At 64.5% G+C, this 111983-nt stretch carries 113 protein-coding genes, 4 tRNA genes and 1 pseudogene (2 of these 118 only partly in view); 54 read left to right on the top strand and 64 right to left on the bottom strand.

Going from position 1 to position 111983, the window contains the following annotated elements; translation table 11 throughout:
• The 13 genes from ASC45_RS04205 to ASC45_RS04145 all read right to left on the bottom strand — a co-directional run.
• Window positions 1–749: the 5' portion of a 3'-5' exonuclease gene (locus tag ASC45_RS04205; RefSeq protein WP_055449766.1), read on the bottom strand. 61 nt of this gene lie to the left of the window's left edge; only the first 749 of its 810 coding nucleotides appear in the window; it begins with the start codon at window positions 747–749; the stop codon falls past the left edge of the window.
• 42 nt (window positions 750–791) lie between these two features.
• Window positions 792–1850, bottom strand: coding sequence for an RNA polymerase sigma factor RpoS (gene rpoS / locus ASC45_RS04200; protein ID WP_055449765.1), 1059 nt, complete (start codon window positions 1848–1850; stop codon window positions 792–794).
• Window positions 1851–1858: 8 nt separating this feature from the next.
• Window positions 1859–2824 carry a peptidoglycan DD-metalloendopeptidase family protein gene (locus tag ASC45_RS04195; protein WP_055449764.1) on the bottom strand — a complete coding sequence of 322 codons (966 nt, stop codon included), beginning with the start codon at window positions 2822–2824 and terminating at the stop codon, window positions 1859–1861.
• A 33-nt stretch (window positions 2825–2857) separates the two neighbouring features.
• Window positions 2858–3589 carry a protein-L-isoaspartate(D-aspartate) O-methyltransferase gene (locus ASC45_RS04190; RefSeq protein ID WP_281173289.1) on the bottom strand — a complete coding sequence of 244 codons (732 nt, stop codon included), beginning with the start codon at window positions 3587–3589 and terminating at the stop codon, window positions 2858–2860.
• A gap of 122 nt (window positions 3590–3711) precedes the next feature.
• Window positions 3712–4467 carry a 5'/3'-nucleotidase SurE gene (gene surE, locus ASC45_RS04185; protein WP_055449762.1) on the bottom strand — a complete coding sequence of 252 codons (756 nt, stop codon included), beginning with the start codon at window positions 4465–4467 and terminating at the stop codon, window positions 3712–3714.
• A 116-nt stretch (window positions 4468–4583) separates the two neighbouring features.
• Window positions 4584–4676: transfer RNA gene (locus ASC45_RS04180), tRNA-Leu, on the bottom strand.
• 24 nt (window positions 4677–4700) lie between these two features.
• Window positions 4701–4774: transfer RNA gene (locus ASC45_RS04175), tRNA-Cys, on the bottom strand.
• Window positions 4775–4930: 156 nt separating this feature from the next.
• Window positions 4931–5006 (bottom strand) — tRNA-Gly (locus ASC45_RS04170).
• A gap of 59 nt (window positions 5007–5065) precedes the next feature.
• Complete coding sequence (pssA, locus tag ASC45_RS04165; RefSeq protein ID WP_055449829.1) at window positions 5066–5875, bottom strand: CDP-diacylglycerol--serine O-phosphatidyltransferase; 810 nt, start codon at window positions 5873–5875, stop codon at window positions 5066–5068.
• 125 nt (window positions 5876–6000) lie between these two features.
• A complete protein-coding gene (locus tag ASC45_RS04160; protein WP_055449761.1) occupies window positions 6001–6642 on the bottom strand; it encodes a phosphatidylserine decarboxylase in 642 nt (213 codons plus the stop codon).
• Between the two features lie 143 nt (window positions 6643–6785).
• Window positions 6786–7802, bottom strand: coding sequence for a ketol-acid reductoisomerase (gene ilvC, locus ASC45_RS04155; RefSeq protein ID WP_055449760.1), 1017 nt, complete (start codon window positions 7800–7802; stop codon window positions 6786–6788).
• 91 nt (window positions 7803–7893) lie between these two features.
• Entirely contained in the window at window positions 7894–8385 is a 492-nt protein-coding gene (ilvN, locus tag ASC45_RS04150; RefSeq protein ID WP_055449759.1) for an acetolactate synthase small subunit, read from the bottom strand.
• 186 nt (window positions 8386–8571) lie between these two features.
• The gene (locus ASC45_RS04145) at window positions 8572–10362 is read right to left on the bottom strand and encodes an acetolactate synthase 3 catalytic subunit (protein ID WP_055449758.1); all 1791 of its coding nucleotides are present in this window, start codon (window positions 10360–10362) and stop codon (window positions 8572–8574) included.
• Window positions 10363–10702: 340 nt separating this feature from the next.
• On the opposite strand from ASC45_RS04145, the gene ASC45_RS04140 reads away from it, so the two are divergent.
• From ASC45_RS04140 to ASC45_RS04120, 5 genes are read left to right on the top strand one after another with little or no spacing between them, the layout of a single operon-like run.
• A complete protein-coding gene (locus ASC45_RS04140) occupies window positions 10703–11266 on the top strand; it encodes an RNA polymerase sigma factor (RefSeq protein ID WP_055449757.1) in 564 nt (187 codons plus the stop codon).
• The gene (locus ASC45_RS04135) at window positions 11263–11682 is read left to right on the top strand and encodes a DUF3619 family protein (protein ID WP_055449756.1); all 420 of its coding nucleotides are present in this window, start codon (window positions 11263–11265) and stop codon (window positions 11680–11682) included. Before ASC45_RS04140 ends, ASC45_RS04135 begins: the two co-directional genes overlap by 4 nt.
• Complete coding sequence (locus ASC45_RS04130; protein ID WP_055449755.1) at window positions 11682–12293, top strand: DUF3106 domain-containing protein; 612 nt, start codon at window positions 11682–11684, stop codon at window positions 12291–12293. Before ASC45_RS04135 ends, ASC45_RS04130 begins: the two co-directional genes overlap by 1 nt.
• A gap of 60 nt (window positions 12294–12353) precedes the next feature.
• Complete coding sequence (locus ASC45_RS04125; RefSeq protein WP_245609945.1) at window positions 12354–12842, top strand: RDD family protein; 489 nt, start codon at window positions 12354–12356, stop codon at window positions 12840–12842.
• Window positions 12843–12848: 6 nt separating this feature from the next.
• A complete protein-coding gene (locus tag ASC45_RS04120; RefSeq protein WP_055449754.1) occupies window positions 12849–13439 on the top strand; it encodes a phosphatase PAP2 family protein in 591 nt (196 codons plus the stop codon).
• Window positions 13440–13496: 57 nt separating this feature from the next.
• On the opposite strand, the pseudogene ASC45_RS15420 reads toward ASC45_RS04120, so the two are convergent.
• Window positions 13497–14378, bottom strand: a pseudogene (locus ASC45_RS15420) (DMT family transporter); the annotation flags it as partial.
• 125 nt (window positions 14379–14503) lie between these two features.
• Between ASC45_RS15420 and ASC45_RS04110 the strand changes: the two are divergent.
• Entirely contained in the window at window positions 14504–15376 is an 873-nt protein-coding gene (locus ASC45_RS04110) for a LysR family transcriptional regulator (protein ID WP_425427598.1), read from the top strand.
• A 54-nt stretch (window positions 15377–15430) separates the two neighbouring features.
• On the opposite strand, the gene ASC45_RS04105 is transcribed toward ASC45_RS04110, so the two are convergent.
• The 3 genes from ASC45_RS04105 to pmbA form a co-directional block, all read right to left on the bottom strand.
• Complete coding sequence (locus ASC45_RS04105; protein WP_055449751.1) at window positions 15431–16516, bottom strand: TRAP transporter substrate-binding protein; 1086 nt, start codon at window positions 16514–16516, stop codon at window positions 15431–15433.
• A 138-nt stretch (window positions 16517–16654) separates the two neighbouring features.
• Window positions 16655–17737 carry a TRAP transporter substrate-binding protein gene (locus ASC45_RS04100; protein WP_055449750.1) on the bottom strand — a complete coding sequence of 361 codons (1083 nt, stop codon included), beginning with the start codon at window positions 17735–17737 and terminating at the stop codon, window positions 16655–16657.
• Window positions 17738–17972: 235 nt separating this feature from the next.
• The gene (gene pmbA, locus ASC45_RS04095) at window positions 17973–19328 is read right to left on the bottom strand and encodes a metalloprotease PmbA (protein WP_055449749.1); all 1356 of its coding nucleotides are present in this window, start codon (window positions 19326–19328) and stop codon (window positions 17973–17975) included.
• 89 nt (window positions 19329–19417) lie between these two features.
• Here pmbA and yjgA point away from each other — a divergent pair, with 89 nt between their 5' ends.
• From yjgA to ASC45_RS04070, 5 genes are all read left to right on the top strand, one after another.
• Entirely contained in the window at window positions 19418–19990 is a 573-nt protein-coding gene (gene yjgA, locus ASC45_RS04090; protein ID WP_055449748.1) for a ribosome biogenesis factor YjgA, read from the top strand.
• Entirely contained in the window at window positions 19968–20597 is a 630-nt protein-coding gene (mog, locus tag ASC45_RS04085) for a molybdopterin adenylyltransferase (RefSeq protein ID WP_055449747.1), read from the top strand. The genes yjgA and mog overlap by 23 nt, the downstream gene beginning before the upstream one ends.
• Before the next feature lie 80 nt (window positions 20598–20677).
• On the top strand, window positions 20678–21643 hold the full coding sequence (locus tag ASC45_RS04080; protein ID WP_055449746.1) for an extracellular solute-binding protein: 966 nt from the start codon (window positions 20678–20680) through the stop codon (window positions 21641–21643).
• 240 nt (window positions 21644–21883) lie between these two features.
• Complete coding sequence (locus ASC45_RS04075; RefSeq protein ID WP_245609944.1) at window positions 21884–22663, top strand: ABC transporter permease; 780 nt, start codon at window positions 21884–21886, stop codon at window positions 22661–22663.
• Complete coding sequence (locus ASC45_RS04070) at window positions 22651–23787, top strand: ABC transporter ATP-binding protein (protein WP_055449744.1); 1137 nt, start codon at window positions 22651–22653, stop codon at window positions 23785–23787. The genes ASC45_RS04075 and ASC45_RS04070 overlap by 13 nt, the downstream gene beginning before the upstream one ends.
• A gap of 18 nt (window positions 23788–23805) precedes the next feature.
• Here the strand turns inward: ASC45_RS04070 and ASC45_RS04065 are convergent, their stop codons facing one another.
• Together ASC45_RS04065 and ASC45_RS04060 are read right to left on the bottom strand one after the other, a co-directional pair.
• Complete coding sequence (locus ASC45_RS04065; protein WP_245609943.1) at window positions 23806–25707, bottom strand: sensor domain-containing diguanylate cyclase; 1902 nt, start codon at window positions 25705–25707, stop codon at window positions 23806–23808.
• A gap of 116 nt (window positions 25708–25823) precedes the next feature.
• A complete protein-coding gene (locus tag ASC45_RS04060; RefSeq protein WP_055449742.1) occupies window positions 25824–26810 on the bottom strand; it encodes an aldo/keto reductase in 987 nt (328 codons plus the stop codon).
• 197 nt (window positions 26811–27007) lie between these two features.
• On the opposite strand from ASC45_RS04060, the gene ASC45_RS04055 reads away from it, so the two are divergent.
• On the top strand, window positions 27008–28471 hold the full coding sequence (locus tag ASC45_RS04055; protein ID WP_055449741.1) for a sensor domain-containing diguanylate cyclase: 1464 nt from the start codon (window positions 27008–27010) through the stop codon (window positions 28469–28471).
• A 46-nt stretch (window positions 28472–28517) separates the two neighbouring features.
• Here ASC45_RS04055 and ASC45_RS04050 read toward each other — a convergent pair whose 3' ends face one another.
• A complete protein-coding gene (locus ASC45_RS04050) occupies window positions 28518–30155 on the bottom strand; it encodes an APC family permease (protein ID WP_055449740.1) in 1638 nt (545 codons plus the stop codon).
• A 159-nt stretch (window positions 30156–30314) separates the two neighbouring features.
• Between ASC45_RS04050 and ASC45_RS04045 the strand changes: the two genes are divergently transcribed.
• Genes ASC45_RS04045 through recQ form a run of 3 tightly spaced genes read left to right on the top strand, consistent with a single transcriptional unit; the run spans window position 30315 to window position 34031 of the window.
• Window positions 30315–31238: an LOG family protein gene (locus tag ASC45_RS04045; RefSeq protein ID WP_055449739.1), complete on the top strand. Its 924-nt coding sequence runs from the start codon at window positions 30315–30317 to the stop codon at window positions 31236–31238.
• Window positions 31235–32155 (top strand): arginase, encoded by a 921-nt coding sequence (gene rocF / locus ASC45_RS04040; RefSeq protein WP_055449738.1) that lies wholly within the window; start codon window positions 31235–31237, stop codon window positions 32153–32155. Before ASC45_RS04045 ends, rocF begins: the two co-directional genes overlap by 4 nt.
• A 31-nt stretch (window positions 32156–32186) precedes the next feature.
• Complete coding sequence (gene recQ / locus ASC45_RS04035) at window positions 32187–34031, top strand: DNA helicase RecQ (protein ID WP_055449737.1); 1845 nt, start codon at window positions 32187–32189, stop codon at window positions 34029–34031.
• On the opposite strand, the gene ASC45_RS04030 is transcribed toward recQ, so the two are convergent.
• The 3 genes from ASC45_RS04030 to ASC45_RS04020 form a co-directional block, all read right to left on the bottom strand.
• Complete coding sequence (locus tag ASC45_RS04030; RefSeq protein WP_055449736.1) at window positions 34012–34992, bottom strand: TerC family protein; 981 nt, start codon at window positions 34990–34992, stop codon at window positions 34012–34014. The two genes, recQ and ASC45_RS04030, sit on opposite strands and share 20 nt — an antisense overlap.
• A gap of 69 nt (window positions 34993–35061) precedes the next feature.
• Window positions 35062–35385: a TFIIB-type zinc ribbon-containing protein gene (locus ASC45_RS04025; protein WP_055449735.1), complete on the bottom strand. Its 324-nt coding sequence runs from the start codon at window positions 35383–35385 to the stop codon at window positions 35062–35064.
• 27 nt (window positions 35386–35412) lie between these two features.
• Window positions 35413–36102 carry a Bax inhibitor-1/YccA family protein gene (locus ASC45_RS04020; RefSeq protein WP_211263344.1) on the bottom strand — a complete coding sequence of 230 codons (690 nt, stop codon included), beginning with the start codon at window positions 36100–36102 and terminating at the stop codon, window positions 35413–35415.
• A 118-nt stretch (window positions 36103–36220) separates the two neighbouring features.
• Between ASC45_RS04020 and nhaR the strand changes: the two genes are divergently transcribed.
• Window positions 36221–37114: a transcriptional activator NhaR gene (gene nhaR / locus ASC45_RS04015; RefSeq protein ID WP_055449734.1), complete on the top strand. Its 894-nt coding sequence runs from the start codon at window positions 36221–36223 to the stop codon at window positions 37112–37114.
• Between the two features lie 25 nt (window positions 37115–37139).
• Here the strand turns inward: nhaR and ASC45_RS04010 are convergent, their stop codons facing one another.
• Window positions 37140–37649 (bottom strand): hypothetical protein, encoded by a 510-nt coding sequence (locus ASC45_RS04010; protein WP_055449733.1) that lies wholly within the window; start codon window positions 37647–37649, stop codon window positions 37140–37142.
• Window positions 37650–37889: 240 nt separating this feature from the next.
• Between ASC45_RS04010 and icmF the strand changes: the two genes are divergently transcribed.
• The 17 genes from icmF to ASC45_RS03925 all read left to right on the top strand — a co-directional run bounded on the left by icmF (window position 37890) and on the right by ASC45_RS03925 (window position 56150).
• On the top strand, window positions 37890–41252 hold the full coding sequence (gene icmF, locus ASC45_RS04005) for a fused isobutyryl-CoA mutase/GTPase IcmF (RefSeq protein WP_055449732.1): 3363 nt from the start codon (window positions 37890–37892) through the stop codon (window positions 41250–41252).
• 246 nt (window positions 41253–41498) lie between these two features.
• The gene (locus ASC45_RS04000; RefSeq protein ID WP_055449826.1) at window positions 41499–42443 is read left to right on the top strand and encodes a DMT family transporter; all 945 of its coding nucleotides are present in this window, start codon (window positions 41499–41501) and stop codon (window positions 42441–42443) included.
• 14 nt (window positions 42444–42457) lie between these two features.
• Window positions 42458–43354, top strand: a complete 897-nt coding sequence (locus ASC45_RS03995; RefSeq protein ID WP_055449731.1) for a pseudouridine synthase — start codon at window positions 42458–42460, stop codon at window positions 43352–43354.
• Window positions 43355–43537: 183 nt separating this feature from the next.
• A complete protein-coding gene (locus ASC45_RS03990; RefSeq protein ID WP_072242964.1) occupies window positions 43538–45451 on the top strand; it encodes a pyruvate kinase in 1914 nt (637 codons plus the stop codon).
• Window positions 45452–45635: 184 nt separating this feature from the next.
• Window positions 45636–46217 carry a ubiquinol-cytochrome c reductase iron-sulfur subunit gene (gene petA, locus ASC45_RS03985; RefSeq protein ID WP_055449730.1) on the top strand — a complete coding sequence of 194 codons (582 nt, stop codon included), beginning with the start codon at window positions 45636–45638 and terminating at the stop codon, window positions 46215–46217.
• A 58-nt stretch (window positions 46218–46275) separates the two neighbouring features.
• Window positions 46276–47679 (top strand): cytochrome b, encoded by a 1404-nt coding sequence (locus tag ASC45_RS03980; RefSeq protein ID WP_055449729.1) that lies wholly within the window; start codon window positions 46276–46278, stop codon window positions 47677–47679.
• Window positions 47679–48509, top strand: coding sequence for a cytochrome c1 (locus ASC45_RS03975; RefSeq protein WP_141655717.1), 831 nt, complete (start codon window positions 47679–47681; stop codon window positions 48507–48509). The genes ASC45_RS03980 and ASC45_RS03975 overlap by 1 nt, the downstream gene beginning before the upstream one ends.
• A 96-nt stretch (window positions 48510–48605) precedes the next feature.
• Window positions 48606–49217, top strand: a complete 612-nt coding sequence (locus ASC45_RS03970; RefSeq protein ID WP_055449728.1) for a glutathione S-transferase N-terminal domain-containing protein — start codon at window positions 48606–48608, stop codon at window positions 49215–49217.
• 17 nt (window positions 49218–49234) lie between these two features.
• Window positions 49235–49756, top strand: coding sequence for a ClpXP protease specificity-enhancing factor (locus tag ASC45_RS03965; RefSeq protein ID WP_055449727.1), 522 nt, complete (start codon window positions 49235–49237; stop codon window positions 49754–49756).
• Between the two features lie 36 nt (window positions 49757–49792).
• Window positions 49793–49868: transfer RNA gene (locus ASC45_RS03960), tRNA-Thr, on the top strand.
• Between the two features lie 519 nt (window positions 49869–50387).
• The gene (locus ASC45_RS03955) at window positions 50388–50804 is read left to right on the top strand and encodes a gamma-butyrobetaine hydroxylase family protein (protein WP_055449726.1); all 417 of its coding nucleotides are present in this window, start codon (window positions 50388–50390) and stop codon (window positions 50802–50804) included.
• Window positions 50805–50815: 11 nt separating this feature from the next.
• Window positions 50816–51565 (top strand): bifunctional demethylmenaquinone methyltransferase/2-methoxy-6-polyprenyl-1,4-benzoquinol methylase UbiE, encoded by a 750-nt coding sequence (gene ubiE / locus ASC45_RS03950; RefSeq protein WP_055449824.1) that lies wholly within the window; start codon window positions 50816–50818, stop codon window positions 51563–51565.
• Window positions 51566–51651: 86 nt separating this feature from the next.
• Window positions 51652–52560, top strand: coding sequence for a Tim44 domain-containing protein (locus ASC45_RS03945; RefSeq protein WP_055449725.1), 909 nt, complete (start codon window positions 51652–51654; stop codon window positions 52558–52560).
• 133 nt (window positions 52561–52693) lie between these two features.
• Entirely contained in the window at window positions 52694–53341 is a 648-nt protein-coding gene (locus ASC45_RS03940; protein WP_055449724.1) for a ubiquinone biosynthesis accessory factor UbiJ, read from the top strand.
• Window positions 53342–53358: 17 nt separating this feature from the next.
• Entirely contained in the window at window positions 53359–54930 is a 1572-nt protein-coding gene (gene ubiB, locus ASC45_RS03935; protein ID WP_055449723.1) for a ubiquinone biosynthesis regulatory protein kinase UbiB, read from the top strand.
• Between the two features lie 18 nt (window positions 54931–54948).
• The gene (locus ASC45_RS03930) at window positions 54949–55809 is read left to right on the top strand and encodes an aldo/keto reductase (RefSeq protein WP_055449722.1); all 861 of its coding nucleotides are present in this window, start codon (window positions 54949–54951) and stop codon (window positions 55807–55809) included.
• Window positions 55810–55874: 65 nt separating this feature from the next.
• Window positions 55875–56150: a DUF4404 family protein gene (locus tag ASC45_RS03925; protein ID WP_082454228.1), complete on the top strand. Its 276-nt coding sequence runs from the start codon at window positions 55875–55877 to the stop codon at window positions 56148–56150.
• Window positions 56151–56295: 145 nt separating this feature from the next.
• On the opposite strand, the gene pdxA is transcribed toward ASC45_RS03925, so the two are convergent.
• Both pdxA and ASC45_RS03915 read right to left on the bottom strand, forming a co-directional pair.
• A complete protein-coding gene (gene pdxA / locus ASC45_RS03920) occupies window positions 56296–57375 on the bottom strand; it encodes a 4-hydroxythreonine-4-phosphate dehydrogenase PdxA (protein WP_055449720.1) in 1080 nt (359 codons plus the stop codon).
• Window positions 57344–58087: a Nif3-like dinuclear metal center hexameric protein gene (locus ASC45_RS03915; RefSeq protein ID WP_055449719.1), complete on the bottom strand. Its 744-nt coding sequence runs from the start codon at window positions 58085–58087 to the stop codon at window positions 57344–57346. Before ASC45_RS03915 ends, pdxA begins: the two co-directional genes overlap by 32 nt.
• Before the next feature lie 62 nt (window positions 58088–58149).
• On the opposite strand from ASC45_RS03915, the gene ASC45_RS03910 reads away from it, so the two are divergent.
• Window positions 58150–59331 carry a S1C family serine protease gene (locus ASC45_RS03910; protein ID WP_055449718.1) on the top strand — a complete coding sequence of 394 codons (1182 nt, stop codon included), beginning with the start codon at window positions 58150–58152 and terminating at the stop codon, window positions 59329–59331.
• A gap of 19 nt (window positions 59332–59350) precedes the next feature.
• Here the strand turns inward: ASC45_RS03910 and tatC are convergent, their stop codons facing one another.
• From tatC to ASC45_RS03795, 23 genes are all read right to left on the bottom strand, one after another.
• Window positions 59351–60154 carry a twin-arginine translocase subunit TatC gene (tatC, locus tag ASC45_RS03905; protein ID WP_055449717.1) on the bottom strand — a complete coding sequence of 268 codons (804 nt, stop codon included), beginning with the start codon at window positions 60152–60154 and terminating at the stop codon, window positions 59351–59353.
• A 64-nt stretch (window positions 60155–60218) separates the two neighbouring features.
• On the bottom strand, window positions 60219–60707 hold the full coding sequence (gene tatB / locus ASC45_RS03900) for a Sec-independent protein translocase protein TatB (RefSeq protein WP_055449716.1): 489 nt from the start codon (window positions 60705–60707) through the stop codon (window positions 60219–60221).
• Between the two features lie 105 nt (window positions 60708–60812).
• Window positions 60813–61055 (bottom strand): Sec-independent protein translocase subunit TatA, encoded by a 243-nt coding sequence (gene tatA, locus ASC45_RS03895; RefSeq protein WP_055449715.1) that lies wholly within the window; start codon window positions 61053–61055, stop codon window positions 60813–60815.
• Window positions 61056–61079: 24 nt separating this feature from the next.
• Window positions 61080–61430: a histidine triad nucleotide-binding protein gene (locus ASC45_RS03890; RefSeq protein WP_055449714.1), complete on the bottom strand. Its 351-nt coding sequence runs from the start codon at window positions 61428–61430 to the stop codon at window positions 61080–61082.
• Window positions 61431–61448: 18 nt separating this feature from the next.
• Complete coding sequence (locus ASC45_RS03885) at window positions 61449–61814, bottom strand: DUF4870 family protein (RefSeq protein WP_055449713.1); 366 nt, start codon at window positions 61812–61814, stop codon at window positions 61449–61451.
• Window positions 61815–61824: 10 nt separating this feature from the next.
• Window positions 61825–62559 (bottom strand): bifunctional phosphoribosyl-AMP cyclohydrolase/phosphoribosyl-ATP diphosphatase HisIE, encoded by a 735-nt coding sequence (gene hisIE, locus ASC45_RS03880; protein WP_055449712.1) that lies wholly within the window; start codon window positions 62557–62559, stop codon window positions 61825–61827.
• A gap of 68 nt (window positions 62560–62627) precedes the next feature.
• Entirely contained in the window at window positions 62628–63401 is a 774-nt protein-coding gene (hisF, locus tag ASC45_RS03875) for an imidazole glycerol phosphate synthase subunit HisF (protein WP_055449711.1), read from the bottom strand.
• 46 nt (window positions 63402–63447) lie between these two features.
• Entirely contained in the window at window positions 63448–64182 is a 735-nt protein-coding gene (gene hisA, locus ASC45_RS03870) for a 1-(5-phosphoribosyl)-5-[(5-phosphoribosylamino)methylideneamino]imidazole-4-carboxamide isomerase (RefSeq protein WP_055449710.1), read from the bottom strand.
• Between the two features lie 73 nt (window positions 64183–64255).
• Window positions 64256–64915: an imidazole glycerol phosphate synthase subunit HisH gene (gene hisH, locus ASC45_RS03865; RefSeq protein WP_055449709.1), complete on the bottom strand. Its 660-nt coding sequence runs from the start codon at window positions 64913–64915 to the stop codon at window positions 64256–64258.
• Window positions 64916–64987: 72 nt separating this feature from the next.
• Complete coding sequence (gene hisB / locus ASC45_RS03860; protein ID WP_055449708.1) at window positions 64988–65575, bottom strand: imidazoleglycerol-phosphate dehydratase HisB; 588 nt, start codon at window positions 65573–65575, stop codon at window positions 64988–64990.
• A gap of 55 nt (window positions 65576–65630) precedes the next feature.
• A complete protein-coding gene (gene hisC, locus ASC45_RS03855; RefSeq protein ID WP_055449707.1) occupies window positions 65631–66713 on the bottom strand; it encodes a histidinol-phosphate transaminase in 1083 nt (360 codons plus the stop codon).
• 14 nt (window positions 66714–66727) lie between these two features.
• Window positions 66728–68053 carry a histidinol dehydrogenase gene (gene hisD, locus ASC45_RS03850; protein ID WP_055449706.1) on the bottom strand — a complete coding sequence of 442 codons (1326 nt, stop codon included), beginning with the start codon at window positions 68051–68053 and terminating at the stop codon, window positions 66728–66730.
• The gene (hisG, locus tag ASC45_RS03845) at window positions 68050–68718 is read right to left on the bottom strand and encodes an ATP phosphoribosyltransferase (RefSeq protein WP_055449705.1); all 669 of its coding nucleotides are present in this window, start codon (window positions 68716–68718) and stop codon (window positions 68050–68052) included. Before hisG ends, hisD begins: the two co-directional genes overlap by 4 nt.
• 10 nt (window positions 68719–68728) lie before the next feature.
• The gene (gene murA, locus ASC45_RS03840; RefSeq protein WP_055449823.1) at window positions 68729–70009 is read right to left on the bottom strand and encodes a UDP-N-acetylglucosamine 1-carboxyvinyltransferase; all 1281 of its coding nucleotides are present in this window, start codon (window positions 70007–70009) and stop codon (window positions 68729–68731) included.
• Between the two features lie 74 nt (window positions 70010–70083).
• Window positions 70084–70335, bottom strand: coding sequence for a BolA family protein (locus ASC45_RS03835; protein ID WP_055449704.1), 252 nt, complete (start codon window positions 70333–70335; stop codon window positions 70084–70086).
• 12 nt (window positions 70336–70347) lie between these two features.
• Window positions 70348–71103, bottom strand: coding sequence for an ABC transporter permease (locus ASC45_RS03830; protein ID WP_055449703.1), 756 nt, complete (start codon window positions 71101–71103; stop codon window positions 70348–70350).
• Window positions 71100–71999 (bottom strand): ABC transporter ATP-binding protein, encoded by a 900-nt coding sequence (locus tag ASC45_RS03825; protein ID WP_055449702.1) that lies wholly within the window; start codon window positions 71997–71999, stop codon window positions 71100–71102. Before ASC45_RS03825 ends, ASC45_RS03830 begins: the two co-directional genes overlap by 4 nt.
• A 62-nt stretch (window positions 72000–72061) precedes the next feature.
• On the bottom strand, window positions 72062–72340 hold the full coding sequence (locus tag ASC45_RS03820) for an STAS domain-containing protein (RefSeq protein WP_055449701.1): 279 nt from the start codon (window positions 72338–72340) through the stop codon (window positions 72062–72064).
• A gap of 12 nt (window positions 72341–72352) precedes the next feature.
• Window positions 72353–72991 carry an MlaC/ttg2D family ABC transporter substrate-binding protein gene (locus ASC45_RS03815; RefSeq protein ID WP_055449700.1) on the bottom strand — a complete coding sequence of 213 codons (639 nt, stop codon included), beginning with the start codon at window positions 72989–72991 and terminating at the stop codon, window positions 72353–72355.
• 72 nt (window positions 72992–73063) lie between these two features.
• Window positions 73064–73876 carry an MlaA family lipoprotein gene (locus ASC45_RS03810; protein ID WP_055449699.1) on the bottom strand — a complete coding sequence of 271 codons (813 nt, stop codon included), beginning with the start codon at window positions 73874–73876 and terminating at the stop codon, window positions 73064–73066.
• Window positions 73873–74349, bottom strand: coding sequence for an outer membrane lipid asymmetry maintenance protein MlaD (mlaD, locus tag ASC45_RS03805; RefSeq protein WP_055449698.1), 477 nt, complete (start codon window positions 74347–74349; stop codon window positions 73873–73875). Before mlaD ends, ASC45_RS03810 begins: the two co-directional genes overlap by 4 nt.
• Before the next feature lie 27 nt (window positions 74350–74376).
• The gene (mlaE, locus tag ASC45_RS03800; RefSeq protein ID WP_055449697.1) at window positions 74377–75162 is read right to left on the bottom strand and encodes a lipid asymmetry maintenance ABC transporter permease subunit MlaE; all 786 of its coding nucleotides are present in this window, start codon (window positions 75160–75162) and stop codon (window positions 74377–74379) included.
• A complete protein-coding gene (locus ASC45_RS03795) occupies window positions 75159–75992 on the bottom strand; it encodes an ABC transporter ATP-binding protein (RefSeq protein ID WP_055449696.1) in 834 nt (277 codons plus the stop codon). Before ASC45_RS03795 ends, mlaE begins: the two co-directional genes overlap by 4 nt.
• 163 nt (window positions 75993–76155) lie before the next feature.
• On the opposite strand from ASC45_RS03795, the gene ASC45_RS03790 reads away from it, so the two are divergent.
• Window positions 76156–76782 (top strand): methyltransferase domain-containing protein, encoded by a 627-nt coding sequence (locus ASC45_RS03790; RefSeq protein ID WP_055449695.1) that lies wholly within the window; start codon window positions 76156–76158, stop codon window positions 76780–76782.
• On the opposite strand, the gene ASC45_RS03785 is transcribed toward ASC45_RS03790, so the two are convergent.
• The 5 genes from ASC45_RS03785 to ASC45_RS03765 all read right to left on the bottom strand — a co-directional run bounded on the left by ASC45_RS03785 (window position 76701) and on the right by ASC45_RS03765 (window position 81096).
• Window positions 76701–77489 carry a Crp/Fnr family transcriptional regulator gene (locus tag ASC45_RS03785; RefSeq protein ID WP_072242963.1) on the bottom strand — a complete coding sequence of 263 codons (789 nt, stop codon included), beginning with the start codon at window positions 77487–77489 and terminating at the stop codon, window positions 76701–76703. The genes ASC45_RS03790 and ASC45_RS03785 overlap by 82 nt on opposite strands.
• 174 nt (window positions 77490–77663) lie before the next feature.
• Window positions 77664–77963: an H-NS histone family protein gene (locus ASC45_RS03780; protein WP_055449822.1), complete on the bottom strand. Its 300-nt coding sequence runs from the start codon at window positions 77961–77963 to the stop codon at window positions 77664–77666.
• A gap of 114 nt (window positions 77964–78077) precedes the next feature.
• Window positions 78078–79514, bottom strand: coding sequence for an NAD(P)(+) transhydrogenase (Re/Si-specific) subunit beta (locus ASC45_RS03775; protein ID WP_055449694.1), 1437 nt, complete (start codon window positions 79512–79514; stop codon window positions 78078–78080).
• 101 nt (window positions 79515–79615) lie between these two features.
• Complete coding sequence (locus tag ASC45_RS03770; RefSeq protein WP_055449693.1) at window positions 79616–79918, bottom strand: NAD(P) transhydrogenase subunit alpha part 2; 303 nt, start codon at window positions 79916–79918, stop codon at window positions 79616–79618.
• 56 nt (window positions 79919–79974) lie between these two features.
• Window positions 79975–81096, bottom strand: coding sequence for a Re/Si-specific NAD(P)(+) transhydrogenase subunit alpha (locus ASC45_RS03765; protein ID WP_055449692.1), 1122 nt, complete (start codon window positions 81094–81096; stop codon window positions 79975–79977).
• 221 nt (window positions 81097–81317) lie between these two features.
• Here ASC45_RS03765 and ASC45_RS03760 point away from each other — a divergent pair, with 221 nt between their 5' ends.
• Together ASC45_RS03760 and mnmA are read left to right on the top strand one after the other, a co-directional pair.
• Window positions 81318–81794 carry an NUDIX hydrolase gene (locus ASC45_RS03760; RefSeq protein WP_055449691.1) on the top strand — a complete coding sequence of 159 codons (477 nt, stop codon included), beginning with the start codon at window positions 81318–81320 and terminating at the stop codon, window positions 81792–81794.
• A 27-nt stretch (window positions 81795–81821) separates the two neighbouring features.
• A complete protein-coding gene (gene mnmA / locus ASC45_RS03755; RefSeq protein WP_055449690.1) occupies window positions 81822–82922 on the top strand; it encodes a tRNA 2-thiouridine(34) synthase MnmA in 1101 nt (366 codons plus the stop codon).
• Between the two features lie 13 nt (window positions 82923–82935).
• Here mnmA and ASC45_RS03750 read toward each other — a convergent pair whose 3' ends face one another.
• The 7 genes from ASC45_RS03750 to ASC45_RS03720 form a co-directional block, all read right to left on the bottom strand.
• Window positions 82936–83229, bottom strand: coding sequence for a metal-sensing transcriptional repressor (locus ASC45_RS03750; protein ID WP_141655716.1), 294 nt, complete (start codon window positions 83227–83229; stop codon window positions 82936–82938).
• A gap of 85 nt (window positions 83230–83314) precedes the next feature.
• Window positions 83315–84325, bottom strand: coding sequence for an SLAC1 family transporter (locus ASC45_RS03745; RefSeq protein ID WP_245609942.1), 1011 nt, complete (start codon window positions 84323–84325; stop codon window positions 83315–83317).
• Window positions 84326–84334: 9 nt separating this feature from the next.
• Window positions 84335–84559: a YgaP family membrane protein gene (locus ASC45_RS03740; RefSeq protein ID WP_055449688.1), complete on the bottom strand. Its 225-nt coding sequence runs from the start codon at window positions 84557–84559 to the stop codon at window positions 84335–84337.
• 50 nt (window positions 84560–84609) lie between these two features.
• Window positions 84610–87915, bottom strand: a complete 3306-nt coding sequence (locus ASC45_RS03735) for an efflux RND transporter permease subunit (RefSeq protein ID WP_082454226.1) — start codon at window positions 87913–87915, stop codon at window positions 84610–84612.
• A gap of 13 nt (window positions 87916–87928) precedes the next feature.
• Window positions 87929–89020 (bottom strand): efflux RND transporter periplasmic adaptor subunit, encoded by a 1092-nt coding sequence (locus ASC45_RS03730; RefSeq protein WP_055449686.1) that lies wholly within the window; start codon window positions 89018–89020, stop codon window positions 87929–87931.
• Window positions 89021–89089: 69 nt separating this feature from the next.
• Complete coding sequence (locus ASC45_RS03725; RefSeq protein ID WP_055449685.1) at window positions 89090–90553, bottom strand: TolC family protein; 1464 nt, start codon at window positions 90551–90553, stop codon at window positions 89090–89092.
• Window positions 90554–90793: 240 nt separating this feature from the next.
• Complete coding sequence (locus ASC45_RS03720) at window positions 90794–91354, bottom strand: thioredoxin family protein (protein WP_082454224.1); 561 nt, start codon at window positions 91352–91354, stop codon at window positions 90794–90796.
• Window positions 91355–91393: 39 nt separating this feature from the next.
• On the opposite strand from ASC45_RS03720, the gene ASC45_RS03715 reads away from it, so the two are divergent.
• The 11 genes from ASC45_RS03715 (at window position 91394) to ASC45_RS03665 (ending at window position 101446) form a co-directional block, all read left to right on the top strand.
• The gene (locus ASC45_RS03715) at window positions 91394–91966 is read left to right on the top strand and encodes a hypothetical protein (RefSeq protein ID WP_055449684.1); all 573 of its coding nucleotides are present in this window, start codon (window positions 91394–91396) and stop codon (window positions 91964–91966) included.
• A 49-nt stretch (window positions 91967–92015) separates the two neighbouring features.
• Window positions 92016–92477, top strand: a complete 462-nt coding sequence (locus ASC45_RS03710; protein WP_055449683.1) for a PTS sugar transporter subunit IIA — start codon at window positions 92016–92018, stop codon at window positions 92475–92477.
• Window positions 92446–92715 (top strand): HPr family phosphocarrier protein, encoded by a 270-nt coding sequence (locus ASC45_RS03705; RefSeq protein WP_055449682.1) that lies wholly within the window; start codon window positions 92446–92448, stop codon window positions 92713–92715. Before ASC45_RS03710 ends, ASC45_RS03705 begins: the two co-directional genes overlap by 32 nt.
• A gap of 106 nt (window positions 92716–92821) precedes the next feature.
• Window positions 92822–93436 (top strand): Spy/CpxP family protein refolding chaperone, encoded by a 615-nt coding sequence (locus tag ASC45_RS03700; RefSeq protein ID WP_055449681.1) that lies wholly within the window; start codon window positions 92822–92824, stop codon window positions 93434–93436.
• Window positions 93437–93500: 64 nt separating this feature from the next.
• A complete protein-coding gene (locus tag ASC45_RS03695; RefSeq protein ID WP_055449820.1) occupies window positions 93501–94247 on the top strand; it encodes a response regulator in 747 nt (248 codons plus the stop codon).
• A gap of 2 nt (window positions 94248–94249) precedes the next feature.
• Window positions 94250–95311 (top strand): HAMP domain-containing sensor histidine kinase, encoded by a 1062-nt coding sequence (locus ASC45_RS03690; RefSeq protein ID WP_055449680.1) that lies wholly within the window; start codon window positions 94250–94252, stop codon window positions 95309–95311.
• A gap of 277 nt (window positions 95312–95588) precedes the next feature.
• Window positions 95589–96455, top strand: a complete 867-nt coding sequence (locus ASC45_RS03685; RefSeq protein ID WP_055449679.1) for an ABC transporter substrate-binding protein — start codon at window positions 95589–95591, stop codon at window positions 96453–96455.
• A gap of 147 nt (window positions 96456–96602) precedes the next feature.
• Window positions 96603–97394 carry an amino acid ABC transporter permease gene (locus ASC45_RS03680; RefSeq protein ID WP_245609941.1) on the top strand — a complete coding sequence of 264 codons (792 nt, stop codon included), beginning with the start codon at window positions 96603–96605 and terminating at the stop codon, window positions 97392–97394.
• Window positions 97391–98155, top strand: a complete 765-nt coding sequence (locus ASC45_RS03675) for an amino acid ABC transporter ATP-binding protein (protein ID WP_055449819.1) — start codon at window positions 97391–97393, stop codon at window positions 98153–98155. Before ASC45_RS03680 ends, ASC45_RS03675 begins: the two co-directional genes overlap by 4 nt.
• A gap of 120 nt (window positions 98156–98275) precedes the next feature.
• Window positions 98276–99256 carry a TAXI family TRAP transporter solute-binding subunit gene (locus tag ASC45_RS03670; protein WP_055449677.1) on the top strand — a complete coding sequence of 327 codons (981 nt, stop codon included), beginning with the start codon at window positions 98276–98278 and terminating at the stop codon, window positions 99254–99256.
• Between the two features lie 120 nt (window positions 99257–99376).
• Entirely contained in the window at window positions 99377–101446 is a 2070-nt protein-coding gene (locus ASC45_RS03665) for a TRAP transporter permease (protein WP_055449676.1), read from the top strand.
• Between the two features lie 3 nt (window positions 101447–101449).
• Here ASC45_RS03665 and ASC45_RS03660 read toward each other — a convergent pair whose 3' ends face one another.
• Window positions 101450–101905, bottom strand: coding sequence for a GNAT family N-acetyltransferase (locus ASC45_RS03660; RefSeq protein ID WP_245609940.1), 456 nt, complete (start codon window positions 101903–101905; stop codon window positions 101450–101452).
• An 88-nt stretch (window positions 101906–101993) separates the two neighbouring features.
• Window positions 101994–102398: a hypothetical protein gene (locus tag ASC45_RS03655; protein ID WP_055449674.1), complete on the bottom strand. Its 405-nt coding sequence runs from the start codon at window positions 102396–102398 to the stop codon at window positions 101994–101996.
• A 164-nt stretch (window positions 102399–102562) separates the two neighbouring features.
• Here ASC45_RS03655 and ptsP point away from each other — a divergent pair, with 164 nt between their 5' ends.
• From ptsP to ASC45_RS03630, 5 genes are all read left to right on the top strand, one after another.
• The gene (ptsP, locus tag ASC45_RS03650) at window positions 102563–104314 is read left to right on the top strand and encodes a phosphoenolpyruvate--protein phosphotransferase (protein WP_055449818.1); all 1752 of its coding nucleotides are present in this window, start codon (window positions 102563–102565) and stop codon (window positions 104312–104314) included.
• Window positions 104315–104382: 68 nt separating this feature from the next.
• A complete protein-coding gene (locus ASC45_RS03645) occupies window positions 104383–105933 on the top strand; it encodes a M48 family metalloprotease (protein WP_055449673.1) in 1551 nt (516 codons plus the stop codon).
• Between the two features lie 72 nt (window positions 105934–106005).
• The gene (locus tag ASC45_RS03640; protein ID WP_245609939.1) at window positions 106006–107913 is read left to right on the top strand and encodes a PglL family O-oligosaccharyltransferase; all 1908 of its coding nucleotides are present in this window, start codon (window positions 106006–106008) and stop codon (window positions 107911–107913) included.
• 77 nt (window positions 107914–107990) lie between these two features.
• Window positions 107991–108743: an AzlC family ABC transporter permease gene (locus tag ASC45_RS03635; protein ID WP_055449672.1), complete on the top strand. Its 753-nt coding sequence runs from the start codon at window positions 107991–107993 to the stop codon at window positions 108741–108743.
• Window positions 108744–108766: 23 nt separating this feature from the next.
• Window positions 108767–109093, top strand: coding sequence for an AzlD domain-containing protein (locus ASC45_RS03630; protein ID WP_055449671.1), 327 nt, complete (start codon window positions 108767–108769; stop codon window positions 109091–109093).
• Between the two features lie 108 nt (window positions 109094–109201).
• Here ASC45_RS03630 and ASC45_RS03625 read toward each other — a convergent pair whose 3' ends face one another.
• Window positions 109202–110536: a diguanylate cyclase gene (locus ASC45_RS03625; RefSeq protein ID WP_055449670.1), complete on the bottom strand. Its 1335-nt coding sequence runs from the start codon at window positions 110534–110536 to the stop codon at window positions 109202–109204.
• Window positions 110537–110713: 177 nt separating this feature from the next.
• Here ASC45_RS03625 and pyk point away from each other — a divergent pair, with 177 nt between their 5' ends.
• A protein-coding gene (pyk, locus tag ASC45_RS03620) for a pyruvate kinase (RefSeq protein WP_055449669.1) crosses the window boundary here: on the top strand, window positions 110714–111983 show its 5' portion. Its footprint extends 164 nt past the window's final position; the window shows 1270 of its 1434 coding nt (coding positions 1–1270); its start codon is at window positions 110714–110716; its stop codon lies beyond the right edge, outside the window.

Below are 111983 nucleotides of genomic sequence, written 5' to 3'. Positions count from 1 at the left end.
TCCAGCGCCGCCAGCGTGCCCAGGGTATGCCTGACCAGGGTGATCTCATCGGCGTATTCATCCGCAGACAAGGCCCCGCGCATGAGCTGGTAGCGGCAATACAGCAGGTAAGTGTTCATGACATCGGTCTCGCAATAGCGGCGGATGTCGTCGGTCTGGCCTGCAAGCCAGGCGTCAAAAACCTTACTGCCGTCCATGCCCAGCTTGCCGGGAAAGCCACAGAGTTTGGCCAGCACGTCCATGGGCGCGTTGGCGCGCGGCTGGTAAAGCGCCAGCAGGTCCATGAGGTCGAGATGGCGGGTGTGATAGCGGGAGATGTAGTTGTTCCACTTCATCTCGCGATCGTCTTCGCCCATGTCCCAATACTTCGGCGCCGTGACGCCGTGAACCAGACCGCGGTAGTGCAGCACGGGCAGATCGAAGCCGCCGCCATTCCAGGAGACGAGCTGCGGCGAGTGCTTTTCAATGACGCGGAAAAATTGCTGCACCACCTGCCCCTCCTGGCCGCCCTGATCGACGAAAGAGTGGATCTTCAGCCCTTCGTGATTGCGAAACGTGCACGAGATCACCAGCACGCGCTGGCAATGGATCGGGAGGAAGTCGCTGCCCGTTTTTTCCAGGCGCTGCGCCTGAGCCTGACGCACGGCGGCCGTGTCATCGAGCTCAGGGTCAGCCAGCCCTGCAGCGCGCAGGGCTTCGGCGTCCGGGATGGTTTCGATGTCGAAAGTGACGATGGGGGTGCGAATCATGGATGGGTGCACGAGCGAGAAAACGTCAGCCGAACCGTACCGTCACAGCAACGAACCCTTGTCCACCCCGTTGCGGGCAAGGCGTCCCTTGAGCTTGAGCAGCGCCTCCTGCTGAATCTGGCGAACGCGTTCACGCGTCAGGCCAAGGCGCTGCGCGAGCGACTCCAGCGTCTCCAGGTCGCGGCCATGCAGTCCGAACCGCGCCTCGATCACCTCGCGCTCGCGTTCGGCCAGCGCGCCGACCCAGGAGTCGATCAGCGCCTCGATCTCGCGTGTCTGAGTCTGCTCCTCCATGCTGATCGAGTTCTGGTCGGCGAACTGATCGGCATAGCTCTCGCCATTCTGCGTTTCACGCAGCGCATCGAGCGAGACGGGCTGCTCGGCGAGTGCCAGCAAATCGGTGACCTCTTCGGGACTGCGACCCAGCAGCGCGGCAACGTCTTCGTCCGAGGTCTGCCCTCGGTAGTCGGCAGCCTGCTCCAGGTGCTTGCGGGCACGCAGCACCTGGTTGAGTTCACGGATGACGTGCACAGGCAGGCGGATGGTGCGAACCTGCTGCATCAACGCACGTTCGATGCTCTGGCGTATCCACCAGCTCGCGTAGGTCGAGAAGCGAAACCCGCGCTCGGGCTCGAACTTCTCGATGGCATGGATCAAACCGAGATTGCCCTCTTCGATCAGGTCGCCCAGACTCGCGCCACGGCCGACATACGCTTTGGCAATGCTGACCACCAGCCTCAGGTTGTGCTCCACCATGGCCTGCCGGGCCTCGAAATCTCCGCTCTTGGCGCGGGTCGCCGTCTCGAATTCTTCTTCGGGCGTAAAGAGGGGTTTGACGCGAATGTGGTTGAGGTAAGACTGCAAGGCGCTCACGCCCGACTCGTCATCGATGGCGCCGATCGAAGCCGGCGGACAGGGCAAGCCCTCGGCCGGTGGCGCTGGCTGAGCGGACGGCGTTTGCGGGCTCTGCTGCGCGAGGGCGTTGGCGGCTGCGGCACTCAAAGGTACGTCAGACGACACCGCGCCGTTGACCCCGGCGGCCTGAGCCTCGCCCGCAGCGGGCGAGGCATTGCTGTTGGTGGATTTCGGTCTGCGCGGCATGCGGGCGGTCAGGGTTGCTTGGGCAGCAGCCCGATCGGGTCGATGGACTTGCCACGCAGCCGGATCTCGAAATGCAGCTCAACGCGCGGAGCGTCGGTCGAGCCCATTTCGGCGATCTTCTGCCCGCGCTTGACCGTCTCGTTTTCCTTCACCAGCATGACGTTGTTGTGGGCATAGACGCTGATGTAGTCGTCGTTGTGCTTGATGATGATGAGCTTGCCGAAACCCCGCAGTTCCGAGCCGGCATACACCACACGCCCTGCCGCCGCGGCATAGACCGGATCACCAAGATTGCCGGCGATGTCGATGCCCTTGCTCGTCGTGCCGTTGAACCCCTGGATGATCTTGCCGCTGGCAGGCCACGACCAGACGATGCCATCGTGCGTGGCCGTCGCCAGATTGCTGGCGACGACGGCAGGCCCGCTGGGCGCCGGGCTTGCCACAGGTGCGGGAGGGATCGCAGCGCTTGCGGGTTTGACGGGAACCGCCGCGACAGGGGCTCCATTGGTCGGCTTGGCAGGGGTCACGGGTGCCAGAGGCGTGACGGCGAAGCTCTGCGCCGTGGTGCCACTGGGCAAAGGCGCTGCGGCGGGAGCCGATGAAGCAGGAGGGGCCGCCGTCGTCGTTGCCTGCGGCGGCACGACACGCAAGACCTGCCCCACTTCGATCACGTTCGGATCGCTCAGGTTGTTCCATTGCGCGAGGTTCTGCCAGGTCGTGCCGAACTGCAGCGCGATGCGTCTGAGCGTGTCGCCAGGCTGCACGGTGTAATAGCCGGGCTGACCGGCGAGCGAGGCAGAGGCCGCCGTCGCAATGCCCGCAGGCGCCGCGGCCACGGTGGCGGGCGGCGCATAAACCGGCGGCACCCTCTGGAAATTCTTCTGCTCGACGGGCACCGGGGTCAGCGACACCGAGGAACAGGCGCCCAGGATGGCCGTGGCCGAGAGAGCTAGAGCAAGCAGAGCAATCCGCATGATGATGATGAGCGTCGATTCGAGAGGGTCAGTTCAGGTCAGGCCGGATTTTAGGGGGACAAACTTCGCCCCTTCGAGCGGCTGAATGTCGAAAGCGGTGGCTGAACGTTTGCGATAAAGCAGGAGCTGTTGTGGATCTCCGATAGGCGCAATCAGTGCCCCGCCCACAGCCAACTGGTCCAGCCAGGCCTGCGGCACGGTCAGCGCCGCGGCACCCGAGAGAATCACATCGAACGGCGCGCCTTGCGGGCATCCGGCCATGCCATCGCCCAGAATCAGGCGCAGATTGGGCACCCGCAGGGCGCGAAGATTGTTGCGAGCCAGATCATGCAAGGCGCGTATGCGCTCCACGCTGTAGACCTCCACCGCTACGCGGGCTGTCACCGCCGCGGCATAGCCACAGCCGGTACCGATATCGAGGACCTTGCCCAGATTCGCACGCGGCGCCAGGGCTTTGAGCGCCGCATCCAGACCCCTGGCCACCACCGAAGGCTTGGAAATCGTCTGCTCGTACCCAATCGGCAAGGCGTTGTCGAGATACGCCTGGGCTGCCAGGCCGGGTTCGACGAAGTGGTGTCGCGGCACATCCAATAGCGCCTGCAGCACACGCTCGTCAAACCCGCCGAGCTGTCGCAACTTGTCCACCATGCTGCGACGTACCGCCTCCGAATCGAGCCCCGCCTGACGGGGCAGGCAGCGCGAGGGGCCCTGCGCCTGGGGCTGGGCGTTCGCCGTCCGCAGGACCGTCGATGAGACTGTCGGCACCCGGGCCGATCTTGGCTCGATTCTGAACGGCTCTGCAGCCGGTGACGATTTGCCCGACGGGGTCTCAGCTTGCGGACGCACCGGCCAGTGCACAAAACGGGGGGGCGACTTGGTCCCTGCGCTCACACACTGCCCCGTGTTTCAAAGCGAGCCGCGCAGGAAGCGATCTGCGCGTGATGCGTCAGGTCGAGCTGCAAAGGGGTCAGCGATGCGCAGCCCTGAGCGATGGCATCAAAATCCGTTCCGGCCTGCTGGTCGAGAGCTGCCCCGGCGCCACCGATCCAATAGATCGTGTCCCCATAGGGATTTTTCTGCACCACCACCGGTTGACTCGGATGCCGTTTGCCCAGACGGGTCACGCGCAAACCGCCCAAAGCGCTCATAGGGCGATTGGGAACGTTCAGATTGAGCAACTGCGCCTGCCGGGGCATATCGGCGACCAGCTTGCCCACGACCTCGACAGCGACGGCTACAGCCGTGTCCAGATGCATCCAACCCTTTTCGACCAGCGAGATGGCCAGCGCCGGAATGCCGAACAGATAGCCTTCGGTGGCAGCAGCCACCGTGCCCGAATAAATGGTGTCGTCGCCAAGATTGGCGCCGTTGTTCACGCCGCTGACCACGAGATCCGGTCTGAAATCGAGCAGCCCCGTCAGCGCGATATGCACGCAGTCGGACGGCGTGCCGTTGACATAGCGAAAGCCATTGCTCGCGGTGTAGACCGACAGAGGGCGGCTGAGCGTCAGCGCGTTCGACGCGGCGCTGGCGTTCTGTTCGGGGGCAATCACGGTGACGTCCCAGTGCGTCCGCAGCCCTTCATAAAGCGCGGCCAGCCCAGGGGCGAGGTACCCATCATCATTGGCAAGAAGAATTCTCATGACCGCATCTTATCGGGTCATGATGACCAATACATCGGGCACCCCAGGAGATCGTGCGCCAAGACGGTCAGCGCAGGCGCACCGCGAGCATTTCAGACCTCGAATGCTCTGCAAACTGGTGCCCGGAGCGGGGATCGAACCCGCACGCCCCTTTTCAGGAAAGCGGCGGATTTTAAGTCCGCTGCGTCTACCAATTTCGCCATCCGGGCAAGCCGCAGCGCAAACATGGGAGATGGAGGCGGGGGTCGGAATCGAACCGGCATAGACGGCTTTGCAGGCCGCTGCATAACCACTCTGCCACCCCGCCGGGTGACTAGGCTTTGCGTAAAAGCGAAATGCTACGCAAAACCGCCGGACGCTGCTGACTCGATCCCTGCAGTTGACCTTGAGTCAAAGGTCACCAGAAAAAGCATCGCACCGGACACAAAAAAGGGAAGCGTGGCTTCCCTTTTTTGCTAAGAATTGGAGCGGGAAACGAGGCTCGAACTCGCGACCTCAACCTTGGCAAGGTTGCGCTCTACCAACTGAGCTATTCCCGCGGAAAACAATAATTATTGCAGCGCATTTTGGTGCTGTCAATAGCCTTTGCGCAGATCGATCAATGCAAGCCCCGCTCGTCGGGTTCATCGACCGAGGTCGCAATCACGCTGACGGGACGCCCCTTGAGGCGGTGCCACACGTAAAGCGCATAACCGGACAGTCCGTACAGAACGAACAAGCCAAACAATACAAGCGGCGGCTGATAGGCGATCAGGCCGATCAACAGCACGATCAGAAAAATGCTGATGAAGGGCACGCTGCGCCGCAGGCTGAGATCCTTGAAGCTGTAGAAGGGCACATTGGTCACCATGGTGAGCCCGGCAAACAAGGTGATGACGAAGCTGAACCATGCCACATGCGCACCCTGCACACCGGCATCGGTCATGATCCACAGGAAACCCGCGACCAAGGCTGCCGCAGCCGGGCTGGGCAGCCCCTGGAAGTAACGCTTGTCGATCACGGCCACGTTGGTGTTGAACCGGGCAAGGCGCAATGCGGCTCCGGCGCAATAGACAAACGCGGCCAACCAGCCCAGTTTGCCCAGCCCACGCAGCGACCATTCATAAATGATGAGTGCGGGCGCGGCGCCGAAGGACACCATGTCGGCCAGCGAATCGAACTGGGCGCCAAACTCGCTTTGGGTGTTGGTCATGCGGGCCACGCGGCCGTCGAGGCTGTCGAGCACCATGGCGGCGAAGATCGCCGTGGCGGCCGAGTCGTAGCGGCCACTCATCGCCATGACGATGGCGTAGAACCCGCAGAACAGCGCCGCCGCGGTGAATGAGTTGGGCAAAAGATATATGCCGCGACGGCGACGATGGGCCGGGTCGTCGTCGGGCTCAGGGGTTTGATGAGGCGCTTCAGGCATGTAGGGCCGAACGACCTCAGGGTCCTCGTCGGCCTGCTCCGAAAGACTCACCTGCTGGGGAAATTTGGCCACATTACGCGACATGCTCGACCTCGCTGGTGAAAAACCACATTCCTGCAAAATCGTCAGGCGGCAAAGTTCGCCAACACGGTGCTGCTCGCATAGACCTTGTCGCCGATCGAGACACGCGATTGCGCGTCCAGTGGCAGGTATACATCGACACGAGAACCAAAGCGAATGAAGCCAAAGCGCTGCCCGCGCAGAAGCGTTTCTCCGGGCTTGACATAGCACAGGATGCGGCGCGCAATCAATCCCGCCACCTGCACTGCGGTCACGACGCGGCCCTCGCAATCGATCACCAGCGCATTGCGTTCATTTTGCTCGGACGCCTTGTCCAGATCGGCGTTCAGAAACTTGCCCGGAAAATACTGGACATCACGGAGTTGGCCATCCACCGGCGACCGGTTGGAGTGCACATTGAAGACATTCATGAACACGCTGATCTTCAATGCGTCGCGCTGCGCGTACGGATCGAAGGCATGGCTGATGGCCACGATGCGGCCATCAGCCGGACTCAGAACCGCTAGAGGCTCACGTGGAATGGGGCGGGCTGGATCGCGAAAGAACTGCACCACAAAAACCGTCCAAATCCACAGCGGCAGCGACCACCAGAATCCGGCAAGCGCCCAGACGATCACGGACAGCAGCACACTGGCTGCGATGAAAGGCCAGCCTTCACGGGCCAGAATGGGATGGGGATAAGTCATAAACGGAGTTTAGTCGCCGGAAGACCCGGCAAGAAGCACAACACCCGGCATCGGCCGGGTGTTGTGAGGTCAGGGTGCTTGAGGATCAGTGCGGGTTTTGTCCCCACAAGCTTGTTGGCCTTGATCCTCGGCAGTGAGCAACCTCAGTTGCGGGATTTGTCCACCAACTTGTTCGCCTTGATCCACGGCATCATCGCACGCAGCTTTTCACCAACCTGCTCGATCTGGTGATCGGAGGTCAGACGACGGCGGGAGAGCAGGGTCGGCGCACCGGCGCGGTTCTCCAGAATGAAGCTCTTGGCGTATTCGCCGGTCTGGATGTCCTTCAGGCACTGACGCATGGCGTTCTTGGTGTCCTCGGTGACCACCTTCGGCCCGGTGACGTACTCGCCGTACTCCGCGTTGTTGGAGATCGAGTAGTTCATGTTGGCGATGCCGCCTTCGTAGATCAGATCCACGATGAGCTTGAGCTCGTGCAGGCACTCGAAGTAGGCCATCTCGGGTGCGTAGCCTGCTTCCACCAGGGTCTCGAAGCCTGCCTTGATCAATTCGACGGTACCGCCGCACAGCACGGCCTGCTCACCGAACAGATCGGTTTCGGTCTCTTCGCGGAAGTTGGTCTCGATGATGCCGGCCTTGCCGCCGCCGTTGGCCACGGCATAGGACAGGGCCAGATCGCGCGCCTTGCCCGACTTGTCGGCATGCACGGCGATCAGGTGCGGCACGCCGCCGCCCTGGGTGTAGGTGTTGCGCACGGTGTGGCCGGGCGCCTTGGGGGCGATCATGATGACGTCGAGATCGGCGCGCGGCTGCACCTGACCGTAGTGCACGTTGAAACCGTGCGCAAAAGCCAGCGCGGCGCCTTTTTTCATGTTGGGCTCAACCGCATTGCGATAGACCTCGGCGATGTTCTCGTCGGGCATGAGCATCATCACCACATCGGCGCCTTCGACCGCCTTTTCGACTTCGGCCACCTTCAGCCCGGCTTTCTTGGCCTTGTCCCAGGATGCGCCATTCTTGCGCAGACCGACGGTGACTTTCACGCCGCTGTCGTTCAGATTCTGGGCATGCGCATGGCCCTGCGAGCCATAGCCCACAATGGTGACCTTCTTGCCCTTGATAAGGGAGAGATCGGCGTCTTTGTCGTAATACACGTTCATGTTGGCTCCTGAGTTAGAGGTTCTGAGCTTGGGCGGGGCATCCCGCGCCGCAAAGGGAATAAAAAAGAGAGATGCGTCGACCCGAAGTCAATCAGGCGCGCAGGATACGCTCGGCGCGGCCAATTCCGCAGCTGCCGGTTCGCACGGTTTCCAGAATGGCCGTGGGATCGACCGCCTGGATGAAAGCGTCGAGCTTCGCGGCGTCGCCGGTCAGTTCGATGGTGTAGGACTTGTCGGTCACGTCGATGATGTGACCGCGGAAAATGTCGGACATGCGCTTGATCTCTTCGCGCTCCTTGCCCACGGCCCGCAGCTTGATCAACATCAGTTCGCGCTCGATGAAGGAGGCCTCGGTGAGATCGACGACCTTGACCACTTCGATGAGCCGGTTGAGGTGCTTGGTGATCTGCTCGATGATGTCTTCCGAACCGCTGGTGACGATGGTCATGCGCGACAGCGAGGCGTCTTCCGTGGGCGCCACGACCAGCGACTCGATGTTGTAACCGCGGGCGGAAAACAGGCCCACGACACGCGACAAGGCTCCCGCCTCGTTTTCCAGCAGAACCGCAATGATGTGTTTCATGAATTCACTCCTCTACGCAGGCTTCGTGCGGCGCCGGTAAGCGTCGCCTGGCTTCTGCGAGATTGATGATGAAGCGTGCAACTGGGCACGCGGTTGTCGAAAGCGCTGGCATGGCGTGGAACCGTGGGCAGCGCCCGGTGAGGCGCTGTCTGTGGCCACAGCCATGACCTGGCGCAGCCTGGCTGCTTAGAGATCCTCCGAACCGAGCAGCATGTCGGTGATCCCGCGGCCCGCCTGCACCATGGGCCAGACGTTCTCCGTGGGGTCCACCGAGATGTCGAGAAAGACCGTGCGGTCCTTCATCGCAAAAGCCTTCTCCATCGCCGGGCGCAGGTCTTCGGGCTTGTCCACCTTGATACCCACGTGACCATAGGCTTCGGCGAGCTTGACGAAGTCGGGCAGCGAGTCCATATAGGAATGGGAATACCGGCCCTCGTACTCGATCTCCTGCCACTGCCGCACCATGCCGAGGTAGCGGTTGTTGAGCAGAATGACCTTCACCGCCGTGCCGTACTGCAGACAGGTGGCGAGTTCCTGAATGTTCATCTGGATGGAGCCGTCGCCCGTGACACAGACAGCCTCGGCCTCGGGCTTTGCCAGCTTGATGCCCATGGCATAAGGCAGGCCCACGCCCATGGTGCCCAGACCGCCCGAATTGATCCAGCGCCGCGGCTCGGGGAATTTGTAGAGCTGCGCGGCCCACATCTGATGCTGTCCGACGTCCGAGCAGATATAGGTCTCGCGATCCTTGGTCAACTCGTAGAGCGTGTCGATCACGGCCTGCGGCTTGATGACCTCGGTGGAATGGTCGTACGCAAGGCAGTCGCGCTTGCGCCATTCGTCGATCTGAGCCCACCAGGCCGCCAGCGCGCCACCGTCGTTCTTATGACCGGCCTTGAAAGACTGTTCGAGCTGGTCGATGAGTTCCTGCAGCACTTCGCCGACGTCGCCCACGATGGGCACATCCACCTTCACGCGTTTCGAAATCGAGGAGGGATCGATGTCGATGTGCACGATCTTGCGCTGATTCTGGGCGAAGTGTCCGGGATTGCCGATCACCCGATCGTCGAACCGCACGCCCACCGCGAGCAGCACGTCGCAATGCTGCATGGCCATGTTCGCCTCGAAAGTGCCATGCATGCCGGGCATGCCGAGGAATTTGGGATCTTCCCCCGGAATGGCGCCCAGGCCCATCAGCGTGTTGGTGCAGGGGTACTTCAGCAGATCGGCCAGTTTGCGCAACTCGGGAGATGCATTGGCCAGCACCACGCCGCCGCCCGTGTAGATGTAGGGCCGCTTGGCCGAGAGCAGCAGTTGCACCGCCTTGCGGATCTGACCGCCGTGGCCTTTACGCACCGGGTTGTAGGAACGCATCTCCACCGATTTCGGATACTCGAACGGTGCGGTATGGCGCGACACGTCCTTGGGCACATCGACCACCACCGGGCCCGGCCGGCCCGAACGGGCGATGTGAAACGCCTTTTTCATCGTGGCCGCCAGATCGCGCACGTCCTTGACCAGGAAATTGTGTTTGACGACCGGGCGGGTGATCCCCACCGTGTCGCACTCCTGGAACGCATCCAGCCCGATGGCCGTGGTCGGAACCTGCCCCGTGATGATCACCATGGGGATGGAGTCCATATAGGCGGTGGCGATGCCCGTGATGGCATTGGTTGCCCCAGGACCCGAGGTCACCAGAGCTACGCCGACCTCGCCCGTCGCACGCGCGTAGGCGTCTGCAGCGTGCACCGCGGCCGATTCTTGCCGTACCAGCACATGCTGGATCGTGGTTTGCTTGTAGAGCTCGTCGTAGATGTAGAGCACGGCCCCACCGGGGTAGCCCCACATGAATTCGACGCCTTCTTCCTGAAGGCATCGCACCAGGATTTCGGCCCCGGTGAGGTCCTGCGCCGCCGGTGCGCCGGACTTCGATGCGGCCGTTGCGGCCGACTTGTGTTCTGTGCGATTCATGTCCATGAGTTCACCTTGTGAATTTCTCTAACGAAAGACTTCAGGTCTCCCTCTGCACCCGCTTGTGGCCGGCCTTTGGGATACACGTACGATCTGGAACGTTGTGGGTGCCGCGAGCTGCGCAAGCCTCTGGCTTTGCAGGCTCCCAGGTGCGGCAAGGAGGTTCAGACCGAACGGAACTGAGCAGTGTAGTGCAGCGCAGCACCGTTCTCCAAGTTCTGGGCATTCGACTGCGCCCCGACAAGATGCACACAGGCGTACCCTTCGCGCCACTTCGGTGCGCCAGCGCACCATTGCATAATCCTCGGTTGCCTCACATCCCACGGGCCGTCCAGGGTCCGATTCGATGGCCACCGAACGAGAACTCAACGAATTCCTTGCCAGCATCGACAAGCGCGCCTTTCTGCGCGCCGCGTTCTCGACCCGCGATGATGATGCGGCGATGGATCTGGTGCAGGATGCGATGATCAGTCTGTCCACCAAATACGCGGACAAGCCGCGCGAGGAGTTGCCGCTGCTGTTTCAGCGCATTCTGACGAATGCGATTCTCGACTGGCATCGCAAGCGCAAGGTGCGCAGCGCGCTGTTCAGCAACCTTTCCGATTTCGAATCCTCCGAGGGCGAGGGCGAATTCGATCTGCTGGAAACGCTGGAGCTCGAAGCACTCAGCGAGCACCTCGAAAGCGCGGAAACCCAGGTTCAGCGGATGCAAATCCTTACACATCTCGAGACTGAAATTTCTCGTTTGCCCGCACGTCAACGGGAAGCGTTTTTGCTACGTTATTGGGAAGAACTCGACGTTGCCGAAACCGCGCAGGCCATGGGCTGCTCGGAAGGCAGCGTCAAAACGCATTGTTCGCGTGCCGTCCACGCCCTGGCACTCGCCCTCAAAGCTCAAGGCTACTCATGAAAAACGACGCAACCGATCTGCTGCGCCCCATGGTGGAAGCCCGCCTTGCGCAGCAATTCGCCGCTCGGCTGCACGGCGCCGAGCAAAACATCACATCCGAACAATCCGAACGCCTCAAGGCGCTGCGGCTGATGGCGGTCGCCCAGGTCAAGCGGGCTCCCGCAGCGTCGGCCATCGCGCAGGGGCCAACCTTGGCGCTGACCGGCCCCTTCCACTGGAAATCCTGGCTGTTTCGCGTCAGCGCGGTTCTGCCTGTGATTCTGCTGGTCGCCGGGCTGCTGGTCTTGCAGGATTACCAGCAAGAACGCTTCGTGCGTGCCACGGCCGACATCGACACCGCACTCCTGCTCGGCGATCTGCCGCCGACGGCCTACGCCGATCCCGGATTTGCCCGTTTTCTCAAGCTGGAGCGTTGATGACCCTGCGCTTCGCCGCTCCACGCTCGATGGAGAAAGGGCTCGGCCTGTTCGCCGCCCTGCTGCTCTGCATGGGGATGATGCTCCTCGCCTGCTCCACGCCCACCCTGGCTGCGGAAAAGGCCCCGCCCGAGTGGAATCACCTCACCCCGGCGCAGCAGCACATTCTGGCGCCGCTCAAGTCCGAGTGGCACGAATTCGACCATGACCGGAAACGGAAATGGCTGGATATCGCCGCACGCTACCCCGCCATGAGCGCCGAGCAGCAGCAGACGCTTCAGCGCCGCATGAATGAATGGGCGCACCTCAGCCCCGAGAAACGGCGGCTGGCACGGGAGAACTTTCTCTCCACCGGCAAGGCACCGCTGCAGAGCCGACGTGAAGCCTGGGAGGCATACCAGAAACTTCCGCAAGCCGAACGTGAAAGGCTCAAGGAAGAGGCCCGCCACCCCAAGGCTCACCCGGGGCAGGTCGGCAAATACCTTCAGGAAAAGCACGGCGCAGCTGCCCACAAACCACCGCACAAACCGTCCTCAACGGCCTCCTCGCCCGCCGCGCGCGCCTCTTCGCCCGTGCCTTGCGCCGATGTACTGCGCTGCCCTGCGCGCTGAGCCGGGACGGACGAACAAGGTGCGCAAGGTGTGGCGATCGGGTCTGGAGACCGCGCTGTCGTGAAGGCTCCGCCACTGCGTCGCCGTCTGGCCTGTCTGATCTATGAAGGGCTCATGCTTCTGGGCATCTCCCTCGTGACCGCAGCCGCCTCAATCGGGCTTCTTCATCTGCTGGGTCTGGCACAAGGGTCGGCCCAGCACCGGCTGGCGCTCCAGGCGATGGAGTTCATGGTGCTGACGGGCTACGGCGCGGGCTTCTGGAGCGGCGGCCGACAGACCCTGCCGATGAAAGTGTGGAAGATCGCGGTGGTCACCAAGTCCGGCGCACCGCTTGGTTTCGGACGCGCGCTATGGCGTGCCATCCTGGCCTGGTTGTGGGTGCTGCCGGCACTGCTGGCGGCCGCCGTCCTGCATCTCTCACCGAGTTCGACCGCCTGGCTTGTCGCCGCCGGTCTCTTGCTCTGGGCCGCAGCCGGCCTGCTGCGGTCCGACCACCAGTTTCTGCACGATGGCCTAGCCGGTACCCGCCTCGTGCAGGCTTCCCGATAGCACGCCATGGTTCTCAATGCCCAATCCTCCTGGTATGCGTGGCACGGTTGGAATAACCGTTTGTTTCTGGTCATCAACCACGCGGGTGACAACCCGGTATGGAACAACGCTGCGCGGCTCGGCACCGCCTTGGGCGACCATCATCTGCTGCCCGTCTATCTCGGCCTGATGCTGACCGTCTCGATGCGTTGGCCGAGACTGATTCCGCTGCGCAGCGTGCTGATCTATGCCTGGGCCAACCTGCTGCTTTTCATCTCGATTTACACCATGCTGAAGCCCTGGGCCGATTTTCCCCGCCCGCTCTCGGTCTTTGGCCCCCAGTGGGTTCATGTGCTGGGCGAACCCAAGTTCACGCACAGCTTTCCCTCAGGGCACGCCGCATTCGCGTCCGTTCTCGCCACAACCCTGGCCTTGTCGTCACCCCGCCCCTGGGGCATGGTGCTCGCACTGTTCGCCATCTGGGTGGCTTGGTCGCGCATTGCGGTGGGCGCGCACTTCCCGGCCGACGTCGTCGGGGGCCTGATCGTGGGCGCGCTGTGCGTCTTGCTCGCTCACGTACTTTCGCGCTTCTGGATTCGCCGCGGCAAATCCGCATAGCCCTCGCGCATCCGTGCGGATGCCAGAAGAAGGACGTGTCGCATGCCAGGCGGCGAGCACCATCAACACTCCGCCGACCCAACCCAGCATCGACAGATGCTCGCCGAGCAGACCCACGCCGGCCAGGACCCCAAACAGAGGCTCCGTCCCCATCAGCAGCGACACCCTGCTGGGGCTCGTGCGCGAGGCGGCATAGTTCTGCGCAAAAAAGGCAAACACGGTGCAGAACAGCACCAGAAACATCATGCCGCCCCAGAATTCAGGCGCCCAAGGCATCGACACCCAACGCGACCTCTGCCAGGCCAGCATGATGACCATCAGTCCCGATGCGACCACGCCAGATTGCAAGGCCGTCAACGTCAGCGCCGGCAAAGTATGTCGTGCCGCGAGGCGCTTGGTCTGGGTCACCATCAGCGCCCTCAAGAGAGCGGCGAGAAGAATCAGTGCATCTCCCCATCCTGGCCGCCCCATGACCGAACTTGCCGACAGCAATCCCGCCCCGGCGAGCGAGAGCCCCACGGCCTGCCACACGCGCAAGGACGGCGCCTGCCCCAATAGCCACCACTCGACCAAGGGCGTCAACGCAACGCAAAGGCTGATCAGCAGAGCCGCGTTTGCCGCGGTCGTCAAGGTGACCCCATAGGTCTCGCAGAGAAACACAGCCAGCAGATTGAGCCCCAGTGTCGAACCGACGGCCAACCCCGCTCGCCACTGCGCAGTGAACAAAGGGCGTAAAGCCGGCGAGAGAATCAAGAAGGTCAAACCAAATCGCAGGGTCAGAAGTTCCAGAACCGGCAATTGCTGCGCCAAGCCTTTGGTCACGGCATAGCTCCCGCCCCAAACAGCCGCCACAAGAAGAAGCAGGACTTCAGGCACCCCTGGGTTGAGGACGGGCAGCGCGGCCTTCGGGCTGGGGCGCTTGATGGGCGGTGGTGTCATGTAGGGCCTGCATATGATGTCGTGCCACCCATTGTTGATGGCGCGTTGCAGTCGAACCAGACCGCCCAACGGAACAGGACTCTTGCGTCGTGAGAACAAATGCCTTTCTAAGCGTGCTGCCCGAAATGGTGACGTTCCTGCGCGTGTCGGAACTGGGCAGTTTTTCTGCAGCCGCGCGGCAACTCGGCACGACGCCTTCGGCGGTAAGCCGCCAGGTGTCCCGGCTTGAGAAGAGGCTCGGCATCCAACTGATCCAGCGCACAACACGCCAACTTCGCCTGACCCGTGCAGGGGAAGCCGCATTCGCCCGATGCAGTGAGCTGGCTGCGGCAGCGCAGGCAGTGCTGCAAGTGCCGCATGAAGTGACCAGCGCACCGCGCGGTCAACTGAGTCTCAGTGCACCAACGGCCTTCGCGCGACATGTGCTGCATCCCCTGCTGATGCAATTTTTGGCGCTGTGGCCCCAGGTCGACCTGCACCTGATCGCGACCGACCGGGACATCGACCCCATTCGCGATGGCGTCGATCTGATGATTCGCATCACGCGTCATCCACCCGAAGGTCTCTCCGCCCGCGAGCTGATGTCGATCCGGCAGATTCTGTGCGCCTCGCCGAGGTATCTTGCCGCACATCCGACCATCGAGCATCCCGCAGATCTTTCCACGCACAGCTGCCTCTGCTTGGGGGAAGATGCGCACGATAGACGTTGGAGGTTCAGGCAAGGCGACATCGAGTCCGAAGTCACGGTGCAGGGCCGCTATGACGTCAATCACAGCGCCCTACGCCTTGATGCCATGTTGGCGGGCCTGGGACTCTGCACCCTACCTGACTATGTGGCGAAACCGGCGCTTCTCCAGGGCGCCGCGGTGCAAGTCTTGCCAGACTGGGATTTCCTGGGCAACTATGGGGGACGTGCCTATGCGCTCTATCCGCCAACCCGTTTTGTTCCGCCAGCTCTGCGAGCGCTGATCGACCATCTCGTTGCATCGATGGCGTGACCATGAAAAACGCCCCGAGGATGGGGCGTTTTTACTACTAAGAACCAGCGCGCATCAGGTGAACTTGCGCGTGGCCATGAAGCGGTCGAACTCGTTGTCCGCGAAGCGGAACCAGAGAATGTCGTCGTTGCGGAACTTGTACCAGTCGGTGTAGACCTTCTTCCAGTTGGGATTGCTGGCCGAGAGTTCGTTGTAAATCTCGTTGGACGCTTTGAAGGCCGCCTCCATCACGTCCTTCGGGAAGCCCTGCAGCTTGGCGCCCTTGCCCACAAGTTCCTTGAGCGCCGGCGGGTTCTTGGCGTCGTACATGGCCTGCATATTGATGTGCGCGTGCGATGCGGCAATCTCGACGATAGCCTTGTACTCCGGCGAAAGGGCGTTGTAGGCCTTCTGGTTGACGAACAGATCGAGTTCGGGGCCGCCTTCCCACCAGCCCGGATACAGATAGTTCTTCGCCACTTTGTAGAAGCCCAGCTTCAGATCGTCATAAGGACCGATCCACTCGGCCGCGTCGATGGTGCCCTTCTCCAGCGAGGGGTAGATATCGCCGCCGGGAATGTTCTGAGGCACCACGCCGATGCGCTCCATCACCTTACCGGCGAAACCGCCGATGCGCATCTTCAGGCCCTTCATGTCGGCCAGGCTCTTGATCGGTTTGCGGAACCAGCCGCCCATCTGCGCCCCGGTGTTGCCCATGGGGAAGCTGATGATGTTGTAGTTCGCATAGAACTCGCGCATGAGCTTGAGGCCATTGCCCTGATACATCCAGGCGCTCATCTGGCGGGAGTTCATGCCGAAGGGTACGGCGCAGCCCAGCGCGAAGGTCGGGTCCTTGCCGAAGAAGTAGTACGGCGCGGTGTGGCAGCACTCCACCGTGCCTTGCTGCACGGCATCGACCACGCCGAACGGCGGAACGAGTTCGCCGCCGGCGTGCACACTGATCTCGAACTTGCCGCCCGACGCTTCCTTGACCTTCTGGGCGAAGATGTTGGCCGCACCGAAGATGGTGTCGAGTGAGTTGGGGAAGCTCGAGGCCAGGCGCCAACGCACCGCCTGCTGAGCCATGACGACGGCCGGGGCGGTACCTGCGGCCAGAATACCGGCGAGGCCGGCGTGTTTGACGAATGAACGGCGTTCCATGGGGTCTCCTAGTAAATAAGTCACTCTTGATACAGATGATTCATTTCATATCAAGATGAATCAAATTGTATTGATCCCGTCCAAGGACTCGTAAAAAAGCCCGCCTGAGCGGGCTTGTGAACGCGATACACCTCTGCCTCAGGTGAGCTTGCGCGTGGACATGAAGCGGTCGAATTCATTCTCGGCAAAGCGGAACCAGAGGATCTCGTCGTTGCGGAACTTGACCCAGTCGGTGTAGACCTTGCGCCAGTGCGGGTTGCTCGAAGACAGCTCGTTGTAGACGTCATTGGCCGCCTTGTACGCCGCCTCCATCACGTCCTTGGGGAAGCCCTGTAGCTTGGCGCCCTTGCCCACCAGTTCCTTGAGCGCCGGAGGGTTTTTGGCGTCATAGGCGGCCTGCATATTGACGTGGGCGTAGGCCGTCGCGGCATCGACGGCCGCCTTGTAGTCGGCCGGCAGGGCGTTGTAGGCCTTCTGGTTGACATAGAGGTCAAGCTCAAGGCCGCCTTCCCACCAGCCCGGATAAAGATAGTTCTTCGCCACCTTGTAGAAACCCAGCTTCAGATCGTCATAAGGACCTATCCACTCCGCGGCGTCGATGGTGCCCTTCTCCAGCGAGGGGTAGATATCGCCGCCGGGAATGTTCTGCGGCACCACGCCGATGCGCTCGATCACCTTGCCGGCAAAACCGCCGATGCGCATCTTCAGGCCCTTCATGTCGGCCAGGCTCTTGATGGGCTTGCGGAACCAGCCGCCCATCTGCGCCCCGGTGTTGCCGCACGGGAAGTTGATGAAGTTGTATTGGCTGTAAAACTCGCGCATGAGCTTGAGGCCGTTGCCCTGGAACATCCACGCCGTCATCTGGCGCGAGTTGAAACCGAACGGCACGGTGCCGCCCAGCGCGAAGGTCGGGTCTTTGCCGAAGAAGTAGTACGGCGCGGTGTGGCAGCACTCCACCGTGCCTTGCTGCACGGCATCGACCACGCCGAACGCAGGCACCAGTTCACCGGCGGCGTGCACCGAGATGTCGAACTTGCCGTTGGTCAGTTCCTTGACCTTTTGTGCGAACACGTTGGCCGCGCCATAGATCGTGTCGAGCGAGTTGGGAAAGCTGGAGGCCAGGCGCCAGCGCACCGCCTGCTGGGCCATGACGGCCGGCGCGGAACCGGCGGCAAGAATACCGGCAAGGCCGGCGTGTTTGACGAACGAACGACGTTCCATGGAGTCTCCGAAAAGGAAAGTGAAAGGTACCGGGCTGTGATTTCTTGTACAGCGCGAAGCTGCTGACCCGATGGATAGATCGTAACTTCTGTAACTATCCGCATCCTTACGGGTAAGCGCGAACGATTCCTGACCTCGGCGTAAAGCTGCTTTGCCTTGGAGACATCCATTTGCGCAGAGCACAGACCACGAAAAAGCCGCCCGAAGGCGGCCTCGCATCTGCGGCGCAGAACGATCAGCCCGCGCCACCCACGGTCATCTCTTCGATCAGCACGGAGCCCGTGGTCTTGCTGCCGTAGGTGTGGGTGTCGGCGCCGACGGCGACCACCTGACGCATCATGTCGCGCAGATTGCCCGCGATGGTGATCTCCTGAACCGGGTAACGGATCTTGCCGCCCTCCACCCAGAACCCCATGACCCCACGCGAATAGTCGCCGGTGACGTAGTTGACGCCATGACCCATGAGCTCGATGGCGAACAGCCCGGTACCGAGCTTGCGCAGCATGGCGGGCAAATCATCCTTGGGCTGGGTGAGTCGGCTCTGCAGGCGCAGGTTGTGAGCGCCACCGGCATTGCCCGTGGTCTGCATGCCCAGCTTGCGTGCGGAGTAGGTGCCCAGCAGATAGCCCTGCACCACGCCGCCTTCCACCAAGGTGCGCTTGGCGGTCGCCACGCCTTCGCTGTCGAACGGGGCACTGCCACGACGCTTGGGCAGGGTTGGATCTTCGATCAGATCAATGTGGTCGGCCCAGACCTGCTGTCCCATGCTGCCCTGCAGAAACGAGGATTTGCGATACAGCGCCCCGCCGCTGATGGCATGAGTGAAGCTGCCGATCAGGCCCGAGGCCAGAGGGGACTCGAACAGCACCGGGCACTTGCGCGTCGAGAGCTTGCGTGCTTTCAGGCGCGACAAGGCCCGCTCGGCGGCATAGCGACCCACGGCCTCGGGCGTGGCCAGATCGGCAGGGTCGCATTCAGAAGTCCACCAATAATCGCGCTGCATGTCGTCGCCGCTGCCGGCGATCGGCGCGCACGACAGGCTGTGCGAGGACGAGGCGTAGCCGTCGCAGAAACTGCGGCTGTTGGCCAGCACGAAGTGCGATTCCTGCGCCGAGACGCTGGCGCCCTCGCTGTTGCGAATGCGCGGGTCGACGGCAAAAGCGGCCCGCTCGGCACGCAAGGCCAGCTTGGCTGCGGCCTGCGGGGTGAGATCCCAGGGGTAATAGAGGTCCAGGTTTGATGCGGTGCGGCCGATGGCCAGTTGCTCGGCTTCGGGCAGTCCGGCGCAATCATCCTCGGCGGTATAGCGGGCGATATCGAAAGCTGCCTGAGCGGTGCGAGCGATGGCCTCGGCGGAAAAATCGGAGGTGCTGGCATGGCCGCGACGCTGGCCGTCGTACACGGTGATGGACAGACTCTTGTCGCGGTTGTGCTCCACGTTCTCGGTCTGGCCGTTGCGCACGCCGACCGACATGCCTTGGCCCTCGGACACTTCGATCTGCGCATCCGAGGCTCCGGCTTTGCGCGCCAGATCGAGAGCCTGCTGGGCGAGATCCTGAAATTGTGCTTTGCTGTAGGCGAAACGTCCCACGATATGGCATTCCTTTTTAGCGGCCCGGCGCGCTATCCGGGATGGACAGGCGACCAGAGCGCGCATCAACCCGGCAGATAATAAGAGCCATGAAATTCCCGCATCGCCCCATCGACTCTACCGAAGAGCAAACCGATGACCGCCCGCCGAGCAAAAGCCAGGTCAAGCGCGACATGCTCGCGCTGCAGGAGTTGGGTGAGCAGCTCATCGCCCTGCCCTCGCACACCATTCGCCAATCCGACCTGCCCGACGCCTTGCGCGAAGCCGTGCTCGAAGCCCAGCGCATCACCGCCCACGGCGCGCGCAAGCGGCAGACGCTTTACGTCGGCAAACTGATGCGCACTGCCGATGCCGACGCGGTGCGCGCCTTCCTCGCCGCCGCGCGCCAGGACGACCGCGCCAGCGTGGCCCGCATGCACGCGCTGGAACGCTGGCGCGACACCCTGCTGGCCGACGACGACGCGCAAACCGCCTTCCTCGCCAAATTCCCCGGCACCGACGCCCAGCAACTGCGCCAGCTCGTGCGCGGCGCCCGCGCCGAAATCGGTACAGACAAACCGCCGCGGCTGACCCGCCAGTTGTTCCAGTTCGTCAAGGCGGCCATCGCCGCCCACGATACCCCTAGCCACCCTGCAGACGATGAACCTCTCCCCAGCTTCTGAACCCCTCGTCCAGGCCGATGCACTGCGCATCGGCATCGTCTCCATCAGCGACCGCGCCAGCAGCGGCATCTACGAAGACAAAGGTCTGCCCGCGCTGCGCGAATGGCTCAGCCGCGCGCTGCGCAACCCCATCACCTGGGAAGAGCGGCTGATTCCCGACGACCGTCTGCAAATCGCCTCCACCCTGGTCGACCTGGTGGACACGCAGCATTGCGATCTGGTGCTGACCACCGGCGGCACCGGCCCCGCGCCGCGCGACGTCACCCCCGAGGCGACGCTCGACGTCGCCGACCGCGAAATGCCGGGCTTCGGCGAGCAGATGCGCCGCATCAGCCTGCACTTCGTGCCCACCGCCATCCTGTCGCGGCAGACCGCGGTCATTCGCGGACGCACCCTCATCATCAACCTGCCGGGACAGCCCAAATCCATCGCTGAAACCCTCGAAGGCGTGCGCGATGCTGAAGGGGCCCAAGTCGTGCCAGGGCTGTTCGCCGCAGTGCCTTACTGCGTCGACTTGATCGGCGGCCCCTACATGGAGACCGACCCCGCCGTCTGCGTGGCCTTCCGTCCGAAGTCGGCGCAGCGCCCGCCCAGCACGGCGGGCTGATTCTGCCGCATCGCAACCGGGATGCAGCGCACCCGGTGTCCTTGCGTTATGCTCGAAATGCACAACGACAGGAGACCTCCATGCACTCACTGAAATTCGCCCGCCATACCCTGACCGCCTTGGTTCTTACCGCGGCTTGCGTTGGTACCGCAGCACAAGCCGAAACCCTGACCGTCTTTGCCGCCGGCACGCTGGGCAAGACCTTCACCACCCTGGCGCGCGGCTTCGAAAAGCTGCACCCGGGGGTGACGGTGCAACCGCAGTTCGGCGGCAGCGTCAAAATGGTCAAGCAGGTCACCGTGCTGCATCAACCGGCCGATGTGGTCGCCGTGGCCGACTACTCGGTCATTCCCAAATACATGTTCAAGGGGGATGAGGGCGGAAAACCTGTGGCGGATTGGTCCATCGGTTTCCTGGGTAACGCCATCACTTTCATCTACACCCCCAAGAGCCGCGGTGCCAAGGACATCAACGCCGACAACTGGTGGAAAGTGCTGTCCGCACCTGGGGTGCAGATCGGGCGCTCCAACCCCGACACCGATCCCTCGGGCTACCAGACCCTGCAGATGCTCGATCTGGCCAGCAAGTATTACAAGCAACCCGACCTCGAAGCCAAGGTGCTCGCCAACTCGCCGCAGAGCAATATGCGCGATACCGAAACCGACCTGATCTCGGCGCTCGAACTCGGGCAGATCGACTACCTGGCCATCTACCGCTCGGATGCCGTGCAGCACCACATGGAGTCGCTCGACCTGCCGCCGCAGATCAACCTCAGCGACCCGAAGTACGACGCCGACTACGCCCGCGCCACCGCCCAGACCAAGAACGGCACCCTGACCGGCCGCCCGATCATCTACGCGCTGACCATTCCCAACTCAGCCCCCCACCCCAAGCTGGCGCAGGAGTTCATCGCCTATGTGCTCGGCCCCGAGGGACAAAAGGTGATTGCGGCCAACGGCTTCATTCCCCTGAAACAGCCCTACGCCATGCACCGCGACAAGGTTCCCGCCGACCTGCGCAAACTCACCGTGGCGTGGCCACAATGAGCCCACCCCGAGAGCCTGCGCTGCGCTTGGCTCCCCCCTCAAGGGGCCAGCCTCCCTTGGGGCGGCCCGGCGGGAGGCTGATGAGCCCACCCCGAGAGCCTGCGCTGCGCTTGGCTCCCCCCTCAAGGGGCCAGCCTCCCTTGGAGCGGCCCGGCGGGAGGCTGATGAGCCCACCCCGAGAGCCGACGCTGAGCGCGGCGTTTTTGTAGACGCGGCATGCGGCGCGGTTCGTTGAGCCCGATGTTCTGGGCGTTCTGGTTGATGGGGGCCACCCTTCTGGCCTTCATCGCCCTGCCGCTGCTCGCGCTGCTGCTGCACCCCACGCTGGCCGATCTCAGGCAGGTGGCGGCCATGGCTGATGTGCGCAGCGCCATTGCCCTGAGCCTGGCGGCGGCGTTCTCCAGCACGGTACTGGCGGCGCTGTTCGCGGTGCCGCTGGCCTATGTGCTGGCGCGGCAGCACTTTCGAGGCAAGAGCGCGGTGGAGGCTTTGGTCGATCTGCCGCTGACCATGCCGCACACCATCGCCGGTATTGCGCTGCTGCTGGTGTTCAGCCGCAGCGGCTGGCTGGGGGGGCCGCTGGCGCACATCGGCCTGGAATTCTGGGGCACTTTTGCCGGCATCGTGCTGGCGATGAGCTACGTCGGACTGCCCTATGCGGTGAATGCCGCCCGCGCGGGTTTCGAGGCCGTCGATCCGCAGATCGAGCGCGCCGCGCGCATTCAGGGCGCTACACCCTGGGCGGTGTTTCGTGCCGTCACCCTGCCGCTGGCCCGCCCGGGCATCGCCACGGGTCTGACGCTGTGCTTCGCCCGCGCCATCGGCGAGTTCGCCGCGGTGGTGCTGCTGGCTTATTACCCGATGACGGCGCCGATCCGCATCTACGACCTGTTCCTGCAGTCAGGACTGCGGCAGTCGGTGGCAGCCTCGGTGCTGTTCCTGCTGGTGGTCATGGCCTTGTTTTGGGGGATGCGGCTGCTCGGCACACGTCGAGCGCCGCAGGCGACGTGGCCGCGTTGACACACCCTGCCGCTACGGCGTTTGCAGCGCGGTCGCGGCCCGGCGCCGCCGACCTCGTGCTGCGTGGACTGCAATGGGGCGTGGGAGCATGGCGATCCAGCCCGGCCGATCTGCATCTGGCGGAGGGACAAACCCTGGCGCTGCTCGGCCACAACGGTGCAGGCAAGAGCGCCCTGCTCGACACCCTGGCCGGCTTCCTGCCCGCACGCGCCGGCAGCCTGCATCTGGGCGGGCGCGAGCTGACCCATCTGCCTCCGGAGCAGCGTCGCATCGGCTATATGTTCCAGCGCGATGCGCTGTTTCCGCACTGGACGGTGCGGCGCAATCTGCGTTTCGGCCGCGGTGCGCAGGCGCCGCTCGACGCCCTGATCGACGCCCTGGACATCGGCCCCTGGCTGGATCTGCTGCCGGGCCAGCTCAGCGGCGGCCAGCGGCAGCGCGTGGCGCTGGCGCGCGCGCTGGTGGGGGCGCCCGATCTGCTGCTGCTCGACGAACCGTTTTCCGCCATCGACCCCGAATCGCGCCCCGCGCTGCGCCTCACCGTGGCCGAGCTGCTGCGCCAGCGTGGTCGTCCCACCGTGCTGGTGACGCACGATCCCACAGATGCCCGACTGCTGGGCGATCAGGTGGGTGTGCTCGACAACGGCCGCCTGCTGCAGACCGGCCTTGCACAAACCGTGTTCGAGCGACCGGCGGATCTGCGCACCGCCCGACTCACTGGGGTGGACAACCTCTGGCCACTTGAACTGCTAGAACCCGCCGACGCAGCACCGGCCGACATGCTACGCCTGGGTCTGAACGGCCAGACCGTGCTGGTCTTGCCAGGTCGGGCGAGCGCGCCGCCGAATGCGCTGGCCGCGCGTCGCTGCACCGTGGCGGTACGGGCCGAGCATCTGCAGGCACTGCGAGCCGACACGCCACCGCAGGACGACGCCATCGATCTCGATGCGGAGCTGATCGACGCCCGCTGCGAAGGGGCGCTGTGGCGGTTGCGTTGCGTCTTGCGCTGCGGCCTGCAGGCGCAGGCGTTCGCCCTGCCTGCGGCCTGGCGCTCCCTGGACGTGCGCGCTGGCGATGCCCTGTTGCTGCGCCTGCGCCCGCAGGACTTGCATTTGCTGCCTTGATCAGGGCCGCGCTGAAGCCTATTGCGGCATTTTCGCCGGCGCCACGCAGACACGGTTTCGGCCCTGCCGCTTGGCCTGCAGCAAGGCCTGGTCGGCCGCGCGCACCAGTTCGGCTGCGTTGACATAACCGGCCACGCCCACAGCCACGCCCACGCTGACCGACATCGGCGGCAGATCGTCCTGCGGCGCAGCGATGGCGGTGCGAATGCGCTCGGCCACGCTCACAGCAGCGGCCTGCTCGGTCTGCGGGCAGAACATCACAAACTCCTCGCCGCCGACGCGGGCGACGAAATCCATGCCGCGCGACTGCTGCCGCAGCACCCGCCCCACGGCGCGCAGCGCCTGATCGCCGACGTCGTGACCGAAGCGGTCGTTGATGATCTTGAAATCGTCCAGGTCGAACATCAGGCAGGCCAGCGACAACCGGTCGCTGACGGCCTGGGCGAAGGCGGTGGGCAGAAAGGCGTCGAGCGCGCGGCGGTTGCCCAGTCCGGTCAGCTCGTCGGTGCCGGCGGCCTGCATCAGCTCGGCGTTGCGCTGCTCCAGGCTGCGCTGGGTGCGCAGGCTGTGCATGCGTTCGGCTTCGGCCGCGGCGAGCACGCGCGTGGCACGCGCACCGGTCTGAACCTTGGCGGCCAGCAACTGCGAAGACACGGGGGCGAACAGCACGTCATTGGCCCCGGCATCGAGAGCGCTGAGCACGCCCTTCTGTTCGGTCTCGCGTGACAGCGCCAGCACATACACCCGCGGCCCCTTTTCCCGCCGCAGACGGCGACACAGTGCGGCCACGCCCTCGGCATCGGCCCAGTCGAGCACGATGACTCGCGGCCCTTCGACTTGCAGAATGGCCTGCGCCGCCTCGGCGTCTTCGCATTCCATCACCCCGTGCCCCTCGGCCTCCAGCACCCGGCGCACGCTGCCCCGCAATTCGGCGTCGGGCGACACGATGAGCAACTGCTCGGCCAAGGTGTCGATCTGCAGCGGCGGCGACGACAGGGCGCGACGCAGCCGATCGAACTCGGCGTCGATCTCTTTGGCATCAAGCGTCATGTCGAACACCGAGGCCATGCTCGCCATGTCCTGCGCGGCACTGGCCAGCATGGATTGCAGATCATCCTCGCCGAGTTCGAGGTGCTCGGCCAGGCGCCGCATTGCCGGGATGTCGGACGCCGCGTCCTCGGTACGAAGTTCCAGCGCGCGGCTCAGCGCCACGCATTCGGCCAGCCGGGCTTCGCGCCCCTGCTGCTGCGGCTCGTGCGCGGGCCGCGCGCGTGCCGCCTGCGCGAGCACCAGCGGAAAGCCCCAGTGGTGCAGCAGCACGGCACTGGCGTCATCCTGGTTGAAACCGTTGCGCTCGCGCTGCCAATCGCGCAGCGCCTGGGCGTCGACAGTCTCGGCAGGCGCGACCGCCTCGGCTCCCAAGCTGACCGCCATGGCGAGCAGACCCACGTCCGACAGCAGGCCCAGGCTGAACGCCTCGGCGCTGGGCATCTTGCCCACGCGCTGCGACAGATACTGAAACACCAGACCGCGCTGGATGGATGTCATCCAGAAACGCCGCAGATCGAAACCTTCCACCGAAGAGGCGCGGCTGGCCTGCATCAGCGACATGGCAATCGCCAGCCGAGCCAGCCCGCCGGTGCCGATGCGCAGCACCGCTTCCTCGATGGCGACGGCCGGTCGCATCCCGGCAAAAATGGCCGAATTGGCCAGCTGGATCATGCGCGCCACCAGCGCCGGATCTTTGCGGGCGATGTTGGCAATGTCGCGCATCCCCAGGTCGCGCCGGTCGAGCGCCCGCATCAGCTCGAGCGCGACTACGCTGGGCGAAGGCAGCGGGCGCTCCGCCGAGGTCAGGGTGTGGAGGATGGAGTCGTCAGGAAGCGCAGCGGCCTGCATAAGGGTGTCGTCGTCTAGCAATGACGGAGCATGTTACTGACATAACGACACAAAATCTGCCGGATCAAGCCCGGCGTTGCCCGCCCATTACAGCCGTTGGGCAGGGCTCTCCCCCGCGCCGACGCCCGCGCCGCCCCTCAGCGATTCACTGCCTGCATCCCCGCCTCAGGGTAGCGCTCGCCGATGGCCGCGCCGGGTGGCACCGCCTGATGAATGCGGATGAGGTCGGCCGTGCTCAGCCGCACCCGCAGCGCGCCGACGTTTTCCTCCAGATAGCGACGCCGCTTGGTGCCCGGAATGGCGATCACATCGTCGCCCTGAGCCAGCAGCCACGCGAGCGCGAACTGCGCCGGCGTGCAGTTCTTCGCTTCGGCCATGTGCCGCACCGTCTCGGCCAGACGCAGATTGCGCGCGAACGTGTCGGGCTGGAATCGCGGCGAGCGGCGGCGCCAGTCGTCCTCGGGCAGATCGTCGAGCGACTGGATCTGCGACGTGAGAAAGCCGCGCCCCAGCGGGCTGTAAGCGACGAAGGCCACACCCAGCTCGCGCACGGTGTCGAGCAACTCGCCCTCGGGATCGCGCGACCACAGCGAATACTCCGATTGCAGCGCCGAGATCGGATGCACGGCATGCGCCCGCCGCAGCGTCGCAGGCGCCGCTTCGGACAGGCCCAGATACCGCACCTTGCCCGCGCGCACCAGATCGGCCATGGCGCCCACGGTCTCCTCGATCGGCACGTTCGGATCGACCCGGTGCTGGTAATACAGATCGATGACGTCCACGCCCAGACGCTTCAGGCTGGCCTCGCAGCATGCACGCACATACTCCGGGCGACCGTTCACACCCAGAAACTCGCCATTCGGCCCACGCATATTGCCGAATTTGGTCGCCAGAAACACGGCATCTCGGCGTCCGACAATGGCGCGGCCGATTAACGCTTCGTTACGCCCCACGCCGTACATATCGGCGGTATCGAGCAAATTCACGCCGAGATCGAGTGCGCGGTGAATGGTGGCGATCGATTCGGCGTCGTCGCCCTGCCCGTAAAACTCGGACATTCCCATGCATCCCAGACCGAGAGCCGAGACATCCGGCCCGTCAGCGCCCAATTGTCGGTACTGCATTGCTGTTTCTCCTGCTTCGCCCGCCTCAACCGCGGGCATCGAGTCTTAGCCTATCGGTTCATGCTCGGATGCGGTGTTACCGGCGGTAAACCGGAAAAAGTTCACGCAACCGTCTGTTTCCGAGAGCATCCTCACGCTGACGAGCGGTGTGCGCTTCCTAAAATCGGCCGCACTCATCCCAAACGTCCCACCTGTCCATGACCGCGCCTACCCTGCAGCAGAACAACCTCGCCGATCTGTTCGAACTTGCGCCGGTCTCGTTGTGGGTGGAAGACTTCAGCGCCCTGCGAGAACTGTTCGACCAGTGGCGTGCCCAGGGCGTCAGCGATCTGCGGGCCTGGCTGCAGGACAGGCCCGAACGCGTGGCCGAGTGCGCTGCGCGCATCAAGGTGTTGCAGGTCAACCGCCGCACCCTCGAGCTGTTCGAGGCGCGCGATCTGGAGCATCTCGAGGCCAACCTCGACCGTGTGTTCCGCGACGACATGCACCGCGAACATCTGGAAGAACTGCTGCAGCTCTGGAACGGCGCCACCCGCTACAGCAGCCAGACGGTCAATTACACCTTGAGCGGTCGGCGCCTCGATGTCCAGCTCAACGCCCACGTTCTGCCGGGCCATGAAGCCAGCTGGAGCCGGGTGCTGTTCGCCATCGAGGACGTCTCCGACCGCCTTCGCGCCGAGCGCCAACTGCACTCGAGCGAACAATACGCGCGCGGCCTCTTCAAGCATTCGCCCGTATCGCTGTGGGTCGAAGACTTCAGCGCGGTGCGCCAACTGCTGGAGCTGTTGCGCGCGCAGGGCATTACTGACTTCACCACCTTTCTGCGCGTGCACCCCGAATTCATCGACCGTTGCATGCAGGAAATCCGCGTGCTCGACGTCAACCAGCAAACCCTCGATCTGGTGGGCGCCTCCGACCGGGCGCACCTGCTGCGCAACCTGCAGCACATTTTTCGCGACGACATGCGGGTGCATTTCGCCGACCAGCTCATCGACCTGTGGCACGGCAGGCTTACGCAGCAGCGCGAGATCATCAACTACCACCTGAACGGCCAGACCATCCATGCCCACATGCAGTTCGCCGTCATGCCCGGACACACCGACGACTGGGCCATGGTGCTGGTCTCGCTCACCGACATCACCGCGCGAAAAAAAGCCGAGGCCTACCTCGAATATCTTGGGACGCACGACGTGCTCACCGGCCTGCGCAACCGCACTTTCTTCGCCGACGAAATCAACCGCCTGGAACGCAAGGACGCCTGGCCCGTGAGCGTGCTCATGCTCGACCTCAACAGCCTCAAAGCAGTCAACGACGAGCTCGGCCACGCAGCAGGCGACGCCCTGCTGCGTCGGGCTGGCGAAGTACTCTCCAAGTTGGTGGAAAAGCCGCAGGTCGCCGCCCGCGTGGGCGGCGATGAGTTCGTGCTGCTCCTGCCCGACCTCGACGTCGCCGCCACCCGCGCTTTAAGCCAGCGTCTGCTCGAGCTCGTGGAACTGAACAACCAGTTCTATCAAACGCCCCGGCTCAGTTTCTCCATGGGCGTGGCCACCCGCATGGCGGGCGAGCGCCTGGAAACCACCATCAACCGCGCCGATCAGCAGATGTACGCCGCGAAACGGTCGTTCTACGACCAGACCGACTTCAACCGGCGGCAGGGTTGAAGCGCTGACGGACCGCATTCAACGACCCGCCAGCATCGGGAAACGGTCAGCGGCGCGTCCGGCCGGTCATCGCGATCATCTCGCGCGCCTCCTCCGGCTCGGGCAGGCCGCTGGCCACGGCCAGGGCCATGATGGCGATGCTGATGATGACCACCACCACCATGCCCTGATAGAAGGTCAGCAGGCCCGTGCCGCCGATGAGATCCTTCGGGCCGAGGTAAGTCACCAGCCACATGGCAAGGAAGTAGGGCGCCAGCCACCATGCGCCTTTCCATTGCAGGTGGCTGAGCTTGCCGCCGTGGGTGATCGCCTGACCGATGACGAACAGCACGAAGATCACCGCCAGACCGCCGAACAGGAAGTTGTCGGTGCCGGCGCCCGACCAGTAGATGATGAAGTTCGACACGATGAACGCCAGCGGCGCCCACAGCCCGGCGCCTTTGAGGGTGTAGGGGCGCGGATAGGTACCCAGTGGCAGGCTGCGGCGCAGGGTCATCAGCGCCACGGGGCCGATGCCATAGCCCAGCACCGTGGCCGAGGAGATGAAGGTCACGATCTTCTGCCACGACGGGAAGGGCAGGAAGAACAGTATGCCCACGATCCAGGTGATCCACAACCCGGTGGACGGTGCGCCGTTTTTATTCAGCTTGGCGAACCAGGGCGTGGACAGGCCGTCCTTGCCCGTGGCGTAGACCACCCGCGCGGTGGTGCCGCCGTACACCAGACCGGTGCCCGCAGGCGACACCACCGCGTCGATGTAGAGCAGGATGGCCAGCCAGCTCATGCCCAGAATCACCGCCAATCCGGCGAACGGGCCGGAGACGCCGGTGAAGTGCAGTTTGTCCCAACCCTGGGCGATGTCAGCCGGGCTCACGGCGCCGATCAGCGCCACTTCCAGCATGATGAAAATCGCCCCGGCGATGAGCACCGAGCCGATGATGGCGATGGGCACATCACGCTGCGGGTTGGTGGCCTCGCCAGACAGTTCGATGGCCTGGCGGAAACCGAGATAGCTGAACACGATGCCCGAGGTGGCGATCGCCGCGATGGTGCCCTTGGCGCCGAACGGCGCGAAACCCTGCGAGGTGAAGTTGCCGACGTGGAACGACGCCAGCATCAGCGCCACGATGGACAGCACCGGAATGATGAGCTTCCAGATCATCAGGGTGTTGCCCAGGCGCAGCAGAGCGCGCACGCCCCAGGCGTTGATGAGAATGAACAGGCCCAGCAGCGCCACGCTGACGGCCATGCCCGTATCGGTGAGCAGCGAGGTCTTGGTATCGACCAGGCCGGGAAGGTAGTTGTTGGCGTAGGTCACCACCGCCAGCACTTCCGCCGGGGCCACGGTGACGTAGCCGAGAAACACCACCCAGCTCACCACCGCCGCGGCCAGATGGCCGTGGCTGAGTTTGGGAAAGGTGATCACCGCCCCCATGCCCGGAAACGAACTGGTGAGCTCGGCATTGACGAAGGCCAGCACCAGAATGGCCGCGCCGCCGATGGCCCAGGACAGGATGCTCGCCGGCCCCGCCTGCGTGGCGGCCGTCAGCGGCGCAAACAGCCAGCCCGAGCCGATGATGGCCGTGAGGCTGGCAAACAGCAGGCTCCAGATGCCTGCGGCCTTCCGGATATTTTTGCCCTGCGATGCAGGTGCCGGCATGTCGCCTAGATGAACGCTTGCCATGGCTGTCTCCTTTTTTTCATGGTTGATGCTCCACTTTTTAGGCCGATGCTCGGCGCAATGCCGTTTGAAAACGTAACGGTCACGGCCCTGCGAAACATCTCATTGCCGATGCTGCCCCTACCTGCTAGCTCGTCTGCGGCGATTCGCTATCCTTTCCCCATGAACAAGCAACGCCTCTTGCGCCACCGGCGCAGCCATCTCACCGAACGCAACTTTCCCAGCGCGGGAGAAGATGCTGCCATCGTCGCCGTCGAGCCCTCGCCATACGACCAGCCGGGCAGCAGCTACAAGCTGGCGTTCACCGATACCGAGTTCATCCTGCGCGAAGAGATGCGCGCAGTGCGCATGCAGCTCGAACTGCTCAAGCCCGAGCTGATCCAGACCGAGCACGGCATCGAATCGACCATCGTCATCTTCGGCAGCGCCCGCATCCTGCCGCGCGACGCGGCGCAGCAGCGTCTGGCCCAGGCAATCGCCAAGGGCGACGCGTTGGCGGTCACCCGCGCCCGCATGCAGGTCGAGATGTCGCACTACTACGAGGAGGCGCGACGCTTCGCCACCATCGTCACCCGCGCCACCTGCGAAGCCGATGCGCCGCTGGTGGTCGTCACCGGCGGTGGCCCCGGCATCATGGAAGCGGGCAACCGCGGCGCGGCCGAAGCCAACGGCAAGAGCGTGGGCCTGAACATCGTGCTGCAGCACGAGCAGCACCCCAACCCTTACATCACGCCGGAGCTGTGCTTCCAGTTCCACTATTTCGCGCTGCGCAAGATGCATTTCCTCATGCGCTCGGTGGCGCTGGTGTGCTTCCCCGGCGGCTTCGGCACGCTCGACGAACTGTTCGAGGTACTCACCCTCACCCAGGCGAGCAAGGTGCGCCGCCGCCCCATCCTGCTGTTCGGCGAGTCGTTCTGGCGCAAGCTGATCAACTTCGACTTCCTGGTGGAAACCGGCATGATCTCGCCGGAAGACGTGCATCTGTTTCACTTCGTCGAGACCGCCGAGCAGGCCTGGGACGTGCTGTCGCAGGCGTTCGAGCTGGAAGCAGCCAAGGAAGACACTGAAGCTGCAGAGTCTGAATGAACGCACCAAACCTCGTCCACCTCATCGGCGCGCCCACGGACATCGGCGCGGGTGATCGTGGGGCCTCCATGGGGCCCGAGGCGATGCGTGTGGCCGGCATCGACCGCGCCCTGCGCGGCCAGGGCCTCACGGTGCACGACACCGGCAACCTGGTCGGCCCGCACAATCCGTGGCAGCCCCCGGTGGCAGGCTATCGTCACCTGCCCGAGGTCATCGCCTGGAACACCGCGGTGCATCGGGCCGTGAGCGAGGCTCTGCGTGCCGATGCCCTGCCCTTGCTGCTGGGTGGTGATCATTGTCTGGCCATCGGCTCGCTCAGCGCGGTGGCGCAACATTGCCGCGCCAAGAGCCGCAAGCTGCGCGTGCTGTGGCTCGACGCGCATGCCGATTTCAACACCCATACCGTCACGCCCACCGGCAATATTCACGGCATGCCCGTGGCCTGTCTCTACGGCAACGGCCCACAGGCATTGACCGCGCTGGGCGGCCCCGCACCCCAGCTGCAGGCGGACTGCATCCGGCAGATCGGCATCCGCAGCGTCGACGCCGAGGAAAAGCGCCTGGTGCACGCCGCCGGGCTGGAAGTCTTCGACATGCGCTTCATCGACGAATACGGCATGCGCGAGGCGATGAACCAGGCGCTGGCCGGGCTCGATGCCGACACCCACCTGCATGTGAGCTTCGACGTCGATTTTCTCGATCCCGACATCGCCCCCGGCGTGGGCACCACGGTGCGCGGCGGCCCGACCTACCGCGAAGCGCAGTTGTGCATGGAAATGATCGCCGACACCGGGTTGCTGGCTTCGCTCGATGTGGTCGAACTCAATCCGGCCTTCGACGTGCGCAACCGCACCGCCGAAGTCGCGGTCGATCTGATCGAGAGCCTGTTCGGCAAATCGACGCTGATGCGCCGATAAATCAGCACCGTGGCGCTGCGACAATAGCGCCATGCCCTCGAAGTTCCCCACCGCCCTGGACGCTCTGCAGCATGTCTGGGGCTATACCGCTTTCCGCAGCTTGCAGGCCCAGGCCATCGACCATGTCGTTGCCGGTGGCGATGCCCTGGTGCTCATGCCCACGGGCGGCGGCAAATCGCTGTGTTTCCAGATTCCGGCGCTGCTGCGCGACGGCGTGGGCATCGTCGTCTCGCCGCTGATCGCGCTGATGCAGGACCAGGTGGCCGCGCTGCGCGAGCTGGGGCTGCGCGCCGCCTTCCTCAACTCCACGCTCGATGCCAGCGAGGCCCGCGCCGTGCAGCGCGCCGCGCACATGGGCGAGCTCGACCTGCTCTATATGGCGCCGGAGCGGCTGCTGAGCGACTCGGGTCTCGCCCTGCTGGCCGATCTGCGCATCGCCCTGTTCGCCATCGACGAAGCGCATTGCGTGTCGCAGTGGGGCCACGACTTCCGCCCGGAGTACGGCCAGCTCGCCATCCTGCGCGAGCGCTGGCCCGAGGTGCCGCGCGTGGCGCTGACAGCCACCGCCGACGAGCCCACACGGCGCGAGATCGTGCAACGTCTGCTGCATGACGGCACCGAGTTCGTCTCCAGTTTCGACCGCCCCAACATCCGCTACCGCGTGGTGGAAAAGCGCGACGGCCGCGCGCAGCTGCTGCAGTTCATCCGCACCGAGCATGCGCACGATTGCGGCGTGGTGTACTGCCTGTCGCGCAACACGGTGGAGGAAGTGGCCGAGATGCTGTCGGGCCACGGCCTGCGCGCCCTGCCCTATCACGCCGGTCTGCCCGCAGCCACGCGCGCAGCGCACCTGCGGCGTTTTCTCGACGAAGACGGCATCATCATGGTGGCCACCATCGCCTTCGGCATGGGCATCGACAAGCCCGACGTGCGTTTCGTCGCCCACCTCGACATGCCCAAGTCCATCGAAGGTTATTTTCAGGAAACCGGCCGCGCCGGGCGCGACGGCCTGCCCGCCACCGCGTGGATGGCCTACGGCCTGCAGGACGTGGTGCAGCAGCGCCGCCTGATCGAACTGTCCGACGCCGACGACGCGTACAAGCGCCTGTCCACCGCCAAGCTGGATTCCATGCTCGCGCTGGCCGAGGCCGCCGACTGCCGCCGCGTGCGCCTGCTGGCCTACTTCGGCGAGACCAGCACGCCCTGTGGCAACTGCGACAACTGCCTGAACCCGCCCCAACTCATCGACGCCACCGAAGCTGCGCAGAAGCTGCTCTCCACCATCTATCGCTGCCGCCAGGCCAGCGGCACCAGCTTTGCGGCCAGCCACATCATCGACGTGCTGCGCGGCAAGCGCACCGAAAAGACCGAACGGCACGGCCATCATGGCTTGTCCACCTTCGGCATCGGCGCCGACCTGAGCGAAACCGACTGGCGCCTGCTGCTGCGCCAGCTCGCCGCACAACGGCTGATCGAAGTGGACGCCGCGCATTTCAACGTGCTGCACCTCACCGAAGCCAGCCGGGTCGTGCTCAAGGGCCAGCAGCGCATCCACCTCAAGCACCGCGAACCCGGCAGCGAACGCAGACGGCGCAGCAGCAGCGGCAGCACCGCATCCACTGGCACACGCCTGGCCATGCAGGCCCTGTCGAGCGCCGACGCCGAACTGTTCGCTCACCTGCGCACCTGGCGCACCGCCACGGCCAAGGAGCACGGCGTGCCCGCCTATGTGGTGTTCCCCGACGCCACGCTGCAAGCCATCGCGCAGGCCCGCCCATACAGCCTGGAGGCCCTGCGCGGCATCCCCGGCGTGGGCGACAAAAAGCGCGACACCTACGGAGCAGCGTTGCTCGAGGTCATTGCTCAGCAGGCGTGACCTGCGCCGCGCCGCGTGTCTTCCACAGCGAGAACAGCACGCCCGCCGCCAGCAGCCCGAAGGTCACCGCCAGGCTGACGGCAGAAGGAACCTTGCCGATCAGCTCGGCGGCGATGATCTTGCCGCCGATGAACACCAGCACCAGCGCCAGCGCGTACTTCAGGTAGGCGAAACGGTGCAGGATGGCCGCCAGAGCGAAGTACAGCGCACGCAGGCCCAGAATGGCGAAGATATTGCTCGTGTAGACCACGAACGGGTCGGCAGTGACGGCGAACACCGCGGGCACGCTGTCCACCGCAAACACCAGGTCGGCCAGTTCCACCGCCACCAGCGCCATGAACAGCGGCGTAGCAAGGCGGCGCATGCGGCCGCTGGCGTCGGACTGCTTCACCCAGAACGCGTTGCCGTGCAGCCGGTCCGTCACCGGAACCACACGCCGGATCAGACGCAGCACCGGGTTGCGCATCGGGTCGGGCGCATGGTCGGCGGCCCACAGCATCTTGATGCCGGTGTAGATCAGGAAGGCCGCGAACAGGTAGAGAATCCAGTGAAACTGCTGCACCAGCGTGGCACCGGCGCCGATCAGCAGGGCACGCAGCACGATCACCCCCAGAATGCCCCAGAACAGCACCCGGTGCTGGTACTGCCTGGGCACGGCGAAGGCGGCGAACACCAGCGAGATCACGAACACGTTGTCCAGCGACAGGCTTTTTTCCACCGCGTAGGCGGTGAAATAGTCCATGCCCTGCTGCGGCCCCACCTGCCACCACAGCCATCCGCCGAACACCACGGCAACCGCGATATAGCCCGCCGACAGCCACAGGCTCTCGGTCACACCGATTTCGCCGCCGTCGCGGTGCAAGACCCCGAGATCGAGCGCCAGAAGCGTGAAGACCACGCCGGCGAAAACCAGCCAGAGCCAGATCGCATAGCCCAGAAAGGAAGCGTGCAGAAAGTCCATGATGCGGAAGCAGGATGTAAAAAACGGGGCCGAAGCCCCGAAGGAATGACACGGAAGGAGCGCAGTGTGTCAATCGAAATCGAACAGGTCGGACAGCAGCGACTTGCGCTTGCGGTAGGGCTGCTGGCCGTAGCGTGGGTCGTGGTGCGGCTGGCGAAAATCGCTGTCCTGAAAATCCGGTTGACGCGGCATCGGCCTCTGAGGCATGGGGGCCGAGGCATGGCCGGGGTTGGCTGAAACCGGCTGGCCCTCGGCTGCCGCGGCCCGCTCGATGATCTTGTCGAGCTCGCCGCGATCGAGCCAGACGCCGCGGCACTTCGGGCAGTAGTCGATCTCGATGCCGTGACGCTCGGCCATCACCAGCGTCGTGCCTGGGCAGTGCGGACATTGCATACGAAACCTCCTTGCAGTTCGCCAGACTTACTCGTCACTGCCCATGAAGCCGAGCAGTTGCAGTAGGCTGGTGAACAGGTTGAAGATACTCACGAACAGGCTCACTGTGGCGAGGATGTAGTTGGTCTCGCCACCGTTCACGATGCGGCTGGTCTCGAACAGAATCATGCCCGACATCAGCAGCACCACCGCGGCCGACACTGTCAGCGACAGCGCGGGCATCTGGAAGAACACCGCAGCCAGCCCCGCCAGCAGCGCGACGATCATGCCGGCAAACAGAAACCCGCCCATGAAGCTGAAGTCGCGCTTGCTGGTCAGCACCCAGGCCGAGAGACCGAAGAAGATCAGCGCCGTGCCACCGAAGGCCATGGCCACGATCTCGCTTCCGCCCTGCATCGCCAGATAGTGGTTGACGATGGGGCCGAGCGTGTAGCCCATGAAGCCGGTGAGCGCGAACACCGCGCCGAGACCCCAGGCGCTGTTGCTCAACTTGTAGGTGGCGAACAGCAGGCCGAAATAGCCCACCAGCGTGAGGATGATGCCGGGATGCGGCAGCTTGAGCGCGGCGCTCGCCGCGGCCACCGCCGCGCTGAAGGTCAGCGTCAGCGCCAGCAGGGCGTAGGTATTGCGCAGCACGCGGTGCGCAGGAATGGAATCGGCAGCCGTGCCGGTGGAATACACCATGGCACTCTTGCCCCAGGCATTGCTTTCGTTCATGTCGAACTCCGATGAAAGAGGAAAACAGCACGAACTCTAGAGCCATCCTCACTTCGCGTAAATTCGTATTTTTGATTTTTTCATTTCGATTTTTTCGCATGATCGGAAGGGCCATGCCATGAATTTCAAGCATCTGCATTACTTCTGGGTCACGGCAAAGACGGGAGGCATCGTCCGGGCGGGCAAGCAGCTGCACATCACCCCGCAAACGCTCAGCGGCCAGATCAAGCTGCTGGAAGACCATCTGGGCAAGCGCCTTCTGCGCAAGAATGGGCGCCATGTCGAACTCACCGAGGCCGGTCAGTTGGCGCTGCGCTACGCCGAGGAAATCTTCACCCTGGGGGCCGAAATGGAAGCTGCGCTCAAGCAAGATCAGCCCGCCAGGCCTTCGGCGCCCCTGCGCATCGGGGTGACGGATGCGGTACCCAAGGCCATCGCCTACCGCCTGATCGAACCCGCGCTGCATGGCGGCGAATCACCGCGTCTGGTGTGCGAGGAAGGCGAGATGGATGACCTGCTGGCCGATCTTGCGGTGCACCGGCTCGACCTGGTCATCGCCGACGCCCCGCTGCCCGCGCATGTGAATGTGCGGGCGTTCAATCACCGCCTGGGCCGCACCACGCTGAGCTTTTATGCCAGCCCGGCGCTGCTGCAAAGCGCCACGCAGCCCTTCCCGCACTGTCTGGCCGAACTTCCTCTGCTGCTGCCAGCTACCAACTCGGCGGTGCGTGCGCAGATCGATCAGTGGCTGGGGCAGAACAAGATCGCCGCGCGCATCGCCGGCGAGTTTGAGGACGGCGCGCTCATGACGGCCTTCGGTCGCGAGGGAAGTGGCGCGTTCGCTGCGCCCAGCGTGCTGCAGGACGACATCGCGCGCGAACTCGGCGTGACGCTGCTCGGTCACTGCGAAGACATGCACCAGGAGTTCTACGCTATCTCGGTGGAACGGCGCATCACTCACCCGGGCGTCGCCCAGATCACGCGCGTGGCCAAGGACCTGCTCGGCGCCTGAAGGGCTAAGCGGCGCTCAAAGGCGCTCAGGGAAACGCCGGGATGTCGGTATCCATGCCCTCGGAGGCCACGTTCGGGCAGCATTCCTTCATGCGGTCGAGAATGCCCTGCACCTGCTCGTGCGCCACGTCGGCCATCACCAGCACCTGCCCGGAGGCGATGGCTTCCTTGAACCGCTCCAGCCGGGAGCTGCTCACGCTCACGCCCACCAGACTGCTGGCCCAACTGCCTACGAGAGCGCCCGCTGCGGCCAGGGCAATGACGATGCCGCCCGCCGGAATGATGGCCATGCCGGGCAAGGCGATGGCCACCAGACCCGCGACCAGCCCAGTGGCGCCCCCGGCGGCCGCGCCTCGCTCCAGCGCGGGAATGAGGTCGGAGCGCTGCGCCACCCCAGCCTCGGGCAGATCCCCCAGCGGCGTGCCCTCGCGGGCCAGGACATGGATGTGCTTGTCCGTAATGCGGGCGAGCAGAAGACTGTCCACCAGAGCGTGCGCACTGGACACGTCCGGTGCAAGGAAAAAGAGTCTGCGCATGAGGGTCTCCTTGTAAGTAGTCTGTCCTGGAGATCAGACGCCAGGGTCAGAACGCGCCAGTCTCGAGAAAGTGTAGGGTTCGAAAATGAAAGCTGACTTAGGGTTTTGTCGGAGTCGCCAGCCCCGGGCCGGGTGCAATCTTGGCTGCGGCGGACCATCGAATCGGCTACAGTCTGAATTGACGTAAACGTCAATCAAACCACTCGCGGCGCCATGCACGCCGCACCGAAGGAGACTGCGATGACCGATCTGTCCGAGGCCAAGGCGCTGGCCGCTTATCGTCCGCAGCAGCGGCTGCGCTTTGTCACGGCGGCTTCGCTGTTCGACGGCCACGACGCCGCCATCAACATCATGCGGCGCATTCTGATCAGCATGGGGGCGGAGGTGATTCACCTCGGGCACAACCGCTCGGTGGACGAGATCGTCACTGCGGCGATCCAGGAAGACGCGCACGCCATCGCCGTTTCCAGCTACCAGGGCGGCCATGTCGAGTTTTTCCGCTACATGATCGACCGGCTGCGTGAGCAGGGCGCCGGGCACATACAGGTCTTCGGCGGCGGCGGCGGGGTGATCGTGGCCGACGAGATCGAGGCGCTGCAGCACTACGGCGTTGCCCGCATCTACAGCCCGGAAGATGGCCAGCGGCTGGGGCTGCAAGGCATGATCGGCGACATGCTCCGGCGCGCCGATCGACCGCTGCCCAAGCTGCCCGAGGCGCACGACCTCCAAGCGCTGCCGTCCTCCCCACCGCTGCTGGCCCGACTCATCACTCAGTTGGAGAGCGGCCAGATCGACGCCGCGGTTATGCGCAGCCTGCATCAGCAGGCGGAGGCCTCGCACGGCGTGGTGCTGGGCGTGACCGGCACCGGCGGCGCGGGCAAGAGCAGCCTGGTCGATGAACTGATCCGCCGCGCCCGATTGGATCAGGACGACGCGCTGCGCATCGCCGTGATCAGCATCGACCCCTCGCGCCGCAAGAGCGGCGGCGCCCTGCTGGGCGACCGCATCCGCATGAATGCCATCGGCCCCTGGGCACGGCAAGGTCGATCGCCCGCTGGGCCGCCCCAAGGGCGATTCGCCCCCTCGGGGGGCAGCGCAGACGCGCAAGCTGCCAGCGTGGGGGCCCATATCTTCATGCGCAGCCTGGCCACGCGCGATGCCGGCAGCGAGATCAGCAAGGCCCTGCCGGACGTGATCGCGGCGTGCAAGGCGGCGGGCTTCGATCTCATCGTGGTCGAGACCTCGGGCATCGGCCAGGGCGATGCGGCCATCGTGCCGCATGCCGACGCCACGCTTTACGTCATGACACCCGAATTCGGCGCCGCCAGCCAGTTGGAGAAAATCGACATGCTCGACTTCGCCGACTTCGTCGCCATCAACAAGTTCGACCGCAAGGGCGCAATGGACGCCCTGCGCGACGTGGCCAAGCAGTTGCAGCGCAACCGCGAAGCCTGGGCCACCAGGCCCGAGGATCTGCCCGTTTTCGGCACCATGGCCGCCCGTTTCAACGATGACGGCGTGACCGCGCTCTACCAGGCGATCAAGGCCCGTCTGGCCACGCATGGCCTGGCCCTCGAGGCCGGCCGCCTGCCCGACGTGGAGACCCGGCACAGCACGCACCAGACGCCCATCGTGCCCGCAGCTCGCAGCCGCTACCTGGCCGAGATTGCCGACACCGTGCGTGCCTACCATCGCAACGTTCAGACGCAGTCGGTGCTGGCGCGGGAGGCGCAGCACTTGCGCGAAAGTGGCCGCATGCTGCGAGCGGCCAACCCCGACAAGCGATCTGCGGTGGACGCGGTGAACGACCTGGCCGAGCAGCGCGAGGCGCGCATGCAGCCCGCCGCGCGCAAGCTGCTCGCGCAGTGGCCCGACATGCAGCGCGCCTATGCGGGCAAGGAATATGTGGTCAAGATCCGCGACCACGAAATCCGCACCGCACTCACCCACACCACGCTGTCGGGCACGCTGATCCGCAAGGTGGTCTTGCCCAATTACGCAGACCACGGCGAGGTGCTGCGCTGGCTGATGCGAGACAACGTGCCCGGCAGCTTCCCCTACACCGCCGGGGTGTTCGCGTTCAAACGCGAAAACGAAGACCCCACCCGCATGTTCGCCGGCGAGGGCGACGCCTTTCGCACCAACCGCCGCTTTAAGCTGCTGAGCGAGGGCATGCCAGCCAAGCGCCTGTCCACCGCGTTCGATTCGGTCACGCTCTACGGCGCCGACCCCGACCGCAGGCCCGACATCTACGGCAAGGTCGGCAACTCGGGCGTGAGCATCGCCACGCTCGACGACCTGAAGGCGCTGTACGACGGCTTCGACCTGTGCGACCCGGCCACCAGCGTGTCCATGACGATCAATGGCCCCGCGCCCACCATCCTGGCGATGTTCCTCAACACCGCCATCGACCAGCAGATGGCCAGGTTCGAGGCCGACAACGGCCGCCAGCCCAGCGACGACGAGTCGCAGAAAATCCGCGCATGGGTGCTGGAAAACGTGCGCGGCACGGTGCAAGCCGACATCCTCAAGGAAGACCAGGGGCAGAACACCTGCATCTTTTCCACCGAGTTCTCGCTCAAGGTCATGGGCGACATCCAGCAGTATTTCGTGCAGCATCGGGTGCGCAATTTCTACTCGGTGTCGATCTCGGGCTATCACATTGCCGAGGCCGGCGCGAACCCGATCTCGCAGCTCGCGTTCACACTATCCAACGGCTTCACCTTCGTCGAGGCCTATCTTGCGCGCGGCATGCACATTGACGACTTCGCGCCCAACCTGAGCTTCTTTTTCAGCAACGGCATGGACCCGGAATACAGCGTGCTCGGCCGCGTGGCGCGGCGCATCTGGGCCGTGGCCATGCGCGACAAGTACGGCGCGAACGAGCGCAGCCAGAAGCTCAAGTACCACGTGCAGACCAGCGGCCGCAGCCTGCATGCGCAGGAGATCGCGTTCAACGACATCCGCACCACGCTGCAGGCGCTGATCGCCATCTACGACAACTGCAACAGCCTGCACACCAACGCCTATGACGAGGCCATCACCACGCCCACGGAGGAAAGCGTGCGCCGCGCCATGGCCATCCAGCTCATCATCAACCGCGAGTGGGGCCTGGCCAAGTGCGAAAACCCGAATCAGGGCGCCTTCATCATCGAAGAGCTGACCGATCTGGTCGAGGAAGCGGTGCTCAAGGAATTCGAGGCCATTGCCGAGCGTGGCGGGGTGCTGGGGGCGATGGAAACCGGCTACCAGCGCGGCAAGATCCAGGAGGAAAGCCTGCACTACGAGATGCTCAAGCACACGGGCGAGCTGCCGATCATCGGGGTCAACACCTTCCGCAACCCCCACGGCGACAGCGCGCCTGCGCATCTCGAACTGGCACGCTCGACCGAAGAGGAAAAGCAGTCACAGCTGCAGCGACTGGCCGCGTTTCATCAGCGCCATGCCGCCGAGGCACCCGCCATGCTGGCGCGGCTGCAGCAGGCGGTGATCGACAACGCCAATGTGTTCGAGGTGCTGATGGACGCGGTGCGGGTGTGCAGCCTGGGGCAGATCACCAACGCACTGTTCGAGGTGGGCGGCCAGTATCGGCGCAGCATGTGAAGCCGTTTGGGCCCTATCTTCGGGGCTACCGCCTCGCGCTCGCGCGGCGGTTTTTTGTTTTAACCCAGATTGTTCATGAGGGCATGGGATGATGGCGAGGCGGATTGGGGAAGGATTTGGCCCCGGGCGCCAAGCCCATAGCCCAAGCTACGGGCGCGAAGCACGGGGGCAAAGACGCCCCAAACCGACCGCCAGCGCCCATGCAGGCGCGAAGCGCCGCCTCATGGACAATCTGGGTTTATGCGCATGTCCACCTCCACCGCTTCTCTGCGCGCCAGCTGCCTGATGCTGCTGGCCTCGCTGATCTGGGGCTCGGCCTTCGTCGCCCAGACCGCGAGCATCGGCACCATCGGCCCGTTCTATTACACGGGCCTACGCTTCGTGCTGGGCGCTGCTGTGGTCATGGGCTTCATGGCGCTGCGCCGACGTCCCGATGCGGCCGCGCATCCGCATTCCAACGCCCGCAGCCTGTTGCGCGATGGCGGCATGCTCGGCGTGGTGGTGGCCATCTCCATCTCCTTGCAGCAGATCGGGCTGGAATCGACCACGGTGGCCAATGCCGGCTTCATCAGCTCGCTGTATGTCGTGCTGGTGCCGCTGCTCGGCCTGCTGTGGGGTCGGCGCGTCGGCGTGGGGGTGTGGCTGGGCGCCGTGCTCGCGGTCGTCGGCATGTACTTCCTGAGCGTGCGCGCCGGCTACAGCGTGCGCCACGGCGACTGGCTGGAGCTCGGCGGCGCGCTGTTCATCACGGGTCAAATCCTGCTGCTCGGGCGGGTTGCGCCACGGCACGACCCGCTGCAGCTCGCGGTGACCCAGTTCCTCGTCTGCGGCCTGCTCTGCCTGAGCGCCGGGGCAATGGTCGAAACACTGAGCCTGGACGCCCTCTGGAGGGCCGCGTGGCCGCTGTTTTACGGTGGTGCGCTGTCGGTTGGCGTGGCCTACACCCTGCAGGTCGTGGCGCAGCGGCACGCCATTCCCGCGCATGCCGCCGTGATCTTCAGCATGGAGGGCGTCTTCGCCGCGCTGGCCGCCTGGCTGGTGCTGGGGCAGTCGCTCGATGGCCGCGCGATGATCGGCTGCCTGCTGGTGTTCTGCGGTCTGGTGGTGTCGCAGTTGCCCTTGCGCGCTCTGCTCGGCAGTCTACGTACCCGCATGCGCAGCGCGCCATGCGCTCCCGGCGTCGATCCCTGAGCCGCTGCCCTGCCATGCCCACCAAGCACCGCCCCGCCTCCTCCTGGCCTGGACGCCCCTTGCGGCAGAGCGCCGCAACCACGCAGCGCACTGCCACGGCGGCTTCGCAGCCGCCCGCACCGGACGCCGACCCCAGCGTGCGCCTGTCCAAGCGCATGGCCGAACTCGGCCTGGCCTCTCGCCGTGTGGCGGACGAGTGGATCGAACGCGGCTGGGTGCTGCTCGACGGCGTGCCCGCCGTGCTGGGCACCAAGGTGGCCGCGCATCTGCCGGCTGCGCGCATCGTCATCCGCAAAGCGGCGCAGCACCAGCAGGCGTCGCAGGTCACCATCCTGCTGCACAAGCCTGTGGGCTACGTCAGCGCGCAGGCCGAACACGGCTACACCCCGGCGGCCGCGCTCATCAAGGCTGAAACCCGCTGGTCGGAATGCGACGCGCCGATGTCGTTCTCACGGACTCACCTGCGCCATCTGGCGGTGGCCGGTCGGCTCGACATCGACTCCACCGGCCTGCTGGTGCTTACCCAGGACGGCCGCATCGCCCGTCAGCTCATCGGCGAGGACAGCGCCATCGAGAAGGAGTATCTGGTGCGGGTCAGCCTGGCCGATACACCGGCCCGAGACAAGAGCGATGAAGACGTGCAGGCCGCCTTTCCCGAGAGCCGACTCGCCCTGCTACGCCACGGCCTTGCACTCGACGGCCAGCCGCTGCGGCCAGCGCAGGTGGAATGGATTAACCCGCAGCAATTGCGCTTTGTGCTGCGCGAGGGCAAGAAGCGGCAGATCCGCCGCATGTGCGAGCTGGTGGGCCTGCGCGTGACCGGCCTCAAGCGCGTGCGCATGGGTCAGGTGCGCCTGGGCGCGCTGCCGCCGGGTCAGTGGCGCTATCTGCGCGACGACGAGCGGTTCTAAACCGTCGCGGGCCTGGCGCCTCGCTCATGACGCCACCTAAGGCCTGCATCGCCAATGCCGCCGATGGTTCATCAGGCCCATCGCGGCTATTCAGAAACGCTGATTGCAAACCCACTGTGAAAGTGGACTGACACACGCCCATGCTATGAATGCGCATCATCGCAGCCATTCCATGACCGTCTGATGAACGCATTCACGCGCGGCGCAGAGGAACTTCTGCAGCAGGTCTTGCACCTGCGCGACGCCGCTCTCGCGGCCGAACAAGCCCAGGCCGAACGCCTCGCCGCATTTCCCGAAGCGCGGAGAATCAGCGCCCGCAACCTGCTGCACTACCTCGCGGTGCGCCGGGTGGATCTGCGCCCGCTGCAAATGCGGCTCGCGCAGCTCGGCCTGTCTTCACTCGGTTATCTGGAGCCGCACGTTCTCGCCTCGCTGCAGGCCGTGGCCACGCGGCTTGCGGAGATGGTCGGCCATACCCCCGCGTCGCCCCCTGCTTCCTGCTGCACCTTCGCCACCGGCGCGCGGCTGCTGCAAGACAACGCCACAGCCTTGCTCAACCCGCCGCGCGACAAGCGCGATGTTCGCATCATGGTGACCCTGGACAGCCACGACACCGACTCACAGCAGCTCGGCGAGCTGGTGGCTGCCGGCATGGACATTGCCCGCATCAACTGCGCCCACGACGACGCACCGACCTGGCGTCGCATGGCCGCGCTGGTGCGGGCCGCCCCGCCCACGCCCGTCGGCCCGGCGCTGGTGCAGATTGACCTGGCCGGGCCGAAATCCCGCACGGGCAGCGTGACACCGCAGGGCCGCGTGCTGCACCTGCGGCCGCAGCGCGATCTGCGCGGCCAGACGCTGGCCCCCGCCCTGCTCGACCTGTGGTGCGGCGATGGCCCCGTGCCGACCCGCCACACCACAGCGCCCGTGCTTTGCGCAGCAGACGCGCAACCCGCGCTCGCCGCGGTCTTTCCCGACCCGCTCACGCTGCACTTCACCGACACGCGCGGCCGCGCACGCCATGCCAGACTGATGGCGCGCGACGGTGCCCTTTTGCGCTTCGCCTTCGACCGTGCCGCGTACATTGAAGAGGGCTTGCCCTTCAGCCTGTGCGACGAGCAAGGTGGCGCTCTATGCGTCGCCCGCTTCGCCGGTGTACCCGAAGTTGCCGGCGTTCTTCACCTGCGCGTGGGAGACCCGCTGCTGCTCACGCGAGACGACCTCCCCGGCAGCCCGGGCGAACGCGACGAGCAAGGCCGGTGGCTAACGCCGCCACAAATCCACTGCACGCTCGAAGCCGCTTTTGACGCGGCACAGCCCGGACAGTCGGTCTGGCTGGACGATGGGCGCATCGGCGCGATCATCGAATCCCGTTCGGCGCAAACGCTGCAACTGCGCGTCACCTACGCCGCGCCGCAGGGCAGCAAGCTGCGCGCCGAAAAAGGCATCAACTTTCCCGACACCTCGTTCGACGTGCCGGCCCTGACCGCCAAGGATCTCGATGACTTGAGCGCCATGGCATCGCAGGTCGATCTGGTCGCGCTGTCGTTCCTACGTGGCCCGCAGGACGTGCAGGCGCTGCGCGAACATCTCGCCCGGAACGGCCGCGAAGATGTGGGCATCGTGCTCAAGATCGAAAACCAGCAGGCCTTCGCGCAGCTTCCGGCCATTCTGCTCGAGGCGCTGGCCCACCCCAAGGTCGGGGTGATGGTGGCGCGCGGCGATCTGGCGGTGGAGATGGGATTCGAGCGCCTGTCCGAAGTGCAGCAGGAAATCATCTGGCTGTGCGAAGCTGCGCACCTACCGGTGATCTGGGCCACGCAGATTCTCGACACCCTGGCACGCAGCGGCCTGCCCTCCCGGCCTGAAGTGACCGATGCGGCCATGAGCACCCAGGCCGAGTGCGCCATGCTCAACAAGGGCCCTTACATCGCCGACGCGGTGCGCTTTCTCTGCGGCGTGCTCGAGCGCATGGAGGGACATTACGCCAAACGCATGGCGCTGCGCCGCCCGCTCTCCATCGCGCAGCCCGGCTTGCTTGAACCGCCCGCAACCGCCGCACCGGCGAGCCCAAAAAACTCCGAACCTGGCCCTTGATCGCGCATCCAACGCCGTGCAGGATTGATTGCATGGACGTTTCACTTTGTTGCATCGCAACAAGCGACTGCTTGACATTTGTCAACGACAGGCGCCCAAATCAGTGAGCGCTTATAGAGGGTTGTCCTAATGTCCAAGCCAGATCGGGCAGGGAACAATGCGCCATCTTTTGCGGAGTCACACAATGGATTCAAAGCGTCGCACATGGTTGATCGCAACGGGCTGCGCCGGCTGCGTGGCGGCAGGAGGGGCTGCCGTTCCCTTCGTCGACTCGCTCGCCCCCTCCGCCAAGGCGCGCGCCGAGGGCGGCCCGGTGGACGTCGATATCAGCTCGTTGCGCCCGACCGAGAAAATCACGGTGCTCTGGCGCGGCCAGCCGGTCTGGATTCTGCACCGCACCCCGGCGATGCTGGAGTCGCTCAACGAAACCCAGTCGCTCGTCGCCGACCCGGACTCCAAGCGCACCGCCTTTCCCACCCCGGTGTGGGCGCAAACGCAGTGGCGCTCGATCAAAAAGGAATACCTGGTGGTCGTGGGCATCTGCACCCACCTGGGCTGCTCGCCGGTGGATCGATTCACGCCCGGGCCGCAGCCCTCACTGCCCTCCGACTGGGATGGTGGCTTCCTCTGCCCCTGCCACGGTTCGATGTTCGACCTGGCCGGCCGGGTGTTCAAGAACATGCCCGCCCCGGACAACCTGGTCGTGCCGCCCTATATGTACGTGACCGACACCAAGCTGCGCATCGGCGAACACGAAAAAGCCTGAAGCCCGGCTGTCTCAGACAGTCCTCACACCCCCCACAAGATCAACAGGAGACGACTCGATGGCAGATCAATCGATGCATGGCGCCCATGCAGCCCCCGAACACGGCGGGCTGCGCGGCTGGGTGGACAAGCGCTTTCCGTTTTCCTCGTTGTGGAGCGCGCACCTGACCGAGTATTACGCGCCGAAAAACCTCAACTTCTGGTACTACTTCGGCTCGCTGTCCATCGTCGTGCTGGCCATCCAGATCGTCAGCGGCATCTTCCTGGTGATGAACTACAAGCCCGACGCCGCACTGGCCTTCGGCTCGGTCGAGTACATCATGCGCGACGTTAACTGGGGTTGGCTGATCCGCTACATCCACTCGACGGGCGCCTCGGCGTTTTTCATCGTGGTGTATCTGCACATGTTCCGCGGGCTGATCTACGGCTCGTATCGCACCCCGCGCGAACTCATCTGGATCTTCGGCTGCCTGATCTTTCTGTGCCTCATGGCCGAGGCCTTCTTCGGCTACCTGCTGCCCTGGGGGCAGATGTCGTTCTGGGGCGCTCAGGTGATCGTCAACCTGTTCTCGGCCATACCGGGCATCGGCCCCGATCTGGCGGTGTGGATTCGCGGTGACTACGTGGTGAGCGACGTGACGCTGAACCGCTTTTTCGCCTTCCATGTCATCGCCATTCCGCTGCTGCTCATCGGCCTGGTGGGCTCGCACATCATCGCCCTGCACCAGGTCGGCTCGAACAACCCGGACGGCGTGGAAATCAAGGACAGCAAGGATGGCCGCGGCATTCCGCGCGACGGCGTGGCGTTTCATCCCTACTACACCGTGCACGATCTGTTCGGGCTGTCGGTGTTTCTGATGATCTTCTGCGCCGTGGTGTTCTTCGCGCCGCAGTTCGGCGGCTACTTTCTCGAGCACAACAACTTCATCCCGGCCAACCCGCTGAAAACCCCGCCGCACATCGCGCCGGTCTGGTATTTCACGCCGTTCTATTCCATCCTGCGTGCCACGACCAGCAACACCGTGCACATCTGGATGGTCGTGGTGGCTGCGGCCACACTGTTCGCGCTGTGGCGCAACAGAACGAAGCCCACCCGCGCCGTGCTGTTCGTCGTGGGCGGCGGTTTGCTGTTCTGGGCTCTGGCCACGGTGGATGCCAAGTTCTGGGGCGTGGTCAGCATGGGCGGTGCGGTGGTGATCTTCTTTTTCTTGCCCTGGCTGGACAAGTCTCCGGTCAAGTCCATCCGCTACCGCCCCACCTGGCACCGAGCCGTCTACACCCTGTTTGCCATCAACTTCGTCGTGCTGGGCTATTTCGGCATCCAGCCGCCCTCCCCTGTGGCCTACGCGGTGGCGCTGACCTGCACCCTGCTGTACTTCAGCTTCTTCTTCCTCATGCCCTGGTGGAGTCGATTGGGAGAGTTCAAGCCCGTGCCGCAACGCCTGACTTACAAGGCCCACTGATGCCCGCGACCATGACCGCTCTCCTGCGCCCCCTTCTGCGCCCTCTCCTGCCCCCCAACCTGCGCCGTCTGTGTCTGGGTCTGCTGCTCGGGTTGATGCTGCAAGGCATGGCCAACGCCGCCTCGGAGGAACAAGAAATTCCGCTCGATCACGCGCCCTACCGGGTCAACAACGTGCTCGCCCTGCAGAACGGCGCGCGACTGTTCGTCAATTACTGCATCGGCTGCCATTCGGCCAAATACATGCGGTATGAAAGTCTGCGTGGCATTGGCCTCAACGACGACCAGATCCAGCACAACCTCATGTTCGGCGACGCCAAGATCGGCGACACCATGCGCGTGGCCATGACCCCGGCGCAGGCCGAGAAATGGTTCGGCACCGAGCCGCCCGATCTGTCCATCATCACCAAGGCCCTGGCTTCGCATCGGGGCAGCGGCGCAGACTATCTCTACACCTATCTGCGCACCTTCTACCGCGACGACACCCGGCCGACGGGTTGGAACAACCTGGTCTTCCCCGGTGTGGGCATGCCTAACCCCCTCTGGATGCTGCAGGGCGAGCGCGCGGCCAACTTCCAGATCGGTCCCGACCCGTCCGACCCCGCTGTGAAGCTCAAGACCTTTGCCGGCTACACCCAGCTCACCCAGGGCAGCGAGACGACAACCGAGTATGATTCGACAGTTGCCGACCTCGTCGCCTACATGCAATGGATGGCCGAGCCCGACCAGCTGCTGCGCAAGCGCCTTGGCGTCATAGTGCTCATCTTCCTCGGATTGTTCAGCTTCATCACCTGGAAACTGAAGTCCGAATACTGGAAAGACGTCACATAACCGGCAGCCGACCGCAGCTGCGGCGGCGCAATCCGATTCACCGGGGTGGCATGCCACCCCGTTCTGCTTTTTTGAGCCTGACAGGAGTCTGTATTCATGATGGTGCTCTATTCCGGCACGACCTGCCCGTTTTCGCAGCGTTGCCGCTTCGTGCTGTTCGAGAAAGGCATGGATTTCGAAATCCGTGACGTCGATCTCTTCAACAAACCTGAGGATGTCAGCGTCATGAACCCCTACGGTCAGGTGCCCATCCTGGTCGAGCGCGATCTCATTCTGTACGAGTCCAACATCATCAACGAGTACATCGACGAGCGCTTCCCGCATCCCCAGCTCATGCCCGGCGATCCGGTCGCCCGCGCCCGCGTGCGGCTGTTCCTGTTCAACTTCGAAAAGGAACTGTTCGTGCACGTCAGCACCCTGGAATCGCGCGCAACCAAGTCCAACGAGAAGGCCCTCGAAAAGGCCCGCAGCGCCATTCGCGATCGTCTGACGCAACTGGCGCCGGTGTTCCTGAAAAACAAATACATGCTGGGCGAAGACTTCTCCATGCTCGATGTCGCCATCGCCCCGCTGCTTTGGCGCCTGGATCACTACGGCATCGATCTGCCCAAATCGGCACTGCCTCTGGCCAAGTATGCCGAGCGCATTTTCCAGCGCCCGGCCTACATCGAGGCGCTGACGCCCTCCGAGAAGATCATGCGCAAATAGGCGCCCGGTGCATCGTGATGGACAGTGGTTCGCAAGACATCGGCTCGACCAAGCCCTACCTGATCCGCGCCCTTTACGAATGGTGCACGGACAACGGCCTGACGCCGTATCTCGCCGTTCAGGTCGGCCCGGGCGCCCGCGTGCCGCTGGAGTTCGTGAAAAACGGCGAAATCGTTCTGAACATCAGCTTCGATGCCACCAGCGGCCTGAACATCGGCAACGACGAAATCCGCTTCAAGGCTCGATTCGGCGGCGTTGCCCGCGACATCCTCGTCCCCATCGCCCAGGTCTCTGCGATTTACGCGCGTGAAAACAGCCAGGGCATGGCCTTTCCTGTGGAAGCCGCCTCCGAGACAGACGCACTCGACGAGCGCAACGACGCTCCCGCCGCAGCCGACCAGGAAGACTCGCCCCCCCCTGCCAAGCCAGTAAGACTGCGCCCGGTAGAATCGACCCCATCCGAGACGGACAACCCGCCCCCGGAACCGCCAGCCACCCCGCCACGTCCCGGTGGCACGCACCTCACCCGCGTGAAATAGTTTTCAACACGCAACACGGCGCCGACCGGCGCCCCTGCCGACTTAGCTCAGCTGGTAGAGCAACCGCCTTGTAAGCGGTAGGTCATCCGTTCGATTCGGATAGTCGGCACCAGTTTCAGTCGGGAATTTGCGAGCATGCGGCACGATGGCCCGCCCTTGCCTCACCCCTGAATGCGCCTTCCCCATAGCCCATGCTGTCACGCTGTCGGACGCGGACAAAACCCCCAATTCCTGTACGAACGAGTCGGATAAACGCGAAACTGGACAACGCGTCTCAATTTGTATCAAATAGTGACCGAGCCTTTACTGGCTCTTTCAGGGAGTGTGCAATTCACCCAGGTCCTCACCGACCTGGGTTTTTTTTGCCTGCGCTTTGCATGGCGCGCCTGCGGGTCGCTAGGAGTCTGTCGGGCTTGGGGCGCGGATGGCGAAAAATGGGCCTGCGGATGCCATGTGGCGGCGGATTTGCAGCCCCATACCGGGACTATGAGGCAAAAAGCCGCTGCCGCAGGGCGCCGCAGGCCCATTTTGCAGCCCGCGATCCTCAAGTCCGACAGACTCCTAGCATGAGCCGAAGATGTTGCGGCGCAACTGAGAGACAATGTGCCCAGTTTTGCATTGGGCTTTGCGTATGTCCTCCTCTTCCCCCCGCACCGACTGGCCGCAGGCCATCGTCTTGCACAAGCTCTCTCGCGTGCTCGAACTGACCTACGCTGACGGAACCCAGTACCGCCTGCCCTACGAGTTGCTGCGGGTGTATTCGCCCTCGGCGGAGGTTCGCGGGCATGGGCCGGGGCAGGAAACCCTGCAGACTGGCAAGCGGCTGGTCGAGATCGACAGCGTGGCCCAGGTCGGCAACTATGCCATCCAGCCCCACTTTTCCGATGGGCACGACTCGGGCATCTTCACCTGGGAATATCTGCACTTTCTGGGGTTGAATCAAGAATCGCTCTGGGCAGACTATCTCGCCCGCCTCGAAAAAGCCGGCGCCGACCGCGACACCCCTCAGCCCGCCGCTGCAAAAGGGCATCACTGCGCATCTCATTGATTTTCGTGACCATGACTGATCCTCAACCGACTTCCACGACCCACTTCGGCTACGAGCAGGTCGCCGAGAGTGAAAAGGCTGCGCGTGTGCGCGGTGTGTTCGATTCCGTCGCGTCGCGTTATGACGTGATGAACGATCTGATGAGCATGGGCCTGCACCGTGTCTGGAAAACCTTCACGGTTGCCGTGTCCGGAGTGCGGGCGGGGCATCGCGTGCTGGATGTCGCCGCAGGTACCGGAGACTTGTCTCGCGCCTTCGCCCGCAAGGTGGGCCCCACGGGCCAGGTGGTGATGAGCGATATCAACGGGTCCATGCTCAAGGCCGGGCGCGACCGGCTCATCGACTCGGGTGTTCTCGTGCCTACGGTACTGTGCGACGCCGAACAACTGCCCTTTGCGGATGCCGAATTCGATCTGGTGAGTGTGGCCTTCGGTCTGCGCAACATGACGCACAAGGACAAGGCCTTGCGCGAAATGCAGCGCGTGCTCAAACCCGGTGGCAAGCTGCTCGTGCTGGAGTTTTCCAAGCCCTGGGAACCACTGCGAGGCGCCTACGATCTCTATTCATTCCAGGTTCTGCCTCGGCTAGGCAAAAGGGTGGCAGGAGACGCGCAAAGCTATCAGTACCTCGCCGAATCCATCCGCATGCACCCCGACCAGGAAACGCTGGCCGGCATGATGCGCGAGGCGGGCTTCGGGCATGTCGACTGGCACAACCTGACCGCTGGCGTGGTAGCCCTCCATATCGGCCAGAAATATTGAGTGGACGCAATACATTTGGCATCGATTGAACTTTCTCGTCCGACTGGTAACAAAATGTCACCTCATTTCGACTTTCAGGAATTTGCATGAAAACGACCGGTTTGCTCCGCAGTGTTCTAGCCTTCGGCCTGATGCTGACCCTCGCACTTGGCGCAGTCGATGCGCAGGCCAAGCGCATGGGGGGTGGCAAGAGCATCGGACGGCAGAGCAATGCCGTCACGCAGCGTGAGGCGGCTCCGCCCCAACAGGCGGCACCCGCAGCAACGCGTCAGCAGGCCGCGGCCACGCCGCCCGCCAAACAACCCAGCCGCTGGGGCGGCATCCTCGGCGGTCTGGCTGCCGGTCTGGGCTTGGCTGCCCTCTTCCATGCCCTCGGTTTCGGAGGCGCGCTGGCCTCGTTCCTCGGCTCTGCGCTGATGATCGGCCTGCTCGCCCTGGCGGCGTTCTGGATCTTCAGCCTGTTGCGCCGCAAGTCAAGCGCAGGCAAAACCGCTCAATCCATGCAGTACGCCAACGCGTCCTCGGGCGGTTATGCGCAGGCGCCTCTGGGCGTCGAAACCCAGATGCCATCGCAGTGGTCGCCGCAGTCGGCAGGCACGTCGTCCACGGGGGCGTCGTCCATCCCGGCCGATTTCGACCGTGAAGGCTTCCTGTCGAGCGCCAAACAGCACTACACCCGGCTTCAGCAAGCCTGGGATGCGGCCGATCTGAACAGCCTCCAAACCTTCACCACCCCTGAGATGTACGAGGCCCTGGCGGCCGAGTTGCACCAGCGCGGCATGACGCCCAACAAAACCGAAGTCGTCACGCTCGAGGCCTCGCTTCTGGCTCTGGAGGAAACCCCGGCCGAGTATGTCGCCAGCGTGGAGTTCTCCGGACTGGTGCGCGAAGAAACCTGGGGCGGAGCCAGCCCGGTGCGTGAAGTCTGGAATTTGGTTAAGCCACGCGACGGATCGAGTGGCTGGCAACTGGCCGGCATTCAGCAGCTGAATTGACCCTCTGACTCACTCCGTCGGCACGCCGCAGTCGCGCAAGCGCTGCGGCGTTTTTCTTATTTGCGCCGCAGCGGCGCATTCAGGGATCGGAACGGGCTCCTAGAATGAGCCCGCAAACCGCCAGACCCGACGCATGTCCGAAGCCCAGACCTTGATACCCGACCGCGCACAGCTTGCACGCAGGTTGCAGCAGCTTGTCCCTCCCGCGATTAACCACCTGCTCGCCGCCGACCCTCAAGCCCAGGGCAAACTCCGCGGGCATGCCGGCAAGACCTTGGTGTTCAGTGCCCTCGGTGTGGACATGCCCTGGGAAATCGAGGCCGGGGGGCTGCTTCAAGCCGCATCGCAGTCGGCGCTGACACCCGACGAAGCCAGTCTGCACATCGCCGTCGATCTGGACGCCGTGCGTGACGCCATCGCCCGACGTGCCCCGCTGAATCTGAGCGGTGCGCGCCTGCGAGGCGACGCCGAGCTTGCGCAAACCCTGTCCTGGCTGATGGCCCATGTCCGCTGGGACGTGGAAGACGATCTCGCAGCCATCGTGGGCGACATCCCCGCGCACCGGATCGTGCAGACTGGCCAGGCTGCGGTGAAGCAAGGCCAGCAAGCCTGGGAGCGCGCGCATGACCGTGCGCGCGAATGGTTCGCCGCCGAGCCGCGAGCGCTGGTCAGCCGCAGCGAATGGGCACAGCAGCAGGAGGCGGTACGCGACCTGCGCGACCGTGCCGCCCGGCTCGAAAAGCGCCTCGCCCTGCTGCGCCAACAATTCGGCATTCGCTGAGAGCTTGTGAACAACCCATGCGCCGCCTGCTACGCCTGCTGAAAATCTTCTCCGTCATCCTGCGCTACGGCCTGGATGAAATGGCGCTGTCGAGTTTTCAACACCCTTGGTTGCGACGCCTGAGCCGCATCCTCACGTTGGGTCGCCCTCTGACCCAGCCGCGCGGGGAGCGCCTGCGTCTGGCGCTCGAAAGTCTGGGGCCGATCTTCGTCAAGTTCGGCCAGGTGCTCTCCACCCGCCGCGACCTGTTACCGCCCGACATCGCCGACGAACTCGCCAAGCTGCAGGACAAGGTGCCGCCGTTCGACTCCGATGTTGCCGTGGCCATCATCGAACGCTCGTTTGGCCGGCCCATCGAAGCCCTGTTTGCCACTTTCGAACGTCGTCCCGTGGCCAGTGCCTCGATCGCCCAGGTGCACTTTGCCACGCTGCACCCGCAACAAGGCGGCGCCGAAGTGGCGGTCAAGGTGCTGCGCCCTGGCATGCACAAGGTCATCGAGGAAGACCTGGCCTTGATGCACACCATGGCCGCCCTGGTCGACCGCCTGTGGAGCGAAGGGCGGCGCCTCAAGCCGCGCGAAGTGGTGAGCGAGTTCGACAAATACCTCCACGATGAACTCGATCTGGTGCGCGAGGCCGCCAACGGCGCGCAACTGCGCCGCAACATGGCCTCGCTCGACCTCGTGCTCATCCCCGAGATGTATTGGGATCTGTGCCGCAATGAAGTGATCGTGATGCAGCGCATGAAGGGTGTGCCCATCGGTCGCGTCGACGCGCTGCGTGCCGCCGGCGTGGACTTCAAGCAACTGGCCAAGGCGGGCGTGGACATTTTTTTCACCCAGGTGTTCCGTGACGGCTTTTTTCATGCCGACATGCACCCTGGCAACATCATGGTCAGCCTGCAACCCGAAACCTTCGGTCGCTACATCGCGCTGGATTTCGGCATCGTCGGCACTCTGTCCGATTTCGACAAGGACTATCTGGCGCAGAATTTCATCGCCTTTTTCCGCCGCGATTACAAGCGGGTTGCGGAGCTTCATGTGGAATCCGGCTGGGTGCCGGCAGACGCGCGCATCGACGAACTCGAAGCCGCGGTGCGCAGCGTCTGCGAGCCGCAGTTCGCCCGTCCACTCAAAGACATATCGCTCGGGCAGGTGCTGCTGCGACTGTTTCAGGTCTCGCGCCGGTTCAAGGTGGAAATTCAGCCCCAGCTCGTGTTGCTGCAGAAAACCCTGCTCAACGTCGAAGGCCTCGGGCGCCAGCTCGACCCGGAGCTCGATCTTTGGACCACGGCGCAGCCCTTTCTCGAAAAGTGGATGAAGAGTCAGGTCGGCTGGCCAGCCTTCCGCGACAAGCTGAAGAACGAGTCGACGCGCTACGCGCAGTACCTTCCCGAGATTCCGCGTCTACTGCACCAGGCTCTGCTGTCCCACGAGAAGCGCGACGATCCGGTGCTGCGTGAATTGCTGCAGGAGCAGCGCCGCACCAACGCCCTGCTGCAGACTCTGATGGCGTTTGTCGTGGGCTTCATCGCCGCCGTGCTCCTCATCGCCGCGGTGGACAGCGGCTGGTTGCGGCGCCTGTTCTGAATCCTCTCCCACTTGCCCATGACCCTAACCGACCGACGATTGCCCGACGGCACAGCCATTCCCGCCCTTGGGCTGGGCACCTGGCGCATGGGCGAGCAGGCGCAGGCGCGCAAGGCCGAAGTGCTCGCCGTGCGCGAAGCACTGCGCCTCGGCTACCGGCTCATCGACACCGCCGAGATGTATGGCGAAGGCGGCGCCGAGAGCATGCTCGGCGAGGCGTTGACGCAGGCCTTTGCCGCGGGCGAAGTGCGGCGCGAATCGCTCACACTCGTCAGCAAGGTGTATCCGCATCACGCCAGCACGCGCGGCGTGGTTCAAGCCTGCGAGCGCAGCCTGCGGAGGCTCAAGATCGATCAGATCGATCTGTATCTGCTGCACTGGCGGGGCGACTATGCGTTGACAGAAACGATCGAGGGCTTAGCCCAGCTCCAGCGTCGCGGGCTGATTCGGCACTGGGGGGTGAGCAATTTCGATGTGAGCGACATGGACGAGCTTTTCGCCTTGCCGGGCGGCACCGCATGCGCCACCAATCAGGTCTATTACAGTCTGGAGGCGCGCGGCATCGAGTTCGATCTGCTGCCCTGGCAGCAGCGCAACTCGATGCCGCTCATGGCCTACAGCCCCATCGGCCAGGGCGCGCTCGCTTCACATCCGGCCCTGGAGGCCATCGGACGAAATCTCGGCGCCAGCGCCGCCCAGGTGGCCCTGGCCTGGGTACTGCATCAACCGGAAGTCATCGCCATCCCCAAGGCCGTGCGCAGCACCCACCTGCGAGAAAATCTGGCCGCCACGCAACTGGCGCTTTCGGCCGAAGACCTGCAGCGCCTCGACGCCCTCTTCAACCCGCCCCGCGAGAAGCAGCCCCTGGCGATGATTTGACGCGAGGCTTGCCGCACCCGTCGCGGCTCGGCACAATGCCTTTGTCCACTGCCCACCCAACCATCATGTCCGACACACAAATCCGCGACACCCTGCAGCGCCTTCACGCCGCGCTGCAAGCCCAACCGACCGTCGATCCTGAACTCAAGGGCCTGCTGCAAACGCTAGAACAGGACATTCAGGCCGCACTCGACCGTCAGCAGACCCAGCCCGAGCCCGCCCCGAGCAACGATCTCGCCGAGCAGGCCCAGACCCTGGCGACCCGCTTCGCGGCGGAACATCCGAACATCGATCTGGCCCTGCGCGAACTGCGCAGCCTGCTACTCGGACTGGGGCTCTAGGAGCCTGTCGGGCTTGGGGCGCGGAAAGCGAAAAATGGGCATGCGGATTGCCATGTGGCGGCGGATTTGCAGCCCCATAGCCCGAGCTATGGGGCAAAAAGACGCTGCCGCAGGGCGCCGCAGGCCATTTTGCAGCACGCGATCCTCAAGTCCGACAGGCTCCTGGCTCGCCTTGTACCGTCGGCTGCGCCGAGAGCTGACGCGCCATGCGGATGGCGGCGATGAGGCTGGCCGGATCGGCGACATCCCGTCCAGCGATGTCGAACGCCGTGCCATGATCTGGGCTGGTGCGCACGAAGGGCAATCCCAGGGTCACGTTCACACCCTGCTCCACGCCGAGATACTTCACCGGAATCAGCCCCTGGTCGTGGTACATCGCCACGACGATGTCGAAAGCGCCGGGATGTTCGGGCGGCGCGTGGCGCGCCCGCATGAACACCGTATCGGGCGGATAGGGGCCGCTGGCGTCGATGCCTTCGCTGCGCGCCTGAGCGATCGCAGGGGCGATGACACGCGCCTCTTCGTCGCCGAACAGCCCTGATTCACCCGCATGCGGATTCAGCCCCGCCACTGCGATACGGGGCCGCCGCAGCCCCCACGCGCGGGCCGCGTGATGCGCAATGCGCAGGGTCTGCAGCACCGCGTCGGTCGTCACCGCATCGATGGCTTTCCTGAGAGCCATGTGCACCGTGACCAGCACGGTCTTGAGCTGATCGTTGGCCAGCATCATGCGCACCGGCACGCCGCCCGCCAGATGTTGCAGGATTTCGGTATGACCCGGGAAGTCCACCCTGGCCGCATGCAGCGCCTCCTTGTGGATCGGCGCCGTCACCACAGCCGCCACGCGACCGGCCAGCGCGTCGCGGGCTGCGGCTTCGATGCATGCGAAGGCGGCCGCACCCGCACGCGCATCCACCTGGCCGACGGCCAGATCTTCAGGCAGCCGCACGATGGGCAGCACCGGTATGGCGCCTCGCGGTGCGCTCTGCCACTGCGCCAGATCGTCGAGCGCCACGACGGGCGGGCGGCTGCTATCCGGGGTGAAAGACATGGCACGCGCTGTGTGCGCCAGCCACGCGGCGTCGCCATAGACCACGCAGCCCTCGGCCTCGCCTTTGGCGAATGCCCGCACGATGAGCTCCGGACCGATGCCGCAGGCGTCGCCCAGGGTGAGCGCCAGCGGCAGCCGCGCTTCAGGCGGGGTTGTCGAGATCGAGGAAGACATGGTCGAGTGCGTAAGTGGTGGCCAGATGGTCGCCGAGCGCGCGGATGCCGTCGCGCTCGGTGGCGTGATGACCGCAGGCCAGGTAGGTGATGCCCATTTCACGCGCGAAGTGGGCCGTGGGTTCGGAGATCTCTCCGCTGACATAGGTTCGAGCACCAGCGGCCCAGGCGTCCTCGATCCAGTCCTGCGCCCCGCCGGTACACCAGGCCAGCAGCCCGACCGGCGCATCGGCATCGCCCACCACCAGAGGCGCACGCCCAAGGTCGCGGGCGATGGCCTGGGCCAGCGCGTCCACCGAGTCCTGCGCGGCGTAACCCACGCAGCCGAGCTGCTGCTTGCCGAAACGCCCCTGCACCGACCAGCCCAGCCGCCGCGCCAGCATCACGTTGTTGCCGACTTCGGCGTGCGCGTCGAGCGGCAGGTGATAGGCAAACAGATTGAGATCGGCGGCCAGCAAGAGCCCCAATCGCTTGCGCTTCTGGCGAATGACGCGCGGATCTTCGCCCCGCCAGAAGTAGCCGTGATGCACCAGCAGAGCGTCGGCGCGCAGCGCAATCGCGCGCTCGATCAAGGCCAGGCTCGCGGTCACGCCCGTCACGATGCGCTGGACATCCTCCCGGCCCTCGACCTGCAGGCCGTTTGGGCAATAATCGGTGAAACGCGCGCAATCGAGATAGGTATCGATTTCGCTCTGCAATAGATCTCTGCGCATGGTGGTCTTGAAGCTCGAACGGCCGCCGCCATGTGACCCAACATCTCTCCTGATGCCTCTGTATGCGACGCCTCTGGCTGCTATTTTCCCAGACTGTGACCATCGCGCTTGCCGCGCTGTTCGTCATCTCCACCCTCAAGCCGACGTGGATAGGCTTCGGCCTATCCGCAACTGCGCCGAAGCAGGCGCCAACCGTGGTCACCATTCAGGATGCATCGAGCAAGCCCGCGGCGCTACCGGCACCGGGCAGCTACAGCGCCGCCGCTCTCAAGGCCATGCCGGCCGTCGTCTCCATCACAACCTCCAAAACTCCGCAGCGTCTGCCCGGCCGCGACGCCTGGCTGCGCCAGTTTCAGGGCGGGCGCCAGCCCACCGTCGGTCTGGGCTCGGGGGTCATCGTCAGCCCCGATGGCTACATTCTGACGAACAACCATGTCGTCGAAGGCGCGGATCAGATCGAGGTCACACTGGCTGACGGGCGCGAGGCCAAGGCCACCCTGGTGGGCCGCGACCCGGATACCGATCTGGCCGTGCTGCGCATCCAGCTCACCGACTTGCCCGTCATCACCTTCGGCAATGATGCCAATGCCCACGTCGGCGATGTGGTGCTGGCCATCGGCTACCCCTTCGGCGTCGGCCAGACCGTGACCCAGGGCATCATCAGCGCGCTCGGTCGCACGCAGCTGGGCATCAACACCTTCGAGAATTTCATCCAGACCGACGCCGCCATCAACCCCGGCAATTCCGGCGGCGCGCTGGTCGATGCCAATGGCAACCTCATCGGCATCAACACCGCCATCTTCTCGCGCAGCGGCGGTTCCCTGGGCATCGGCTTCGCGGTTCCGGTATCCACCGCGCGCAACGTCATGCAACAGCTCATCAGCACCGGCCAAGTCGTGAGGGGCTGGATCGGCGTCGAGCCGCAGGACGTGACGGACCGCCTCGCCCGCGCCCTCAATCTGCCTCACCCGGAAGGCGTGGTCATCGTCGGGGTGCTGCGCAACGGCCCCGCCGATGCCGCAGGCATGCGCCCGGGGGATGTGGTGCTCGATGTGAACGGCAAGCTGGTGAGCAATACGGGCCAGCTGCTGAACGCCGTGGCCGGTCTCAAGCCGGGCAGCGAAGCGGCGCTTCAGGTGCTGCGCGACGGCAAGGCCGCCACCCTGCACATTCGCATCGGCACCCGACCGCAGAGCCTCAGCCAGAATCAACCCGCCGAGGACAGCGAAGGCGTGCTGCCCTGAGCCGCACCAAGACGCGGCACTACGACGTGGAGGATTGCGCGTCCTGCTCGTCTTCGGACGGCGGCGCCGAATACTTCACTAGATACTTCGCCGCCAAAATACCCACCTCGAACAACAGAATCATCGACACCGCCAGCGAAGTCTGTGACACCACGTCGGGCGGTGTGACGATCGCCGCGATGATGAAAGCAGCCACGATGAAGTAGCTGCGCCAGGATTTGAGCTGCTCGACCGTCACCAGCCCGAAGCGCACCAGCACCATCAACACCACGGGCACCTCAAAGGCAGTGCCGAAGGCCATGAACATGGTCAGCATGAAGCTGAGGTAGGCCTCGATGTCCGGAGCTGCGGTGATGACCTTGGGCGCAAAACTCTGAATGAAGGTGAACAGACGGCCGAAAACGAAGAAATAACAGAATGCGACGCCCATGTAGAACAGCACCGTGCTGCTGACGATCAGCGGCATGACCAGACGCTTTTCGTGGGTGTACAGACCGGGCGCCACAAAGGCCCACACCTGATAGAGCACGGCGGGCAAGGCGATCATGAACGCCACAAGCAGCGTGACCTTGATCGGCACCACGAAGGGCGAGATCACGCCGATGGCGATCATCGTCGAGCCCTTGGGCAGGTGGGCGATCAGCGGGTGAGACAGCAGATCGAACAGCCCCGAGGGGCCCGGATAGATCGACAGCACGATGAACACCACGCCGATGGCCGCAATCGCCCGGATGAGGCGATTGCGCAATTCGATCAGGTGCGAGATGAACGGCTGTTCGGCCTCGGGGCTGTCCGGTGTCACGGTTTTCTTGGAGTCAGACACGGGCGATGCACTCGTTTGCAAGGGGAAGAAGAAGCATGAGGTGAGAACGCCGCACCATGCGGCTTCAGCGCTTGACGCGGTAACGCGCCATGCGCGCCGCGCCCGACAGCGCCTGCGTGCGCACCCGGGCTTGCCGCCGGTACCACTGCGGAACGGTATTGCCCGAGAGCTTCTTGCGCTTCTTGGTCGGGTAGTCGGGGCTGGGCAAGGACGCCGAGGAAAAGCCGTCGGCCATGGAGGGTTCGGCTGCGCCGTTCAACCCAGCGGTGGCCTCTTTCCAGGCGTCATCAAAACTGCCCTGCACTTCGGCGACGTTGTCGGCCACCGACTTTTTCATGTCTTGTGCCGCCGATTCGAGCGACGCCTTCACATTGCGCAGTTCTTCCAGATCCATCTGCCGGTTGACTTCGGCCTTGACCTCGGCGAGATAGCGCTGCGCGCGACCCAGCAGATTGCCTGCAGTGCGCGCCACACGCGGCAGCTTTTCAGGGCCGAGCACGACGAGAGCAACGACGCCGATCAAGCCGATTTCGGACATTCCGATATCAAACATGGGCGATCAGGGGGAGAGAGGCAAGACGACAATCCGAGCCGAGCGGCTGGCGGCGGCAAGAACAAAAAACCGGCATCGCTGCCGGCACGCAGAGTGAAAAGACGCTCAGGAAGAGGCCTTTTCCTTGGCCTGCACGTCGATGGCTTCCTTTTTCGCGCTGGCTTCGGCCGCCAGTTGCTTGTCGGCCTCTGCCGGCTTGTCGTCGGCACTGGCGTCGCGCATGCCGTCCTTGAAGCCCTTGACCGCTGAACCCAGGTCGGAGCCCATGTTCTTCAGTTTTTTGGTGCCAAACACCATCATCACAATCACCAGCACGATCAGCCAGTGCCAAATGCTAAATGAGCCCATGATCTACTCCTTCACCACAAAAAATTAAGGGGCCTGTTTTTTCCACGGGCGGGGACCGCCCATAACGTGCAAGTGCAGGTGGAACACTTCCTGACCGCCATTCTGGCCGGTATTGATGACAGTGCGAAACCCGTCATCGCAACCTTGCTTACGCGCCAGTCTGGGTACAAGCTGCAACATTTTACCGAGTAAGGCCGTGTGCTCAGTACCCACATCGAACAAAGACGATAGATGCAGTCGGGGAATGATCAGGAAATGCACCGGCGCCGCAGGGTGAATGTCGTGAAACGCAAGGACATCGTCATCCTGATAGAGGATTTTCGCCGGCAACTGACCGGCGGCGATCTTGCAGAAAATGCAATGGGGATCGGTCATGGCGTCTTGTAATAAAAATCAAAGGGAAGGATGAACCAGCTTGCGTTCGGTGAGCTTGAGCCAGCCCTTGACCACGCGGTAGATGGTCCAGAAGTAAACGATGCCCAGCACCACGAACCCCAGGCCGAACACCCAGATCAGGCCGAAACCGATCACCGACCAGAACAGGCCCCACCAAAAAGTGCGGATCTGCCAGCGCAGATGGTTTTCCAGCCAGGTGCCACGGGCGTCGTCCAGTTTGACGTAGTCGATGATCACGCCGACGATGGCGGTGATGCCCCAGAAAAAACTCAGCGCCTGCAGCACATAGACCACGAGCGCGATGGTCTTGAGGCCTTCTATGTCCTGCGAGCCGGGTGGCTCCACGATGGTGCGGTCTTGCATGGTCGGAGGCTCAGGTGGGACGCGACGCAAATTCGGCCAGGCCTGAGCGGCCTTCACGACGTTCGAGTTCGGCGAGAACCTGCTGCGGCGTCAGGCCATGTTGGGCCAGGGCGATCAGACTGTGAAACCACAGGTCGGCCGTCTCGTACAACACTTTATCGGGCGCGCCGTCCTTGGCCGCCATGACGAGCTCGGTGGCTTCCTCCCCGATCTTTTTCAGGATGGCATCTTCGCCCTTTTGGAACAGGCGAGCCACGTAGGACACGCTCGGGTCGGCATGCTTGCGGCTGGCGATGGTGGCGTAGAGGCGCTCCAGCACCGCGCCGGAATCATTCGCTGCGGTCGAATCGACCGAAGCATGCGTCTGGTGATAAATCTGCGCCGGGTCTTTCAGCACGGGATCGGACGCAACCCAATGGTCTTGTTCGAGGCGGCTGAAAAAGCACGACTCGCGCCCGGTGTGACAGGCAATGCCACCGGCCTGCTCGACTTGCAGCAACACCACGTCGCCATCGCAATCGAGGCGGATGTCGCGCACGGTCTGCACATGGCCGGACTCCTCGCCCTTGTGCCACAGCTTGTGCCGCGAACGCGACCAATACACGGCCTCGCCGCGCAGATGCGTCTGTTCCAGCGCCTCGCGGTTCATCCAGGCGAACATGAGCACACGCCCGGTATGGGCGTCTTGGACAATGGCCGGGACGAGACCGCGGGCATCCCATTTGACTTGATCGAGCCAGTTCATTGGACGAAGTTTAGTCTGAGCAGGTGACGCCGAAGACGTCGTCCGCGCGAGCAGGTTTCGCAACATGCTCAAGACGACCAGTCGGGACGCATGGCGATGCCACGAGACGCTAGGTGCTGCTTGGCCTGCCCCACGGTGTATTCGCCATAGTGAAAGATGCTGGCGGCCAGTACGGCGTCGGCGTGGCCTTCCAGGAATCCGGCGGCCAGATGATCGAGATTGCCGACGCCCCCCGAGGCGATGACGGGCACGCTTACCGCGTCGGATACGGCACGGGTGAGCGCCAGATCGAAACCGGCCTTGGTGCCATCGCGGTCCATGCTGGTGAGCAGGATTTCACCGGCGCCGGCGTTGGTCATGCGCACGGCCCATGCCACCGCATCCAGCCCCGTGGCCTTGCGGCCGCCATGGGTATAGACCTCCCAGCCTTCGCCGTCGGCCCGCCGCTTGGCGTCGATGGCCACGACGATGCACTGCGCGCCGTACTTGGCCGAGACATCGGCGATGACCTGGGGATTGGCCACGGCGGCGGAGTTGAAGCTGACCTTGTCGGCACCGGCGTTGAGCAGGCGACGAACGTCCTCCACGGTGCGCACGCCGCCACCGACGGTCAGGGGAATGAACACCTGCGACGCCACGGCCTCGATCTGATGCAGCAGCAGATCGCGCGCGTCGCTGGTGGCGGTGATGTCGAGAAAGGTGAGTTCGTCCGCGCCCTGGGCGTTGTAGCGGGCGGCGATTTCGACCGGGTCGCCGGCGTCGCGCAGTCCGACGAAATTGACGCCCTTGACCACACGGCCACCGTTCACGTCGAGGCAGGGAATGATGCGCTTGAACAGCATGGGCGGTGGGGCGGAAAACGAAAGACTTTGGAGGCGATGGGGGCGGTCAACGGCTGGTGACGTAGCGTTGCGCGGCGGCGAAATCGAGGGCGCCGGTATAGATGGACCGGCCGCAGATCACGCCCTCCACACCGCTGCTCTCGACCTCGCAGAGTTTCTCGATGTCAGCCATGCCCGACAGCCCGCCGGAGGCGATGACCGGCACATCGAGGGCTTCGGCCAGTCGTACCGTCGCCTCGATGTTGATGCCGGTGAGCATGCCGTCGCGGCCGATATCGGTGTAGATCACGCCTTCGATGCCGTAGTCCTGGAACTTGCGCGCCAGGTCGGCGACTTCATGACCGGTCAGCTTGCTCCAGCCATCGGTGGCGACCTTGCCGTCGCGGGCGTCGAGACCGACGATGATGTGCCCGCCGAAGGCACTGCAGGCATCGCGCAGGAAGCCGGGGTTCTTCACCGCCGCCGTGCCGATGATGACGAAACTCAGGCCCTGATCGAGGTAGGCCTCGATGGTGTCCAGATCGCGAATGCCGCCGCCGAGCTGCACCGGAATCTCGTCGCCCACTTCGTCGAGGATAGCCGCAATGGCCTCGGCGTTGCGCGGCTTGCCCGCGAAGGCTCCGTTGAGATCCACCAGGTGCAGACGCTCGGCCCCCTGATCGATCCAGTGCCTGGCCATGGCTGCGGGATCTTTGGAGAACACCGTGGCGCCTTGCATCTCACCTTGTTCGAGGCGAACGCATTGGCCGTCCTTGAGGTCGATTGCCGGAATGAGCAGCATGATGTCAGGGCAGAGAAAGATCAGTCAGAACACGGAGATCGCAACAGCGAAACAACAAACACCACCGGCTCGCTCATGGCGACCAGTGCAGAAAATTGCGGTAGAGCATCAGCCCGGCTTCGGCGCTTTTCTCGGGGTGAAACTGCGTGGCGAATAGATTGTCACGCGCCACCGCGCTGGCAAAGCGCACGCCGTATTCGGTTTCGCCCGCGCTGTGCCCATCGTGCTCCGGCGCGGCGTAGTAGCTGTGCACAAAGTAGAAGGCCGAGCCGTCGGGAACATTCGCCCACAGGGGATGCAGAGCGCTTAGTGCATCGCGCCCCTGCCAGACGGCGTTCCAGCCCATGTGCGGCACCTTGTAACGGCTGCCGTCGGGCTGCGACTGGCCTTCGAGGTCGAAGCGCTGCACCTGACCGGGAATGAGGCCGAGCCCGTCGACGTAACCTTCGGTGCTGTGATCGAGCAACATCTGCATGCCCACGCAGACGCCGAACAGCGGCTTGCTGGCAGCGGCCTCCAGGACGGCTTCCTGCAGACCCGATTCGCGCAGTTCGCGCATGCAATCGGGCATGGCGCCCTGCCCCGGCAGCACCACGCGGTCTGCAGCACGCACCGCGGCCGGATCGGAGGTCACGATCACCTCGAAGGGCGTATCGGCAGCCACATGCGCGACAGCCTGCGACACCGAGCGCAGATTGCCCATGCCATAGTCCACGACGGCAACGCGTTTCATCGATTCAGGATTGGTGACGGTCGATTGATCAGAGGACGGACGCGCAGGCGCTCAACAGGCCGTGACGCGAATTTACAGCGAACCTTTGGTCGAGGGAATCACCTCACCCATGCGGGGATCGCGCTCGGCCGCCGCGCGCAGCGCACGGCCAAACGCCTTGAACACGGTTTCGCATTGGTGATGAGCATTGTCGCCGCGCAGATTATCGACATGCACGGTGATGGCGGCATGATTGACCAGCCCCTGAAAGAATTCGTGGGCCAGATCGACGTCGAACTCGCCGATCATGGCGCGGGTGAAGGGCACCTGCCATTCCAGGCCGGGACGGCCCGAAAAGTCGATGACCACACGGCTGAGCGCCTCATCGAGCGGCACGTAGGCATGGCCATAGCGGCGAATGCCCTTCTTGTCGCCGATCGCCTTGGCCAGCGCCTGGCCCAGCGTAATGCCGACGTCTTCCACCGTGTGATGCGCGTCGATATGCAGATCGCCCTTGGCCTGAATGTCGAGGTCGATCAGCCCGTGCCGGGCGATCTGGTCGAGCATGTGATCGAAAAAACCCACCCCCGTGTCCAGTCTGGACACGCCGGTGCCATCGAGGTTGATGGACACGGTGATCTGCGTCTCGGCGGTGTTGCGGGAAACCTGGGCAGTGCGCATGGGGAAATGGCGTGAAATGGCTTGAGAGCGGCGGGCGTCAGACGCAATCGTAACGTCAGCGCGACGCCGACTGCGCCGCGATGGTGTCGTAGGCGCTCAACAGGGCGTCGCATTGCTGCGGGGTGCCGATGGTGATGCGCAGAAAGTCGGCTATGCGCTGCGGCCGTGCGAACTGCCGCACCAGAATGCGGTGCTCGCGCAACTGCGCCGCCAGCCTTGCGCCCTCGTGCGCGGGGTGGCGCGCGAACACGAAATTCGCCTTCGACGGCAGCACCTCGAAGCCGCGCGCGCGCAGGCCCTCGCTCAACGCCTCGCGGCTGGCCTGAATGCGTGCGCAGGTCTGCGCCAGCCACTCGGTATCAGCCATCGCGGCGGTGGCACCCGCAAGCGCCAGGCGGTCGAGCGGATAGGAGTTGAAGCTGTCCTTCACCCTGGTCAGCGCGTCGATCAAATCGGGGTGGCCCAGCGCATAGCCCACACGCAACCCGGCCAGCGCCCAGGCTTTGGACAGGGTGCGAACCACCAGCAATTGCGGGTAGCGGTCGATCAGCGTGGCGGTGGTCTGCGCACCGAAATCGACATAGGCCTCATCGACCACCACCACGGAATCGGGATTGCCCTTCAGCAGGCGCTCGATTTCGGACAGGGGCAGCGCCATGCCCGTAGGCGCATTGGGATTGGGGAAGATGATGCCGCCGTTCGGCCCGGCCTGCAGATAGTCGTCGACGGCGATGGAGAAATCGTCACGCAGTGCCAGCTCGCGGGTTTCGATGCCGTACAGCCGGGCATAGACCGGATAGAAGCTGTACGAAATATCGGGATGCAGCAGTGGCGCCGGGTGACGCAGCAGCGCTATGAAGGCATGGGCCAGCACTTCGTCAGAGCCATTGCCGACGAAGACCTGTTCGGACTTCAGGCCGTGATGGTGGGCGATGGCCGCCTTGAGCCCTGCGGCCTGCGGGTCTGGGTAGAGGCGCAGATCGCCCGTGGTCTGCGCCGCGATGGCCAGCAGCACCTTGTCGCTGGGCGGATAGGGACATTCATTGGTGTTGAGCTTTATCAGCCCTTCGATGCGCGGCTGCTCACCCGGCACATAGGGGGTGAGGCCGTGAACGACTTCGCTCCAGTATCGGCTCATGGTGCTACGTCTCTTTAGCGCAGGCGCATCTCTGCGGCGCGGGCGTGTGCAGTGAGGCGCTCGCCGTGGGCCAGCACGCTGGCGATGCGGCCCAGCCGCTGCGCGCCCTCGGCACTGACTTCGATGATGCTGGAGCGCTTGATGAAGTCATACACGCCCAGCGGCGAGGAAAACCGTGCCGTGCCCGACGTGGGCAGTACGTGGTTGGGCCCGGCGCAGTAGTCGCCGAGCGATTCGGAGGTGTAGGCACCGAGAAACAGCGCGCCGGCGTGCTTGAGCAAAGGCACGAACTGGTGCGGGTCTTGGGCCGAAATTTCCAGGTGTTCGGGCGCGATGCGGTTGGCCAGCTCACAGGCCTGCGCCATGTCGCGCACCTGCACCAGCGCGCCACGCCCGGCGAGCGATGCCTCGATGATGGCCTTGCGGGGCATATCGGGCAGCAGCCGGTGGATCGCCGAGGCGACGGCATCGATGTAGGCGGCATCGGGGCAGAGCAGGATGCTCTGCGCCAGCTCGTCGTGCTCGGCCTGGCTGAACAGATCCATGGCCACCCAGTCGGGTGGCGTGCTGCCGTCGGCCAGCACCAGAATCTCGGAGGGGCCTGCGATCATGTCGATGCCGCAGATGCCGAACACCCGTCGCTTGGCCGCGGCCACATAGGCATTGCCGGGGCCGACGATCTTGTCCACCGCGGGCACCGTGGCCGTGCCGTAAGCCAGCGCGCCCACGGCCTGCGCGCCGCCGATGGCGAAGGCCCGGCTCACGCCGGCCACGGCGGCTGCGGCCAGCACCAGCGGATTGCGCTCGCCGCCGGGCGTGGGCACGACCATGATGATGTCCTGCACCCCCGCCACATGCGCCGGAATGGCGTTCATCAGCACCGAGGAGGGATAGGCGGCCTTGCCGCCGGGCACATAGATGCCCACGCGGTCCAGCGGTGTGACCTTCTGGCCGAGCAGCGTGCCGTCTTCGTCGCGGTACTCCCAGCTCTGGCCCACTTGCTGCAACTGGCGCTCGTGGTAGCGGCGCACCCGTGAGGCGGCGACTTCGAGCGCGCTGCGCTGCTCCGGGGTGATGGCGGCAAGCGCGGCCCGCAGTTCGGCCTGGCTGATTTCGAGTGCGGCCATGTCGGGCACATCGAGGCGGTCGAACCTGCGGGTGCAGTCGAGCACGGCGGCATCGCCCCTGCTCTGAACGTCGCGCAGGATGTCGGCCGCGCGGGCGTCGATCTCGGCGTTTTCGTCGGCCATGCGGGCGAACAGCGCGCGGTACTGCGTCTCGAAGTCGGGGCCGGTGGCGTCGAGCCTGCGCAGTGGCGGGGCATTGAGCGGCATGTTCATGCGGCGGTCTCCTCCGGCGTTTGCGCAGCTTCGCGCAGTTGGTCGATCAGGGGCTTGAGCAAGGCCGTGCGGGTCTTGAGCGCGGCCTGGTTGACGATGAGACGCGCGGAAATGTCCATGATGTGCTCGACTTCGACCAGGCCATTGGCTTTAAGCGTGCCGCCGGTGGACACCAGATCGACGATGGCATCGGCCAGCCCGGTGAGCGGCGCCAGTTCCATCGAGCCGTAGAGCTTGACCAGATCGACGTGCACGCCCTTGGTAGCGAAATGCTCACGGGCCATGTGCAGGTATTTGGTCGCCACCCGCAGCCGCGCGCCCTGCTTGACCTGGCCGGCGTAGTCGAAATCGTGCCGCACCGCCACGCTCAGGCGGCAGCGGGCAATGCCCAGATCGACCGGAAGATACAGCCCGTCGGAGCCGCTGCCGGCGATATATTCGCGCAGCACGTCCAGCCCGGCCACGCCGATGTCGGCGCCGCCGTAGCGCACATAGGTGGGCACATCGCTGGCACGCACCAGCACCACGCGCACATCCGGTCGATTGGTCGGCAAGATGAGTTTGCGCGTGGACTCGGGATCGCCCGACACGGTGATGCCGGCACGTGCCAGCATGGGCAGCGTGTCTTCGAAGATTCGTCCCTTGGACAGTGCGAGGGTCAGCATGGGAGTTCTTTCATTGGCCGCGGATGCGTTCGATCTGCGCGCCCAGGCCACGCAGCTTGACTTCCATGGCGTCGTAGCCACGGTCGAGGTGATAGATGCGGTCGATCAGCGTCTCGCCTTCGGCCGCCAGTGCGGCCACCACCAGCCCGGCCGAGGCGCGAAGGTCGGTGGCCATGACGGTGGCGCCGGAGAGCTTGGGCACGCCGCGCACCACGCAGGTATGGCCGTCGATGTCGATCTGCGCACCCAGGCGCATGAGCTCCTGCACATGCATGAAGCGATTCTCGAAAATGGTTTCCGTCATGCGCGCGGCGCCCTCGGCCACACAATTCACCGCCATGAACTGCGCCTGCATGTCGGTGGCGAAGCCGGGATATTCGGTCGTGCGCACCGAGACGGCGCGTGGGCGGCCGCCTGGGAGGGCGTCGGCACGCAGGCGTATCCAGTTGCTGCCGGTATCGATCTGCGCGCCGGCCTCGCGGAGCTTGTCGAGCAGGGCGTCCTGGTGCGCGGGCTCGGCACCTTGCACCGTCACATCACCGCGCGCAGCCAGAGCCGCACACAGAAAGGTGCCGACTTCGATGCGGTCGGGAATGATGCTGTGCACCGCGCCGTGCAAGGCCTCCACACCCCGAATGCGGATCTGCGAGGTGCCGTCGCCACTGATCTGCGCGCCCATGGCACGCAGCATGTTGGCGAGATCGACGATCTCGGGCTCGCGTGCGGCGTTGTCGATCAGGGTCTCGCCCTCGGCCAGCGTGGCGGCCATCATCAGGTTTTCGGTCCCCGTTACCGTGACCATGTCGGTGGTGATGCGCGCACCCTGCAAACGACCCGAGGGCGTTGCCACGCGGGCGACGATGTAGCCATGCTCCACCACGATGTCCGCGCCCAGCGCCTGCAGTCCCTTGATGTGCTGGTCCACGGGGCGGGCGCCGATGGCGCAGCCTCCGGGCAGACTCACCCGCGCCTGCCCGAACCGCGCCAGCAAGGGCCCGAGCACGAGCACCGAGGCACGCATGGTCTTGACCAGTTCGTAAGACGCCTCGTAGTGATCGACCCCAGCGGCGTTGATCTCGATCTGCGCGCCATCCTGTTCGACCTGCGCGCCCAGGCTGCGCAGCAGCTTGGCCAGGGTGCGCACATCCATGAGCTGCGGCGCGTTGTTCAAGCGCACTGGCTCTGCGGTTAAGAGCGCTGCTGCGATCAGCGGCAGCGCGGCGTTTTTCGCCCCGCTGGCCTGCACCACGCCCTCTAGCGGGCGCTGCCCGGTGATTCTGAGTTTGTCCATGACGACCTTGGTGCCGACAGTCTGGCGCTGCCGGGCGAGCACGCTTTGCGGGCGTGCGGAAAAAACCTACGATTTTAGGGCTTGCCCGATGCCGCGAATTCCTGCGGGGTGAGCGTCTTCATCGACAGCGCGTGAATTTCCGCGCGCATGCGCTCGCCCAGGGCGGCATAGACCCGTTGGTGTCGCTGCACCCGATTGAGCCCCTCGAACGCCGGGCTGACGATGGTGGCGTAGAAATGCTGGCCGTCGCCTTCGACGTGAAGATGGCTGCAAGCCAGCCCGTCGGCGATGTAGCGGTGAAGGTCTTCCGGTGTGGGTAGCGACATGGGATAGCTATGTCAGTTGCGCAATTTGGTGCCTCGCACCAGCATGGCCAGCGCCACGCCGCCGCAAAGCAGGTTTCCGAGGATGGCTGCGAGCAGGCTGATCCACGGCGACACATCGCCGGCACCGAAGAAGCCGTAGCGAAAGCCGTCGATCAGGTAGAAGAAGGGATTGAGATGCGACGCCGTCTTCCAGAAACCGGGCAGCCCCTGAACCGAGTAGAACACGCCCGACAGAAACGTCGCCGGCGTGATGATGAAATTCTGGAAGGCGGCCATCTGGTCGAACTTCTCTGCCCAGATGCCTGCAATCAGCCCCAGCGCCCCCAACATGCTGGCGCCGAGAATGGCAAAGACCACGATCCACAGCGGATGAACGAAGGTCAGCGGCACGAACCACACCGTCACCAGCAGCACTCCGGCGCCAACGATCAGCCCGCGCAGCACCGAAGCGCCCACATAGGCCACGAATAGTTCCCAGGGCTTGAGCGGCGACAGCAGGACGAACACCAGATTTCCGGTGATCTTGGACTGAATGAGCGATGACGAAGTGTTGGCGAAGGCGTTCTGCAACACGCTCATCATCATCAGCCCCGGAATGAGAAACGCCGTGTAGGGCACATGGCCGAACACCTGCACATGCGCCGTGAACGCGTGGGAGAAGATCAGCAGGTAGAGCAAGGCCGTGACCACGGGAGCCGCCACGGTCTGGAAGCCAACCTTGAGAAAGCGTTGCAGTTCCTTCTGCAGCAGGGTCTGCAGCCCGGTCATCGCGCCGCTCCGATCAATTCGAGAAAGACGTCTTCGAGGTCGGCGCGCCGCAGTTCGAGTTCGTCGATTTCACAGCCAGCCTCGCGCAGCGCGGCCAGTTTGTGTTCCACGTCCTGGGCACCGCGCACCGCAAGCGCCACGCGCCCGCCTTGCTCCACGCCGAGCCCTTCGGGCAGCCGCCCCTTGACCAGACGGAAATACAGCACCGACGACGCAAACCGTTGCAGCAGAGCCTCGGTGCGGTCGAGCGCCACCACCTTGCCGCCCTTGATCACCGCGATGCGCTTGCAAAGCGCCTCGGCCTCTTCGAGATAGTGCGTGGTCAGCAGCACGGTGTGACCCTCGGCGTTGAGCCTGGCGATGAACTCCCAAAGCGATTGCCGCAGCTCGACGTCCACCCCCGCCGTGGGCTCGTCGAGCACGATGACCCGAGGCCGGTGCACCAGCGCCTGCGCCACCATGACGCGCCGCTTCATGCCGCCCGACAGCGCCCGCATGTTCTTGTCGGCCTGCGCGGTCAGGCCCAGGTTGTGCAGCAGCTCGTCGATCCAAAGATCGTTGCGGCGAAAGCCAAAGTAGCCCGACTGAATGCGAAGCACCTGCCGCACCGTGAAAAACGGATCGAACACGAGTTCCTGAGGCACCACGCCGAGCAAGCGGCGCGCGGCCGCCGCCTCGCGCTGAACGTCATGGCCTGCGACCCGCACATGGCCCGCCGTCGGGCGGGTGAGCCCGGCGAGCATGCTGATGAGCGTGGTCTTGCCCGCCCCATTGGGGCCGAGCAGGCCGAAGAATTCGCCATCCGAAATATCGAGCTCGACACCGTCCACCGCCCGGTTCGTACCGTATTGCTTGATGACGCGATCAAAGGAAACCGCTGCAGTCGTCGAGGACATAGGTCAAGGAAAGGCGCCCGCTCGGGACGACGTCAGACGTCGCCCCGAGCGGGCGCGAGAAATCAGGAATACGCGGCCGCCGCTTCGAGCAGAAACGCCAGACCGTAGGCCGCCGCGAGATCGTTCAGCCGTGCGGGAACGCCGCGCACCTCGAGCTGCTCCTGGGGCGCTGCGCGGCGCAGTTCGAGCAGGAGCGCCAGGATGGAAGAGTCAAACCGGGTCAGCGCTGTGGCGTCGACCGCCCAGGGCGTCGACTCCGCGCGCAACACAGCTAAAGCCAGACGCCTGATCCCAGACGCAGAATCGAGGGTGACTTCAGCAGGCAACGCGTATACGGGCATGGCAACTTCGGATCAACCCGCGACCTTGGCTTGGGCCAGGGTCTGGTTCTTTTCCTTGAGCGTAGCGATCAGGCCGTCGATGCCCTTCTGGCTGATCTCCTGCGCAAACACGCTGCGGTAGTTGTCGACCAGCCAGATGCCCATGACGTTGACGTCGGTGATCTTCCAGCCGGCGGGGGTCTGCTCAAGACGGTAGTCCAGTTGCAGGGGTTCGCCGTTGTTGATGACGCGGGTGCGCACCGTCACATCCTGCGCATTGGCGGGCTCGCGATACGGCAACAGCTTCACTTTCTGATCCTTGATCTGCCGCACCGCGCCAGCGTAGGTGTAGACGAGCAATTGCTTGAACTGCTGCTCAAGCGCGGTGCGCTGGGCCGGAGTCGCCTCGCGCCAGTAACGGCCCACAGCGCTCTGGGTGATTTTCTGGAAATCGACGTTGGGCAGAATCTTCTGCTCGACGAACTGCATCACGACCTCGGGGTTGCCCGAGCGCAGCTTGGGGTCTTGCTGGACGTCGCGGATGATCTCGTTGGACATGGACTCGATCAGTTGCGGCGGCGTGACGGCGTCCGCGGCCTGCGCGACACCCGACATGCCGGCCAGCACGGTGGCCGAGGCGAGGGAAAGGGCGATGAATGTGCGTCGAAGCATGGGTGATTCTCCAGTTGTTCTGATGTTGTTATCGTTAACGTTGCGTCAACCCGCAGGATGACATCGGGGCAGTCAGGGCTTGGCTGCTTCGGCAGCCGGAGCGCTCGCAGGCTCAGCGGGAGGCTGCGCGGCGGCAGCGAGAATGCCGCCGTTGTCGGCGCCATAGCTGTACTGGGCCAACGGATTGGGCGGCCCGAGGTCGATGATCGGGCGCTCGCGAACTTCTTCCACCTGCGATTTGCGCCGTTGTTCATACGCGCTGCGCGCGAAGACGTAGGGGTCGAGGGAAATCTGGTCGAACAGATTGGAGGCGTCCAGCAGATTGGCACGGGTGTTCACCAGATTCAGCGCCAAGGCCCCGTAACTGGCGCTGGGCGGCTGGATCTGGGCTGTCGGGCCGTAGGCCAGAGCCACCCCGGTGCCCGTGGCATCGCGCACCGAACTCGGGCCGAAAAATGGCAGCACCACATAGGGCCCCGAGCCCACGCCCCAGCGGGCCAGGGTGAGGCCGAAGTCGTTGGGGTGCTTGTAGATGCCCATTTCGGTGGCGATGTCGAGGGTGCCGAACAGGCCGAAGACCGTGTTCACGCCGACCCGCATGAAGGTGCTCAGACCATCGTGCACATTGCCCTGCAGAAAATCGTTGCTCATCGACCAGACGTCAGAAATATTGCCGAAGAAGTTGGTGACGCCATGACGAATGGGCGTGGGCGTGACCTCCTTGTAGCCCGTGGCCACGGGTTTGACCACGGCGCGGTCCACCTTCTCGTTGAAGCTGAACATCGCACGGTTGTAGGGCTCCAGCGGGTCTTGCGGATTGTGCGTGGCGCAGCCGCTAAGCAGGGCGAGCGCCAGCAAAGGCAGCAGACGTGCGGCTTGCTTCATTTGCCGTCTCCAGCGCCGCTCGATGCGGCCTTGTTGTAGAGGAACTGCCCGATCAGGTTTTCCAGCACCACGGCCGATTGCGTATTGCGGATGACCGAACCGTTGGTGAGATTCTTCTCGCTGCCGCCCGGGCTGAAGTCGATGTACTGATCGCCCAGCAGACCGGCCGTCAGAATCTTCGCCGAGGTATCCACCGGGAACTGGTAACGCTGGTCGATGGCCATGTGGACGTCGGCCTGGAAGGTCTGGTTGTCGAAGGTGATGCTCGTCACCCGCCCCACGACCACGCCCGCGCTCTTCACCGGTGCGTCGGCCTTGAGACCGCCGATGTTGTCGAAGCGCGCGGTCACTTCATACGTGGGGCCCCAATTGATCTGCAGCAGATTGCCGGCCTTGAGCGCCAGAAACAGCAAGGCCGCCGCGCCCAGCAGCACAAGTATGCCCACCCACAGATCGATTTTTCGTTGATTCATTTTCGACGACTCCAGGGCTGGCTGCCCTCAGGTGCTGAACATCATGGCGGTCAGCACAAAATCCAGTGCCAGTACCGCCAGCGAGGCGATGACCACGGTGCGCGTCGTGGCGCGCGAGACGCCCTCGGGCGTGGGCTGGGCGCGCCAGCCCTGCAGCAAGGCGACAAAGGTGACCGCCAATCCGAACACCACGCTCTTGATCACGCCGTTGCCCACGTCCTTGAACACATCGACGCCGCTTTGCATCTGCGACCAGAACTGCCCGGCATCGACCCCGATCATCACCACGCCGACGACATAGCCGCCCAGAATGCCCACCGCGCTGAACACTGCCGCCAGCAGGGGCATGGCGATCACCCCGGCCCAGAAGCGCGGTGCCAGCACCCGCACCACCGGATCGACGGCCATCATCTCCATGGCGGCGATCTGCTCTCCGGCCTTCATCAAGCCGATTTCCGCCGTCAGCGACGTACCCGCCCGCCCGGCGAACAACAGCGCCGTGACCACCGGTCCGAGTTCGCGCACCAGCGACAGCGCCACCAGCACCCCCAGCGCGCTCGACGAGCCGTAGCGCGACAGGGTGTAGTAGCCCTGCAGCCCCAGCACGAAGCCGACGAACAGGCCGGAGACCGCGATGATGACGAGCGACAGATTGCCCAGGAAATACATCTGCTGAATCAGCAGACTGGGGCGCATCAGCACTCGCCCGACCAGAAACAGCAGTCGCACGAACAGGCGCGCGGCATATCCCAGGTCGGAGAGCAGCTTTCGGGTGCCTGCCCCGATCGACACCAATCTATCGGCGACCGTCATGACCGCTCCTTGCACACCGCAGCCGGACGCAGAAAATCGTCATCAATCGCGGCCGCGGGGTAATGGAAATGCACCGGTCCGTCCGGCTCGCCGCGCACGAACTGGTGCACCAGCGCATCGGTGCTGTCGCGCATCTGCTGCGGCGTGCCGTGGGCGATCAGCCTGCCGTTGCCCAGGATGTAGACGTAATCGGCGATCTCGAACGTGATCTCGACATCGTGCGACACCACGATGCTGGTCAGACCCAGCGCATCGTTGAGACTGCGGATCAGGCGCGCCGAAATGCCCAGCGAGATGGGGTCGAGCCCGGCGAACGGTTCGTCATACATCACCAGCGCCGGATCGAGGGCGATGGCACGCGCCATGGCCACCCGCCGCGCCATGCCGCCGGAGAGTTCAGCAGGAAAGAGGTCGCGAGCTCCCCGCAGCCCGACCGCATTGAGCTTCATCAGCACCAGGTCGCGGATCATCGACTCTGGCAGATCGGTATGTTCGCGCAAGGGAAACGCCACATTGTCGAACACGGTCATGTCGGTGAACAGGGCGCCGAACTGGAACAGCATGCCCATGCGTCGGCGCATGGCGAAAATCTGCTCCTGCGAGGCGTCGGCCAGATTCTGGCCCTCGAAACGCACTGAGCCAGTTTGCGGCCTGACCTGCCCGCCTATCAGTCGCAGCAGCGTGGTCTTTCCGCCGCCAGACGCCCCCATGACCGCGACGACCTGCCCGCGCTGGATGGTCATGTCGATCTGCCGCAGAATCAGACGCTCGCCATAGCCAAAATCGAGCGAATCGATCTGTACGATGGCGGGGGCGGAGGAAACAGGCATAGGATGATGAAGGTCTGGGCATCAGGCCACCTGATGCCACCGAACGTCGTGCAGGCACGGAAAGCGGGACTGAGCGCGCCATTCTAGGGATATCCCGAGCAAGCCGCCGAACACCGCAAAGCCCCGCAGACAGGTTTGAGTTCTCCGGAGAAAACCCCTTCCCATGCCAGGCCCGACCGCTGATTTCTGGAACGAACGCTTTCGCACCCACACCACGGGCTGGGACCGTGGCGTAGTCCACCCTCAACTCGTTCGATGGCTTGCCGACGCGACCTTGCAGCCCTGTCGCATTCTGGTGCCCGGTTGCGGCGCGGGCCACGAAGTGTTGTATCTCGCCGAAGCCGGGTTCGAGGTCACGGCGCTGGACTATGCCGAAGAAGCCGTTGCCCTGCTCACCCGTCGCCTGCATGAAAAGGGCCTGCAGGCGACCGTGCTCCAGGCCGATGTGCGCCGGTGGAATGCCCCCAGCCCGTATGAGGCCATCTGGGAGCAGACCTGCATGTGCGCGCTCTACCCCGACGACTGGGCAGCCTACGCAGCGCGGCTGCACCAGTGGCTCTCACCGCAAGGGCGTCTGTTCGCGCTGTTCATGCAGACGCCCAAGCCCGGCGCGGAGGAAGGCTGGATTCAGGGGCCACCCTATCACTGCGACGTTCTGGCCATGCGCGCCCTGTTTACCTCTGACCAGTGGCGCTGGCCCAGGCCACCCTATCCGCGGGTGCCGCACCCCGGAGGCTCGGCCGAACTGGCGCTCATCCTCGAACCGGCACGGCCCGGCGCGCAGGTGTAGGACTTGCTCGCACCCCTGGGATGTGCAGCGCGAAATTCCCAGGCCCGCAAGCGCTCGGGGTCGAGAATCTCGACACCGCCGTAACGCAATTGCAGCGCGCCATCGGCCTGAAGCCGCTTGAAAGCCTGATTCACCCGTTGCCGGGACAATCGACACAGTTGGCCGATTTCCGACTGCGTCACCCGCAAAGCGCCGCCGTTCGCGCCGGCCAGCGGGTGAAACAGATGCCGCAGGGTGCGCGCCACACTCGACTCCGCACCCCCAGGCTGATCGTCCAGGGCCTGCAAGGTCATCAGTTCGAGCCGGTCGTTGAGTTGTTGCAGCAGATAATGATTGAAGGCGATATTGCGCTCGAGCAACCACAAAAACGACTCGCGTGGAATCAGCGCCAGTTCGCAGGTACGCACCGCCTGCGCCTGGTAGCGCCAGACACCTCGCCGCATCAAGGTGCCCTCGCCGAACCATCCACCAGCTCCCACGCCCGAATACACCAGTTCCTTCCCGCTCGATGTCGTGACGACGAACTTCGCCAGTCCGGACATCACCCCCACCCAATGCAGCGCGGGCTCGCCCAAGGGCTGCAGCATCTCGCCTGCAGGCACAGTCTGGTAGCCCACTTCAGAAGCCACGCGGGATTTTTCGTGCGGTAGCAGCCGTTCCCACCACCCGCTGCGCGCGGCCCAGACGGGCATATTGATCTCGTTCATTGGCATGGCTCGTCGCTTCTCCCGAACTCTATGCTCGTGCTTTTCGGCCCGAATTGACGTCGCCACTTGTAACGAATATGTCGGAACGCAAACGAAGACGCAAAAAAACCGGGCCGAAGCCCGGTGATTTTGTTGCGACTTTTACCGCGACGCCAAACGGGAACTCTGCGCCGATCAGATCAGGAAGGATTCCTTGGACTTGCCGCTGTCCACGGCGCTCTGCAGCCAGCGCGGCATCTTGCCACGGCCCGTCCAGGTTTCGCCGGTTTGTGCATTGCGATATTTCGGAGCGACTGTCGAACCTTTGGACGAAGCCCCTCCACGGCGTGAACCCAAATCAGCCAGGGTAATTCCATACTCGTCCATTTTGGCGCGAATATCGTTCACCACTGCGGCAAGCTCAGCCTTGCGCTGAGCTTCGGCCTGCTGTTTGAGAGCTTCGATCTGAGCCTGCAATTCCTTATACGTGGCCATCTGCATCTTCTCCTGTGTCGAAAAATTGAATGGTGCGCATCATACGATAAAAAACAAAATGAAAAAGCCCGCGAAACGCGGGCTCATTCAAAACAGACTGACCAGATCGGTTCATTATTCGATGGCTTTGGTGATATCTTCCACCACTTTTTTCGCATCACCGAACACCATCATGGTCTTGTCCATGTAAAACAGTTCGTTATCCAGGCCAGCATAACCCGCCGCCATCGACCGCTTGTTCACGATCACCGTCTTGGCCTTGTAGGCTTCGAGAATCGGCATGCCGGCGATGGGCGATTTGGGATCGGTCTTCGCCGCCGGGTTGACCACGTCATTGGCGCCGAGAATCACGGCTACATCAGCCTGGCCGAATTCAGGGTTGATGTCGTCCATTTCAAACACCTGGTCATACGGCACCTCCGCTTCGGCAAGCAGCACATTCATATGCCCCGGCATGCGCCCGGCGACTGGGTGAATGGCGTACTTCACATTCACCCCATGTTCGGTGAGTTTCTGCGCCAGTTCCTTCACCGCATGCTGCGCCCGCGCCACGGCCAGACCATAACCGGGGACGATGATGACCGTTTCGGCATTGGAAAGCAGAAAGGCTGCATCATCCGGGCTGCCCGATTTCACCGAGCGCTGCTGCGCCTGGGCCGCGCCCGCCGAAGCCTCGGCCCCGAACCCGCCAAGAATCACGCTGATGAACGAGCGGTTCATCGCCTTGCACATGATGTAGCTCAGAATCGCACCCGACGATCCCACCAGCGAACCGGCGATGATGAGCATATTGTTTTCGAGCGAAAAACCAATGCCCGCCGCAGCCCAGCCGGAATAACTGTTGAGCATCGACACCACCACGGGCATGTCGGCGCCGCCGATGGGGATAATGATCAGCACACCCAGCACGAAGGCCAGTGCCATCATGATGAGGAAAGGCGTCCACGACAAGGTGGTGAAAAAAGCGATACCGCAGGCAATCGCCGCCAAACCGATCACCAGATTCACCCAATGCTGCGCCGGGAAACGCACCGGAGCACCCTGAAACAGCCGGAATTTGTAGCGCCCGGACAGCTTGCCGAACGCAATCACCGAGCCACTGAACGTCACCGCGCCGATGATGGTGCCGATGAACAGTTCGATGCGATTGCCCGCGGGCAGCGGATCGCCGGCCGTCTGGACGATGCCGAAGGCATGCGGCTCGGCCACCGCCGCCACGGCGATGAAGACCGCGGCCAGGCCGATCATGCTGTGCATGAAGGCCACGAGCTCGGGCATTTTGGTCATCTCGACCCGGTTGGCCATCACGGCGCCGACGCCGCCGCCCACAACCAGGCCCAGAAGCACGTAGCCGAGCCCAAGCGCGCCCGCATCACCGCCGATCTTGATGATCAGCGCCACGGTGGTGACGATGGCAATGGCCATGCCCACCATGCCAAAAACATTGCCGCGGCGGCTCGTCGTGGGGTGCGACAAACCCTTGAGCGCCTGAATGAAAAACACTGCTGCAAGCAAATACAGCAAGGTCACGAGATTCATGCTGAGTGTCATAAATGAAATCCTTGGTGCTGAACGTCACCGGCCGTGCGCCGAAGGGCTGATGGTCCTGTTGTTGACGCGGCGCAGTCGTCGGGTATCCGTTGGAATGAGCTTTATTTCTTGTCGGCCGTTTTCTTCTTGAACATGGCCAGCATGCGCCGCGTCACGAGAAAACCACCGAAAACGTTGACCGCAGCAAGCGCAACCGCAAGCGTGCCCATCACCTTGCCGAGTGGCGTCACGGTCAGTGCCGCGGCCAGCATGGCACCAACGATGATGATGGCGGAAATGGCATTGGTCACCGCCATCAGCGGGGTATGCAGCGCGGGCGTGACATTCCACACCACGTGATAGCCGACATAGATCGCCAGAACAAATATGGTGAGGTTGATCACCAGGGGAGAGATTTCATGCATGGTTCAGTCCTTGTTGAGGATGAAAAGGGTTGGCGCGGGGTTGATGCGGCACGACCTCATGCGGTTTTGCGCAGCAACTGCCCATCGCGGCACATCAGGCAGGAAGCGACGATGTCGTCTTCCCTATTCACCACAAAGCCCTTTTCCTTGTCGAACACCAGTTTCAGAAAATCGAGCACGTTTCGCGCATACAGGGCCGAGGCATCCGCCGCGACAAGGGCGGGCAGATTGGTTTCGCCCACCAGAGTGACGCCATGCTTGACCACGATCTTGCCGGCTTCGGTCAGCGGGCAATTCCCGCCCTGGGCAGCGGCCATATCGATAATCACCGAGCCCGGCTTCATCGATCGGACCATGTCTTCGGTAATCAAGACGGGCGCGCGGCGACCGGGAATGAGCGCGGTGGAAATCACCACATTCGCCTGTTTGACCCGCTCGGCGACCAGGGCCGACTGGCGCTGCATCCAGCTCGCGGGCATGGGCCGCGCATAACCGCCCACGCCTTGAGCAATATCGCGCTCCTCATCGGTTTCGAACGGCACATCAATGAACTTCGCGCCCAGCGACTCGACCTGTTCCTTCACCGCCGGTCGCACGTCCGATGCCTCGATCACGGCACCCAGACGCTTGGCGGTGGCGATGGCCTGCAGACCCGCCACCCCGGCGCCCAGAACCACCACGCGTGCCGCTTTGACCGTTCCGGCCGCCGTCATCAGCATGGGCATGAAGCGCTGGTAGATATTGGCCGCGAGGATGACCGCCTTGTAACCCCCGATGTTCGCCTGACTGGACAGCACGTCCATGCTCTGCGCGCGCGAGGTGCGCGGCGCAGCCTCGAGGGCAAACGCGGTCAGGCCTGCGGCGGTCATGGCCTGAAGACCGTCCGCATTGAATGGGTCGAGCATGCCGACCAGCACCGTGCCGGGCTTCATCAGCCCGATTTCTTCAGTCGTCGGCGGACGGACCTTGAGCACCATCTCGGCCGCGAAAGCCTCTTCCCGGCTGCCTATCGTGGCGCCGACGGCGATGTAATCCGCGTCCGGAGCATCGGCGCGCAAGCCTGCATCGGCCTGCACGACCACGGTATGCCCCTGGGCGATCAATTTCTTGACAGTTTCCGGTGTTGCTGCAACACGGGCTTCGCCGGCCAAAGTTTCTGCCGGAATGCCAATACGCATGGAGTCTCTCCTTTTTTGGTCTGCTCGGTAGGGGCCTATCGCAGCACGAACCCGAAGTCGTCTAGGCCCCACTCGATCGCGGCCAACCGGTCTGCATGAGCCGTTGGGGCGAACGCGGCATTATCTCGCGTTTTCCCTAAGATTGTTCCCGCGCAATTTGCGCACATCCGGAAATCTCTTTTGCTTTTTTGACATCTGCATTTCATCTGCCGATTCCCGCCATGCCAGATCAGCTCTCAGCGCGCCCTCGCGTGACCGTTGCCGCCATCGTCGAACGGGCAGGTCTTTTTCTGCTCGTCGAAGAGCAGACGCAGGACGGGCTCAGGCTGAATCAGCCCGCCGGTCATCTGGAAGCGGGTGAAAGCCCGCAGCAGGGCGTCGTGCGCGAAACGTGGGAAGAAACCGGGCGCAGCTTCAAGCCCAGCGGTCTGGTGGGCATCTATCTGTCGCGCACCCGGCGGGGCGATCAGGACGTGAGCTATCTGCGCCTGGCGTTCTACGGCGAGGTGTCCGAGGCCGACGCCAGGCATGCGCTGGACGAAGGCATCGTGCGCACCCTGTGGATGGATGTCGACGCCATCCGCGCCAGCGCTGACCGGCATCGCAGCCCCCTGGTGCTGCGCTGTGTGGAGGACTACCTGAGCGGGAAGCGCTATCCGTTGCAACTGATCGCCACCGATCCCAGCGTGTACGGCTGAGATCCAGCGGCTTTCTACAATGGACGCATGACGTCTCATTCTCGCGGCACCGTGGTGGTCGGCCTCTCCGGCGGTGTCGACTCTTCTGTTTCAGCCTGGCTGCTCAAACAACAGGGCTATACGGTCGTCGGTCTGTTCATGAAGAACTGGGAGGATGACGACGACGGCGAATACTGCTCCACGCGGCAGGACTGGCTCGACGCGGCCAGCGTCGCCGATCGCATCGGCATCGACATCGAGGCGGTGAACTTCTCCGCCGAATACAAGGAGCGCGTGTTTGCCGAGTTTCTGCGCGAATACGCCGCGGGCCGCACACCCAACCCCGACGTGCTTTGCAACGCCGAGATCAAGTTCAAGGCCTTTCTCGACCACGCCATGCGGCTCGGCGCAGACCGCATCGCCACCGGGCATTACGCCCGCGTGCGCGAGGGCCGCAACGGCTTCGAGCTGCTGCGCGGCCTGGATGCCGCCAAAGACCAAAGCTACTTTCTCCACCGGCTCAATCAGGCCCAGCTCTCGCGCACCCTGTTCCCGGTGGGCGAAATGCACAAGACCGAGGTGCGAAAAATCGCCGCCGATATCGGCCTGCACAACGCCCGCAAGAAAGACTCTACCGGCATCTGCTTCATCGGTGAGCGTCCCTTCCGCGACTTTCTCAACCGCTACCTGCCCACCCGACCGGGGCCGATGAAAACGCCCGAGGGCAAGACCGTGGGCGAACACATCGGGCTGGCGTTTTACACCCTCGGACAGCGCAAGGGCATCGGTCTGGGTGGAAGCCAGAGCGGCAGCGGTGAACCCTGGTTCGTCGCTGCCAAGGATCTGCAGCGCAATCAGCTCATCGTGGTGCAGGGCCATGACCATCCGCTGCTGCAAAGCCGTGGGCTGCGCGCCTTGTCGGCCAGCTGGGTCGCAGGTCATCCGCCCGATGACAACGGCGCCACCTACGGCGCCAAGACGCGCTATCGCCAGGCCGATGCGGCCTGCCGCTATCTGGGCGTCTCGGCTGAGCAGTTCGCTCTGGATTTCGATACCCCGCAGTGGGCCGTGACCCCGGGGCAGTCTGCCGTGCTGTACGACGGCGAGGTTTGTCTGGGCGGCGGCATCATCGAGGCCGCCGTCTCCTGAAAGCGCGAACCTATCAGGCCATGCGAGCCAGCAGGGTTTCGACCTCGTCGAGCATGGCGCTGAGCTTGGGCTGCTCGCCGCCTTCGGTGTGTTCCAGGCGGCCGTCGAGTTCCTGTTCGAGATAGCACACGGTCATGCGCACGAAGGTGCTGTCGAGCGCCTTGCGCACTGCGGAGAGCTGCTGTGCCACCTTGAGGCAGGGCTCACCCTCCTCGATCATGCGTTGCACGCCGCGCATCTGACCCTCGGCGCGCTTGAGGCGGTTGAGGATGTCCGTGCGAGAGGCTTCGTTGGTCAGAACTGACATGGTGATGGCTCCGGGAATCGGTGGGATCTTGGTACTGCGCTTCATCCAATGTTCTCCATCATAGGCCCATGCCCGCCGACGCGATTCATGCCGAATGGATCAGCGCCACGGGCTCTGGTGCCAGCAAGGTACCGTCGCGCAGCCCCCGGGCCGTCGCCAGCGTGAGCCAACCAATCACCACCGAGGCCAGCGCCAAAGCCAGAATGGCGAAAGTCTGCATGCCGCCACTCTGGGTGACCAGGGCGAGATGCATCGACAGGCCGGCAAAGGCGGCCAGAGGGAAGGACAGCGCCCAGTGACCGATGGTGAAGGCCTCCTGCATCATCGCCTTGAAGGACAGAAAGCTCAGCAACACAAAAAACAGCGCAATGCCCCAGGCCCCCTCGAGCGCCTCGACCGGCGCTCCGATCTGCGCCAAGCCGAGGCCGCCCGCGGCCGGGGGCGCAATGCTGATGAAGATCATGGGCAGCAAACGTCGCGGCAACATGCCGAAAGCCGCGACACGCACCATGAAAAGGCCTTGCACGATCACGAAGAAAAAGGCCCCGACCGCCCATTGCGCCACGGACCAGATCTGAAAGCCGAGCGCCACGCCGGCATAGGGCACCACGACATTGCCGACCGCGGCCATAAACAGCGCCGGCGTCACGCCGGCCCAGTTCGGCCCCTTGTCCGTGGCCGCGCTCAGGCGCAAGCGGTGAAACACCCAGACGGTCGCCGCAAGCTGCCCGAGCGCACCAAGCATCCAGAAACCGGCCATCCAGACGTTGTCGGCCCCCAGAACCTGCACGGCGAACCCTGCCGTCACCAGCATGGCCATGGGAAGCAGGGCCAGCAAAGGGTGACGCACGGGATGCCGCAGGTCGGCCAGCCAGTCTCCAGCATGCCACTGCGCTCGGAGCACGGCGAGCACCAGGAGCACCGCCAGTGCGGCAATCGCGGCCCAGCCGAGCACCTGGGAGACCACGGCAGCAGGTTCGCCCAGGAGAACCGTGGCCTGATGCCAGGCCAGCGCCAGTCCGCCCCAGCCGACAACGATGGCGAACCAGCCGGGAGCGAGAAATTTGAGCCAGGGGCGGGCGGCGCGCGCCATCATCCGACCCGATCAGCCGCAGCAGTTGGCTTTGGAGTCGGGCACGCCCAGCTTGCGCAAGAAGAAACCGAGCGGGCAGAGGTTGGTGAAACCGAACTGCAGCAGGTTGGCGCCGACGAAGGCGGTGAACAGCAGAAACCACTGCGATACATAGATCGGGCTGGCAGGCGCGCCAAGCAGCACGGAAATCAGGATGAAGGTGCCAGCGATGACACGGATGTAGCGTTCGACAGTCATTACAAATTCTCCAAGGTTGTGAAATAGAGGAAACAGGTCAGTATTCAGACTCAGGCCGTCAGCTCAGGTTCAGCCGGTGCCGCGGGTGCCTTGGGAGGCACCTTGGGCTTCACCCGAATCTGCCAGACGTAGTAGAGCAGAGGGATGACGATCAGGGTGAGGATGGTCGAGAGCAGGGTGCCGAAGATCAGCGACACCGCCAGCCCGCCGAAAACCGGATCGGACACCATAATGGCCGAGCCGAACATGATGGCCAGCGCCGTGAGAAGAATCGGGCGCAGCCGCACCGCCCCCGCCTGCGCCACCGATTCCTGCAGGCTGTAGCCGCGGGCGCGGTAGTCGAGGATGAAGTCGATCAGCAGCAGCGAGTTGCGCACCACCACGCCGGCCAGCGCGATAACGCCGATCATCGAGGTGGCGGTGAACGACTGATGCGTGAGCCAGTGACCGGGGAACACGCCGATGAGGGTGAGCGGAATCGCCCCCATCACGATAACCGGCAGTAGGAACGACTTGTAATACGCCACCAGCAGCAGGTAGATGAACACCAGCGCCACCATGAAGGCCGCGCCCAGATCGCGGAACACGTCGAGCGTCAGGCGCATTTCACCGCCCCAGAGCAACTGGTAGCCCTTGAGATCGCTGGCCGGTGTCTCGGCGAAGCCGAGGTTGCCGGTCGTGAAGGTGGTGCCGTTGGCCAGCTTCTTGCCGTCGAGCATCGAGTTCAGGCTCAGCGTGGCGTAGACGGGGCTGGAATGGATCATCTCGCCGCCCACATAGACCACCGGGTGCTGGTCGCGGGAGTAGATCGGCTTGGCCAGGGTGGCCTTCTCCACCGTGGCGATGCTCGACAGCGGAATGACCTTGCCCTGCGCGTTCTGGATGGGCACATCGAGCAGTTGCTGCGGGCTCTGCCGATCGGCGCGCGGCACACGCACGATGATGTTGACCGGCTCCAGTGCATTGCTGTCGTGGATGGCGCCCACCTTCAGCCCCGACACATAGTTGTGCAGCAACTGGATGATCTGCCCCGGGACGATGCCCGACATCGCAGCCTTCTGCCGGTCGATCTTGATGCGGTATTCCGTGGTCGTCGCCGTCACCGAGTCGTCCTGGTTCATCAGGCCGTAGACCTTGTCGAAATCACCCAGCACATCCTTGGCCGAAGCGCGCAGGGTGTCATAGTTGGGCCCGTACAGCTCAGCCATCACCTGCGCGCGCACCGGCGGGCCGGGCGGCGTTTCGAACAGTTTGATGAAGGTGGCGGGGAAGCGCGCGCGCACCGGAGCGAGCTGGTCGTAGAGCTTCTGCACGATTTCGTGCGACTCGACCGAACGCTCGCCCTTGCCCACCAGATTCACCCGAATCTGCGCAAAGTTGTCACCGCGCTTGAGCATGTCGCCGCGCACCAGCGAGGCAAAGTCGATCGGAGCCGCCTGACCGACAAAGGTCTGGTAATCCATCACATACGGATTGGTCGCCAGCACGTCGCCCACGGCCCGCGCCACCTGGTCGGTGCGCTCGAGCGTGGAACCCGCGGGGGTGTCGATCTGCACCAGGAAGGTATTGGTGTTGTCGTTGGGCAGCATCTTGAGCTCGACGCCCAGCGCCGACAGCGGCCCGTTCATGCCCGAAGGCCGGATGAACTGCCAGGCCGGCATGAGCATGGCCGCGATGAGCAGCACCAGCACGGCGAGAAACATGAGGTTGCGGCGGGTGCGGCTGCGCAGCATGGGCTCGAACAGCTTGAGATAGGCCGCATGCAGCTTGTCCTGCTTGTGCGCGCCCTCCTCTTCGAGGCTGCCGCTGTGCGCCAGAGCCTCGCGCGCGGCCTTCTTGCTCAGCCAGACGCGAGCCGCCCAAGGCACCACGGTATAGGCCAGGATGAGCGAGGCGATCATGGCCACCGGCACATTGATGGGAATGGGCCGCATGAAGGGCCCCATCATGCCGCTGACAAACGCCATCGGAATGAAGGCCAGAATCACCGCCAGCGTGGCCATATTGGTCGGGTTGCCGATCTCGTTGGTCGCCAGCACCACGGTGCGGTTGAAGTTCTTGATCGGCCCGCCGTGCAGGTGGCGGTGGATGTTCTCGATCACCACGATGGCGCCATCCACCAGCAGCCCCAGCGACAGAATGAGCGCGAACAGGGTGATGCGGTTGATGGTCTGGCCGACGATCAGATCGACCGTGAGCACCGCGAACAGGGTCAGCGGCACGGTCAGGGTGACGATGCCGGCCTCGCGCCAGCCCAGGAAAAACCACAGCAGCAGCGAGACGCTGACGATGGCGATGCCCAGATGCTCCACCAGCGTGTTCACCGCCTCGTTGGCCTTGTGACCATCGTCACGGGTGATGGTGACATGTACGCCTTGCGGCAAGGCATAGCTCTCGATCTCGCTGAGCTTGTTCAGCACGTCGTGCACCACGACCACGGCGTTCGTGCCCGATTTCTTGGCGATCGCCAGGGTGACCGCGCTCATCTCCTGCCCATGCGGCTTGCCCTTGGCGGCCAAGCCCCAGGCGAAGTGCGACAGATCATCGACCTGCTCAGGCCCTTCGGTGACCTTGGCCACGTCGCGCAGGTACACCGGCTTGCCGTTCGGTGCGCCGATCAGGATGTCGCCCACCTGCTGCGCATTGCCCAGAAAGCTGTCTATGCGCACCGGGGTGACCTTGTTGTTGTCCACCAGATTGCCGATGGGTGCCGCGGCGTTGCTGCCTTGAAGAATCTTGTCGAGCTGTTCCAGCGGAATCCCGGCGGCAGCCAGCTTGCTCGGCGAGATGGCCACATTGACCGCGCGCGGCGCACCGCCGACGACCTCGGTGAACGACACCCCCGGCACGTTGCGCAGATGCGCCAGCACCTTTTCTCCCACGTCGCGCAATTGCATGCCGTTCATCGTGGCCGACGAGAGCGTGAGCGTGAGGATGGGCACGTCGTCCACGTTGATCGGCTTGATCACCGGCTGCATCGCCCCGGGGGGGATGCGGTCGAGGTTCTGCATCAACTGGTTGTACATCTTGACCAGGCTTTTCTCCTGGTCTTCACCCACCTTGAACTGCACCGTGACCACGCCGAAGTCGTTGGTCGCATAGCCATAGGTGTGATCGACGCCGGACATCGAGGCCATGATGGCTTCGAGCGGCTTGACCACCAGATTCTGGATCTCCTGCGGCCCCGCGCCCGGCTTGGCGACGATGATGTTCGCCGCCGGCACCACGATCTGCGGGTTGTATTCGCGCGGCGTGATCAGCAAGGCCAGCACCCCGGCCAGCGTCAGGCCGAGCATGATGAGCGCGGTGATCTTCGATTCGATGAAGGCGCGGGCCAGCTTGCCCGCGCTGTTCATGGGAGCCGCATGTTCAGCCACGGTTGCCTCCGCCGATCTTCACGCCGTTCTCGACTTCGGGCAGGTTGCTGGTGACGATGGTGTCGTCAGGGTTCAGCCCGGCCTGAATCTCGACATCTGCCCCCATCTGCGCGCCCAGCCGAACCAGGCGGAAATGGGCGATGCCGTCCTTGTCGACGACGAACACGCCGGTCATGCCGGCACGGTCGACCACGGCACTCTGCGGCACGCGCAACTGCGGCGAGCTGCCCACGGCAAAGCCCACGCGCACGAAGCTGCCGCTGTCGAGCCCGGCGTCCGCAGGCAGGTCGATTTTCACCGTGTGGGTATGGCTCATCGGGTCGGCCACGGGCACGGCCTGGGCGATGGTGCCCTGCAGCGATTTGCCGTTGGCCAGCACCTGCACCTTGTCACCGACCTTGATCTTGTCGAACACTTCGCCGGGCACCTGGGTGGTGACCTGCAGCTTGCCCTGCCCTTCGATCACCAGCACCGGGCGACCGGGCGCGGCCAGATCGCCCTGGTTGGCCATTTTCTGCACCACCACCCCGGTGATGGGCGAAGTGACCGAGGAATAGCGCATCTGCGCCGCGGCGGTGTTGTACCCGGCCTGAGCCGCGGCCACTTGTTCCTGCGCCACCTGGTAGCGCAACTGGATCTGATCCCACTGCTGCTTCGGAATGGCCTGCTCCTTGTAGAGATTGCCGAAGCGCTCGTAATCGCCCTTGGCATTGGCCAGATTGGCCTGCGCCTGCGCCAGCCCGGCACGCGCCTGCGCCACCTGACCCTGGATATCGGTCGGGTCCACCTGGAACAGCAGTTGTCCGGCCTTGACCGTCTGGCCCTCCTTCACCGACAGGGTGCGGATGTAGCCCATCAGCCTGGACGCCACCTGCACCTGGTTGCTCGACATGACCGTGCCCGACAGCAGGGTGAGGTTCTGCTGATCGCTGGAAGCGAGTTTGAGGGTTTGCGCCGCCACCACGCGGGGTGCAGCGGGGGTTTGCGCCGTGTCGGTCTGGTGGCCGCAGGCCGAAAGCAGGGCCGTGGATAGCACGAGGGCCAGTGGCGCACGGCGCAGCATGGGCAGGACAGGATGGGTCATGGCAGTCAGAGGGTAAAAATCAGAATCTTGTGCACGAACGAGAAGGGGTGTAGCGCGGCGCGGCCACCTTCAGGGTTTGGCGGGCGCGTCGCCAGCCGCACTGCCCGAGGCGGGCGCGGCGGTGGGAGCCATCGGCTGCGTGGCGTCCAGCGTGAGATCGCCCAGCGCCAGCCGCAATGCGGCTCGCTGCATGTTCACCTGCTGGCGGGCCATGATGAGGTCGGCGCGTGCTTTGTCGAGCTGCGCCTGCGCCCCCTGCACTTCCACCAGCGTGCCCACGCCGTCGGCATAGCGCTTGTTGACGATGCGCGCGGCCTCTTCGGCCTGAGTGACGGCAAGCTCGCGGGTCTTGACCTGGTTGGCGGCGTCGAGCGCCTTGCGGTAGCTGTCTTGCACCTGCATGCCGAGCTGGTTTTGCGCGGCCTGCAGCTTGGCCTGCAGCTCCATGCGCTGCGCCACGGCCTGATCGACCGCGTTCTGCGTCACGCCACCGTCGAAGATCGTCCAGTTGAGCTGGGCGCCCACGGTGTAGCTGCGCGACTCGAAGCCCAGCCGGGGATCGTTGGTGTCGAAGCGCGCCATCGCACCGACCTGCGGATAGCGGTCGGCGCGCGCGACCTCGATCTTGCCATTGGCCGCAGCAATCTGGTGCTGCAAGGCCTGGATCTGCGGGTTACGTTCCATCGCCTGCCCCACCCAGGTACTCGGGTCGCCCTGAGGCATGGTCACGGCAACCTCGGGGCCCAGGGTGATGGGCTGATCGAGCGGCACGCCGAGCACCACATGCAGCGCGTCCATGGCCTGCGATTCCATATTGGCGGCCTGATCCTGCTGCAGCTTCACGTCTTCCTGACGCACCTGCGCCGACAGCAGATCGCTCTTGATCACCACGCCCTGCTTGAGCAGGCTGTCCACGGTCTTGACCTGGCTCTGGGCGGCTTCCAAAGCCTTGGCCGCCACGCCCTTGAAGGCTCGCGCCGTGTAAACCCCGTCATACGCCTGCAGAGCGTGGTAGATGATCTGCTGCCGGGCCGCCTGGTCGCCCGACTGCGCCGCCATCAGCATGGAACGCGCCTGCTGCAGATAGCCTTGCAGTTTGCCGCCGGTGTAGAGCGGCAGTTCGGCCTGGATGCGAGTATTAAAGTTGTTGACCGATCCGGGATAGTTCAGGTTGTCGGGCGCCACGCCGAGAGACTGCGGGCCGAGAAACTGATTGGCCCCGAAATCGTTGAACGTCGCCTGCCGCTGTGACAGCTTGATGCCAAAGGCGTTGAGCGCATCGTTCGTGCGGGTGACACCGGCCGATACCGTGATCTTCGGCAACCGTGAGCCCTCGGCTTGGGCGATGCCTGCCCGGGCCTGCGCCATCTGCGCCTGAACCCCGAGCAGCTCCGGGTTCTGTTTGAGGGCGATGTCCACCGCCTGGCGGAAATCCAGCGTCTCGGCCTGGGCCAGTGCCCATCCACCCATGATGTAGAGACAAGCGCTCGTCAGCAGCCCGACGCGCACACGCCGGGGCAAGGAAACCATCATTGTCCAGCTCCGCCAGAAAGAGGAAAGTCAAACAAACGGGAATGCGCGAGGCGCGGTCCGGAACTCGCTTGGCCCGGGCCACCGCCCCTTGACCTTGGGTCGGTTTTCGAGGATAGCCTTCTGATCCGCCCAGGTCACGCGATATATACAGGACGGAGTATATCAATACCCATGGGGGTATATGAATTCCCGCCTTTCACTGGGGAACTTTGTCGCCGGACTGCGACAACCGTTGTCCGGTCAGGCCGTAGGCTGCGGCGCCTTGATGGTTTTGAGCGCCTGCGCGCTTTCCTTCAGCGCCCGGTCGATGAAGGCGCCGTAGAAATCCGCCGTCGGGGCACCGGTGATGCGTTCCCCGATTTCCTTGCCGCCAGGCCCAAAGAACAGCACGGTCGGCGCGAGCTTGATGCCGTACTGCTTCGCCAGCAGCACACCCGAGGTGGGCTTGCCGTCGAAGCCGATCACCTCGGCGCGATCGGTGATTTCGATCTGTCGCACCACATAGCCCTCCTTGGCGAGGAACTGATACTGCGTGCGCCGCAGCTTTTCGCAGAACGGGCAGTTGGGAAGACTGAACATGACGATCAGGGGCTGGTCCTTGACCGCGGCCTTGAGTGCGCTCTGCTGCAGGTTACGCACTGGCGGCAGGGGCGTTTCCGCCCAGGCCACACCGGTCATCCAGGCCAGAAACAAGGCCACCGACAAGGCCGCCACCCAGCGCAAGACACGCTTTCGCCCGACCCGAAGCACGTCCGCCTGTCGGCTCTGTCCAGATTGCGCCCAACCGTTCCACACCACCATACTGCCCCCTCGAAGGTCGAGTCACGGGATAATGATGGCATGTTATTCACAGCTCGATACCCAGCGGCGGCGTCGGTGATCCGGTACTCCACCCTGTCGCTCGCCGCCGCGGCGCTCCTCAGTGCCTGCTCCCCCGCCCTCGACTGGCGGGATGTACGCCCGAAAGACATCAACATTCTGTTGACCTATCCGTGCAAAACGGAGCAGATCGCGCAGGACGTGGTGCTCGCCGGCCAGAAGGTCAATATGAGCATGACGGGCTGTGTCGCCGACAAGATGACCTTCGCCCTCGCCCACGCCCAGTTGCCCGACCCCGCCCTGGCGGCCAAGGCGCTGGGGCAATTGCATCAGGCTGCCATCGGCAATGTGCACGGCAAGGTCACGCATTCCGCGCCCGACATCCCCAAGAACGCCACGCCCGGACTGCCCGACTCGCTGGACCTGCGCATCGACGGTCAGACGCCCGACGGCAAACCGGTGCGCGAGCGCGTGCTACTTTTCAGTCAGGGCAACAGCGTCTATCAGATTACGGCGTTCGCGCCGACCCCGGATTTCAAGGATGAGGCCGCGCAAACTTTCGTCGAATCCGTGAATTTGTCGCCTACGCCCTGAAAACCGGCGACCTATCATGCGCTACAAGATCCCTCGTCGGTAACACCGTATGCCCGGTCTTTTCATCGTCGCCCATGCCCCACTGGCCAGCGCACTGCGAGAGTGCGCGAGCCATGTGTACGCCGGGTGTCCGCAAAGACTTCTGGCCTTCGATGTCGCGCCCGATGCGCCCGTCGAGGCTGCCGCGCAGGATGCGCTTGTGGGTTTGCGCCAGGCCGCCAGCGATGGCAGCGCGTTGCTGCTCGTCGACGTTTTCGGCGCCACGCCCAGCAATATCGCGCAGCGGCTGACTGAACTGGCAAGTGATCTCAAGCTGAAAATCGTGGCGGGGGTCAATCTGCCCATGCTGCTGCGATCCGTGTGCTATCAAAACGAATCGCTTGAGGCGCTCGCCGCCCGCGCCACTGCAGGTGCCATCCAGGGCGTCATTCAAATCTCCGCGAGCGCGCCGCAACAACAACCGCTTCGCAGCCCTTCTCATGCCGCAACGCACCATTCAAGTCAGCAATAAGCTCGGCCTGCACGCTCGCGCGTCGGCCAAACTCACCAAGCTCGCAGGTCAGTTTTCCTGCGACATCTTCATCTCCAAGGGCTCGCGCCGGGTCAACGCCAAGAGCATCATGGGGGTGATGATGCTGGCTGCGGGCATCGGCTCCACGGTCACGGTTGACGCCGAGGGCGATCAGGCCGACATCGCGCTCGACGCTGTGCAGGCCCTGTTCGACGACAAATTCGGCGAAGGCGAATAAGGCCCCAAGAACGCCCCGGCTTTACATATCTTCACCCTCGCGAGACCTGGGGGCAAACGCCGGCTCGCAAAATGGATTCATCGTCACTTCCTTCACAAGGACTGCCATGAATCCTCAAATCTCAACCTCTCCGGCAACAGCATCCACCGCGCCGTCGCGCCTGCGCCGTGCCCTGGGCATGCTCGGCACCATGCTGGTCGTCACCGTCGCCAGCCACGCCGCCTTGGCGGCCGCCCAGACTCCGCCCCCTCCCCCGCCCGCCCCCATGGCGCAGGGCGGCCCGGGCATGGGCGGCAAGATGGGTCACTGCGGCCCAGACAGGCACGGCGAACGCGGCATGCAGCGCATGCTGGCCAAGGCCGGTGTCAGCCCCGAGCAGCGCGAGAAAATACGCGCTCTGCAAAAGCAATCCTGGGAAAAGGCACGCCCCGAAATGATGCAGATGCGCGAACTGATGCAGCAACGCATGAAGCTGCTGGCCGCGCCCACCATCGATCGCGGCGCCCTCGAAGCGCTGCGCGACAAGCAGATGGCCCTGGCCAATCAGCTCTCGCGCGACCGCACCCAGACCCAGTACGAGATGGCGCAAATCCTCACCCCCGAGCAGCGCGCCAAGCTCTACGCCATGATGGAACAGCGCATGGAACGCATGAAGCACCACCGCGGCCCGATGGGCGAACCCGGCAAGGGCCCGATGGGCGGGCCGGGCATGATGCAATAAGCTGGTCCCAGCAAGAGGCAGGCCGCCGCGGCGGCCTGCGTGTCATTCCAGAATGGGCCGCCCCATGACGCCGCTCTCTCGTACCACGCCAAGCCAACTTCTGCTGGTCGAAGACGATCTTCGTCTGGCGCAACAGGTCAGCGATTTTCTGCACAGCTCCGGCTGGCAAGTCACCCACGCCGCCAACGCCGCGCAGGCCGATGTCGCCCTGGCTCCCCGTCGTGGCGAAGCCCCGACCTTCGACGCCCTGGTGCTCGATCTGATGCTGCCCGACGGCGACGGCCTGGACATCTGCCGACGCCTGCGCACCCACAGCGATCTGCCCGTGCTCATGCTGACCGCGCGCGGCGACCCGTTCGACCGCGTGGTGGGACTGGAGATCGGCGCTGACGACTACCTCACCAAACCGTTCGAGCCGCGTGAGCTGCTGGCGCGGTTGCGCGCCATCACCCGTCGGCGGGCGGGCAGCCTGTCGCCGCACGATCCACAGGCCGAGCAGGTTCTGCGCTTCGGCCGACTGGAAATCGACCCCGCCGCGCGCCAGGCCCGCATCGACGGCGAAGAACGGCAGATGACCGCCTACCAGTTCGACCTGCTGCAGGTGCTCGCGCGCCACCCGGGTCGGGTGCTGACGCGGGAATTTCTGCTCGGTGCGGTCAAGGGCGAATCGCTCGAAGCCTTCGACCGCTCCATCGACGTGCACATCAGCCGCATCCGCGCCGCCATCGAGGACGACCCGCGCCACCCGCGGCGCATCCTCACGCTGCGCGGCGCGGGCTATGTGTTCACCAAGTCGCAGGACGGGCTTTGACCATGGCCGCATCCGGTGCTGCATCCCGGCTGTGGCAGCGTCTGTGGCTGGCGCTCATTCTCGCGCTGCTCGCACAGGCGCTGGTGTCGGCGCTGCTGTTTCACTGGCTGTTTTTCTCCGATCCCCACGAAGCCGAAATCCGCCGCGCGATGTTCCGCGCCCTCATGGCGGCGCAGGGCATTCAGCCCTCGCCCTGGCGGCATCTGCTGCTGTCGCCTTTCACCAGCACCGTGCTCACCGCGCTGGTGGTCAGCGCCGTGACCCTGCCGCTGATGCGCCGCCTCACCCACCGCCTGGAAACCCTGCAGCAAGGCGTGCAGGCGCTGGGTGAAGGCGATCTGAGTGCTCGCGTGGCGGTGCAGGGCCGCGACGAGGTGGCCCAGCTCGCGCAGAGTTTCAACACCGCCGCGTCCCGCATCGAGGCTCTGATGCGAAGCCACAAGTCGCTGCTGGCCTACACCTCGCACGAATTGCGCACTCCGCTCACCCGTTTGCGCCTCAGCCTGGAAACGCTGGCCGGGCCTGCCCCCGTCGCCGCGCGTCAGGTGGCCGCGCGCGCGGCCAAACAAGACCTGGCCGAGCTCGACGCGCTGATCGACGACATCCTGCTGTCGAGTCGGCTCGATGCCGCGCCTGGTAAGTCGGTTCACCTCGAAGAGCTCGACCTTCTCGCTCTGGTGGCCGAGGAGGCCGCACGCTTCGACGTCGAGGTGCACGGCGACTGGATCACTCTTCAGGGCGACGAACGCCTGCTGCGCCGCGCGGTGCGCAACCTGCTCGACAACGCGCAGCGGCATGCGCCGGGCAGTACGCCGCAGGTCAGCCTGAGCGCCGTGGAGGGCGGAGGCATCATCCGCGTCTGCGATCAGGGCCCGGGCGTTCCTCCCGCAGACGCGCAGCGCATTTTCGAGCCCTTCGAGCGCCTGGGCGAACGCGGTGATGGCACCGGCCTGGGGCTGGCTCTGGTGCGCCGCATCGCCAGACAACATGGCGGCGAGGCCCGCTGCCTGCCCCGCCCTGGCGGCGGCAGCTGCTTCGAGATCTGGCTGGGCCGCAAGCCCTGATTGGCGCAGATCTTGCTAGGACGATGATGCTCGGCAGACCGGCTTCGGCTGCCGACGTGGTTGGATTTTTGACTACCATGCTTGGCCGGTTGCGAGAAGCCGCGGCAGAACCTAGGGCCCTTCGTTCTGCCGTGGGCGGACTGCCGCCGCTGGCATACCTCTCTCAAGAAAACGCAGGGCCGCCCCAAGTTTTCTTGACCCCCACGGGGGGAGGGTCGGCGAGCCGACCCTGGGGGCGCTTAAAACATCGCAGTTCACAACTTCCGAGGACAACATCATGACGTTCACGCTTCGCAACTTCGCTTCGCCCCGCCGTCTGGGCGCACTCGCAGGCTTGGTGGCGCTCGGCTCGGTCTTCAGCGCCAGCGCATCCGCAGCCTCCATCGCCCTGCCGGAAAAGTACAAGGCCCAAGGTCACCTGACCATCGCTGCCGACGCGACCTACGCGCCGATGGAATTCATCGCCAAGGACGGCAAGACCGTGGTCGGCGCCGACGTCGATCTGGGCAAGGCCATCGCCAAGGAACTCGGCGTGAAGGCCGACTTCGTCAACGCCAGCTTCGACAGCATCATTCCCGCGCTGCAGTCGGGCAAGTACGACATGAGCATGTCCTCGTTCACCATCACCAAGAAGCGCGAGGAAGTGGTGGACTTCGTCAGCTATATGACGGCGGGCACTTCGTTCTACGTCAAGTCCAAGGGCGGCCCGAAGGTCAATGGCCTGGCCGACCTGTGCGGCATGACGGTGGCCGTCGAGAAGGGCACCACCCAAGCTGACGACGCCGCCAAGCAGGGCAAGGAATGCGTGGCTGCGGGCAAGAAGCCCGTGACCGTTTCGGTCTTCCCCGACCAGAACGGCGCCAACTTGGCGATCGCCAGCGGCCGCGCTCAAGTGGGCATGGCCGACTCCCCGGTTGCGGCCTGGATCGTCGAGGAATCGCGCGGCCAGTTCAAGCTCACCGGCGAGCCCTACAACTCCGCGCCCTACGGCATCGCCATTCCGAAGAACAGCGGCCTGGCCGAGCCGGTGCTGGCCGCGCTGAAAAAGGTCATGGCCAGCGGTGAATACGCCAAGATCCTGCACAAGTGGGGCATCACCCAGGGCGCGATCAAAGACCCCGCCATCAATCCGGCCGCGCAGTAATGTCGCCTTGCTGGGCGCGGCCTGCGGGCCGCACCCAGCTAATTTCAACGCTTCAACATGATGCGACCTGACGACATCAAAGCCATTCCGGCACGACACCCTGGGCGCTGGATCGCCGCTGCCGCCGTTTTCCTCCTGGCTTTGACCATGGCATATTCCTTCACCACCAACCCTCGATTCGAGTGGTCGGTCGTCGGTGAATATTTCTTCTCCGTACGTGTGCTGCAGGGCCTGCTGCTGACGCTCGAACTCACCGTGATCTCGATGCTCATCGGCGTGGCGCTGGGTGTGCTGCTGGCGGTGATGCGGCTTTCGCACAACCCGCTGGTGTCGGGCGCGAGCTGGTTCTACATCTGGCTGTTCCGCGGCACCCCCGTGCTGGTTCAGATCTTGTTCTGGTTCAACATCACCGCGCTCTATCCCAGCATCGGCATCGGCTCGTGGAGTTTCGATGCCAACAATCTGATCACCCCCTTCATCGCCGCCATTCTGGCGCTGGGCCTCAACGAGGGCGCCTACATGGCCGAGATCGTGCGCGCCGGCATTCTGTCGGTGGACGAAGGCCAGAGCGAGGCCGGGGCAGCGCTGGGCATGTCGCGGCTGCAGATCATGCGGCGCGTGGTGCTGCCTCAGGCCATGCGGGTCATCGTGCCGCCCACCGGCAATGAGGCGATTTCGATGCTCAAGACCACCTCGCTGGTCAGCGTCATCGCCGTGACCGATCTGCTGTACTCGGTGCAGCTGATCTACGCGGCCAACTACCGCACCATCCCGCTGCTGCTGGTGGCCAGCATCTGGTATCTGCTGGTGACCACGGTGCTGTCGATCGGCCAGTTCTACATCGAGCGGCATTTCGGCCGCAGCGCCACCCGCAAGACGCCCGCGACGCCGCTGCAACAACTGCGCGCATGGGTCGCCCGCCGGAGGGCCACGGCATGAGCCAGGTCATGGTCAAGGCCGAGGGCGTGCACAAGCGCTTCGGCGCCCTCGAAGTGCTCAAAGGGGTGTCGCTCGACGTGCAACGCGGTGAAGTGGTCTGCCTGCTGGGCGCCTCGGGCTCGGGCAAATCCACGTTTCTGCGCTGCATCAACCACCTCGAAAAAATCGACTCGGGGCGGCTGTGGGTCGATGGCGAACTCGTCGGCTACCGCCAGGTGGGCGACCGCCTGCATGAACTGCGCGATCACGAAGTCTGCCGCCACCGCGCCGAAGTCGGCATGGTGTTCCAGCGCTTCAACCTATTCGGACATATGACGGCGCTGCAGAACATCATCGAGGCTCCCATCCATGTGCGCAAGATGCCCAAGGCGCAGGCCGTGCAGCGCGCGCACGAACTGCTGGCCCGCGTCGGTCTGGCCGATCGGGGCGACGCCTATCCCAACCAGCTCTCGGGCGGACAGCAGCAGCGCATCGCCATCGCCCGCGCGCTGGCGATGAGCCCTAAGCTGATGTTGTTCGACGAGCCCACCTCGGCGCTCGATCCCGAACTCGTCGGCGAAGTGCTCGACGTCATGAAGTCGCTGGCGCGTGACGGCATGACCATGGTGGTGGTCACGCACGAAATGGGTTTCGCCCGCGAGGTGGCCGATCGGGTGGTGATGATGCATCAGGGCCAGATCATCGAATCGGCTCCGCCCGAGCAGTTTTTCGGCGCACCGCAACACGAGCGCACGCAGCAGTTTCTGTCCAAGATTCTGTGAACCTCCCCGCCCCATTACTGGGGCGGTGGACATGCGCCATGGCAACTTGCCCTGTTGCATTTGGCACCAGACCGATTAGCATCGTTTCCGTTTGTAACAAATCGTTCACGGAGATCCATCATGGTCAAAATGCCGCATGCCGTTTCCCGCCGCCGCGCCATCGCCATCACGGGAGGTGCTGCCTTGCTCGTGCCCATGGCACTGCGCGAAGCCTTCGCCGCCGAGTACATCACCATTGCCACGGGCGGTACCAGCGGGGTGTATTACCCGCTCGGCGTGGCGCTGTCGCAGATCTATGCCAAGGCAATTCCCGCAGCAAAAAGCTCGGTGCAGGCCACCAAGGGCTCAGTGGAAAACCTCAACCTGCTTGAAGCGGGGCGCGCCGAGCTCGGCTTCTCGCTGGGTGATGCGCTCTCCGATGCCTGGAAGGGCGAAGCCGACGCGGGTTTCAAGGCGCCGCTGAAAAAACTGCGCACCATGGCGGCGATCTATTCCAACTATGTCCAGATCGTCGCCCGGGCCGACTCGGGCATCAAATCCCTGGCCGACCTGAAGGGCAAGAGCATCTCCGTCGGCGCCCCCAAGAGCGGCACCGAACTCAACGCCCGTGCGATTTTCAAGGCCGCCGGGTTGAGCTACAAGGATTTTTCCAAGGTGGAATACCTGCCTTTCGGTGAGTCGGTCGAGCTGATGAAAAACCGCCAGCTCGACGCCACCCTGCAGTCGGCCGGGCTAGGCGTGGCGTCGCTGCGCGATCTGGCCGCATCGCAAAAAATCGTGGTGGTGCCGGTGCCCGATGACATCATTGCCAAGGTGGGCGATCCGGCGTATCAAAGCGGCGTCATTCCCGCCAATACCTACGAGGGACAAACCAGCGCGGTGCCGACGGCACGCATCCAGAACTTCCTGGTCACCCGTGAGGGTCTGAGTGACGATCTGGTCTATCAGATGACCAAGGCCATGTTCACCCACCTGCCCGAGCTGGTGGCCGCGCACGCGGCCGCCAAGGGCATCAGCCTAAAGGATGCCCCACTGAACTCGCCGGTACCGCTGCATCCGGGCGCGGCCAGGTATTACCGCGAGGCGGGCGTACTGAAGTAAGCCTTTGCGCTGCACCACCTCGTCTTGCCCAGGCCCGCTGTGCGCGGGCCGTTTTGCACCGACTCACCCCCATTGCCGCGGCGCTCACGAGGCCGTCGCCGCAACGCCAGAAGTCCAGCCATGAGCGCCACCGCCGACGATCTGATCCACACCTCCTCCGAGCCGCACGCCGACAGCGGTCACCAGCGCAGTCTCTCCGGTCTCGCCCAGCGCACGGTCATGGCGGCGGCGCTCGCCTTTTCGGCCTATCAGCTCGTCGTGGCCGCCTTTCACCCGCTGTCGAGCCTGGTGATGCGCTCGCTGCATGTCGGCTTTCTGATGTTGCTGGTGTTCTGGGTGGTGCCGGCGCTCAAGCGCGAGAGCTGGATGCACCGCATTCCGTGGTTCGACTGGCTGCTGGGCGCCGTGGCCTTCGGGCTCGGGCTGTATCACTGGATCTTCGAGGCCGACCTGATCCAGCGCAGCGGCGACCCGACCACGACCGACCTGTGGGTCGGCGCCGCCGTCGTGGTGTTGCTGTTCGAGGCCGCGCGCCGCAGCCTGGGCCTGGCGCTGCCCCTGGTCTGCGCGGCCTTTCTGCTCTACGGCCTGTTCGGCCAATACCTGCCCGACGCCATCAGCCACCGCGGCTACGGGCTGGACCAGATCATCAACCAGCTCTATCTCGGCACCGAGGGCATCTACGGCATTCCCACTCTGGTGTCGGCCACCTACATCTTCCTGTTCATTCTGTTCGGGGCGTTTCTCGAACATGCCGGCATGATCCGGCTGTTCAACGCCCTGGCGCTGGGGCTCGTGGGCAAGGCGCGAGGCGGTCCGGCCAAGGTGGCGGTCATGTCTTCGGGCCTGATGGGTACGATCTCCGGCTCGGGCGTGGCCAATGTGCTCACGGTAGGCCAGTTCACCATTCCGCTGATGAAGCGCTTCGGCTACTCGCCGGTCTTCGCCGGGGCGGTGGAGGCCACGGCCAGCATGGGCGGACAGATCATGCCGCCGGTCATGGGCGCGGTAGCCTTCATCATGGCCGAGACCCTCAACGTGCCGTATGCCGACATCGTCAAGGCCGCCGTCATTCCGGCCGCGCTGTACTACCTCACCGCGTTCTGGATGGTGCATCTGGAGGCGGGGCGCAAAAAGCTGCTCGGCCTGCCTGCCGACCAGATCCCGAACCCCTGGCGGGCGCTGAAGGAGAACTGGCATCTGGCCCTGCCGCTGGCGGTACTGGTGTGGATGCTGTTCCACGGCTTCACCCCCATGTTTGCCGGCATGATGGGGCTGTCGCTCACCGCCATCCTGCTGCTGGGCGCGGCCATCGCCGCCCGCATGTCGCACACGGCGTTCCGCATGGTGTTCTGGTTTGCGTGCGGACTGGGCGCAGCGGCGTTCCTGCGGTACGGCATCGTCCCCGTGCTGGGGGTCATTGCCGCGCTGGTGGCCGTCAACCTGCTGATCCAGGGTGGACGCCAGACGCTGCGCGTGTTGCGCGACAGTCTGATCGACGGTGCCCGGCAGGCCCTGCCCGTGGGCATCGCCTGCGCCATCGTCGGTGTGATCGTCGGCGTGCTCACCCTCACGGGCGCGGCCACCAGTTTTGCCGGCTTCATCGTGGACATCGGCGCGCACAGCCTGCTGCTGTCGCTGCTGCTCACCATGGCGGTATGCCTGGTCCTGGGCATGGGCATTCCCACCATCCCCAACTACATCATCACCAGTTCGATCGCCGCGCCCGCCCTGCTCAAGCTGGGTGTGCCGCTGATCGTCAGCCATATGTTCGTGTTCTATTTCGGCATCATGGCCGACCTCACGCCGCCCGTGGCCCTGGCCGCATTCGCGGCCGCCTCGGTGGCCAAGGCCTCGCCCATGCGCATCGGCTTCAAAGCCACGCAGATTGCGCTAGCTGGCTTCGTCGTGCCGTATATGGCCGTGTATGACCCGCAGCTCATGCTGCAGGGCGACTGGACCTGGCTGGGCGTGACCTATGTGACGGCCAAGGCCGTGCTGGCCATTGTGTTGTGGGGCGCGGTGGCCGTGGGCTATCTGCGCGGACCGATGTCGGTGCCCGAGCGCCTGCTGGCGTTCGCCGCGGCCGCCATGCTGATCATGGCGCTGCCGATGACCGATGAAATCGGCTTCGCCCTGGCCGCGGTCGTGCTGCTCTGGCACGGCCTGCGCACACGTGCGCAGCGCTGAATCTCAGAGCCGTTTCTGCCAGAACTGCGCCCGACCAAACGCCGGGTCGAGGGCGTAGGTCTCGAACCCGAAACGGCGGTAGCTGGCTAGCGCCGCCGTGTTGCCGTCGAGCACTTCGAGGGTGAGCTTGCCGCAGCCACGCGCCCGGGCCAGGGCCTCGACCCTCTCCAGCAGACGGCGCGACAGGCCGTGCCCGCGATAGGCAGGATCGACGTAGACGTCGTGCACATTCATCAGCGGCCGCGCCATGAAGGTGGAAAAGCCCTCGAAGCAGTTGATCAGCGCCACTGGATCGGCGCCGTCGTAGCCGAGCACGCCGACATAATCGGCACGCTGACGCAGGCGCTCGGCCAGCACGGCCTTGACATCGTCCGACAAATCTTCGCCGCCGCCCATCGGGTCGCGGGCGTAGCGCGATATCAGCTCGGTTACGGCCCGCGCATGTTCGGGCCGATCCAAATCCACATCTTCCAAGGTCACCAAACCGTGAGTCTCCAATGCAAACGGGGCGCACCACGCGCCCCGTAAGTTTGGATGTTAGTGCGGCTTATTTCTTGATGTCGCCGCAGGCCACGTATTTCTTCAGATCCTGCGCGCTTTCGTGGACGTTGATGGCCATGGGCTCCTTAAACAGGTCGTCCATGCTCACCTCGGGCAGCTTGGTCACCGACTTGCCATCCACCACGTTTTCCAGCGGGTACTTGGGCACCGGGTTGAGGTTGGCGCAGGTACCGGGGTGGATGTGATCGGGCTGGGCGACGCCCTTCGGGCCGCCCTTGACATGGACGATGACCTCGATGCCCTTGCCTATGGGCTTGATGATGGCGTAGCCGCTTTCGCCGGAGTTGTTCTGCGGGTGCAGTTCGATCTTGAGCTCATGGTGCATGGTCGAGGCGAAGGCCGGTGCTGCGGCAAAGCCCAGAATGGACAGTACGAGTGCGATTTTGTGCATGGTGCATCTCCAATAAAAGAACGTCGATCAGGGGGAAGACCGCACGTTCTTGCGACGCGCAGGCCTGACCGGAGGATAAGAGGCCGCAGATAACCCTGCAGCGCTGATTGGTGCTGCAGCCTGCCGCTGTTCTCTTCGCAGGGCGCGACCGCTACCATCGCCGCATGGCGCTTCAACTCTTCGGTATTCCGGTATCCCGCGGCATGGCCATTGGTCGTGCGGTCATCCTCGCCTCGGCGCGGCTGGACGTTGCGCACTACTTCGTCGACCCCGGCATGGAGGAGGCGGAAATCGAGCGCCTGCGTGCCGCACGCCGCGCCGTGCGGCACGAACTCGATACCCTCAAGGCCGATCTTCCGCCCGACGCTCCGGCCGAGATGGCCGCGTTCATCGACGTGCACAAGCTGCTGCTCGACGACCGGCAAATGGCCCTCGACACCATCACCTGGATTCGCCAGCGCCGCTACAACGCCGAGTGGGCGCTCACCGCCCAGCTCGACGTGATTTCGCGCAGTTTCGAAGAGATGGACGACGCCTATCTGCGCGAGCGCATCGCCGACGTCGAGCAGGTGGTCGAGCGCGTGCTGCGCGCCCTGCGCGGCAGCGCCGGGCTGGCCCACTCGGCCAGCGGCAACGGCGATCTGGTGCTCATCGCCCACGACATCGCCCCGGCCGACATGCTGCAGTTCAAGACCGGCGTGTTCCGCGGCTTCGTCACCGATGTGGGCGGCAAGACCTCGCATACCGCCATCGTCGCCCGCAGTCTGGACATTCCGGCCGTGGTGGGCGCGCGCGCAGCAGGCAGCCTGATCCGGCAGGACGATCTGGTCATCATCGACGGCGACAGCGGCCTGCTCATCGTCGATCCCTCGCCCGTCATCCTCGACGACTACCGTCTGCGCCAGCAGGAGGCGCAGCTCGCCCGCGAGCGCCTCAAGCGCCTGAAGTTCACCCCAGCGCGCACCCTCAACGCCGAGCCGGTGGAACTGCTGGCCAACATCGAACAGCCCGAAGACTGCGCTCCGGCGCTGGAGGCGGGCGCCGCGGGCGTGGGCCTGTTCCGTACCGAGTTCCTGTTCATGAACCGCGGTGGCAAGCTGCCGGGCGAAGACGAGCAGTACGCCGCCTACAGCCGGGTGATACAGGCGATGCAGGGCAAGCCCGTCACCATCCGCACCATCGACATCGGCTCGGACAAGCCGCTCGATGCCGAAGACCATCGCGACGGCGACTTCACCCACCTCAACCCCGCGCTGGGCCTGCGGGCCATACGCTACAGCCTGTCCGATCCGGCCATGTTCCGGGTGCAGTTGCGCGCCTTGCTGCGTGCGGCGGCGCTCGGGCCGCTGAAGGTGCTGATTCCCATGGTGGCGCACGCCAGCGAGATCCGCCAGACCTTCAACGAACTCGACAAGGCGCGCGCCGAGCTCGCGGCTGAAAACGTGCGTTTCGGCCCGGTGGAAGTCGGCGCGATGATCGAGGTGCCCGGCGCCGCACTGGCGCTGCCCTTGTTTCTGCGGCACTTCGACTTTCTGTCCGTCGGCACCAACGACTTGGTGCAGTACACCCTGGCCATCGACCGTGCCGACGAGAGCGTCTCCAACCTGTACGACCCGCTGCATCCGGCCGTGCTGAATCTGCTGGCGCAGATCATCGCCCAGACGCGCGCCGCAGCTGCCTGGAAAGGCCGACCCGTGGACATCAGCGTCTGCGGCGAGATGGCGGGCGACCCTGCCATGACGCGCCTGCTTCTGGGCATGGGGCTGCGCAGCTTTTCCATGCATCCCTCGCAGATCCTCGCCGTCAAGCAGGAAGTGCTGCGCGCCGACCCCGACAAACTCGCACCCTTGGTGCAAACCGTGCTGTCGAGCTTCGAGCCCGAGGAACTGCAGGCCGCGCTGGCCGCGCTCAACTGAGCCTTGCCTGACGGGAACTGACCGGCGCGAGAACGCTCTCTAACTGCTTGCCTGCAGAGTGCTTGCCAATGCGTTCCGTCTCCCCTCAACATCTGCGCGTTCTACGCCTCGGCACCCTCGCGGCCGCGCTTGCGCTGGCGCTGCCCTGCACTGCGAGCTGGTCGCAGACGCCCGAGCCGTCCGCATCGGGTCTTTCGAGCGGCTTGCCAGCCCTCGGTGACCCCGCGCAAGGCAGCTTCTCCGCCGCACAGGAAAAGCGCCTGGGCGAGATCATCATGCGCGAGATGCGCCAGGAGCCCGACTATCTCGACGACAGCCTGCTGCGCGACTACCTTCAGACCATTGTCGACCGCCTCACCCCGGCTGCGCGGCTAACTGCCGAAATGGAAGCACCGGCGCACTTCCGTGTCTTTCTGCTGCGCGACCGCAGTTTCAACGCTTTCGCCCTGCCCGGAGGCTGGATCGGCGTGCACACCGGCCTGGTGATCGACGCGCAGTCGCACGATCAGGTAGCCGCCGTGTTCGCCCACGAAATGTCGCACATCACCCAACGGCATATCGCGCAGCGACTGGCGCAGGCGGGAAAGGATAGGCTGCTGAGCATCGGCTCGCTGTTGCTGGCCATTGCCGCCGCAAGTGCAGGACAGGATCAGGCCGCGCAGGGCCTGGCCATGGGAGGACAGGCCGCCGCGATTGACAACGCCCTGCGGTTTTCGCGCAGCAACGAGCGCGATGCAGACCGCACCGGCGAAGAGGTGCTCGCGGCAGCAGGCTACCCGCCGCAGGCCATGGCCAGCATGCTGCTGCGGCTGCAGAGCCTGTCGCGGCTGGACGACAGCGATGTGCTGGCATTCCTCCAGACCCATCCGCTCACCAGCGAGCGCATCGCTGACGCCGAGGCGCGAGGCGGCTATAAGCCCCTGCCGCCCGATCACGATCTCATGTTCTGGCTGATGCATGCCCGAGCCCAGGCGCTCACACCGACCTCGCATGACGCCCTGTTGCGCGAAATGCAGCATTTCAGCACCGGAAAAGCTGACTTCCCTGCGCAGCAGGCCGCCAACGCATACGGTCAGGCCGTGCTGCTGCAGCGTCTGGGGCGCACTGATGCCGCCTCGGCGGCCCTGGCCCGCGCACAGGCGTCCGCAGGCGATGCACCGGCTACCGAGCGGCTTCCGCTCGATCTGTTGCAGGTCGAGCTGCAGTTGGCGAGCCACCCGGCGCAGGCCGTCGAAGCCGCGCGTGCGCTGCAGGCCCGGTTTCCCCAATCCACCGCAGCGCGACACCTGCTGGCCCGTTGCCTGCTGGCCCAGCCCGACAAGACCGCCGCGCGCAACTTTCTGCGCCAGCAAACCGTGGAACACCCGCAAGACCGGGCGCTGTGGAACGACCTCGCCCGCGCCGAAGCCGCGCTGGGCGCTTACGCCGCGCAACACCGCGCCACCGCCGAGGCCTATGCCCTGGAAGGCAAGCTCGAGGCCGCCATCGAACAATTGCGCATCGCCCAGCGCACGCCGGGGGCCGATTATTTCGAAGCCTCCATCATCGCCGCGCGCTTGCAGGCGATGCAGCAATTGCACAAGCAGCAGCAGGCTATCGACAAGACCTTGCCGCAGTGAGGCATGGCGCCGTGAAGGCGCATGGTGTACTCGGAATTCAGTCACGAATCGGCCGCACGGATAATGCGCGACATGCCATCGCCTTCTCCCGCCTCCTCCGCGCCAGCGCCCGCCTCGGCCCGCCTTAAATTCCCGTCACAACTCGCTCTGACCCTGCTGGGGCTGGCGATGTCTCTGCCTCTGCTCTGGCCTTTCGATCCAGGCGTAGTGGCCAAAATGGGCACCACCTTGGTGGCGGCCGCGCTGTGGGCTGCGGTCTTGCTTTCGGCAGCCTGGGGCGGGCTGACGCCACGCTTCGGCCTGGCCTCGCTGGGCTTTGGTGTGGCGGCGGCGGTGGTCGCGCTACAGACCCTCAGCGGTCAGCTCGCCTATGCCAGCCAGGGCACGATCACCGTGGCGGTGCTGCTGAGCGCGGCGCTCGTGGCCGGGCTGGGGCAGTCGGCGGCACGATCGCAAGTTTCGTCCGAGGTTGCGGGCGGCCACCCCTGGCTCGACGTGGCGGCTGCCGGGCTGTTGTTGCAGGGTCTGGTGCAGGTGGCGTTCGGCCTGGTGCAGTTCGCCCTCTGGCAAATGCCATCGCTTGCCACCTGGCTGGCTGCGCATGCGCCGCTGTATTCCGACATCATCAGCTACCCCTCGACGGGCAGGGTGTTCGGCAATCTGCGCCAGCCCAATCATTACGCCACGGCGGTGGCCCTCGGTCTGGCGGGGCTGGCCTGGTGGGCGCCACGCTTGCGCACGGGTGCGGTGTGGGCCGCGGTCATCGGCATGAGCTGGGCGCTGGTGGTCTGCGGATCGCGCACCGGCATGGTGCAGGCGGTGGTCGCGTCGGCGCTGGTGCTCATCGCGGTGCGCGGCGCCTGGCGTCATCCGCGCTGGGCGGCGCTGGTGGCCGTGCCGCTGCTCTACGCCTTGTGGTGGCTGGCGCTGCGCGCAGCCGACCACCTCGGCTGGATCAGCTTTCTCGATGCCGTGACCCGGCAGATCGATCAGCCCGTCAATGCGCGGGCGCTGATCTGGCGCAATGCCTGGCAGGTGTTCGAGCACCTGCCCTGGTTCGGCGCGGGCTGGGGACAGCTCGGCTGGGGGCTGCAGCACGCGGCCATCCATCACGCGCTGCACCCGCTGCCGCTGGACAATATCGACAACGCCCACGACCTCATCCTGCAACTGCTCGCCGAGACCGGCCTTGTCGGCACGGTACCGATTCTGCTCGTCGCCCTGGCCTGGCTTTGGCGCTCCGCCCGGGGCTGGATGCGGCTCGGCCGCAGCAAACCCGAAGACCCCACGCCGCTGCCCCTGACCGCGTGGATGGGCGTGGCTTTCCTCGGCCTGCACAGCCTGGTCGAGTATCCCCTGTGGTACCTCTATTTCCTCTGGGTCTTCGCCTTTCTGGCGGGCTGGATGGATGGGTTCGACCGACCCGGAACCGAGGCGCAAAGCCGACCAACGAACGGGCGCGGACTGACGCTGCCACGCCCCGCAGCCTTGGGCGCAGGGCTCTTGGCGGCCCTGTTGGTGGTCAAGGCCGGTTACGACTACAACGTCACCAACGATGCCTACTCCGCCGATCGCACGCTGGTCAGCCAGGCCATCGCACAAGCGCAGCGCAGCGACCTGTTCTTCCGGCCCCTGATCGGCTTTGCACTGGCCAGCGGCATTCAGGTGAGCGCCGCCGACAGCCACAGCGAGCTTTTGCGCGAAATGGCCGAGATCGATCGGGTCAGTCATGCCTATGGCGACCCGAGCCTGCTGATCCGCCGCGTGTTGCTGCTCAGCCGCCTGGGGCATGCGGGCGAGGCGCTGGCGCTGGCCCGCTATACCGCAAGCTCCTTCTGGCTGTATGCACCCGGACTGGTCAAGCAGTTTCCCGCCCAGGCGGCACAGGCCGGGCTGACACCCGGTCAGACCGCCCCTTTGCTCGAGGCGCTGAAAAACGCCCCGGTGCTGCGCCGTATCACGGTTCCCGTGAATCGCTGATTTGTCACACCTGTGGTTTCACCGCTTGCCGCGATCTTTTGATGCGGCGCAAAATAGCATCTATCCTTATTTTCACCATGTCCACCCTCTCCCGCGTTCAATCGATGGTTGCCCGCCCGGCCTTCCGGGAAGGCGTGCAGGACATGCGCGCCGTTTCTCTGGGCATCGCCGCGTGGGGGCTCGTCACAGGTGTGGCCATGGTGAAGTCGGGACTGAGCGTGCAGCTTGCCCTGGCCATCAGCCTGTTCGTGTTCGCGGGCAGCGCCCAACTCGCCGTGCTGCCCCTGATCGCCGCTGGAGCGCCGCTGTGGCTGATTCTCGGCACCGCGTTCTGCGTCAATCTGCGCTTCGTGGTGTTCAGCGCGCAGATGCGCCCCTACTTCGAAAACCTGCCCAGGCTGCGGCGTCTGGTTTACGGTTACCTGATCGGCGACCTGAACCAGGTGCTGATGATCCGGCGCCACCCCCATCCCACGCAGGACCCCCAGCAGACGCAGTATTTCCTGGGGGTCTCGCTGACCAACTGGGTCGCCTGGCAGATTCCCTCCATTCTGGGCATTCTGATGGCGCAGCACATTCCGGGCTCCTGGGGGCTGGCCTTCGCCGGCACGCTGGCGCTTCTGGGCATCGTGCTGTCTTTGCTGGCCGATCGCACCATTGCCGGGGTGATCGTCGTCGCTTCGGCGCTCAGCGCGCTGATGTTCTGGCTGCCGCTTCGGCTCAATCTGGTCGTGGCCATTCTGGGCGCGCTGGTCGTGGGCATGGCCTGGGAAGCCTGGAGCAATCGGCAACTGGGCGGCGGCGGCCTGCTCGACGGCACCAAACCCTGAAGAAGCCGGGAAACGTTCAAGCCATGACCTTGCTTCAACAGATCGCCTTGGTTGTCGGCCTCACGGCAGTGACCGTGCTGAGCCGCAACCTCTTTTTGCTCTCACGAAAGGCCATGCCCCTGCCCGCGAGGGTCAAGATCGCCCTGCGGTTTGCACCGGCCGCAGCGCTTGCCGCCGTAGTGGCGCCCGAGCTTCTGCTGCTCACGCCTCTGGGGCCGCCCTGGGTCAAGCTGGGCGCAGCCGTGATCGCCGCCGGCTATTTCTTTGCCCGCCGAGGCATTCTGGGCACCATCCTCAGCGGCATGGTGGCTTACTGGGCCTTGACCTGGGTCAGCCACACTTGGGCGTGAGGCCCTTGAAGCTCTACAGCACGACATTCAAGAAAACGCAGGGCCGCCCCAAGTTTTCTTGACCCCCACGGGGGGCGGGCTGGGCGCAGCCCAGCCCTGGGGGCGCGCTCAACCGCCGTCGATGCGGCGATGGCACAGGGCCCAGCGGTTCTTGCCTTCCTGCTTGGCTGCGTACATGGCGTCGTCGGCACGCTGCAGCAGTTCGAAACTGCTGCGCGCATGAATGGGCGCTACCGCCACCCCGACACTGGCCGTCACCCGCAGACCGGAAAGCAGGTCGTAACCCGCCGCCGCACTGACCTCGACGAGCTTGGCCGCCAGCGACTGCGCCGCCGCCAGATCGGCCACGGCGCTGAGCACGACGAATTCGTCGCCGCCGATACGGCCGATGGCGTCATCGCGCCGCAAGGCGTCCTGCATGGCGTGCGCCACCTGAACCAGCAGCCGGTCTCCGCGCACATGACCCAGACGGTCGTTGATCTGCTTGAATCCGTCGAGATCGATGAAGCACAGGGCGAGCCGATCTTCGCGCGTGCGGCGCGCCAAGGCGGTTTCGAGCCGCTCCATGACGGCGCGACGGCTGAGCACGCCCGTTAGAGCGTCGCGCTCGGCCCGGTGCAGCAGCCGCGCATGGGTGTCGATCTGGTGGGTGATGTCGCGCACGAAGGTGAGCAGCGAGACGACGTGCCCCTCCTCGTCTCGCAGGGCCGACAGCGTCCACTCCACCCAGATGCGCCGCCTGTCCTTGCGGATGTATTGCGCCTGCTCGACCCAGCTGTCGATCTCACCTCGCAGCAGGCGCTCGTAGACCGCCAGGGTGCGCGCGCGTTCTTCCTCGGGCACGCCCATGGCCAGGCGGTGGGTGCCCAGACGCTCGGTCTCCGTATAGCCGAGTATGGTCTCGGCGGAATGCGACCAGCGGGTGATGATCAGATCGGCATTGCTCTCGATCACGCCCCAGGGCAGGTTGTCCAGCGCCTGTTCGAGCAGCCAGTTGGAGCGCTTGAGCGCCATTGCCGCGGTGATGTCGTCGTGCACGTCGTGCGCGATGGTGTAGATGGCGTCGATGCGGCCATTCGAACCCCGTTCGGGAAACACCTGAATACGCGCCCAGCGTGGCGGTTCGAGATGTCTGAGCAGTCGCAGGTAATGCGCCTGGTGCCCGGAAAAACCTCGGTCGAACGCAGGGCGGGCCGCATGCCAGGCTTCGTCGCCGTACAGCTCCGCCAGGGTGCGGCCACGCAGCTCTTGAGGCGCGCGGCGTGCCCAGCTCACATAAGGGGGGTTGAAAAAGGTCAGCCTTCCCTCGGCGTCCCAGCGGCCAATGGGCAGATCGACGGCTTCGAGCAGGCTCCTGACTTCCGGCACGGCGGCCAGCCCCGGCAGCATCTCGGCGCGGTCGGCGTCGGCGGGCATCGTCTCGTCGGTGGAAGAATCGCTCATGGATGAACCCACTGGGGGTCGGTAAGGTCGGCGTGAGTCGGATCAATCCGCCTGACGTGATTCTGACACCGGAAACGAAACCGTCAACGGCAAGCTCTACACTACGGCCCGCTGACCGTGAATGAATCCACATTTTCACCGATCGCGTTCCCGCCCATCCCCCTCATTCAGCTACTCATGTCCCGCGCCACCAAAATCGTCGCCACCATCGGCCCCGCCAGTTCCTCGCCAGACATCCTCGAGCGCATGATTGCCGCCGGGGTCGACGTCGTCCGCCTCAACTTCTCTCACGGCAAGGCGCAGGATCACATTGATCGGGCCCGGCTTATCCGCGAGACGGCCGACCGGCTGGGCAAGGCGGTGGCCATCATGGCCGATCTGCAAGGCCCCAAAATCCGCGTGGGCCGGTTCAAGGATGGCAAGGTCATGCTCCAGCCCGGCCACAAATTCACCCTCGACGCCACTTGCGAGCTGGGCGACGAAAATCGCTGCGGTCTCGATTACAAAGACCTGCCGCGCGACGTGCGGGCGGGCGACCGCCTGTTGCTGAACGATGGCCTGATCGTGCTGACCGTCGATCACGTCGCCGGCGAGCAGATCCACACCACCGTCACCATCGGCGGTGAGCTCTCCAACAATAAGGGCATCAACAAGCAGGGCGGCGGTCTGTCCGCTCCGGCGCTGACTGCCAAGGACATGGAAGACATCCGCACCGCGATGGCCTTCCAGGCCGACTATCTTGCCGTGTCCTTCCCCAAGAATGCCACCGACATGGAGCTGGCGCGCCAGCTCGCCAATGTGGCGGGCGAGCCCTACAACCACAAACCGGCGCTGATCGCCAAGATCGAGCGGGTCGAGGCGATTCCGGCTCTGCCCGAAATCCTGCGCGCTTCCGATGGCATCATGGTGGCGCGCGGCGACCTAGCGGTGGAAGTCGGAAACGCCGCCGTGCCGGCGCTGCAAAAGCGCATGATCCGCATGGCTCGCGAGATGGATCGCGTGGTCATCACCGCCACCCAGATGATGGAGTCGATGATCGTCAACGCCGTGCCCACCCGGGCCGAAGTGTCCGACGTGGCCAATGCGGTGCTCGACGGCACCGATGCCGTCATGCTCTCGGCGGAAACCGCAGCCGGCAAGTATCCGGTGGAGACGGTCGAAGCCATGGCCAGCATCTGCGAGGCGGCCGAGAAATTCGAGGACGTCAAGCTCGAACACGACTTCATCGACAAGAAGTTCACCCGCATCGACCAGTCCATCGCCATGGCGGCACTGTTCACCGCACATCACCTGGGCTGCAAGGCGATCGCGGCGCTGACCGAATCGGGCTCCACGGCACTGTGGATGAGCCGCCACCGGGTCAACGTGCCCATCTACGCGCTGTCGCGCAGCGAGACCTCGGTGCGGCGCATGGCGCTCTACCGCAATGTGCGGCCCACGCTGCTCA

Source organism: Thiomonas bhubaneswarensis, from assembly GCF_001418255.1.
Classification (GTDB): domain Bacteria; phylum Pseudomonadota; class Gammaproteobacteria; order Burkholderiales; family Burkholderiaceae_C; genus Thiomonas; species Thiomonas bhubaneswarensis.
Note: the sequence above shows the minus strand (reverse complement) of the source record. Positions and strands in the feature narration are given on the sequence as shown.

Coding starts and splice junctions, on each gene's coding strand:
- ASC45_RS04140 (WP_055449757.1), top strand. CDS start 10,703: ATGGCCACCGAACGAGAACTCAACGAATTCCTTGCCAGCATCGACAAG.
- ASC45_RS03705 (WP_055449682.1), top strand. CDS start 92,446: ATGCCGCAACGCACCATTCAAGTCAGCAATAAGCTCGGCCTGCACGCT.
- ASC45_RS03655 (WP_055449674.1), bottom strand. CDS start 102,398: ATGCACAAAATCGCACTCGTACTGTCCATTCTGGGCTTTGCCGCAGCA.
- ASC45_RS03835 (WP_055449704.1), bottom strand. CDS start 70,335: ATGTCGCTACCCACACCGGAAGACCTTCACCGCTACATCGCCGACGGG.
- ASC45_RS03775 (WP_055449694.1), bottom strand. CDS start 79,514: ATGACACTCAGCATGAATCTCGTGACCTTGCTGTATTTGCTTGCAGCA.
- ASC45_RS04000 (WP_055449826.1), top strand. CDS start 41,499: ATGTCCACCTCCACCGCTTCTCTGCGCGCCAGCTGCCTGATGCTGCTG.
- ASC45_RS03680 (WP_245609941.1), top strand. CDS start 96,603: ATGGCATATTCCTTCACCACCAACCCTCGATTCGAGTGGTCGGTCGTC.
- ASC45_RS03750 (WP_141655716.1), bottom strand. CDS start 83,229: ATGTCAGTTCTGACCAACGAAGCCTCTCGCACGGACATCCTCAACCGC.
- ASC45_RS03975 (WP_141655717.1), top strand. CDS start 47,679: ATGCCCGCGACCATGACCGCTCTCCTGCGCCCCCTTCTGCGCCCTCTC.
- ASC45_RS03915 (WP_055449719.1), bottom strand. CDS start 58,087: ATGCGCAGAGATCTATTGCAGAGCGAAATCGATACCTATCTCGATTGC.
- ASC45_RS03980 (WP_055449729.1), top strand. CDS start 46,276: ATGGCAGATCAATCGATGCATGGCGCCCATGCAGCCCCCGAACACGGC.
- hisB (WP_055449708.1), bottom strand. CDS start 65,575: ATGCGCACTGCCCAGGTTTCCCGCAACACCGCCGAGACGCAGATCACC.
- ASC45_RS04045 (WP_055449739.1), top strand. CDS start 30,315: ATGAACAAGCAACGCCTCTTGCGCCACCGGCGCAGCCATCTCACCGAA.
- ASC45_RS04135 (WP_055449756.1), top strand. CDS start 11,263: ATGAAAAACGACGCAACCGATCTGCTGCGCCCCATGGTGGAAGCCCGC.
- recQ (WP_055449737.1), top strand. CDS start 32,187: ATGCCCTCGAAGTTCCCCACCGCCCTGGACGCTCTGCAGCATGTCTGG.
- ubiB (WP_055449723.1), top strand. CDS start 53,359: ATGCGCCGCCTGCTACGCCTGCTGAAAATCTTCTCCGTCATCCTGCGC.
- ASC45_RS04010 (WP_055449733.1), bottom strand. CDS start 37,649: ATGCGCAGACTCTTTTTCCTTGCACCGGACGTGTCCAGTGCGCACGCT.
- ASC45_RS03890 (WP_055449714.1), bottom strand. CDS start 61,430: ATGACCGATCCCCATTGCATTTTCTGCAAGATCGCCGCCGGTCAGTTG.
- petA (WP_055449730.1), top strand. CDS start 45,636: ATGGATTCAAAGCGTCGCACATGGTTGATCGCAACGGGCTGCGCCGGC.
- ASC45_RS03780 (WP_055449822.1), bottom strand. CDS start 77,963: ATGGCCACGTATAAGGAATTGCAGGCTCAGATCGAAGCTCTCAAACAG.
- ASC45_RS03635 (WP_055449672.1), top strand. CDS start 107,991: ATGTCCACCCTCTCCCGCGTTCAATCGATGGTTGCCCGCCCGGCCTTC.
- tatA (WP_055449715.1), bottom strand. CDS start 61,055: ATGGGCTCATTTAGCATTTGGCACTGGCTGATCGTGCTGGTGATTGTG.
- ASC45_RS03770 (WP_055449693.1), bottom strand. CDS start 79,918: ATGCATGAAATCTCTCCCCTGGTGATCAACCTCACCATATTTGTTCTG.
- ASC45_RS03725 (WP_055449685.1), bottom strand. CDS start 90,553: ATGATGGTTTCCTTGCCCCGGCGTGTGCGCGTCGGGCTGCTGACGAGC.
- icmF (WP_055449732.1), top strand. CDS start 37,890: ATGACCGATCTGTCCGAGGCCAAGGCGCTGGCCGCTTATCGTCCGCAG.
- hisG (WP_055449705.1), bottom strand. CDS start 68,718: ATGCTGACCCTCGCACTGTCCAAGGGACGAATCTTCGAAGACACGCTG.
- pdxA (WP_055449720.1), bottom strand. CDS start 57,375: ATGTCTTCCTCGATCTCGACAACCCCGCCTGAAGCGCGGCTGCCGCTG.
- hisD (WP_055449706.1), bottom strand. CDS start 68,053: ATGAACATGCCGCTCAATGCCCCGCCACTGCGCAGGCTCGACGCCACC.
- mnmA (WP_055449690.1), top strand. CDS start 81,822: ATGACGTCTCATTCTCGCGGCACCGTGGTGGTCGGCCTCTCCGGCGGT.
- ASC45_RS04030 (WP_055449736.1), bottom strand. CDS start 34,992: ATGGACTTTCTGCACGCTTCCTTTCTGGGCTATGCGATCTGGCTCTGG.
- ASC45_RS03675 (WP_055449819.1), top strand. CDS start 97,391: ATGAGCCAGGTCATGGTCAAGGCCGAGGGCGTGCACAAGCGCTTCGGC.
- ASC45_RS03795 (WP_055449696.1), bottom strand. CDS start 75,992: ATGCCTGTTTCCTCCGCCCCCGCCATCGTACAGATCGATTCGCTCGAT.
- nhaR (WP_055449734.1), top strand. CDS start 36,221: ATGAATTTCAAGCATCTGCATTACTTCTGGGTCACGGCAAAGACGGGA.
- surE (WP_055449762.1), bottom strand. CDS start 4,467: ATGAGAATTCTTCTTGCCAATGATGATGGGTACCTCGCCCCTGGGCTG.
- ASC45_RS04195 (WP_055449764.1), bottom strand. CDS start 2,824: ATGCGGATTGCTCTGCTTGCTCTAGCTCTCTCGGCCACGGCCATCCTG.
- ASC45_RS03695 (WP_055449820.1), top strand. CDS start 93,501: ATGACGCCGCTCTCTCGTACCACGCCAAGCCAACTTCTGCTGGTCGAA.
- ASC45_RS03710 (WP_055449683.1), top strand. CDS start 92,016: ATGCCCGGTCTTTTCATCGTCGCCCATGCCCCACTGGCCAGCGCACTG.
- ASC45_RS04110 (WP_425427598.1), top strand. CDS start 14,504: ATGGTGACGTTCCTGCGCGTGTCGGAACTGGGCAGTTTTTCTGCAGCC.
- yjgA (WP_055449748.1), top strand. CDS start 19,418: ATGAAATTCCCGCATCGCCCCATCGACTCTACCGAAGAGCAAACCGAT.
- ASC45_RS03740 (WP_055449688.1), bottom strand. CDS start 84,559: ATGACTGTCGAACGCTACATCCGTGTCATCGCTGGCACCTTCATCCTG.
- ASC45_RS04105 (WP_055449751.1), bottom strand. CDS start 16,516: ATGGAACGCCGTTCATTCGTCAAACACGCCGGCCTCGCCGGTATTCTG.
- ubiE (WP_055449824.1), top strand. CDS start 50,816: ATGACTGATCCTCAACCGACTTCCACGACCCACTTCGGCTACGAGCAG.
- ASC45_RS03685 (WP_055449679.1), top strand. CDS start 95,589: ATGACGTTCACGCTTCGCAACTTCGCTTCGCCCCGCCGTCTGGGCGCA.
- ASC45_RS03765 (WP_055449692.1), bottom strand. CDS start 81,096: ATGCGTATTGGCATTCCGGCAGAAACTTTGGCCGGCGAAGCCCGTGTT.
- ASC45_RS03995 (WP_055449731.1), top strand. CDS start 42,458: ATGCCCACCAAGCACCGCCCCGCCTCCTCCTGGCCTGGACGCCCCTTG.
- ASC45_RS04160 (WP_055449761.1), bottom strand. CDS start 6,642: ATGACTTATCCCCATCCCATTCTGGCCCGTGAAGGCTGGCCTTTCATC.
- ilvN (WP_055449759.1), bottom strand. CDS start 8,385: ATGAAACACATCATTGCGGTTCTGCTGGAAAACGAGGCGGGAGCCTTG.
- rocF (WP_055449738.1), top strand. CDS start 31,235: ATGAACGCACCAAACCTCGTCCACCTCATCGGCGCGCCCACGGACATC.
- mog (WP_055449747.1), top strand. CDS start 19,968: ATGAACCTCTCCCCAGCTTCTGAACCCCTCGTCCAGGCCGATGCACTG.
- ASC45_RS04050 (WP_055449740.1), bottom strand. CDS start 30,155: ATGGCAAGCGTTCATCTAGGCGACATGCCGGCACCTGCATCGCAGGGC.
- ASC45_RS04020 (WP_211263344.1), bottom strand. CDS start 36,102: ATGAACGAAAGCAATGCCTGGGGCAAGAGTGCCATGGTGTATTCCACC.
- ASC45_RS03810 (WP_055449699.1), bottom strand. CDS start 73,876: ATGAAGCAAGCCGCACGTCTGCTGCCTTTGCTGGCGCTCGCCCTGCTT.
- ASC45_RS03790 (WP_055449695.1), top strand. CDS start 76,156: ATGCCAGGCCCGACCGCTGATTTCTGGAACGAACGCTTTCGCACCCAC.
- ptsP (WP_055449818.1), top strand. CDS start 102,563: ATGGCGCTTCAACTCTTCGGTATTCCGGTATCCCGCGGCATGGCCATT.
- hisA (WP_055449710.1), bottom strand. CDS start 64,182: ATGCTGCTCATTCCGGCAATCGACCTCAAGGACGGCCAATGCGTTCGC.
- ASC45_RS03965 (WP_055449727.1), top strand. CDS start 49,235: ATGGACAGTGGTTCGCAAGACATCGGCTCGACCAAGCCCTACCTGATC.
- ASC45_RS03730 (WP_055449686.1), bottom strand. CDS start 89,020: ATGACCCATCCTGTCCTGCCCATGCTGCGCCGTGCGCCACTGGCCCTC.
- mlaD (WP_055449698.1), bottom strand. CDS start 74,349: ATGAATCAACGAAAAATCGATCTGTGGGTGGGCATACTTGTGCTGCTG.
- ASC45_RS03760 (WP_055449691.1), top strand. CDS start 81,318: ATGCCAGATCAGCTCTCAGCGCGCCCTCGCGTGACCGTTGCCGCCATC.
- mlaE (WP_055449697.1), bottom strand. CDS start 75,162: ATGACGGTCGCCGATAGATTGGTGTCGATCGGGGCAGGCACCCGAAAG.
- ASC45_RS03645 (WP_055449673.1), top strand. CDS start 104,383: ATGCGTTCCGTCTCCCCTCAACATCTGCGCGTTCTACGCCTCGGCACC.
- hisH (WP_055449709.1), bottom strand. CDS start 64,915: ATGAAACGCGTTGCCGTCGTGGACTATGGCATGGGCAATCTGCGCTCG.
- ASC45_RS03745 (WP_245609942.1), bottom strand. CDS start 84,325: ATGATGGCGCGCGCCGCCCGCCCCTGGCTCAAATTTCTCGCTCCCGGC.
- ASC45_RS03670 (WP_055449677.1), top strand. CDS start 98,276: ATGGTCAAAATGCCGCATGCCGTTTCCCGCCGCCGCGCCATCGCCATC.
- ASC45_RS03885 (WP_055449713.1), bottom strand. CDS start 61,814: ATGCAAGACCGCACCATCGTGGAGCCACCCGGCTCGCAGGACATAGAA.
- ASC45_RS04130 (WP_055449755.1), top strand. CDS start 11,682: ATGACCCTGCGCTTCGCCGCTCCACGCTCGATGGAGAAAGGGCTCGGC.
- ASC45_RS03820 (WP_055449701.1), bottom strand. CDS start 72,340: ATGCCCGTATACGCGTTGCCTGCTGAAGTCACCCTCGATTCTGCGTCT.
- ASC45_RS03640 (WP_245609939.1), top strand. CDS start 106,006: ATGCCATCGCCTTCTCCCGCCTCCTCCGCGCCAGCGCCCGCCTCGGCC.
- ASC45_RS03910 (WP_055449718.1), top strand. CDS start 58,150: ATGCGACGCCTCTGGCTGCTATTTTCCCAGACTGTGACCATCGCGCTT.
- ASC45_RS03955 (WP_055449726.1), top strand. CDS start 50,388: ATGTCCTCCTCTTCCCCCCGCACCGACTGGCCGCAGGCCATCGTCTTG.
- ASC45_RS03825 (WP_055449702.1), bottom strand. CDS start 71,999: ATGTCCTCGACGACTGCAGCGGTTTCCTTTGATCGCGTCATCAAGCAA.
- ASC45_RS03940 (WP_055449724.1), top strand. CDS start 52,694: ATGTCCGAAGCCCAGACCTTGATACCCGACCGCGCACAGCTTGCACGC.
- ASC45_RS04120 (WP_055449754.1), top strand. CDS start 12,849: ATGGTTCTCAATGCCCAATCCTCCTGGTATGCGTGGCACGGTTGGAAT.
- ASC45_RS03785 (WP_072242963.1), bottom strand. CDS start 77,489: ATGAACGAGATCAATATGCCCGTCTGGGCCGCGCGCAGCGGGTGGTGG.
- hisC (WP_055449707.1), bottom strand. CDS start 66,713: ATGAGCCGATACTGGAGCGAAGTCGTTCACGGCCTCACCCCCTATGTG.
- ASC45_RS03630 (WP_055449671.1), top strand. CDS start 108,767: ATGACCTTGCTTCAACAGATCGCCTTGGTTGTCGGCCTCACGGCAGTG.
- ASC45_RS04025 (WP_055449735.1), bottom strand. CDS start 35,385: ATGCAATGTCCGCACTGCCCAGGCACGACGCTGGTGATGGCCGAGCGT.
- hisIE (WP_055449712.1), bottom strand. CDS start 62,559: ATGAACTGGCTCGATCAAGTCAAATGGGATGCCCGCGGTCTCGTCCCG.
- hisF (WP_055449711.1), bottom strand. CDS start 63,401: ATGCTGTTCAAGCGCATCATTCCCTGCCTCGACGTGAACGGTGGCCGT.
- ASC45_RS03625 (WP_055449670.1), bottom strand. CDS start 110,536: ATGAGCGATTCTTCCACCGACGAGACGATGCCCGCCGACGCCGACCGC.
- ASC45_RS04080 (WP_055449746.1), top strand. CDS start 20,678: ATGCACTCACTGAAATTCGCCCGCCATACCCTGACCGCCTTGGTTCTT.
- ASC45_RS03720 (WP_082454224.1), bottom strand. CDS start 91,354: ATGGTGGTGTGGAACGGTTGGGCGCAATCTGGACAGAGCCGACAGGCG.
- rpoS (WP_055449765.1), bottom strand. CDS start 1,850: ATGCCGCGCAGACCGAAATCCACCAACAGCAATGCCTCGCCCGCTGCG.
- ASC45_RS04100 (WP_055449750.1), bottom strand. CDS start 17,737: ATGGAACGTCGTTCGTTCGTCAAACACGCCGGCCTTGCCGGTATTCTT.
- ASC45_RS03925 (WP_082454228.1), top strand. CDS start 55,875: ATGTCCGACACACAAATCCGCGACACCCTGCAGCGCCTTCACGCCGCG.
- ASC45_RS04145 (WP_055449758.1), bottom strand. CDS start 10,362: ATGGACATGAATCGCACAGAACACAAGTCGGCCGCAACGGCCGCATCG.
- ASC45_RS03690 (WP_055449680.1), top strand. CDS start 94,250: ATGGCCGCATCCGGTGCTGCATCCCGGCTGTGGCAGCGTCTGTGGCTG.
- ASC45_RS03990 (WP_072242964.1), top strand. CDS start 43,538: ATGAACGCATTCACGCGCGGCGCAGAGGAACTTCTGCAGCAGGTCTTG.
- ASC45_RS03830 (WP_055449703.1), bottom strand. CDS start 71,103: ATGACCGGGCTGCAGACCCTGCTGCAGAAGGAACTGCAACGCTTTCTC.
- murA (WP_055449823.1), bottom strand. CDS start 70,009: ATGGACAAACTCAGAATCACCGGGCAGCGCCCGCTAGAGGGCGTGGTG.
- tatB (WP_055449716.1), bottom strand. CDS start 60,707: ATGTTTGATATCGGAATGTCCGAAATCGGCTTGATCGGCGTCGTTGCT.
- ilvC (WP_055449760.1), bottom strand. CDS start 7,802: ATGAACGTGTATTACGACAAAGACGCCGATCTCTCCCTTATCAAGGGC.
- ASC45_RS03945 (WP_055449725.1), top strand. CDS start 51,652: ATGAAAACGACCGGTTTGCTCCGCAGTGTTCTAGCCTTCGGCCTGATG.
- ASC45_RS04055 (WP_055449741.1), top strand. CDS start 27,008: ATGACCGCGCCTACCCTGCAGCAGAACAACCTCGCCGATCTGTTCGAA.
- ASC45_RS03930 (WP_055449722.1), top strand. CDS start 54,949: ATGACCCTAACCGACCGACGATTGCCCGACGGCACAGCCATTCCCGCC.
- ASC45_RS03735 (WP_082454226.1), bottom strand. CDS start 87,915: ATGAACAGCGCGGGCAAGCTGGCCCGCGCCTTCATCGAATCGAAGATC.
- ASC45_RS03815 (WP_055449700.1), bottom strand. CDS start 72,991: ATGCTTCGACGCACATTCATCGCCCTTTCCCTCGCCTCGGCCACCGTG.
- ASC45_RS03665 (WP_055449676.1), top strand. CDS start 99,377: ATGAGCGCCACCGCCGACGATCTGATCCACACCTCCTCCGAGCCGCAC.
- ASC45_RS03700 (WP_055449681.1), top strand. CDS start 92,822: ATGAATCCTCAAATCTCAACCTCTCCGGCAACAGCATCCACCGCGCCG.
- ASC45_RS03970 (WP_055449728.1), top strand. CDS start 48,606: ATGATGGTGCTCTATTCCGGCACGACCTGCCCGTTTTCGCAGCGTTGC.
- ASC45_RS04060 (WP_055449742.1), bottom strand. CDS start 26,810: ATGCAGTACCGACAATTGGGCGCTGACGGGCCGGATGTCTCGGCTCTC.
- ASC45_RS04075 (WP_245609944.1), top strand. CDS start 21,884: ATGTTCTGGGCGTTCTGGTTGATGGGGGCCACCCTTCTGGCCTTCATC.
- ASC45_RS03715 (WP_055449684.1), top strand. CDS start 91,394: ATGTTATTCACAGCTCGATACCCAGCGGCGGCGTCGGTGATCCGGTAC.
- pssA (WP_055449829.1), bottom strand. CDS start 5,875: ATGCCTGAAGCGCCTCATCAAACCCCTGAGCCCGACGACGACCCGGCC.